The 114,533-nt window shown below is 72.2% G+C and carries 104 protein-coding genes, 1 tRNA gene and 1 pseudogene (1 of these 106 running past the window's edge); 31 read left to right on the plus strand and 75 right to left on the minus strand.

The window, feature by feature from the left end; all coding sequences use genetic code 11:
• Positions 1-436: 436 nt before the first annotated feature.
• The 3 genes from rlmN to IEY20_RS12320 all read right to left on the minus strand — a co-directional run bounded on the left by rlmN (position 437) and on the right by IEY20_RS12320 (position 3,608).
• Positions 437-1,669, minus strand: coding sequence for a dual-specificity RNA methyltransferase RlmN (rlmN, locus tag IEY20_RS12310; RefSeq protein WP_175328198.1), 1,233 nt, complete (start codon positions 1,667-1,669; stop codon positions 437-439).
• Positions 1,670-1,745: 76 nt separating this feature from the next.
• Positions 1,746-2,702 (minus strand): C40 family peptidase, encoded by a 957-nt coding sequence (locus IEY20_RS12315; RefSeq protein ID WP_175328199.1) that lies wholly within the window; start codon positions 2,700-2,702, stop codon positions 1,746-1,748.
• 189 nt (positions 2,703-2,891) lie between these two features.
• A complete protein-coding gene (locus tag IEY20_RS12320) occupies positions 2,892-3,608 on the minus strand; it encodes a pyridoxamine 5'-phosphate oxidase family protein (RefSeq protein WP_175328200.1) in 717 nt (238 codons plus the stop codon).
• Between the two features lie 21 nt (positions 3,609-3,629).
• Between IEY20_RS12320 and pdxR the strand changes: the two genes are divergently transcribed.
• A complete protein-coding gene (gene pdxR / locus IEY20_RS12325; protein WP_175328201.1) occupies positions 3,630-5,174 on the plus strand; it encodes a MocR-like pyridoxine biosynthesis transcription factor PdxR in 1,545 nt (514 codons plus the stop codon).
• A gap of 89 nt (positions 5,175-5,263) precedes the next feature.
• Here the strand turns inward: pdxR and IEY20_RS12330 are convergent, their stop codons facing one another.
• From IEY20_RS12330 to IEY20_RS12340, 3 genes are all read right to left on the minus strand, one after another.
• Positions 5,264-6,157, minus strand: coding sequence for an alpha/beta fold hydrolase (locus tag IEY20_RS12330; protein ID WP_204620497.1), 894 nt, complete (start codon positions 6,155-6,157; stop codon positions 5,264-5,266).
• 69 nt (positions 6,158-6,226) lie between these two features.
• Positions 6,227-7,234, minus strand: coding sequence for a helix-turn-helix transcriptional regulator (locus IEY20_RS12335; protein WP_175328202.1), 1,008 nt, complete (start codon positions 7,232-7,234; stop codon positions 6,227-6,229).
• The gene (locus tag IEY20_RS12340; protein WP_175328203.1) at positions 7,198-7,365 is read right to left on the minus strand and encodes a hypothetical protein; all 168 of its coding nucleotides are present in this window, start codon (positions 7,363-7,365) and stop codon (positions 7,198-7,200) included. The genes IEY20_RS12335 and IEY20_RS12340 overlap by 37 nt, the downstream gene beginning before the upstream one ends.
• A 256-nt stretch (positions 7,366-7,621) precedes the next feature.
• Between IEY20_RS12340 and IEY20_RS12345 the strand changes: the two genes are divergently transcribed.
• The 5 genes from IEY20_RS12345 to IEY20_RS12365 all read left to right on the plus strand — a co-directional run bounded on the left by IEY20_RS12345 (position 7,622) and on the right by IEY20_RS12365 (position 12,185).
• A complete protein-coding gene (locus IEY20_RS12345) occupies positions 7,622-7,972 on the plus strand; it encodes a GntR family transcriptional regulator (RefSeq protein WP_022904668.1) in 351 nt (116 codons plus the stop codon).
• The gene (locus IEY20_RS12350) at positions 7,969-8,922 is read left to right on the plus strand and encodes a DUF1648 domain-containing protein (protein WP_188889180.1); all 954 of its coding nucleotides are present in this window, start codon (positions 7,969-7,971) and stop codon (positions 8,920-8,922) included. The genes IEY20_RS12345 and IEY20_RS12350 overlap by 4 nt, the downstream gene beginning before the upstream one ends.
• 85 nt (positions 8,923-9,007) lie before the next feature.
• On the plus strand, positions 9,008-9,664 hold the full coding sequence (locus IEY20_RS12355) for a class I SAM-dependent methyltransferase (protein ID WP_229728041.1): 657 nt from the start codon (positions 9,008-9,010) through the stop codon (positions 9,662-9,664).
• A gap of 60 nt (positions 9,665-9,724) precedes the next feature.
• Positions 9,725-11,656 carry a DUF6807 family protein gene (locus IEY20_RS12360; protein ID WP_175328204.1) on the plus strand — a complete coding sequence of 644 codons (1,932 nt, stop codon included), beginning with the start codon at positions 9,725-9,727 and terminating at the stop codon, positions 11,654-11,656.
• A gap of 49 nt (positions 11,657-11,705) precedes the next feature.
• Entirely contained in the window at positions 11,706-12,185 is a 480-nt protein-coding gene (locus tag IEY20_RS12365) for a tetratricopeptide repeat protein (RefSeq protein WP_175328205.1), read from the plus strand.
• A gap of 10 nt (positions 12,186-12,195) precedes the next feature.
• Here the strand turns inward: IEY20_RS12365 and IEY20_RS17125 are convergent, their stop codons facing one another.
• Positions 12,196-13,737, minus strand: a complete 1,542-nt coding sequence (locus IEY20_RS17125; protein WP_204620495.1) for a protein kinase domain-containing protein — start codon at positions 13,735-13,737, stop codon at positions 12,196-12,198.
• A 252-nt stretch (positions 13,738-13,989) separates the two neighbouring features.
• On the opposite strand from IEY20_RS17125, the gene IEY20_RS12375 reads away from it, so the two are divergent.
• Entirely contained in the window at positions 13,990-14,595 is a 606-nt protein-coding gene (locus IEY20_RS12375) for a dihydrofolate reductase family protein (protein ID WP_175328206.1), read from the plus strand.
• 154 nt (positions 14,596-14,749) lie between these two features.
• Here IEY20_RS12375 and IEY20_RS12380 read toward each other — a convergent pair whose 3' ends face one another.
• From IEY20_RS12380 to IEY20_RS12400, 6 genes and pseudogenes are all read right to left on the minus strand, one after another.
• Positions 14,750-15,544, minus strand: a complete 795-nt coding sequence (locus IEY20_RS12380; RefSeq protein ID WP_175328207.1) for an alpha/beta hydrolase — start codon at positions 15,542-15,544, stop codon at positions 14,750-14,752.
• Between the two features lie 200 nt (positions 15,545-15,744).
• Entirely contained in the window at positions 15,745-16,317 is a 573-nt protein-coding gene (locus tag IEY20_RS17130) for an MFS transporter (protein WP_229728048.1), read from the minus strand.
• A gap of 230 nt (positions 16,318-16,547) precedes the next feature.
• Positions 16,548-17,084 (minus strand): annotated as a pseudogene (locus IEY20_RS17135) (MFS transporter); the annotation flags it as partial.
• Between the two features lie 337 nt (positions 17,085-17,421).
• On the minus strand, positions 17,422-19,080 hold the full coding sequence (locus IEY20_RS12390; RefSeq protein ID WP_188889182.1) for a long-chain-fatty-acid--CoA ligase: 1,659 nt from the start codon (positions 19,078-19,080) through the stop codon (positions 17,422-17,424).
• A gap of 64 nt (positions 19,081-19,144) precedes the next feature.
• Entirely contained in the window at positions 19,145-20,134 is a 990-nt protein-coding gene (locus tag IEY20_RS12395) for a helix-turn-helix transcriptional regulator (RefSeq protein ID WP_175328209.1), read from the minus strand.
• Between the two features lie 71 nt (positions 20,135-20,205).
• Entirely contained in the window at positions 20,206-21,258 is a 1,053-nt protein-coding gene (locus IEY20_RS12400; RefSeq protein WP_022904593.1) for a BLUF domain-containing protein, read from the minus strand.
• Between the two features lie 372 nt (positions 21,259-21,630).
• On the opposite strand from IEY20_RS12400, the gene IEY20_RS12405 reads away from it, so the two are divergent.
• Positions 21,631-23,151 (plus strand): SulP family inorganic anion transporter, encoded by a 1,521-nt coding sequence (locus IEY20_RS12405; RefSeq protein WP_229728042.1) that lies wholly within the window; start codon positions 21,631-21,633, stop codon positions 23,149-23,151.
• Between the two features lie 94 nt (positions 23,152-23,245).
• Here the strand turns inward: IEY20_RS12405 and IEY20_RS12410 are convergent.
• Positions 23,246-23,319, minus strand: a tRNA-Pro gene (locus IEY20_RS12410).
• Between the two features lie 113 nt (positions 23,320-23,432).
• Here IEY20_RS12410 and IEY20_RS12415 point away from each other — a divergent pair.
• Together IEY20_RS12415 and IEY20_RS12420 are read left to right on the plus strand one after the other, a co-directional pair.
• On the plus strand, positions 23,433-24,920 hold the full coding sequence (locus IEY20_RS12415; protein ID WP_188889184.1) for a hypothetical protein: 1,488 nt from the start codon (positions 23,433-23,435) through the stop codon (positions 24,918-24,920).
• 178 nt (positions 24,921-25,098) lie between these two features.
• Positions 25,099-27,270: a RecQ family ATP-dependent DNA helicase gene (locus IEY20_RS12420; RefSeq protein WP_217504256.1), complete on the plus strand. Its 2,172-nt coding sequence runs from the start codon at positions 25,099-25,101 to the stop codon at positions 27,268-27,270.
• 103 nt (positions 27,271-27,373) lie between these two features.
• Here IEY20_RS12420 and IEY20_RS12425 read toward each other — a convergent pair whose 3' ends face one another.
• From IEY20_RS12425 to IEY20_RS12475, 11 genes are all read right to left on the minus strand, one after another.
• Positions 27,374-28,264: an oxidoreductase gene (locus IEY20_RS12425; protein ID WP_175328213.1), complete on the minus strand. Its 891-nt coding sequence runs from the start codon at positions 28,262-28,264 to the stop codon at positions 27,374-27,376.
• 75 nt (positions 28,265-28,339) lie between these two features.
• Complete coding sequence (locus IEY20_RS12430; RefSeq protein ID WP_175328214.1) at positions 28,340-28,657, minus strand: hypothetical protein; 318 nt, start codon at positions 28,655-28,657, stop codon at positions 28,340-28,342.
• A gap of 35 nt (positions 28,658-28,692) precedes the next feature.
• The gene (locus tag IEY20_RS12435; protein WP_175328215.1) at positions 28,693-29,250 is read right to left on the minus strand and encodes a hypothetical protein; all 558 of its coding nucleotides are present in this window, start codon (positions 29,248-29,250) and stop codon (positions 28,693-28,695) included.
• A 273-nt stretch (positions 29,251-29,523) separates the two neighbouring features.
• Positions 29,524-29,895 carry a hypothetical protein gene (locus IEY20_RS12440; protein WP_175328216.1) on the minus strand — a complete coding sequence of 124 codons (372 nt, stop codon included), beginning with the start codon at positions 29,893-29,895 and terminating at the stop codon, positions 29,524-29,526.
• A 541-nt stretch (positions 29,896-30,436) separates the two neighbouring features.
• Positions 30,437-30,946, minus strand: a complete 510-nt coding sequence (locus IEY20_RS12445; RefSeq protein WP_188889185.1) for a hypothetical protein — start codon at positions 30,944-30,946, stop codon at positions 30,437-30,439.
• Positions 30,946-32,466: a hypothetical protein gene (locus tag IEY20_RS12450; RefSeq protein ID WP_175328218.1), complete on the minus strand. Its 1,521-nt coding sequence runs from the start codon at positions 32,464-32,466 to the stop codon at positions 30,946-30,948. The genes IEY20_RS12445 and IEY20_RS12450 overlap by 1 nt, the downstream gene beginning before the upstream one ends.
• On the minus strand, positions 32,459-33,313 hold the full coding sequence (locus IEY20_RS12455) for a hypothetical protein (RefSeq protein ID WP_175328219.1): 855 nt from the start codon (positions 33,311-33,313) through the stop codon (positions 32,459-32,461). Before IEY20_RS12455 ends, IEY20_RS12450 begins: the two co-directional genes overlap by 8 nt.
• Positions 33,310-33,786 carry a hypothetical protein gene (locus tag IEY20_RS12460; protein WP_175328220.1) on the minus strand — a complete coding sequence of 159 codons (477 nt, stop codon included), beginning with the start codon at positions 33,784-33,786 and terminating at the stop codon, positions 33,310-33,312. Before IEY20_RS12460 ends, IEY20_RS12455 begins: the two co-directional genes overlap by 4 nt.
• Before the next feature lie 153 nt (positions 33,787-33,939).
• Positions 33,940-34,236 carry a WXG100 family type VII secretion target gene (locus IEY20_RS12465; protein ID WP_031273999.1) on the minus strand — a complete coding sequence of 99 codons (297 nt, stop codon included), beginning with the start codon at positions 34,234-34,236 and terminating at the stop codon, positions 33,940-33,942.
• 103 nt (positions 34,237-34,339) lie between these two features.
• Positions 34,340-38,809, minus strand: coding sequence for a type VII secretion EssC family protein (locus tag IEY20_RS12470; protein WP_188889187.1), 4,470 nt, complete (start codon positions 38,807-38,809; stop codon positions 34,340-34,342).
• Positions 38,810-38,931: 122 nt separating this feature from the next.
• A complete protein-coding gene (locus IEY20_RS12475) occupies positions 38,932-39,603 on the minus strand; it encodes an oxidoreductase (protein WP_307839744.1) in 672 nt (223 codons plus the stop codon).
• Here IEY20_RS12475 and IEY20_RS12480 point away from each other — a divergent pair.
• Complete coding sequence (locus IEY20_RS12480) at positions 39,595-39,783, plus strand: hypothetical protein (RefSeq protein WP_188889200.1); 189 nt, start codon at positions 39,595-39,597, stop codon at positions 39,781-39,783. The genes IEY20_RS12475 and IEY20_RS12480 overlap by 9 nt on opposite strands.
• A 26-nt stretch (positions 39,784-39,809) precedes the next feature.
• Here IEY20_RS12480 and IEY20_RS12485 read toward each other — a convergent pair whose 3' ends face one another.
• The 17 genes from IEY20_RS12485 to IEY20_RS12565 all read right to left on the minus strand — a co-directional run bounded on the left by IEY20_RS12485 (position 39,810) and on the right by IEY20_RS12565 (position 56,934).
• Positions 39,810-40,316: a hypothetical protein gene (locus IEY20_RS12485; RefSeq protein WP_229728043.1), complete on the minus strand. Its 507-nt coding sequence runs from the start codon at positions 40,314-40,316 to the stop codon at positions 39,810-39,812.
• A 205-nt stretch (positions 40,317-40,521) separates the two neighbouring features.
• The gene (locus IEY20_RS12490; RefSeq protein WP_175328224.1) at positions 40,522-41,127 is read right to left on the minus strand and encodes a hypothetical protein; all 606 of its coding nucleotides are present in this window, start codon (positions 41,125-41,127) and stop codon (positions 40,522-40,524) included.
• A gap of 83 nt (positions 41,128-41,210) precedes the next feature.
• A complete protein-coding gene (locus IEY20_RS12495; protein ID WP_175328225.1) occupies positions 41,211-41,819 on the minus strand; it encodes a hypothetical protein in 609 nt (202 codons plus the stop codon).
• 15 nt (positions 41,820-41,834) lie between these two features.
• Positions 41,835-43,361: a ribosome biogenesis GTPase Der gene (der, locus tag IEY20_RS12500; RefSeq protein ID WP_022904847.1), complete on the minus strand. Its 1,527-nt coding sequence runs from the start codon at positions 43,359-43,361 to the stop codon at positions 41,835-41,837.
• A gap of 40 nt (positions 43,362-43,401) precedes the next feature.
• The gene (gene cmk / locus IEY20_RS12505) at positions 43,402-44,088 is read right to left on the minus strand and encodes a (d)CMP kinase (RefSeq protein ID WP_188889198.1); all 687 of its coding nucleotides are present in this window, start codon (positions 44,086-44,088) and stop codon (positions 43,402-43,404) included.
• 182 nt (positions 44,089-44,270) lie between these two features.
• On the minus strand, positions 44,271-45,395 hold the full coding sequence (locus IEY20_RS12510) for a prephenate dehydrogenase (RefSeq protein ID WP_175328227.1): 1,125 nt from the start codon (positions 45,393-45,395) through the stop codon (positions 44,271-44,273).
• Positions 45,396-45,478: 83 nt separating this feature from the next.
• On the minus strand, positions 45,479-47,818 hold the full coding sequence (locus IEY20_RS12515) for an Ig-like domain-containing protein (RefSeq protein ID WP_175328228.1): 2,340 nt from the start codon (positions 47,816-47,818) through the stop codon (positions 45,479-45,481).
• Positions 47,819-47,921: 103 nt separating this feature from the next.
• On the minus strand, positions 47,922-48,665 hold the full coding sequence (locus IEY20_RS17140) for a pseudouridine synthase (protein ID WP_229728046.1): 744 nt from the start codon (positions 48,663-48,665) through the stop codon (positions 47,922-47,924).
• Between the two features lie 1,180 nt (positions 48,666-49,845).
• Positions 49,846-50,466, minus strand: a complete 621-nt coding sequence (gene scpB / locus IEY20_RS12525; RefSeq protein ID WP_175328249.1) for an SMC-Scp complex subunit ScpB — start codon at positions 50,464-50,466, stop codon at positions 49,846-49,848.
• A gap of 79 nt (positions 50,467-50,545) precedes the next feature.
• Positions 50,546-51,400: a segregation and condensation protein A gene (locus tag IEY20_RS12530; protein WP_022905069.1), complete on the minus strand. Its 855-nt coding sequence runs from the start codon at positions 51,398-51,400 to the stop codon at positions 50,546-50,548.
• On the minus strand, positions 51,384-52,271 hold the full coding sequence (locus tag IEY20_RS12535) for a ParA family protein (RefSeq protein WP_022905070.1): 888 nt from the start codon (positions 52,269-52,271) through the stop codon (positions 51,384-51,386). Before IEY20_RS12535 ends, IEY20_RS12530 begins: the two co-directional genes overlap by 17 nt.
• Positions 52,272-52,417: 146 nt before the next feature.
• Positions 52,418-53,272, minus strand: coding sequence for an SseB family protein (locus tag IEY20_RS12540; protein WP_372378690.1), 855 nt, complete (start codon positions 53,270-53,272; stop codon positions 52,418-52,420).
• A 5-nt stretch (positions 53,273-53,277) separates the two neighbouring features.
• Entirely contained in the window at positions 53,278-54,024 is a 747-nt protein-coding gene (gene priA / locus IEY20_RS12545; RefSeq protein ID WP_175328230.1) for a bifunctional 1-(5-phosphoribosyl)-5-((5-phosphoribosylamino)methylideneamino)imidazole-4-carboxamide isomerase/phosphoribosylanthranilate isomerase PriA, read from the minus strand.
• 94 nt (positions 54,025-54,118) lie between these two features.
• Positions 54,119-54,754, minus strand: coding sequence for an imidazole glycerol phosphate synthase subunit HisH (hisH, locus tag IEY20_RS12550; protein ID WP_175328231.1), 636 nt, complete (start codon positions 54,752-54,754; stop codon positions 54,119-54,121).
• On the minus strand, positions 54,751-55,353 hold the full coding sequence (hisB, locus tag IEY20_RS12555; protein ID WP_175328232.1) for an imidazoleglycerol-phosphate dehydratase HisB: 603 nt from the start codon (positions 55,351-55,353) through the stop codon (positions 54,751-54,753). The genes hisH and hisB overlap by 4 nt, the downstream gene beginning before the upstream one ends.
• Positions 55,350-56,474: a histidinol-phosphate transaminase gene (locus IEY20_RS12560; RefSeq protein ID WP_175328233.1), complete on the minus strand. Its 1,125-nt coding sequence runs from the start codon at positions 56,472-56,474 to the stop codon at positions 55,350-55,352. Before IEY20_RS12560 ends, hisB begins: the two co-directional genes overlap by 4 nt.
• An 85-nt stretch (positions 56,475-56,559) precedes the next feature.
• Positions 56,560-56,934, minus strand: coding sequence for a LysM peptidoglycan-binding domain-containing protein (locus tag IEY20_RS12565; RefSeq protein ID WP_031273614.1), 375 nt, complete (start codon positions 56,932-56,934; stop codon positions 56,560-56,562).
• A 236-nt stretch (positions 56,935-57,170) separates the two neighbouring features.
• Here IEY20_RS12565 and lexA point away from each other — a divergent pair, with 236 nt between their 5' ends.
• Complete coding sequence (lexA, locus tag IEY20_RS12570; protein WP_175328234.1) at positions 57,171-57,815, plus strand: transcriptional repressor LexA; 645 nt, start codon at positions 57,171-57,173, stop codon at positions 57,813-57,815.
• Between the two features lie 210 nt (positions 57,816-58,025).
• On the opposite strand, the gene hflX is transcribed toward lexA, so the two are convergent.
• Complete coding sequence (hflX, locus tag IEY20_RS12575; protein ID WP_175328235.1) at positions 58,026-59,567, minus strand: GTPase HflX; 1,542 nt, start codon at positions 59,565-59,567, stop codon at positions 58,026-58,028.
• Between the two features lie 61 nt (positions 59,568-59,628).
• On the opposite strand from hflX, the gene IEY20_RS12580 reads away from it, so the two are divergent.
• Positions 59,629-60,240, plus strand: coding sequence for a class I SAM-dependent methyltransferase (locus IEY20_RS12580; protein ID WP_175328236.1), 612 nt, complete (start codon positions 59,629-59,631; stop codon positions 60,238-60,240).
• Positions 60,241-60,536: 296 nt separating this feature from the next.
• Here the strand turns inward: IEY20_RS12580 and dapF are convergent, their stop codons facing one another.
• The 14 genes from dapF to IEY20_RS12650 all read right to left on the minus strand — a co-directional run bounded on the left by dapF (position 60,537) and on the right by IEY20_RS12650 (position 75,693).
• Complete coding sequence (dapF, locus tag IEY20_RS12585; RefSeq protein ID WP_175328237.1) at positions 60,537-61,427, minus strand: diaminopimelate epimerase; 891 nt, start codon at positions 61,425-61,427, stop codon at positions 60,537-60,539.
• Positions 61,424-62,365 carry a tRNA (adenosine(37)-N6)-dimethylallyltransferase MiaA gene (gene miaA / locus IEY20_RS12590; protein ID WP_175328238.1) on the minus strand — a complete coding sequence of 314 codons (942 nt, stop codon included), beginning with the start codon at positions 62,363-62,365 and terminating at the stop codon, positions 61,424-61,426. The genes dapF and miaA overlap by 4 nt, the downstream gene beginning before the upstream one ends.
• Positions 62,366-62,534: 169 nt before the next feature.
• A complete protein-coding gene (gene miaB, locus IEY20_RS12595) occupies positions 62,535-64,031 on the minus strand; it encodes a tRNA (N6-isopentenyl adenosine(37)-C2)-methylthiotransferase MiaB (protein ID WP_175328239.1) in 1,497 nt (498 codons plus the stop codon).
• Positions 64,032-64,103: 72 nt separating this feature from the next.
• Entirely contained in the window at positions 64,104-64,973 is an 870-nt protein-coding gene (locus IEY20_RS12600; RefSeq protein WP_175328240.1) for a regulatory protein RecX, read from the minus strand.
• A 125-nt stretch (positions 64,974-65,098) separates the two neighbouring features.
• The gene (gene recA / locus IEY20_RS12605) at positions 65,099-66,166 is read right to left on the minus strand and encodes a recombinase RecA (protein ID WP_022904314.1); all 1,068 of its coding nucleotides are present in this window, start codon (positions 66,164-66,166) and stop codon (positions 65,099-65,101) included.
• A gap of 258 nt (positions 66,167-66,424) precedes the next feature.
• A complete protein-coding gene (locus IEY20_RS12610; RefSeq protein ID WP_175328241.1) occupies positions 66,425-66,649 on the minus strand; it encodes a DUF3046 domain-containing protein in 225 nt (74 codons plus the stop codon).
• Positions 66,650-66,713: 64 nt separating this feature from the next.
• Positions 66,714-67,022, minus strand: a complete 309-nt coding sequence (locus tag IEY20_RS12615; protein ID WP_058725115.1) for a helix-turn-helix domain-containing protein — start codon at positions 67,020-67,022, stop codon at positions 66,714-66,716.
• Positions 67,023-67,175: 153 nt separating this feature from the next.
• The gene (locus IEY20_RS12620) at positions 67,176-67,694 is read right to left on the minus strand and encodes a CinA family protein (protein ID WP_175328242.1); all 519 of its coding nucleotides are present in this window, start codon (positions 67,692-67,694) and stop codon (positions 67,176-67,178) included.
• On the minus strand, positions 67,691-68,329 hold the full coding sequence (gene pgsA, locus IEY20_RS12625; RefSeq protein WP_175328243.1) for a CDP-diacylglycerol--glycerol-3-phosphate 3-phosphatidyltransferase: 639 nt from the start codon (positions 68,327-68,329) through the stop codon (positions 67,691-67,693). The genes IEY20_RS12620 and pgsA overlap by 4 nt, the downstream gene beginning before the upstream one ends.
• A 5-nt stretch (positions 68,330-68,334) precedes the next feature.
• Complete coding sequence (locus tag IEY20_RS12630) at positions 68,335-71,259, minus strand: FtsK/SpoIIIE family DNA translocase (RefSeq protein ID WP_175328244.1); 2,925 nt, start codon at positions 71,257-71,259, stop codon at positions 68,335-68,337.
• A gap of 117 nt (positions 71,260-71,376) precedes the next feature.
• On the minus strand, positions 71,377-73,053 hold the full coding sequence (locus IEY20_RS12635; RefSeq protein ID WP_175328245.1) for a ribonuclease J: 1,677 nt from the start codon (positions 73,051-73,053) through the stop codon (positions 71,377-71,379).
• A 48-nt stretch (positions 73,054-73,101) separates the two neighbouring features.
• Positions 73,102-74,079 (minus strand): 4-hydroxy-tetrahydrodipicolinate synthase, encoded by a 978-nt coding sequence (dapA, locus tag IEY20_RS12640; RefSeq protein ID WP_022903605.1) that lies wholly within the window; start codon positions 74,077-74,079, stop codon positions 73,102-73,104.
• A 235-nt stretch (positions 74,080-74,314) separates the two neighbouring features.
• The gene (locus tag IEY20_RS12645; RefSeq protein WP_175328432.1) at positions 74,315-74,866 is read right to left on the minus strand and encodes a dihydrofolate reductase; all 552 of its coding nucleotides are present in this window, start codon (positions 74,864-74,866) and stop codon (positions 74,315-74,317) included.
• Entirely contained in the window at positions 74,866-75,693 is an 828-nt protein-coding gene (locus IEY20_RS12650) for a thymidylate synthase (RefSeq protein WP_022903607.1), read from the minus strand. The genes IEY20_RS12645 and IEY20_RS12650 overlap by 1 nt, the downstream gene beginning before the upstream one ends.
• An 88-nt stretch (positions 75,694-75,781) precedes the next feature.
• Between IEY20_RS12650 and IEY20_RS12655 the strand changes: the two genes are divergently transcribed.
• Positions 75,782-76,702 carry a TIGR01777 family oxidoreductase gene (locus IEY20_RS12655; RefSeq protein WP_175328433.1) on the plus strand — a complete coding sequence of 307 codons (921 nt, stop codon included), beginning with the start codon at positions 75,782-75,784 and terminating at the stop codon, positions 76,700-76,702.
• Between the two features lie 58 nt (positions 76,703-76,760).
• Here IEY20_RS12655 and IEY20_RS12660 read toward each other — a convergent pair whose 3' ends face one another.
• Together IEY20_RS12660 and IEY20_RS12665 are read right to left on the minus strand one after the other, a co-directional pair.
• A complete protein-coding gene (locus tag IEY20_RS12660; protein WP_042726604.1) occupies positions 76,761-77,171 on the minus strand; it encodes a tetratricopeptide repeat protein in 411 nt (136 codons plus the stop codon).
• Between the two features lie 51 nt (positions 77,172-77,222).
• Positions 77,223-77,969 carry a 4-hydroxy-tetrahydrodipicolinate reductase gene (locus IEY20_RS12665; protein ID WP_031273473.1) on the minus strand — a complete coding sequence of 249 codons (747 nt, stop codon included), beginning with the start codon at positions 77,967-77,969 and terminating at the stop codon, positions 77,223-77,225.
• A 23-nt stretch (positions 77,970-77,992) separates the two neighbouring features.
• Here IEY20_RS12665 and IEY20_RS12670 point away from each other — a divergent pair, with 23 nt between their 5' ends.
• Positions 77,993-78,484, plus strand: a complete 492-nt coding sequence (locus tag IEY20_RS12670; RefSeq protein ID WP_175328434.1) for a GNAT family N-acetyltransferase — start codon at positions 77,993-77,995, stop codon at positions 78,482-78,484.
• 63 nt (positions 78,485-78,547) lie between these two features.
• On the opposite strand, the gene IEY20_RS12675 is transcribed toward IEY20_RS12670, so the two are convergent.
• Positions 78,548-79,150: a histidine phosphatase family protein gene (locus IEY20_RS12675; RefSeq protein ID WP_031273474.1), complete on the minus strand. Its 603-nt coding sequence runs from the start codon at positions 79,148-79,150 to the stop codon at positions 78,548-78,550.
• A gap of 8 nt (positions 79,151-79,158) precedes the next feature.
• Positions 79,159-80,493 (minus strand): M16 family metallopeptidase, encoded by a 1,335-nt coding sequence (locus IEY20_RS12680; RefSeq protein ID WP_175328435.1) that lies wholly within the window; start codon positions 80,491-80,493, stop codon positions 79,159-79,161.
• 244 nt (positions 80,494-80,737) lie between these two features.
• Between IEY20_RS12680 and IEY20_RS12685 the strand changes: the two genes are divergently transcribed.
• Positions 80,738-81,385, plus strand: coding sequence for a TetR/AcrR family transcriptional regulator (locus IEY20_RS12685; RefSeq protein WP_022903615.1), 648 nt, complete (start codon positions 80,738-80,740; stop codon positions 81,383-81,385).
• Between the two features lie 178 nt (positions 81,386-81,563).
• A complete protein-coding gene (locus tag IEY20_RS12690) occupies positions 81,564-82,091 on the plus strand; it encodes a YbhB/YbcL family Raf kinase inhibitor-like protein (protein ID WP_022903616.1) in 528 nt (175 codons plus the stop codon).
• A 184-nt stretch (positions 82,092-82,275) separates the two neighbouring features.
• Here the strand turns inward: IEY20_RS12690 and IEY20_RS12695 are convergent, their stop codons facing one another.
• On the minus strand, positions 82,276-84,549 hold the full coding sequence (locus IEY20_RS12695) for a polyribonucleotide nucleotidyltransferase (protein WP_175328436.1): 2,274 nt from the start codon (positions 84,547-84,549) through the stop codon (positions 82,276-82,278).
• Between the two features lie 281 nt (positions 84,550-84,830).
• On the opposite strand from IEY20_RS12695, the gene IEY20_RS12700 reads away from it, so the two are divergent.
• Complete coding sequence (locus IEY20_RS12700; protein ID WP_175328437.1) at positions 84,831-86,063, plus strand: aggregation-promoting factor C-terminal-like domain-containing protein; 1,233 nt, start codon at positions 84,831-84,833, stop codon at positions 86,061-86,063.
• 464 nt (positions 86,064-86,527) lie between these two features.
• On the opposite strand, the gene IEY20_RS12705 is transcribed toward IEY20_RS12700, so the two are convergent.
• A complete protein-coding gene (locus tag IEY20_RS12705; RefSeq protein ID WP_175328438.1) occupies positions 86,528-87,481 on the minus strand; it encodes an FAD:protein FMN transferase in 954 nt (317 codons plus the stop codon).
• 14 nt (positions 87,482-87,495) lie between these two features.
• Between IEY20_RS12705 and IEY20_RS12710 the strand changes: the two genes are divergently transcribed.
• The gene (locus IEY20_RS12710) at positions 87,496-87,813 is read left to right on the plus strand and encodes a hypothetical protein (RefSeq protein ID WP_188889189.1); all 318 of its coding nucleotides are present in this window, start codon (positions 87,496-87,498) and stop codon (positions 87,811-87,813) included.
• A 99-nt stretch (positions 87,814-87,912) separates the two neighbouring features.
• Here the strand turns inward: IEY20_RS12710 and IEY20_RS12715 are convergent, their stop codons facing one another.
• The 3 genes from IEY20_RS12715 to IEY20_RS12725 form a co-directional block, all read right to left on the minus strand.
• A complete protein-coding gene (locus tag IEY20_RS12715; RefSeq protein ID WP_175328440.1) occupies positions 87,913-88,530 on the minus strand; it encodes a CE1759 family FMN reductase in 618 nt (205 codons plus the stop codon).
• Positions 88,531-88,693: 163 nt separating this feature from the next.
• Positions 88,694-88,963, minus strand: a complete 270-nt coding sequence (gene rpsO, locus IEY20_RS12720) for a 30S ribosomal protein S15 (protein WP_022902140.1) — start codon at positions 88,961-88,963, stop codon at positions 88,694-88,696.
• A gap of 101 nt (positions 88,964-89,064) precedes the next feature.
• On the minus strand, positions 89,065-89,511 hold the full coding sequence (locus IEY20_RS12725; protein ID WP_022902139.1) for a VanZ family protein: 447 nt from the start codon (positions 89,509-89,511) through the stop codon (positions 89,065-89,067).
• Positions 89,512-89,614: 103 nt separating this feature from the next.
• Between IEY20_RS12725 and IEY20_RS12730 the strand changes: the two genes are divergently transcribed.
• The 3 genes from IEY20_RS12730 to IEY20_RS12740 are packed head-to-tail and all read left to right on the plus strand — an operon-like array spanning position 89,615 to position 92,080.
• Positions 89,615-90,670: a glycoside hydrolase family 6 protein gene (locus tag IEY20_RS12730; RefSeq protein ID WP_175328441.1), complete on the plus strand. Its 1,056-nt coding sequence runs from the start codon at positions 89,615-89,617 to the stop codon at positions 90,668-90,670.
• Between the two features lie 50 nt (positions 90,671-90,720).
• The gene (locus IEY20_RS12735; RefSeq protein ID WP_175328442.1) at positions 90,721-91,770 is read left to right on the plus strand and encodes a M4 family metallopeptidase; all 1,050 of its coding nucleotides are present in this window, start codon (positions 90,721-90,723) and stop codon (positions 91,768-91,770) included.
• A gap of 40 nt (positions 91,771-91,810) precedes the next feature.
• On the plus strand, positions 91,811-92,080 hold the full coding sequence (locus IEY20_RS12740; protein WP_175328443.1) for a protealysin inhibitor emfourin: 270 nt from the start codon (positions 91,811-91,813) through the stop codon (positions 92,078-92,080).
• 318 nt (positions 92,081-92,398) lie between these two features.
• On the opposite strand, the gene IEY20_RS12745 is transcribed toward IEY20_RS12740, so the two are convergent.
• The 3 genes from IEY20_RS12745 to IEY20_RS12755 all read right to left on the minus strand — a co-directional run bounded on the left by IEY20_RS12745 (position 92,399) and on the right by IEY20_RS12755 (position 96,021).
• Positions 92,399-94,642, minus strand: coding sequence for a HelD family protein (locus IEY20_RS12745; RefSeq protein WP_175328444.1), 2,244 nt, complete (start codon positions 94,640-94,642; stop codon positions 92,399-92,401).
• Positions 94,643-94,813: 171 nt separating this feature from the next.
• A complete protein-coding gene (locus IEY20_RS12750; RefSeq protein ID WP_022902134.1) occupies positions 94,814-95,650 on the minus strand; it encodes an aldo/keto reductase in 837 nt (278 codons plus the stop codon).
• The gene (locus tag IEY20_RS12755; protein ID WP_175328445.1) at positions 95,650-96,021 is read right to left on the minus strand and encodes an FKBP-type peptidyl-prolyl cis-trans isomerase; all 372 of its coding nucleotides are present in this window, start codon (positions 96,019-96,021) and stop codon (positions 95,650-95,652) included. Before IEY20_RS12755 ends, IEY20_RS12750 begins: the two co-directional genes overlap by 1 nt.
• 113 nt (positions 96,022-96,134) lie before the next feature.
• Here IEY20_RS12755 and IEY20_RS12760 point away from each other — a divergent pair, with 113 nt between their 5' ends.
• Together IEY20_RS12760 and IEY20_RS12765 are read left to right on the plus strand one after the other, a co-directional pair.
• Positions 96,135-98,000, plus strand: coding sequence for an MFS transporter (locus IEY20_RS12760; RefSeq protein WP_307839738.1), 1,866 nt, complete (start codon positions 96,135-96,137; stop codon positions 97,998-98,000).
• A complete protein-coding gene (locus IEY20_RS12765; RefSeq protein WP_022902131.1) occupies positions 97,889-98,968 on the plus strand; it encodes a YihY/virulence factor BrkB family protein in 1,080 nt (359 codons plus the stop codon). The genes IEY20_RS12760 and IEY20_RS12765 overlap by 112 nt, the downstream gene beginning before the upstream one ends.
• Positions 98,969-99,276: 308 nt before the next feature.
• Here the strand turns inward: IEY20_RS12765 and IEY20_RS12770 are convergent, their stop codons facing one another.
• The 3 genes from IEY20_RS12770 to IEY20_RS12780 form a co-directional block, all read right to left on the minus strand.
• A complete protein-coding gene (locus IEY20_RS12770; protein WP_175328446.1) occupies positions 99,277-100,749 on the minus strand; it encodes an aspartate ammonia-lyase in 1,473 nt (490 codons plus the stop codon).
• Positions 100,750-100,960: 211 nt separating this feature from the next.
• Complete coding sequence (locus IEY20_RS12775) at positions 100,961-101,257, minus strand: hypothetical protein (RefSeq protein WP_022902129.1); 297 nt, start codon at positions 101,255-101,257, stop codon at positions 100,961-100,963.
• Positions 101,257-102,513: an inorganic phosphate transporter gene (locus IEY20_RS12780; protein WP_175328447.1), complete on the minus strand. Its 1,257-nt coding sequence runs from the start codon at positions 102,511-102,513 to the stop codon at positions 101,257-101,259. Before IEY20_RS12780 ends, IEY20_RS12775 begins: the two co-directional genes overlap by 1 nt.
• A 116-nt stretch (positions 102,514-102,629) precedes the next feature.
• Here IEY20_RS12780 and IEY20_RS12785 point away from each other — a divergent pair, with 116 nt between their 5' ends.
• The 3 genes from IEY20_RS12785 (at position 102,630) to IEY20_RS12795 (ending at position 106,271) form a co-directional block, all read left to right on the plus strand.
• Entirely contained in the window at positions 102,630-104,318 is a 1,689-nt protein-coding gene (locus IEY20_RS12785) for a cation:proton antiporter (RefSeq protein WP_175328448.1), read from the plus strand.
• Between the two features lie 72 nt (positions 104,319-104,390).
• Positions 104,391-105,929, plus strand: a complete 1,539-nt coding sequence (locus IEY20_RS12790; protein WP_175328449.1) for an ABC transporter permease — start codon at positions 104,391-104,393, stop codon at positions 105,927-105,929.
• Positions 105,930-105,983: 54 nt separating this feature from the next.
• Complete coding sequence (locus IEY20_RS12795) at positions 105,984-106,271, plus strand: hypothetical protein (RefSeq protein WP_022902125.1); 288 nt, start codon at positions 105,984-105,986, stop codon at positions 106,269-106,271.
• Between the two features lie 15 nt (positions 106,272-106,286).
• Here IEY20_RS12795 and IEY20_RS12800 read toward each other — a convergent pair whose 3' ends face one another.
• On the minus strand, positions 106,287-106,793 hold the full coding sequence (locus tag IEY20_RS12800; protein ID WP_175328450.1) for an 8-oxo-dGTP diphosphatase: 507 nt from the start codon (positions 106,791-106,793) through the stop codon (positions 106,287-106,289).
• A gap of 52 nt (positions 106,794-106,845) precedes the next feature.
• On the opposite strand from IEY20_RS12800, the gene IEY20_RS12805 reads away from it, so the two are divergent.
• The gene (locus tag IEY20_RS12805; RefSeq protein ID WP_022902123.1) at positions 106,846-107,196 is read left to right on the plus strand and encodes a hypothetical protein; all 351 of its coding nucleotides are present in this window, start codon (positions 106,846-106,848) and stop codon (positions 107,194-107,196) included.
• Positions 107,197-107,239: 43 nt separating this feature from the next.
• Complete coding sequence (locus IEY20_RS12810; RefSeq protein WP_175328451.1) at positions 107,240-108,130, plus strand: aminodeoxychorismate lyase; 891 nt, start codon at positions 107,240-107,242, stop codon at positions 108,128-108,130.
• A gap of 159 nt (positions 108,131-108,289) precedes the next feature.
• Here the strand turns inward: IEY20_RS12810 and IEY20_RS12815 are convergent, their stop codons facing one another.
• Positions 108,290-109,489 carry an amidohydrolase gene (locus tag IEY20_RS12815; RefSeq protein WP_175328452.1) on the minus strand — a complete coding sequence of 400 codons (1,200 nt, stop codon included), beginning with the start codon at positions 109,487-109,489 and terminating at the stop codon, positions 108,290-108,292.
• 148 nt (positions 109,490-109,637) lie between these two features.
• Here IEY20_RS12815 and IEY20_RS12820 point away from each other — a divergent pair, with 148 nt between their 5' ends.
• Both IEY20_RS12820 and IEY20_RS12825 read left to right on the plus strand, forming a co-directional pair.
• Positions 109,638-110,816 carry a Fic family protein gene (locus tag IEY20_RS12820; RefSeq protein ID WP_175328453.1) on the plus strand — a complete coding sequence of 393 codons (1,179 nt, stop codon included), beginning with the start codon at positions 109,638-109,640 and terminating at the stop codon, positions 110,814-110,816.
• 9 nt (positions 110,817-110,825) lie between these two features.
• A complete protein-coding gene (locus tag IEY20_RS12825; protein WP_175328454.1) occupies positions 110,826-113,006 on the plus strand; it encodes a S9 family peptidase in 2,181 nt (726 codons plus the stop codon).
• Between the two features lie 218 nt (positions 113,007-113,224).
• Here IEY20_RS12825 and IEY20_RS12830 read toward each other — a convergent pair whose 3' ends face one another.
• Positions 113,225-114,533, minus strand: the 3' portion of a protein-coding gene (locus tag IEY20_RS12830) for a CYTH domain-containing protein (RefSeq protein WP_175328455.1). Its footprint extends 233 nt past the window's final position; the window shows 1,309 of its 1,542 coding nt (coding positions 234-1,542); its start codon lies beyond the right edge, outside the window; the stop codon is at positions 113,225-113,227.

Genomic DNA, 114,533 nt, shown 5'->3' on the forward strand with positions numbered 1-114,533 from the left:
GAGCCACGGGGTCAATAAATTGGCATTGACAATGTGCACGCTGTTGAGTTCTCAAGGACCAGACGCACTCCCCACTCCGTCCGCAGTTCAGCGGGCATCGTCAGAGAGGCTGGTTGGTTGCCCGGGCGAGACTCGGAGGCGACCGTTCCGGCCGTTCCGTTCTCCGCCTCAGCGGCAACGAGTGATTACTTTACGCAGAGGTGAACAGGAGCGCCAACACGGGTCGCATCCCGGGCGTGTCGTACCCCGACTTCCCCGGAACCACGCGGAAGTCGGGGTACTCGAGCCGTGCCGGCGGCTGCCGGGGCGCCCCCGGGGACGACGGAAGGCTCCCCACCGGCACGGCCGAGCCGCCGCTGGCGCGTCGCCTCGGGACCGGCGGCATGGGCCCAGGTGCGAACCCGCACCGTGCCTCCAGGCAGACCTGCCCAGCCGTCTACTCAGCCGCAGCCAACTGGCCGCACGCCCCGTCGATCTCCTTGCCGCGGGTGTCGCGGAGGGTCGTCGGGATGCCGGCGGCGTTGAGCCGACGCACGAACTCGTCCTGCACGTGCGGCTCGGACGACGTCCACACGGAGCCGGGCGTCGGGTTGAGCGGGATCGGGTTCACGTGCACCCACCCCCGACCGCGAGCGTTGAGCTTCTCGGCGAGCAGGTCGGCACGCCAGGCGTGGTCGTTCATGTCCTTGATGAGCGCGTACTCGATCGAGACCCGCCGGCCGGTCTTCGCGTAGTACTCGTACGCGGCGTCGATGGCCTCGTCGGCCTTCCACCGCGAGTTCACCGGGATGAGCTCGTCACGGAGCTCGTCGTCGGGCGCGTGCAACGACAGCGCGAACGTGATCGGGATGTTCTCGTCCGCGAGCTTCTTGATCGCGGGCACGAGGCCGACCGTCGACACCGTGATGCCTCGGGCGCTCATGCCGAGGCCGTTCGGCTGCGGCGCGACCATGGTCCGGACGGCGTCCATCACCCGCTTGTAGTTCGCCAGCGGCTCCCCCATGCCCATGAACACGATGTTCGTCACACGTTCGGCGTCGACGCGGTCCTGCCCGCCCTTCCGCGGGTCACCTCCGAGCTCCCCTGCGGCGATCGCGGCGTTCGCCCGCACGATCTGCTCGATGATCTCGGCGGTCGACATGTTCCGGGTCAGCCCGGCCTGCCCCGTCGCGCAGAACGGGCAGTTCATGCCGCACCCGGCCTGGGACGAGACGCACAGGGTGATGCGGCCGGGGTACCGCATGAGCACCGACTCGACCAGGGCGCCGTCGTGCAGCTTCCAGAGGAACTTGATCGTGTCGCCGTTGTCCGTCGCCAGGCGCCGGGTCTCGGTGAGGAGCGGCGGGAGCATGCCCGCCACGAGCTCCTCCCGCTGAGCGGCCGGCAGGTCCGTCATCCGCGCCGGATCGGACGTGTGGTGCGTGAAGTAGTGCGTCGACAGCTGCTTGGCACGGAAGCCGGGCAGGCCGAGCTCCTTGACCTTCTCGACGCGCTCCTCGACCGTGAGGTCGGCCAGGTGCACGGGCGGCTTGCCCCGCTTCGGGGACGCGAACTGCAGGAGCGGTCGGCCCTCGGTGTCGGTCTGCTGCGGCCAGCCTTCCGTGCGCGGGCGCACCTGTGGACGAGCAGAACGCTGCTCTTCGAACGGGGTGCGGGTCTCGGCGGCCATCACGCCAGTTTACGGGAGCCCTCGGACACGCGCAGGACACCGGCGCCGCGCGGCCGGTGCGGGCGCTCGACGCGGATCAGCTCCCGGCGGGCAGCAGGCGCGCGAAGTGGTGCGCGTCCGGGTACATCGGGACGATGTCGACGACCTCGCCCGGGTGCGGCGCCTGGAGCACGAGCCCCTGGCCGAGGTAGATGCCCACGTGGTCCTCGTTGTCGTACACGACGAGGTCGCCCGGCTTCGCCTCGGACTCCGGGATCGTGGTCGCGGCGGCGTCCTGCGTCGGCACGTAGTGGACGAGCGGGATGCCCACGGCCGCGTAGGCGACCATCGTCAGCCCGGAACAGTCGATGCCCGCGTGGGAGGCGCCACCCTCGACGTACGGGTCACCCAGGTACTGCAGCGCGGTGGCGAGGACGGTCGCGCGGTCGCCGCCCTCGGAGAGTGCCGCCGAGATCGCGGACTCGGCCTGGGCCGTCGTGACGCCGAAGCGGGTGACCACGGTCGGGTACGACACGACCGTGGTGGTGGTCGAGACGCCGTCGATCGCCGTCACCGGGACCTCGACGTCGTGGGCGACGGTGTAGGTCTGCAGCTCCCCCGCCGGGACGCCCGCGAGGGCGGTCTGCGAGGTCGTCGTGCCCGAGTGGGCGTCGGTGGACGGGGTCGCCGCGTTCGCGGGCACCGCGAGCGTCAGGCTCGAGGTCACGGCGAGCGCCGGGGCCAGGAGGATCGCGGCGCGCTTGGCGTTCGCGGCGCGACGGACGTGGCGCGGGTCCAGTGCGCGCTCGGCCCGGAGCGCTGCGGTGCGGGAGAGTACGGCGGAACCGGCGGCGGCCACGGGGACCGGCCGCATCGCGACCACCCGGGCCTGCTTCGCGGGCTCGACGAAGGTCGAGCGGGCCGCTGCGGGGCCGAGGGCCGATCGGCGGCCACGGGGACGGCGGAGCGCGGCGTCCGGGGCGGGCGTCGCGGGTGCGGGCAGCGCCTCGGCGTGCTGGCTGTCGGCTGCTGCGGGCAGAGCGTGGCGTCCCATGGTTCCTTCCGTCGCGACCTCGGGAGAGGCGGCCCGGGCCACCCGTCGGAGGGGTGACCCGAGAAGGTAACGTATTGGTCACGACGGGGCTCCTTGCTGGGCGGTTCCGGCGTGTTCCTGCGGTTGGTCACAGGAACCATCCATCCGTAGAGGGTCCTCAGATGTGCGGGACCACGTCCGACCCGGCCGTCAGACCGACGCGATCCGCATGACGGCGGCGATCCGCGCCTCCCGGTCGGCCGCCAGGCGGTCGAGTCGCGACGCGACCTGTCGGACGGACGCGTCCACCGGGCTGTCCCCCGAGATGTCCCCCGGCAGGGGTGTGCCGGCCCGGAGCGCGAGCGGGAGGACCCCGGCCCAGACCGCGTGGTCCTCGCCGTCGTCCGGCGCCTCGCCCACGCCGGCCGCGCGGACCTTGACGCTGGCGCGGTCGAGCGGGAGCTGGAGGACCTGGGTGGCACGGACCTCCTTGGCGGTCATCTCGCGCACCTCCGCGCGACGACCGGGCATGAGGTGGTCGGAGACCTGCCACAGCGCCTCGGCCCGGCGGTCCGGCGGCACGACGGTCGCGCGGCCGACGATCATGGCGCTCCGGTAGTTCGCCGAGCTGTCGAACGTGCTGCGGGCGAAGACGAGCCCGTCGACGTGGGTGACGGTCGCGGCGACCGGGACGCCCTCGGCGCCGGCGTCGAGGAACAGGCCGCCGCCGGTCGAGCCGTGGAGGAGCAGCACGGGCCCGTCGCCGAGGTCGCCGACGCCGCAGAGGAACGGCAGCACGATCGGGTGGTCGTCCCGGACGATGCCGACGTGGGCGACGAGGGCCTCGGCGAGGAGGGCGTGGAGGGTCTCGGGGTCGGTGTGCTGCCGGTCACGGAGGCGGCGGACGGTGAGGGACGGGGTGCTCATGGCGCCACGCTAGGGTCGTGGGTGGACCAGGACGTGGTCCACTTCGCGGGAGGTCCGGTGGACCAGTCGGTGGGCAAGGTCGCGCATGTCGTCGCACGGGTGCGGGCCCTGGTGGACAGCGGCGTGCTCCGTGACGGGGACCGGGTGCCGTCGACGCGCGCGATGGCGGCGGAACTCGGGGTGGCGCGAGGGACGGTGGTCGCGGCGTACGACCAGTTGGACGGCGAGGGGTACATCCGGACGCGGCAGGGGGCGGCTGCGGTGGTCGTCGGCGGGGGCGGCGCTGGGACGGTTCCGTCGGCGGAGGGCAGCCGGGCCACGGGTGGCGGCGGCCGCGCCACGCCCGTGGGCGGCCCGGCCACGGGTCGCGGTGGCCGGGCCACGCTCGCGGGCGACCGCGCCTCGGGCGACGGCAGCACGACCGCGCCGCCTGCGATCCGCCGGGTCCCGCATCCCGGCACCGCGGTCCTCGACGCACGTCCCGGCATCCCCGCCGTGACGGCGATCTCGCAGCGCGACTGGCGTGCCGCCTGGCGGGCGGCAGCGGACGCCCCGCTGCGGAACGGCCTGTCCGACCCACTCGGGCTCCCGGAGCTCCGCACGCAGATCGCCGCCCAGCTCGGGCTCACGCGCGGCTTCTCGCCCGACCCCGAGCGCGTGGTGGTCACGGCGGGCACCTCGGACGCGATCTCCGTCGTCACCGAGGGCCTCCGCACGCTCCTCGGTCGCTCGCCCCGCGTCGCCGTCGAGGACCCCGGCTACCCCACCGGGCGTCGCGCGGTGACGTCGGCCGGCGGCACCGTGCTCGGCGTGCCGGTCGGGGCGGACGGCCTCGACCTCGACGCCCTCGCGGCGCTGCCGCCCGTGGACGCCGTGATGGTCACGCCGACGCACCAGTACCCGCTCGGCTCGGTGATGCCCGTGGCCCGACGCCGGTCGCTGCTCGACTGGGCGACTCGGACGGGGACGCTCGTCCTCGAGGACGACTACGACTCCGAGTTCCGGCACCGGGGCAGTCCGGTCCCCGCCCTCGCCGCGCTCGACCGGGCCGGCTCCGTGCTGCACCTCGGCGGCTTCTCGAAGACCTTCGACCCGCGGCTGCGGTGTTCCTGGATCGTCCTGCCCGCGGCCGAGGACGACCGCTCCGCGGCGGTGCTCGCGGCGCGCCGGGCCCGCGGTCCGGTGGTCGCCGAGCCCGTGCAGGTCGCGGTGGCGCACCTCCTGCGGTCCGGCGCGCTCCGACGTCACCTCGGTCGGGTCCGCCGCGACGCCGCACACCGGCGGGAGCAGGTCCTCGCCCGGGTGGGCGCCTCCGGGGACGCCGGACTGGAGGCCCGTGCCCTGGACGGCGGGCTGCACGCGGTGGTCACGTGGCCGGGTCCGGCGACGGGGCACGCGGTGGTCGACCGGATGGCGGCGCTCGGGGTCCTCGTGGCGGCGCTCGACGACTACGGCGTGCGGCCCGGCAGCCTGCCGACGGGGGTCGTGCTCGGGTACGGGGCGCTCACGTCGATCGAGCTCGACCGCGTGCTCGGCCTGCTCGTGTCGGCGATCGCGGCGGGCTGAGCGCGGCCAGGGTCGACCGGCCTGTGCGGCTGAGGCGGAGCGCGGCGGGGGTGCCGGCGGTCGGACCGCGGCTTCGAGAGGCGACGGCGTCAGCGCCGCAGGTGCGCCCGGACCCGCTCCTGGACGGCCGCGGCGTCGTGGTGGTCCCACACCGCGAAGTGGGTCCCGCCCGGCAGCCGCACGAGCTCGGCGCCGGGGATCTCACGCTCCGCTCGCTCGCTGTGCTCGGGGAGGACGTCGGTGTCCGCGTCACCGTGGACGAGGAGCGTCGGCGTCTGCACCGACCCGAGGTCGAGCATCGTGATGGCACCGAGGTTCTCGACGTCGTTCCGCCACCCGTCGCGGTGCGGACCCGAGCTGTTGCCCGTGGCGGCGAGGTCGAGGACGAACCGCCGACGGACGGGGTCCGCCATGACGTCGCGGACGTGCGCGTCGAGGGCGTCACCCCGCAGCGAGCTGACGCCCGCGACGGCCGAACGGACGACAGCGGCCGGGGCGACACGGGCGGCCAGCGCGGAGAGTGCGGCGCCGGGCCGGGTCTGCGTGACGAACCACTCGGCTGGGGTCGCCCGCGGCGGCGCCCACCGCGCGGAGAGACCCGCAGCGACGACGAGCGACGAGACCCGCTCGGGGTGCTGGACCGCGAGCCGGTAGGCGCTGGGCCCGCCGCCCGACCACGCGAGCACGCCGACGCGCTCGATGCCGAGCCGGTCGAGCAGCGCGACCGCCCGGTCGGCATCGTCGTCGAGGCTGCTGCGGCCGTGCCGGACCGGCGTGCCGAGGTACCCGGGACGGGAGACCGTCACGACCCGGAAGCCGTCGGACGGCAGGAAGCGGGCCATGACGTCCGCGGTGTCCACCCCACCGGGGGTGCCGTGCAGGACCAGCACCGGCTGCCCTTCGCCGCGGACGCGGACGACGTCCCGCCGCATGCCCCGCACGGAGCCGCTCGAGGTCGGTCCGGGGCGGGTGTCGGGCTGCATGCCTCGACGCTAGCCGCGCTCCCCCATCAGTGCGCTCGGGATCCGCGGAGAGGACGCACTGGAAGACGGTCAGCGGACGACGGTCCGACCTCGCAGCCGCAGGGTCTCGGCCGGGTACTCCCCGAACTCCTCGTGGTACGCCCCGGAGAACCGCCCCATGTGCTTGAACCCGCAGGACAGCGCCACCGCACCCACCGAGGAGACGTCGGGGTCCGCGAGCTGCAGGCCGAGCCGGGCCTTCTCGAGGCGGATCTCCCGGAGGAACGCCATCGGGGTGAGTCCCTCGTGCCGCTGGAACCCCTCCTGGAGGGTCCGGACGCTGACCCCTGCCGCCTCGGCGATCTCCGGCACGGTGAGCGCTCGGTCGAACCGCGCGTGCATGAAGGTCTTGGCGCGCTGCACGCCGTTGGCGTGCGGGCCCGCCACGTGGCCGTCCGGCATGGGCTCGAACGCGGCGAGCACCGCCTCCGCGAGCATCAGGTCGAGGGCATCCCGGGTCTCACCGACCGTGGACCGGTCGAACAACGCCGGCGCGACGGCCCGGACGACCTCCTGCAGCGGGCCGAGCCGCTCCGGTTCGACGACGATCGGCAGGTTGAGCGGGCGCGGCGCGGCGTCGGAGTCCTTCGTCGCGACCGCTTCGAGGAAGTCCGCGCTGAAGTGCACGAAGTGGTGCGTGCCGGGGACGGCGTCGATCGCGAACTCCCGTCCGGTGGGGAAAGCCACCGGGACGGCGGGCCGCATCGTGACGGAGTCGGGCCGATCGGCGTCGATCACCGTCCCACCGTCCACGGCCCACAGGAGGACGTACTGGCGTTCGGGCTGCAGGATGCCGGTCAACCGCGAGGTCGAGGACGCCGTCCGGAGGCTCACCCGCCCGTCGCTCATCGTCCGGTAGCGCAACCCGAACCCGCAGTGGTCGTCGAAGCGCAGGTCACGGCCGTTGTGGACCTCGCGCATGAGCACCACGGCCTCGTACGGGTCGGTGACCGTACGGACGACCTCTTCTGCCGAATGACGACGGGTCCGGGCCGCGCCGTTCACCGGGTCCTCGATCCGCTCGTCGCCTCGGGCCACCGCAGGTCGGCCAGCGACGGCGTGGGCAGGGTCTCCTCGACCGCCCGACCGCGACGAGCGGCCTTCCGGAGGCTCCGGTAGGTGGTGATGCGGGCCGGCTGGACCGCGTCGTCCGACTCGTACTTGGTCATGGTGTGCTCCCTGAATCCACATCATGGTGCCCGTGCACGTCGCACCACTTGGTCGATTCACGCACTTTCTGGACACAGAACGGACTAGTTGCTATCTCGCACGCTACGCGCGCGGCCGAGGTCGCACATGGACCGAGCACTCAGGCAGACGCGATCCGCGCCATCCGGATGGGGCCGGCCTGGAGGCACGCCGCCGGTCCGCCGCCCACGTCCTCCCCGGCGTGCGCTCGACGGATTGTTTGCATAGAATACAAACATGTTGATCACCGTCGATCCCGCGGCCCGGGTGTCCCTCGCGGAGCAGGTCGCGGCCCAGGTGCGTGTCGCGATCGCCCGTGGCGATCTCGCAGCCGGTGACCGGTTGCCGTCGGCTCGGGACCTCGCCGCGTCGATCGACGTCAACATGCACACGGTGCTCCGTGCCTACGCGCGACTGCAGGAGGACGGGCTCATCGAGCTGCGACGGGGGCGTGGCGCGACGGTGCTCCGCTCCGGGAACGCCTCGTTCGACCGACTCCGCAGCCTCGTCGGGGAGCTGCGTGACCAGGCGGACGCCCTCGGGGTGCCGCTCGACCAACTGATGACGATGCTCCAGGGGGCACGATGACGACCGCACGGACGACCACGGGCATGCGACTCGCGGCGATGGCACCGAGCACGGTGGCGCTCGGCGCCCTGGCAGTGGCCGGGGCGGTGACGGCGCCGCAGCTGCCGAGCCTGGTGGCGACGCACTTCGGCGCGGACGGACGGGCCGACGGGTTCGGCTCACCGTGGCCGTTCTTCTGGATCGCCCTGGCGGTGTGTGCGGCGTCGACGCTCACCACCGTCCTGGCGCTGCGGTCGCGGGATCGCCGGACCGGAGCGCTGCTGGTCTTGGTCGCTTCGTTGCTCGGGCCGGTCCTCGCGACGGCCTGGATCGTGACGGGCACGCTCGCACTGACCGGAGCGGACCGCTTCTCGCCGTGGTGGACGCTGCTGTTCCTCGCGGTCGGCGTCGCCGCGGCGGCGATCTCCGTCCCGCCGGTCTGGCGCTCGGCACCGCCCGTCCCCGTCCGGTCGGCTCCGTCGCTCGACGTCGCGTCGGGAGCCCGGGTCGCCTGGCGCTCGCACGTCGGCAGCACGTGGTTCATCGTGATGGGCATCGCGGTGATCGTGCTCGGCGTCGTCACTGCCGTGTGGACAACAGTGACGAGCAGCGGCTCCGCCGTGGTCTCCGGCGCGGTGCTCCTCGTGGCGGGCCTGGCCGTGCTGGTGCTCGCACGCGTCGAGGTCACGGTGGACCGCCGCGGACTCCGCGTCACCTCGACGGGGACCCGCATCCCGATCATGCGCGTGCCGCTCGAGCGCATCGAGTCGTGCGGGTGGGGGGAGGTCTCCCCGGGCGAGTGGGGCGGCTGGGGCTACCGCATCTCGGGTCGGGGCATCGCGTACGTCACCCGCTCCGGGCCCGGGATCGTGGTCCGGTTGCGGGGCGGCAGCGCCCGCGTGGTCACGGTCGCGGACGCCGAGCGCGGGGCGGCGGCACTCGGGGCGCTGCTCGCGGAAACGCCAGCCTGACGACAGTGCGCGTCCTCGGCCGGCCCGGTTGCCGTTCCGGCGACGGTCCTTACCCGGCACCGGTCCCACCGGGTGGAGTGGTGTCGTGCACGAACACGACCTGGCGAACACCCCCACCTCCGGTGCCGACGCCCGCTCCTGGTGGGAGGCGCGGTACGCCGAGCGCGACGGTGTCTGGTCGGGCCGGGTCAACGCGGTCCTGGCCACCGTGGCGGCGGGAGTCCCCGTCGGTCGGGCGCTCGACCTCGGCTGCGGCGAGGGCGGCGACGTCGTGTGGCTCGCCGAGCACGGGTGGACGACCCTCGGGATCGACCTGTCGGTGACGGCGCTCACCCGCGCGTCGGCGGCAGCGGTCGGCGCCGGGGTCGAGGAGCGCACGGCGTTCGTCGCGGCGGACCTCGCCTCGTGGGACACGAGCGCGCGGTTCGACCTCGTGACGGCGTCGTTCCTGCAGTCGTGGCCGGTCGAGATCCCGCGCGCCGACATCCTCCGCGCGGCGGCCGGCTTCGTGGCGCCCGGCGGCCACCTCCTCGTCACCGCGCACGCCGCTCCTCCACACGGCGGGGTGTCCGAGGAGATGCGCGCGTACCGGTTCCCGACGCCGGAGGACGACCTGGCGGCGCTGCGGCTCGACGCCGGCTGGGACGTGCTCGAGGCGGCCGGGCGCCCCCGCACCGCGACCGGACCGGACGGGCACGAGCACCACACCGTCGACAGCGTCGTGCTCGTCCGCCGCCACTGACGGGCTGCGCCGGAGTGGGGGCCCGCGGCGCGACCGCGTGCGCGGCGTACCGTGAGCGGCGTGAGCAGTGACGCACCGCGGCCGGCGGGGCGGACCGGCACCGGGCCTCCCGGCATCGTCCTGGTCGGCGCCCGCGGGCACGGACTGCACCACCGGGCCACCATCGCCCAGCTGGCGGCCGACGGCCGCTGCGTGCTCACCGCCGTCGTCGACCCCGCCCTGGTGACGGACGCGGACGGGGGCGTCCCCGTCGTCGCGGACGTGACGGCGGCGCGCGCACTCGGCCCGGTCGACGTCGTCGTGGTCTCCGCTCCGATCGGAACGCACCTCCCGCTCACGCTCGCGGCCCTCGAAGCCGGTGCCGACGTGCTGCTCGAGCAGCCTCCGGTGACGACGCGTGCGCACCTCCGCCTGCTCCTCGAGGCCGAGCGCCGGACCGGCCGCGTCGTGCAGGTCGGGTTCCAGAGCCTCGGGTCGGCGGCGCTGCCGGCGCTGCGGGACGGGTCGGTCGTCGGTTCGGTGCGGTCGGCGGCCGCGGTCGGGACCTGGACCCGCGACCAGGCCTCCTGGTCGCGCTCGGGGTGGGCGGGCCGACGGCGTGTCGCCGGTGTCGACGTCCTCGACGGTGCCGTGACGAACCCGTTCGCGCACGCCGTCGCGACCGCGCTCGCGCTGGTCGGCTGCCGTCAGGCTGCCGACGTCGCACGCGTCGAGGTCGAGCTGTACCGCGCGGCCCCCATCGACGGTGACGACACCTCGGCAGTCCGCGTCACGACGACCGCGGGCCGGGAGGCGACCGCGGCCCTCACGCTCCGCGCGTCGACCGAGGCGCTGCCGACCGTCCGCGTCACCGGGACGACCGGCCGAGCGGTCCTCGGGTACACGACCGACGAGGTCACGGTCGACGGCACGACCACCACGTTCGAGCGGACCGGGCTGCTGGAGAACCTGCTCGACCACCGCGCCTCCGGTGCCGCACTCCTCGTGCCGCTCGCGTCGACGGGGGCGTTCGTCGAGGTGCTCGAGGCCGTGCGGGCAACCGAGCCCGTGCAGGTCGACCACCCGTGGGTGCGGTGGGAGGGCGACGGACCGACCAGGCGTCCGGTCGTCGCGGACGTCGAGGGGGTCGTCGACCGGGCGGCCGACCGGCTCGCGCTGTTCTCCGAGGTGGGGGCTCCGTGGGCACACGCCGCGTGGGACGACGTGCTCGCGACGCTCCGCGTGGACGGCGGAGCGGTCGCGACGGTCCTCGACGGCTCGGGGACCATCCCGACGTCGTCACCACGGCCGTACCTCCACCCGGTGCGCACGCGTGCGGGCGTGACGGTGTCGGCGCACCACCCCGGCGACCACGACTGGCACTGCGGGCTCGGGTTCGCGATCCCGGACATCGACGGCGTGAACTGCTGGGGCGGCCCGACCTACGTGCACGGCGACGGGTACGTGTGGCGGGACGACCACGGCCGGGTCGATGTCGTGCAGGCAGTGCAGCGGACCAGCAGCCTCGGACAGGAGCTCGTGTGGCGCGGCCCGGACGGCGCGGTCGTCCTGCACGAGGACCGGACGATCGCCTGGGCCGGGGACGGCGACGGCGACGGGTGGACGCTCGACTGGTCGTCGTCGTTCCGGGCGCCGGGGTCCTCCCCCGTGCGGCTCGGCGGACCCGGGTCGAACGGGCGGTTCGGGGCCGGGTACGGCGGGCTGTCCTGGCGGTTCCCGCCCTGCGACGCGGTGTCGGTGCGGACCCCCGACGCCGTCGGCGATGAGGCCGTGCACGGGTCGGTGGCACCGTGGGTCGAGTGGGCGGCCGACTTCGACGGCGGGTCGGCGACGGTCCGCGTGACGGCGCTCGGCCACCGCGACCCGTGGTTCGTCCGGGTCGCGGAGTACCCCGCGATCGGGTCCGCCCTGGCGTGGCGCTCCCCCGTGGTCGTGCGGCCGGACGTCCCGTCGGTGCGGTCCTTCCGCATCTCGGTGCGGGACGGGCGGTGACGGGTCGGCCGTGATCGGGCGGCCGCCTCGGGTTCGCTACGGTCGTGGCATGGACACCGCGGTTTGGGAGCACGACGTCGCCGAGGCATGGGCGGCGGACCTCGACGACGATGCACTGGTGGAGCGGATGCGGTCCCTCGCTGCCCGTGCTCCACAGCCTGCGCTCGGGGCCTTCGAGCTCGGCGGCGCGTACGACTCCACCGGGGACGAGGCCGCGGCGGACGAGGAGTACGCCGCCGCCACCCGGGCGGGCCTCGCCGAGGTCGATCCCGACCGTGCTGCGCAGATGGTGGTGCAGCACGCCTCGACCCTGCGGAACCTCGACCGGGTCGACGAGGCGATCGCGATGCTGCGGGACGCCCCCGAGCACCCTGCCACCGGTGCGGTGCCGAGGGTCTTCCTCGCGCTCGCCCTGCACAGCGCCGGGCGCACCGACGAGGCCCTGCGGGTGGCGATCGAGGCCCTCGAACCGACGCTGCCTCGGTACCACCGGTCGGTCCGGGCGTACGCGGCGGCGCTGACCGGCTGACGCCCGGGGCTCAGCCGCGCTGGTCGAGCGGCAGCGCGTCGCTCGTCGTGCGCAGGGTCTCCTGCCGCAGTTCGAGCTGCGCCACGGCGAGCGCCGCGAGGTCCCGGAGGTTCGCCAGGTCGGCCTCGGTCGCGTCGCGCGGCCGGACGTCGAGCACGGCGAGGGTGCCGATCGTCGTGCCGTCGTGCCGGACGAGCGGCACGCTGACGAAGAAGCGGATGCCGAGCGGGCCGGTGACGAGGGGGCTGTCCCGCATCTCCGGGTGGACGATGCCGTCCGGGATGACGACGGGTTCCGGGACGGGGGCGAATCCGTTGCGGAAGCTGATCTTGCGCGCCGCGGCGTCGACGCCGTCGGCGATCCAGGACTGGGACCACTCCCGGTCCTCGTCGAGCACCTCGACCAGGGCGATCGGCGCGTCGAACAGTCGGGCCGCCATGGCGGTGGTGCGGTGCAGGGCCTCCTCGGGCAGCTCGTCGAGGGTCGCGGGTCGGTCGCCGGTGGCGTCCCGGCCGACGGGAGCCGCGTGTGCACCCGACACGGGAGCCGCGTGTGCCCCCGACACCGGAGCCGCGTGCGCACCGGTCCCGGGAGCGGGCGCGAGTGCGTCGGCGTCCGCCGCCGGGGCGTGTCCCGACCCCGTCGGGGCCGGGACGTGCGTGATGGGGGCGGTCGGTGCCTCCAGGCCTTCAGGGTCGACCACCCGGTCGGGTGCCGACGTGTCCGCCATGACGACGTCACGGAGCATCGCGACGAGCTCGGCTCCGACCGGCCGCTCGGCCGGGTCCTGCGCGGTCATCGCCCGGAGTGCTTCCTTCCAGTGCTCGGGCAGCGGCTCGGGCACGACGGGGTCGCGCGAGAGCCGGGCGAGCGCCGACTCGACGAGCGAGCCGGGGAACTCGCGACGGCGCGTGAAGCACTGCAGCAGGACGAGGCCGAGCGAGTAGACGTCGCTCGCCGGGCCGACCTCGCCGCCGCGGGCCTGCTCGGGACTGAGGTAGGCGGCCGTGCCGGTCGTCACGCCGTCGGCGGTGAGGCGCTCGGCGCCCTCGGCGATCGCGATCCCGAAGTCGGTCAGGCGTGCGCGAGCCCGGTCGGCGTCGTGGCCGTAGTCGACCAGCAGGATGTTCGACGGCTTGATGTCGCGGTGGACGACCCCGTGGGCGTGGATGTAGTGCAGCGCCTCGGCCATGTCGAAGCCGACCTCGGCGATGTGCCGCACCGCGAGGGGGCCGACGCCGAGCCGCGCTTCGAGGTCTTGGCCGACGACGAGGGACATCACGAGGAAGCGCTGCTGCGCGCCGTCGGCGTTGGTGAGGACACCGGCGTCGAGCAGGCTGACGAGGTTGTGGTGCTCGAGCGAGGCGAGCACGCCGAGTTCGGCGTCCTGTCGGGCGATGTCGACCGAGCCGGAGTGGAAGACCTTGACGGCGACCGGGCGACGGAGGACCTCGTCGGTCGCCTGGTACACGACGGACATGCCGCCCTGGCCGATGACCCGTTCGATCCGGTACCGGCCGTCGAGGATCGGCGCTGCGTCGTCGTGCGTCATGGGGTCCTCGTGGTCGGTGGGCGTGACGGGAGCATCCTCCCATCCGCGGCGGCTCCGCGACCGCCGTGCTTCGCGCAGCGGACCGCGAGCCGGAGGTGGTCTTCCCGCGCGAAGGGCCGGTCGGCGCGGGTGCGGCGCTGCGCGCAGGGGAGCGCGAGGCCGCGGGACCGCGGACCGGACGGCCCGCGCGCGTGCGGACCGACGCACGGTGCGCGTACCATCGCCGCCACCACCCCGGACGAAGGAGTCCCCGTGTCCGCACGGTTCGTGTACTGGATGAACGTGTCCGTCGACGGCTACATCGAGCGCGCCCCCGGAGAGCACTCCGGCCCCGACGGCCCCGACTGGGTCCGCATCGACGAGGAGCTCCACCGGGAGTTCAACCGCCGAGCCGCGGGGATGACCCTCTCGGTCGAGGGTCGGGTGGTCCGCGACATGATGGACCCCTACTGGCCGGACGCCCGGTCGGACGATTCGCTCTCCGCGGTCGAGCGCGAGTACGCGGAGATCTACGTCGCGCAGCCGAAGGTCCTCGTGTCGCGGACGCGGACGAGCGCCGGACACGACACGCGGGTCATCGGGTCGGACGGGGACGCGATCGAGCATCTCGCGCGCATCCGCGAGGAGACCGAGGGCGACGTCGGGGTGGGCGGGGCGGACCTCGCGTCGCAGCTCTTCGACGCCGGGCTGATCGACGAGTTGCTGCTGTTCACCCACCCGGCGGTGCTCGGTGCCGGTCGGCCGCTGTTCGATCCCCCGCGGTCCGGCGTTCGACGTCCGGCGTCGCTCGCGCTGCTGGAGGAGCAGCGGTTCCCGACCGGGGTGGTGCTCCGGCGCTGGGACGTGCTCCGCCCCTGACGACGGCGGTGCGCCGGCGCAGCGACCACGACGCCGCGATCACGACGCCGCGAGCACAGCGCCGCGACCACAGCGCCGCGACCACGACGCCCGACCCTGCAGCGGCGCACGCCGCCTCGCGGAGCCGTGCCGACTGCCCGGCGGAGCGACCGCCTCAGTCCGCCAGGAGGAACGCCGCGAACCGGTCGATCGTCGCCAGGGCCGCGGCGCTCCCCTCCTCGTTGAGGTGCCCGTGGAACGTCCCCGGCTCGACCGCGTACGACACGGTGACGTCGGCGGCACGCAGCTCCTCGGCGAACGCCGCGCCGCTCGCCCGCAGGTCGTCGCGTTCGGAGTCGACGATGCACGTCGGCGGGAACCCGGTGAGGTCCGCGCCACCGGCGAACACCCCGTCCGTGGCGCCGTCCGCGTGGTTCGCGTTCATCGAGCGGACCGTCTCCGGGGTGAACCGCCGCTGCGGGTCGACGCCGACCACGGCCGCGGCGAGCTCGTCGGACGGGGCGGGCAGCTCGGCGTGCACCGTCGGGTACGCGAGGAGCACCTGCCGCGGGGCGGCGCCGTCGGCGACGAGTCGGAGCGCGGCCGACGCGCTGATCGACGCACCCGCGCTCGCGCCGCCGATCGACCAGTCACGGCCGCCGGTGTCGAGCGACACGTCTGCGCGGACGGACGCGAGGACGTGCCGCACCTCGTCCTGCGGCACCGGGAAGTGCACGCCGTCCGGACGCTCGTCGCTCGGTGCGAGGCGGTACTCGACCTCGACGGTCGTCACGCCGCGCGAGGCGAGCTCGCGGGCGACCTGCACCGACTCCGGCATGTCGAGGTCACCGGACACGAACCCGCCGCCGTGCGACCAGACGAGTCCGGCACGCGCCGGCCCGTCCGCGGTGTGCACGCGGATCCGCAGGGGGCCGTGCGGGCCGTCGAGGGTGCGGTCGGTCGTCGTCATCGCGGGTCCTGGTGGGTCGGGCCGCGGGTCCGCGGCGGTGCGTGTCGTCACGGTACCGGAGGACGGGCGCGACGCGCCGGGGTGTGGAGAGCGGCCGCGACGTGGCGGGGGTCGGAGGACGGGCGCGACGCGCCGGGGGTCGGACTGGAGGCCCGGTGCCGGTGAGCGGGTCTGCTCACCCGCACCGGGCCTCCAGTCCGTCAGGCCGCGACGCGGCCCCGGTGGGCGCGCGCCAGCCCGCACCCGACGAGGACGGCGGCGACCGCCGTCAGGAGCAGGCCGGCGAGCGTGAGGCCGTCCTGGAGGGCCGCGAGCCGACCCGGGGTCCACGCGCCCGGGACGATGCTGCCGGGGACGACCGCGGCGAGGACCGTGCCGACGACCGCCGTCCCGACGCCGGTCGCGACCTCGCTCGCGGTGTCGACGAGCGCGGCGCCGACGGACGTCCGGTCCGACGGCAGGCCCTGCAGGACCTCGGTGCCCGCGACCGCGCCCACGACGCGCATGCCGGCACCGACGAGCACGAGGGCGGCGACCGTCCAGCCGTACCCGACGCGACCACCGAGCGCGCCGACGGCGAGTCCGAGCACGACCGCCCCGGCGCTCGTCCAGGCGGCCGTGCCGGTGCCGACGCGCTGGACGAACGGGCCGACGGAGCGCCCACCGACCAGCAGCACGGCGACCATCGGGAGCATCCCGATCGCGGCGGCGGCAGGCGTCCAGCCCCGTGCGGACTGCAGCTGCAGGGTCGTGAGGTACAGCAGGCCCGACACCGCGAGGCCAGCGGCGGCCTTGCAGGCGAGCCCGCTGGCGACGAGCGGTCTGTCAGGAGCGCGAGGTCGAGGAGCGGGCGCGCGGTCGTGCGTTCCCGCCGGACGAAGGCGGCGACGGCGACCGCGGTGCCGGCGAGCGCGACCAGACCGGGCGTGGTGCCGCCGTCGACGAAGGCGGTCGGGGTGAGGAGGGCACCGACGAGCGTGGCCGTGCCGAGGACCGCCACGGCGACGTCGATGCGGTGCGGAAGCAGATCGTCCGGCCGGTCAGCCGCGATGCCGACCCGGATGCCGACGAGGGCGAGGAGCGCGACCGGCACGTTGACGAGCAGCAGGGCCTGCCACGGGACGACGGCGAGCGCGAAGCCGCCGGCGGTCGGCCCGACGGCGAACCCGACGAGCCCGGCCGTCGAGATCACGGTGAGGGCGCGGATGCGGAGGTCCTCGCGTGCGAAGAGCCGGAACGCGAGCGCCATCGAGCCGGGTGTCGTCATCGCGGCCGCGAGCCCGGTGGCGGCACGGACGGCGATGAGTTCGGCCGGGGACTGCACGGCCGCGGTGGCGAGGCTCGCCGCGGCGAGGAGCGTCAGCCCCGCGAGCATGACCCGTCGGCGTCCGAAGCGGTCTGCGACGGCGCCGAACAGGAGCATGGTGGCGCCGAAGACGACCGAGTAGGCCCCGGTGACCCACTGCAGGCCGACGGTCGAGGTGTGGAGTTCGCGGCCGATGGTGGGCAGCGCGACGGTGAGCACGGCGTTGTCGAGCATCTCGAACAGGAACACCGCGGACAGGCCGGCCAGGCGTCGCGGAGCCGTGCTGGTGCTGCGCGGTCCGGGCGGCGGACGGGCATGGTCGACGTGGGTTCGGCGGACACCGGGGACTCCTTCGTGGTAGCGAAGTAGCGGCCCGTTCGGTGCCGTGTCCGTGCGCCCTGACGGGCGGTTTTCCCTCTGCGGCGAGTGTCACACGCCGCAGCGACCGGCGCAAGGTCGCCGGGCGTCCGGGCGTCCGGGCGTCCGGGCGTCCGGGCGCGCGGACGACCGCCGGTCAGGCGGTCGTCCGCCGGTCAGGCGGTCGTCCGCCGGTCAGGCGGTCGTCCGCCGGTCAGGCGGTCGTGACCGCGGGCTTCGCACTGAACTGCTGCACGAGCTCGCGCTTGAGGACCTTGCCGCTCGGCCCGAGCGGGAGTGCGTCGAGGACGTGCACCACGCGCGGGTACTTGTACGCGGCGATCTCCCCCGCGACGAGCTCGATCAACTCCTGCGGGGTCACGGTCGCCCCGGTTCGGAGGACGACCGCCGCCTCGACCTCCTGCCTGTGCTGCTCGTGCGGGGTGCCGAACACGGCGGCCATGGCGACGTCGGGGTGCCGCGCGAGGACCTCCTCGACCTGCCGCGGGTACACGTTGTAGCCGTTCCGGATGATCATGTCCTTCGTGCGGTCGACGATCGTCAGGTACCCGTCGTCGTCCTTCGTGCCGAGGTCGCCCGTGCGGAACCAGCCGTCGACGATCGCCGCCGCGGTGTCCTCAGGGCGGTCGAGGTAGCCGTTCATGAGGTTGTGCCCGCGGATGACGAGCTCCCCGATCTGCCCGTGCGGCAGCATCACGATGCGGTCCTGGGTCTCCGGGTCGGCGATCTCGACGTCCACGCCCCACACCGGGGTGCCGATCGTGCCCGGGCGAGGGGTCGTGCCGACGTGGTTGAACGTCGCGACCGGAGACGTCTCGGTGAGGCCGTAGCCCTCGTGCACCGGGGCGTCGAAGACCTGCTGGAAGCGTTCGAGCACGGCGAGCGGGAGGGACGCGCCGCCGGAGATCGCGTAGCGGAGCGGAGGCCTCGACCCGGTGCGGGTGGCTGCGTCGAGGAGCGCCATGTACATCGTCGGCACGCCCATGAACACCTGGGTGTCGTGCTCGACCATGGCGGCCAGGGCGCCGTCGCCGTCGAACTTCGGCAGGAGCACGATCGTCGCGCCGACCCGGAAGCCGGTGTTCATCGTGCAGGTCTGGCCGAAGGTGTGGAACAGCGGCAACGCGCCGAGCATGACGTCGCCCCGGTGCAGGTCGAACGTGCTGAGCAGGTTCGTGTTCGCCTGTTCGAGGAGGGCGAAGTGCGAGCCCTCGGCGCCCTTCGGGTGGCCGGTCGTGCCGCTCGTGTAGAGGATCGTGGCGGTGTCGAACGGATCGCGCGGGACGTAGGTGTCGAGCGGCTCCGACTCCTGCGCGAGGTCTTCGAACCGGTCGGGCGCGGCGCGCGTGCCCGGTGCCGCGCCCGCCGGCGCGTCCGCTCCGCCTGCTTCGCCTGCTCCACCCGGACCGCCCGCTCCGCCTGCCGGGGCGAGGACCGTGACGACGTCCACCCCGGCGAGTGCCGCGCCGGCGGCCCCCTCGGTGAGCAGCGGTGCCGCGCACACCAGGAGTGACGCCTGCGCGTCGCGGAGCACGTACTCGATCTCGCCCCGCTTCAGGAGCGCGTGCACGGGGACGACCACGGCGCCGAGCGCGAGCGTGGCGTAGTAGACGCGGGGGAAGTCCTCGACGTTCGGGACGAGCATCGCGACCCGCGAGCCCGCTTCGATGCCGCGGGCACGGAGCGCGCCCGCGTACGCGAGCGTCTGGGCCCACAGGTCGGCGTAGGTGGTGCGGCGGTCCCCCACGACGACCGCGACGTCGTCCGGGAACCGCTTCGCCGACTCGGCGAGGATCGCCGCCACCGAGGCGGTCGCCTGGGATCGGCGCTGGCTGTGCTGTGTGTCGGTCATCCCGGTCTCTCATCTCCGTGATCGCGACGCGCGCATCTCCGTCGATGCGACGCGTTGCCCGATCCTACGGCGACGTCCGGGGCGGCGTTCCGCGCTCGGCGGCTTCCCGGGTGCGGCGCAGTGTCTCGCTCGGCGACTCCCCGAAGCGTTCCGCGTAGTTCGCCGCGAAGCGCCCGAAGTGCCCGAACTGCCACCGCCGGGCGATGTCCCGCACGTGGGTGCCCGGCGCCGCGAAGCGCAGGTCGGTGCGGGCGCCGTCGAGCCGTTCGGCGCGCAGCCGCTCCATCGGCGTCTCGTCGAACCGGCGGCGGAACGCACTCTGCAGTCCACGTTCGCTCAGTCCGACCGCGGCGGCGACGTCCCGGAGCGCGATCCGCTCGGCCGCGTGCTCGTGCATCCACTGCGCGGCCAGGACGGCCGCCGACCTCCGCTCGTCCGCGTCCGGGACGACGAGCGGGAACGCCTCGACGACCGAGGCGGCGATCTCGGCGTTGAGCGCCGCGCGGCCGGCACCGTCGACCTGTTCGTCGGACAACGCTGCGGCACGGTTGCGGAGGATCGCTCGGAGGGGTCCGAGTGCGGAGGCGATGTCCGCCTGCTGCCCGAACACGAGCGCGCCGGGGACGGTGCGGCCTCGTCGGGCGAGGGCCTGTCGGAGGATGCGTTCCGACAGGTGCAGCATCGTGATCTTCCGGGTGTCCGCGGTGAACCGGTACGGCACGGACGCCGAGAGCAGGACGGGGTGGCCCGGGACCGCGGTCAGGACGGAGCCGTCCGTGGCGTCCTCGACCGTGGCGGTGCCGTCGGCGATCCAGAACACGATGTGGTCCGGGCGGGGGTCGAGCCGACCGGAACGGGTGCCCTCGACCTCCGCGCCGCGCATCGACACGTCCGCGTCGCCGGCCCCGACGTAGCGGTAGGCCTCGAGCGTCGCACCGACACCGTCCGCGATGCCGTACGTCCGGTCGATCTCGGGGCTGCGGTCCTCGCTGATCGACTCGACGTGGAAGCGACGGAACGACGACCTGTCGTCCTGCGGTGTCGTCGGTTCCATGACGGCATCATGGCAGGTCTGCGGCGGGATCCCGCCCGAGGGCACCGGTCAGCGTGTCCGTCCGAGTGCTCCTACCGGCCTCCGGCGACGGGGATGTCCCAGTAGGTGGGCTGTTCGTACTGCTCGGACCATCCGCGCCGCATCCGCGTCGCCGCCCGGTCGAAGGAGTCGACGAGGTCCGTGTCGCTCGTCAGCAACGCCTGCAGGCGGAGCCCGTCGTAGAGGGCGAGGAGCTGCTCGGCACCGCGGAGCGGGTCCATCGTGCCCGGCTCGCGGCCTTCCCGCACGTCTGCTGCGAGGCCGTCCCGGACCACCTGCCGGAACCGTCGGTACGTGGACCGGTAGTAGTCAGCACCGTCCACGGTCGGGTCCGCCGCGGACGCCAGACTCCACGCCAGCAGTTCCATGAGCGCCGGTTCCTCCGCGTGCGCGGCGAGGAGCGCGTGCAGGAACGCGACGGTGCCCTGCTCGCCGATCAGGGGCGCCAGCGGCCCGGAGATCGTGAGCGTCCACCGCTCCACGGTCGCCGCCAGCAGCACCCGCTCCGTCGGGAACGTCTCGCGCAGTTCAGCCACGCTCATCCCGGCCCTCGCTGCGGCGTCCTCGAGGGTGAACCGGGCGATGCCGCCGTCGTGGAGCGCCGTGATCGCGCCGTTGATCGCGCGCGTGCGCGGGGCTTCGTCCGCTTCGGCGGTCTGGCTCGTGAGCGGGGCGAGCGGGTGCTTGCGGAACCACTCCAGCAACCCGCGGGCCCGTGTCAGCCCCGCTGCGGGGTCGAGGGCCTGGCCGGACGCGAAGAGGTCGCGGAAGCCCGGGACCTGCTGCATCAGCGGATCGAGCGGCTGGAACGCCATCGACCAGTCCGGGAACGACCGCTGTGCGATCGGCTCGTCGGCGAGGACCCGGACGTTCGTGTGCCGCGGATCACGGCGCACCTGCTCGAACCGGGCAGCGACGGTCTCGTCGTCACCCTCGAGGATCCCGAGGCAGTTGTCGCCCTTGTGCGCGAGGATCCCGGTCACGCCGAGCGCGGTGTTCTTCTCCCGGCCGACGGCGAGGATCTGCGCGAGCTCGGTGTCCGTGATCGGACGGGTCTGGGTGCTGGTGTACACGATCGAACGCATCGGTGCTCGTCTCCCTGTCGGCCGGTCGAGGTACAGCACCTCGCCGGTGTGGTGACCACGACGGGGCCCGCCGGGAGCCCGGCTCGGTACACGACCGGACCACAGACCCTTCCGTGGTGTCAGGGTTCGACCATAGCAACCCGTGCAGACCCGGATGATCGGCACCTCGACGCCGCCGGCCCGTCACCCGCAAGCACACCAGATCCACGGCAACCCTTCCGTTGCGTTAGAGTCACACCCGAGCAACCCTTCCGCGGCGGAAGGGTTGGGATCGGCCGAGCGCTCCGTCGCCGCCGACCGTGCGCGATGACGCGCCCCACGAACAGCACTCGCGGGCGCAGCGCCCGCACCCCAGCACACCGAAGGAGAACCGTGACGACCGTCACTCGGCCCACACCTGTCCAGGCGCACCACAGTCCCACCGTCCTGTCCGCCCTCAGGAACCCGAAGATCCTGCTCCGCGAGGTCCTCGCCGGCCTCGTCGTCGCCCTCGCCCTGATCCCCGAGGCGATCTCGTTCTCGATCATCGCCGGCGTCGACCCCCGCGTCGGCCTGTTCTCGGCGTTCGTGATGGCCGTCGTCATCGCGTTCGTCGGCGGTCGCGCCGCGATGATCACCGGGGCCACCGGCGCGATCGCCCTCGTCGTCGCCCCTGTCGTCAAGGAGCACGGCCTGGACTACCTCATCGCCACCGTCCTCCTCGGCGGCGTCTTCCAGCTCATCCTCGGCGGACTCGGGGCGGCGAAGCTGATGCGGTTCGTGCCCCGGTCCGTCATGGTCGGGTTCGTCAACGCACTCGCGATCCTGATCTTCACCGCGCAGCTGCCGAACATCATCGGCGTGTCCTGGCTGGTCTGGCCGATCGCCGCCGCCGGCATCGCGATCATCGTCCTGCTGCCCCGCTTCACGAAGGCGATCCCCGCACCGCTCGTCGCGATCGTCGTCCTGACCTCGGTGACCGTGTTCGCGTCGATCGCGATCCCGACCGTCGGCGACGAGGGCACGCTCCCGGACAGCCTTCCGACCTTCTTCATCCCGAACGTGCCGCTGAACCTCGAGACGTTCACGACGATCGCCCCGTACGCGCTCGCGATGGCCCTCGTCGGGCTCCTCGAGTCGCTGATGACGGCGAAGCTCGTCGACGAGGTCACCGACACCGGCTCCAGGAAGACCCGTGAAGCCCTCGGCCAGGGTGTCGCGAACATCGCCTCCGGCCTGTTCGGCGGGATGGGTGGCTGCGCGATGATCGGCCAGACGATGATCAACGTCAAGGCCTCCGGGGCCCGCACCCGCATCTCGACGTTCCTGTCCGGCGTGTTCCTGCTGGTCCTCGTCGTCGGGCTCGGGGGCGTCGTCGCGATCATCCCGATGGCCGCCCTCGTGGCCGTCATGGTGATGGTCTCCGTCGGCACCTTCGACTGGCACAGCATCAAGCCCGCCACCCTCAAGCGGATGCCCGTCGGCGAGACCGTCGTCATGGTCCTCACCGTCGTGATCGTCGTCGCCACCGACAACCTCGCCGTCGGCGTCATCATCGGCGTCGTCGCCGCGATGATCGTCTTCGCCCGCCGCGTCTCCCACTTCACCACCGTCTCGCGCAGCATCGAGACGTTGCCGGACGGTGCGCAGCACGCGCTCTACACCGTCGAGGGCGAACTGTTCTTCGCCTCCTCGAACGACCTCACCACCCAGTTCGACTACTCCGGCGACCCGGACCTCGTGGTCATCGACATGACCGGGTCACATGTGTGGGACGCCTCCACCGTCGCCGCGCTCGACGGCATCGAGACGAAGTACCACCAGCACGGCAAGCGCGTCGAGATCCGGGGGATGAACGACGCCAGCCAGGCGATCCACGGGCGCCTCGCTGGCAACCTCGGCTCCGGTCACTGAGGCCCCTGAGCTGCGGCCGGGCGGCCCGGATCCCGGTTCGACGAGAGAAGCCCACCGACTCGTCGTCGGTGGGCTTCTCCGTCTGCGAATGCGGTCGGGCTGACAGGATTTGAACCTGCGACCCCTTGACCCCCAGTCAAGTGCGCTACCAAGCTGCGCCACAGCCCGCGAGGCCCGGCGAGCGGACCCCACTGCCCCGTCCGGAGCAGCCCGACCAGCATAGCGGACGCCGGACCCTGCCCGTGCACGCGCCGTCGAGACGGCACTCGTAGGGTGTCCGGATGCGTTCCCGCTCCGGCCGTCTCGCCATCGCCCTGACGACCGCCGGTCTGCTGTTCGGAGCCGCCGGCTGCACGGGAGGTGACGTGTCCGGACCACGGGCGACCCTCGCCGCCGCGTCCTCCGACACGGTGACCGTGGTCGACCAGCCGGACGCCGCAGAGCGGGCGGTCCGGGCGAGTCGCGCCCTGTTCGCCACCGCTCCCGGCGCGGTGGTCGCGCCGGGCGACGACACGGACGCCGTGAACACGGCGGCCGAGACCGCGGTGCGGGCACACGTCCCCCTCCTCGTCACGACGAGCTCGCGGGCGGGCAACGCGAGCGACGCGCGGGTCGCCCGCGAACTCGATCGCCTCGGCGCACGCTGGTACCAGGCCGAGGGCGACGTGTCGCTCGACACGGACGTGGAACAGCGGGAGGCGCCGGACCGGGCAGGCGCACCCGGGGCGAGCCGTGCCTCCAGGCCGGCCACCGTGGTGGTGGCGGACCGCCGCTCGGACCGCGCAGCCGTCGCGACCGCCCGCGCCGCCGGGGCTCGTGTCGTGTCGATGCCGTCGGGCGTCACCGACCCGGCCGCCGCGCCGGACGTCGTGACGGCCCTCCACGACCGTGCTGACCACCCGACCGTCCTCGTCGGACGCGCGTTCGACGCCCTCCCGGACCCGGGATGGACGGTCCGCGCAGCGGAAGGCGGCTGGCAGCTGCCGCACGGCGGCCAGCGTCCGTTCGACGGCCACCGCTACGTCGCGCTCTACGGAGCGCCCGGGACGCCGGCGCTCGGCGTACTCGGCGAGCAGGGCCCGGACGCGACCGTGCGCCGCGCGACGGCGATGGCGCACCGGTACGACGCGGTGTCGGACGAACCGGTGACGCCCGCGATGGAGGTCATCGCGACCGTCGCCGCCGGTGCACCGGGGTCGGACGGCGACTACTCGACCGAGCTGCCCGTCTCGGAGCTCGAGCCGTACGTCGACGCGGCACACGACGCGGGGATGCCGGTGATCCTCGACCTGCAGCCGGGCCGGTCGGACTTCCTCAGCCAGGCCCGTCGGTACGAGTCGCTGCTGTCGAAGCCCGGCGTGTGGCTCGCGCTCGACCCGGAGTGGCGACTCACGGAGGACCAGGTGCCGCTGCAGCAGATCGGGAGCGTGAGCGCGGCGGAGGTGAACCGGGTGTCGGACTGGCTCGCGGACCTCGTCCGGACCGAGGGGTTGCCGCCGAAGGCGCTCGTGCTCCACCAGTTCCGGTCCGCGATGGTGCAGGACCGGTCGTCGCTCGACGAGCACCCCGAGCTGGACCTGCTCGTCCACGTCGACGGCCAGGGGTCGCAGCCGGACAAGCAGTCGACGTGGAACGCGCTGCACGAGGACGCTCCGGCCGGCGTGCACTGGGGCTGGAAGAACTTCTTCGACGAGGACCAGCCGATGCTGACCCCGGAGCAGACCATGCGGGACGTGCAACCGAGTCCGGCGCTCATCACCTACCAGTGAGGGTGGGGACCGGGGCGGGCCCGGTTCCGGCTCGGCTCGGGTTTCGGCTTCGGGTCGGCTCCGGGCCGGGCCGGGCCGGGCCGGCGCGAGTCCTGCACAGGTGCGCGCAGTGCGCGCGTTCTGCACGGCCTGGAGGCACGGGGCACGTTCCGTCGGTCGCTCCTGACACGATGGGGGCATGGAATCCCCCGCAGCACCCCCGCCTGTCGGCTCGCGTCCTGCCGGCGTCGCTCCGCCGTCGGCGGACATCGCCGCCGAGGCGCAGCAGGCGCTGGCTGCGCTCACCGGTCGCACCGACGCGGTGTTCCACCCGGGCCAGCTCGAAGCGATCTCGGCACTGGTCGAGCACCGGCAGCGCGCGCTCGTGGTGCAGCGCACCGGCTGGGGCAAGTCCGCGGTGTACTTCCTCGCGACGCTGCTGCTCCGCCGTCGCGGTGGCGGACCGACGGTGCTCGTCTCACCACTCCTGGCCCTGATGCGCGACCAGGTGGCCGCCGCCGCGCGCGCGGGCGTGCGGGCCGTCTCGATCAACTCCGCGAACGCACATGAGTGGGGCGAGACCCAGGCTGCGCTCGCCCGCGACGACGTGGACGTCCTGCTCGTCTCCCCCGAGCGGCTGAACAACCCGCGGTTCCGCGACGAGCAGCTCCCGACGCTGATCGCGCGCATGGGCATGCTCGTCGTGGACGAGGCGCACTGCATCTCCGACTGGGGCCACGACTTCCGCCCCGACTACCGCCGGCTCGCCGAGCTCATCCGGTCACTGCCGCACGGGGTGCCCGTCCTCGCGACCACCGCCACGGCGAACGAGCGCGTGGTCGACGACGTCGCCGAACAGCTGACCGCCGGCCCGGACGACCCGGTGTTCACGATCCGCGGGTCGCTCGCGCGCGCGTCGCTGCGGCTCGGGGTGCTCACGCTGCCCGACGCCCGGCAGCGGCTGGGGTGGCTGCTGGCGCACCTCGGCGATCTCCCGGGCAGCGGCATCATCTACACGCTGACGGTCTCCGCCGCCGAGGACATCGCTCGTCTGCTGCGGGACAACGGCTACGCCGTGCGGGCATACACCGGCCGCACCGACACCGACGAGCGCGAACAGCTCGAGCAGCAGCTCAAGGGCAACGAGCTGAAGGCGCTCGTGGCGACGAGCGCGCTCGGCATGGGCTTCGACAAGCCGGACCTCGGGTTCGTCGTGCACGTGGGCGCGCCCTCCTCCCCCGTGGCCTACTACCAGCAGATCGGTCGTGCGGGTCGTGCGACCGACAACGCCGACGTCCTGCTGCTGCCCGGACGCGAGGACCAGGAGATCTGGCAGTACTTCGCCAGCGCCTCGATGCCGACCGAGTCGCGCGCCGCCGCCGTGCTCGACGCCCTGTCCACGGCCGGTTCCGCGCTCTCCACCGTCGCGCTCGAGGGGCTCGTCGACATCAAGCGGTCGACCCTCGAACTCCTGCTGAAGGTGCTCGACGTCGACGGCGCCGTGCAGCGGGTCACCGGCGGCTGGGTCGCCACCGGGCAGCGGTGGGAGTACGACGCGCCGCGGTACGAGCGGGTCGCCGCGGCCCGTGCTGCCGAGGCGGCGTCGATGCTCGCGTACGAGTCGACCTCGGCGTGCCGGATGCAGCTGCTCCAGCAGGACCTGGACGACCCCTCCGCCGAACCCTGCGGCCGCTGCGACAACTGCGCGGGCGTCTGGTACCCGACCGAGGTGTCGACCACCGACGCCTCCGGCGCCGCTGCCGCACTCGACAAGGTCGGCGTCGAGATCGCACCGCGGGCCCAGTGGCCGTCGGGCATGGGCGCGCTCGGGGTGCCCGTGCGCGGCAAGATCAGCGCGGACGAACTGGTCGAGCCAGGCCGGGCCGTGGCCCGGCTCACCGACCTCGGGTGGGGTGGGCCGCTCCGCGCGCTCTTCGCCGCCTCGACGCCGGACGGTCCCGTCTCGAAGGAGCTCGTCGACGGCTGCGTCCGAGCACTCAAGGACTGGCCGTGGGCCGAGCGACCGACGGGCGTCGTGGCGATGTCCTCGCGGTCTCGGCCGTCCCTCGTCGCCTCGGTCGCGGAGGCGATCGCCTCGATCGGACGGTTGCAGTTCCTCGGGACGGTCGGCCGGTCTGGCGGGACGCCCCGCGGCGACGGTGCGACGAACAGTGCGTACCGACTGTCCGGGGTGTGGGACACCTTCGTGGTCGATCCCGGGCTGGCCGCTGCGCTGCAGGCACACGAGGGGCCGGTGCTGCTGGTGGACGACCTCGTCGACAGCCGCTGGACCATGACGGTGGCGGGGCGGGAACTTCGGCGGGCCGGGGCGTCGGCGGTGCTGCCGTTCGCCTTGGCGACCGTGGGCTGAGGCTGGGGAGGGCTGAGGCCGCTGGGGCTGGGGGCGCCGTCTAGCCATCTCGGCTGTCCGGCCCCTTGCCGCTAGCGCTGCCGCTGCCGCTGCCGCTCCCGTGTCAGGCGGCGCCGAGCGCTTCCAGTTCCGCGACGGCGTCGGCAGGGAGATCGAACGCCGCCGAGGCGATGTTCTCGTGCAGGTGCTCGACCGACGACGTCCCCGCGATGAGCAGGATGTTCGGCGACCGCTTGAGCAGCCACGAGAGCGCCACCGTCAGCCGCGACACGTGCAACCGCTCCGCGACGGCGTCGAGCGTGGCGTACTCGATCGGCGAGAAGCCGCCCAGCGGGAAGTACGGCACGTAGGCGATGCCCTGCTCCGCCGTCGCCTCCACGAGTGCTTCGTCCTCGCGACGGGCCACGTTGAACATGTTCTGCACGCACACGACCGGTGCGATGCCCTGCGCCTCCGCGAGCTGTTCGGCCGTCACCGTCGAGAGGCCCAGGTGCCGGATGAGTCCCTGCTGTTGCAGCTCGGCGAGGGCCTCGAACTGCGGTGCGAGGCTGCCCGGCTCCGGAGCGTCGAACCCGCCGACCCGCAGGTTGACGACCTCCAAATGCTCCAGCCCGAGGGTCCGGAGGTTGTCGTGCACCTGCTCCACCAGTTGCTCGGGCTGGCGCGCCTGCGGCCACCGCCCCTTGCCATCGCGGCGCGTCCCGACCTTCGTCACGATGTGCAGGTCGTCCGGGTACGGGTGGAGTGCCTCGCGGATGAGCTCGTTCGTCACGTGCGGGCCGTAGAAGTCCGCGGTGTCGATGTGGGTGATGCCGGCGTCCGCCACCGCTCGGAGGACCCGGACGGCTTCGTCGTGGTCTTTCGGCGGGCCGAACACGTTCGGTCCGGCGAGCTGCATCGCGCCGTAGCCGAAGCGAGTCAGCTCGAGGTCGTCGGCGAGGCGGTAGGTGCCGCCCGGGAGGGTGGGGCTGTCGGCGTTGGTCCGGTCGGTCATGGTCCGAGGATGCGCTGCGATGCCCCGTGCCAGCCGAGGCCGGTGTCCCCCGAGACGACGGGGTGCCTGCGGTGGTCAGCGGACGGCGCCGAAGGCCCACAGGACGATGACGACCAGGAGGACCACCTGAGCGATGCACCAGATCTCCGCGATACACACGACGACCCACACCACGCGGTAGGCGGGCCAGGTCCTGACCAAGCAGACGATGGTGCAGATGTTCAGGCCGACGATCGCGGTGACGCAGAAGAAGAACACGGCGAAGCCACCGGACCAGCCGAAGGGCAGGGCGCCTCCATAACGAGTGAACAGGGTGACGGCCAGGTTCGCGGCGCCGAACGCGATGAGCGAGCGGCGGGAGGGCTTGGCTGTCGTTGCGGGCGTCCGATGCATTGCGTTGGCCTCGTTCGGTCGTTCCGGGCATCGGGTCAGTACTCGGCAGGTGGCCGGAAATCGTCCGGCACCCGGATGCAAGGGGACGCCGAATCGATGTCGATCACGGTGCCGCCGTCGAAGACGGTGACCAGGAGCTGCACACCAGCCGAATCGATGAGCTCGTAACGCGGGCGGCCGGTCAGAAGGCGATCCTGGCTGACGGTGAACCCGTGCGCTTCAGCGGAACGCGCCAGGTCTTGCTGCGCTGCACTGCCGAAGACCCCGCGCTTCAGCCGTGCCGTGACGGCACCCGACCACTGGTACCCGTTCGAACAGCTGAGCAGAGTGCCGCGCTCCAGCTGTTCAGTACGGGCGACGCCCTCGTCCGGCAGGAGCGCGATCGCCTTCGATTCGGCGATCTGCGTCATACGCTTCGCTGCCGCGAGTCGAGTGTCCGGATCGGTCGAGAGATCCTCGTTGGACGCGCATGCCCCGAGGAGGAGGACGGCGACGGTGAGTAGCGCTCCCGCGCAGAGGAACCTCATGACACTGCTTCTTTTCATCATGCGCGACAGTCGAGGCTCAATAGCGGCGCGGAAGATCGAAGTCATCCGGCAGCGTGAAGCACGGAGAGGCAGCGTCGATGAGGAGCGCAGGCAAAGATCTTCGCATGAGTCTCCCCATCGTGGACGTAAGTGTGACGTGTCGCAGTTTGTTCGGCATTGATCAACTGCACCGCTTTCGATCGGAGAGGACTCAGTAAGATCCAGCCGGAACGAAGTCATCGGAAAACGTCATGCACTTGGAGAAAGAGGTCACCGCAATCGACGCGCCGCCGTCTCGTGAACTCAAGACGACCGCGCCGTCTTGATCTCAAACGAAGGTCAGCCGCGGTTCTCCCCCACCGTTCGTGTCTGTTCCGAGTCTCCAATCGTGGAAGGCATCCGACGACTGTAGGGCGGAGCTTCAGCAGGCCAATCGCCGAACCGATCCTCGAGAAGTCGAGACGACACGTTCGCGAGATTTTTCTCTGGAAGCGGCTGCCCATCTTCCACCCACCCATCTTTCTCCAGCATTCGGCCAAGGTCGATGACCGAATTGCCCTCGATACCGACACTCACCCCGGCTGCAAGCTCCCTGCTCGCGCGAAGTGACCAGCCAGTCTGCAGGATGAAGGCGAGGTCAGCATCCGTGAGTCGTGCACTCGGTCTCATCTCGAGAATGATCAAAGCTCTATTGGAGTTGGTGATGGTCATGCCAGATGTGTTCTTCGTGATTGCCACTTTGGCGGATTCGACTCCGGAGAGTGAGCGGAGGTGGCGCTCGGCACTCTCGGTGTCTTGACCTTTCGCCGACGCACTGCAGCCGGCCATCAGCCCGCAGGCGAGTACAAGCACCCCGGCGCGTAGCAGTAGTTTCGCGTTACTTCTGCTCATCACGTACCACCTTGTAGTCCTGTATCGTCTGCTTACCGTCTAAAGAATCGGCCGCGCCGGACCGAATATTTGATTCGCTGTCCCGGGACGCCCGGATCGCACAACGAGAAGCGTCGTCAGCAGTTGCGAAGGCCTCCTGACCGCCGTGGCCATGACGTGCGGATGCAGCACCTGACACCGTCGTTTAGCCGGGCCTGTTCGACTTGCTCACTCCATCGAGCCGAGCCATTGAGCCTTCCCTCGATTCGTAGGACGCGGACTCTCAACTCGGAGGGTCATCGAAGCAGTCGACGTGATCAAAGCCGACGTCACGCGGATTGCGCCCGTCCCGGAGACCGATCGGCGCGCCGGCCGTCACAACCTAAGGCTTTGGCGCTGGTCCAGGCCAGTTACCGAAGCGCTGACTTACCGCCGCTTTCGGAAGCACGACGAGCTGCTTCAAGCCGTCCGTAGCGGACGAATAGGTTGCCGTGGTCCAACCATTCGTCTGTGCAACCTTCCCGATGATCGGCTGCGGCGTGAAGCGGATCCGCACGAATATGCCGGTATCTGGTTCAACTTCATTGATCGACCAACCGACCTGTGCCAAGTAGTCAATGACTTGTGGTATCTGCGCCTCGTCAGACACCGTAGCCTCAACGGTGATCAGGCTCCGCTTGCTCGCACCCGAATAACTCGTGTCTACCTCGATACCAGTGTCCCGTAACCCGGATTTGTGAGCGAGTTCTTCCTTTGCACTCGACAGGGACTGCCCGCCACTCGCGGTATGCTGCGGCTCATCTGAATGGTTCATCGCGCAGCCTCCTGCCAACATCACCAACACAATTGAAACGGCCAGCGCCGAAAAGATCGCGTTCCTGCGTCGCACCATCACTGCCTCTGCACCTGGTAGTCCGTGACCGTCGTCGTCTTCCCACGCCCACCGAGAAACTGCCCGATAGCCGCGTCATTATTTACCGCCGGATCTTGCGATGCCATCACAGCATACCGGTTGGCATCGTGAGCATTTGCGACGGTCGGTGGATCAGTCTCGCCGAGTTTGCTCGGTGCCATCCCCGAGACGGTCGTCCATTGATCTGGGTTCGCAGTGCCATCGAGCGGCGCAATCGGGTCTGACGTCGACTCGAACGCGGTGACCCGGGTGGAGGTCGGGATATCCATCGCACCAATGGGCGATCCCGCGGTCACGACCTGCTGAACATTGTACCCGTGAGGATCTGCCGCGATCGCTCCGGCCGTGATACCGCCGAGACTGAATCCGGTCATCATCACCGGCTCATCCGTGATTCCTGCTTTCTTCATCGCTTCGAAGACTGCAGTGGAGAGCGCAGTGTCGGTACCGTAGCGCATGGCATGCACGTCAGAGGTGAGATCGTTCGGGATAGCGCCTGCATCTGGGTCCCAACTCTGCGTACTCGGCACCTGGACCGTGTAGCGCACTACGCCATCCTCACCGACGACTCTTATGATCCGAATGTTACCGAAGTCCTGCTGGCCCATCAGATCGATCTGACTTGAACTAGCAAAGAGCGAAGCGACGTCGGTCGGAACAACATTGCCGTGAGCATCAGCGCGGAGCTCGAGTCCTGTCTGGGCCACGCTGTCACCAAACGCGGTCTCGCGCCGACGGTCGAGCTGGTGCTCACTGATGGCATCGTCAACGAATCGTGGGGTGCCATCTTCGAACAATCCGAAACGGTTCCCGTCGGCGATGAGCGTCGCGAGCAAGTTGTCATAGCTTCCGAAGCGACGAAGATCGCCCAGAGCCGACTGCTCGACACCGGCGATCTTCGGACTCAGACCGGGGAGCGCCGCCGCGAAGTTCTTATCGAAATTGGCTGCAGTTGCGGACGCGAAGACGGCGAGTTGCTCTGGCAAGGTTCCTTCGGACTGCACCGCAGTCAGCCACGCTTCGGCGATGGACTTGAGTGCGACGCGCGCGACGTCCGTCACCAAACCGCTGGCGATAGCTTCGTGCGCGAGTGCCACGATGGCGATCGATCCGTAGGTCGCAGTCTTCACGGCGAGGCCGACGACCGTCGTTGCCTCGCCGAGCGTCCATTCAGTTATGGTCGCTCCGAATTTGAGCGTAGCCGCAGAGGCAGCAAGCCCGGCCTCCGCCGCCAGATACACCTTCGACAGCGACGCCGTAATGAGCACCAATGCCTCGGTTGAGACCACGGTGAGTCCCAGCTGCGCTGACGCGTTCAGCACCGCTCCCTCGGCAGCCGCCGCGGTGCCCGGCGAGAGGATCGCCGACGCGAGGAGATCGCCGTCCACCGACAGCGCCCCGATCTTCGGGATGAGCGGCGCCGCAAACGAGTTGAGGTTCTTGATGGCCGTTGACATCCGGTCGATCTCAGCGAAGTCGACCTTGATCCCGTCAGACATCGCGTTCCTTGATTAGACCGGCTATGAGGCCGAGCAGTTCCGTCCCGATCTCGTCCTGGGTCTGCGCCGTGACGGTGACCGTCCCGGCGTCGGTGATGAGTTCCGGCGTCACTTCCTGCCCGCGCGCATCGCTACGGAGCCCGACGCTCATCCGGAGCCAGCCGTTCGCCGTCCCGAACCAGTCGGCGACGAAGACCGCGCCCAGTTCGGCGGTGAACGCCTTCACACGGAAACCGTGCTGGACCGGGTGGGCGAGACCGCGGAACAGTTCTACTGCGTCGGCTGGCACGTGCAGCTCGTTGACGACTGCAGCGAGCACCGCAGGATCGCGTCGGGCGGCAGCGTCGACCACTGCTTGTGAGGCAACGGTGCTGATCGTCGCTGAGCCCGTGATCTGCCACACGACCTCGAGGTGCGGGATGAGACCGGCAAGCGTCGACCATGCCTGGTCGATGACAGTTCCCTGCACGGTGGCCCGGCCGTCGTGCTCGCCGGTGCTCGTCCGCACGGTGAGGTGCGAGGCCGCAGACTTCTCGATGACCGTGGAGTGGGCAATCGCACCGCCCGGATGCCATGCACTGACCTGGACGACGATCGAGGCGGCGTTCTGCAACGCGAGCGTGAGCAGGAAGGACCGGTCGAGCGCGTCGGCCCACGAGGCGACCCCGGCCACCGGTTCACGGACGAGCATCCCACGTTCGAGGAGTGGGTCAACGGGAACCTCGGCGGGAGCGCCATCAGGCACGAAGGACGGCAGGACCAGGCCGGGCAGGTGCTCGCGCACTGCTCGGAGCTCGTCGATCGACAGCTCCCAGTCGACGACGTCGGTCGAGGGCGCGGCGCTCATCCGACGCCGTTCCGGACGGCGGCACCGCGGACGTCGATCCAGTCCTTCGACCCCGAGGCCGGCGGTGCGGGGACTTGCGCGATGAAAGCGCGGGCGCTCGCGACCTGCCCGTCCGACACGATCTGACCGCCGAGCTCGTGCACCGAGACACGGACCTCGTCGGGCTTGCCTGATACGGCAGCTCCGATGACGTTCATCAGTCCGTCCACCGCGTGGCTCGCCACGTCCTTGACAGTGTTGACGACGTTGGCGACCAGGTTCGATGCCTGGTTCCAGAGGTCGCGCGCCACGCGTTCGGCTTCGGCGATCTGTGCTTTGACGGCGTCGACGGCCTTGGCATGCGATTCGAGCGCGGCTGCGGCTTCGTCGAGCAACTGCGCCTTCTTGCCGAGGTCGGCGCCGGCGTCCTGCACCCGAGCGCGCACGGCGTCAGCCGCCTTGGACGACGACGCCAGGCCTCCGGCTTGCGTCACGAGCGCAGATGCGCGGGACCGGAGTCCGTCGGCGTCATCGCGCAAGGAACGGGCCTTCGCCCGCAACTGAGACATCTCCCCGTACATGTTCTCCCCCGTGGATGGGCCGGCCGGCACCGCTCGGAGCCGGCCGGCCCGTCATGGTCCGTCCGCTCAGCGCCCGAGCTTCGACGCCAGCTGCTGGTCGACGTCGCCCAGCGTCTGCGCGGTCGTCCGGAGGAACTGCGCGAGGTCGTTGAGCCCGCCGATCGTGTTCTGCGCCCCGTTCGTGAAGCGCTGGTACGCCTCGTTGTAGGCACCCGACGAACGGTCCGTCTGGAACCCCGCCTGTGTCAGCGCCGCGATCTGCGACTGCAGCTTCGAGAGCGTCGCGTTGATCTCGTCACGCCCGGCGACGAGTCGGTCGGCGTTGCTGTTGAGCTCCTGGTAGGAGACGTTGATGTTGGCCACGTTGCACCCCTTCACGGTGGTCGGTGTCGCCAGCCCCTCCGGCGACTCCGACCACCGTAACACCAACTGAAATTTCCTCGCGCACGCTATGTCTAGCCCCCCGTCAGCGGGGTACGGCGATGTCCTCGGTGTGGGCGACCTGCACCCGGGTGATGCGCCCGGAATCGACCATGATGCCGCGTCCGACCGGGAAGTCCGACCGGGTGACCCGGGGGAACGCGGTCCGGAACAGCGTGAGCCCGTCGGTCTCCTCCGGCTGCAGGGCGATGCCGGCGCGGGCGGTCTTCAGCTCGGCGAAGAGTTGCCACGCGCTGGGCGCCGTCACCGTGTCCGCCTCGGCGAGGACGAACACGCCCGCCCGTCGCGCGGCCTTGATGAGCCGTGCGACCTGGCCCTCGGCGGGCAGCCCCTCGAAGTCGCCGACGTTCTCGATCACGACGACCGGCTCGACCGCACCTGATGACACACCGCCCTCGAGCCCCGCCGCCAGTTCCGCTGCGAGAGTCTCGGCGGACTCGCCGTCGGTCGAGACGGAGGCCCAGTCGGTGGCGTCCCGGAGCGACGACCGACGACCGACGATGAGGTGCGCCGGCCGCTCGGGCCAGGTCGACCGGACCGAGCGGATGAGCGTGCGCATCGTGGTGCTGCGTCCGGAGCCGAACGGTCCCGTGACGACGAACAGGCCGTCGGTCGGGATGCCGATCGGAGCGAGGGTGTCGTCCGCGAGCCCGATGGTCGGCCGCCCGGCGACGGACACCGGCAGCGCTGCCGGGTCCACGACGGTCGGCAGCGTCCGGATCGGCTGCGCGTCGACGACACCGCGCGCGCGGAGTCCGTCAGCGAGCGCCACGATCGCCGCGTCCTGGCGTCCGAGGTCCGCGGTGCCCCCGGGCACCCCGATCTGCACCTCGTGGTCGTCGACGAGCGCGCGCCCGGGGACGGCGTCCTCGAGCACGTCGGCCGGCACGTCCGCCGCGTGGTACTCGAGCTCGCTCGCCAGTCGCAGCACGACGCGCTCCCCCACCGCCGCCTGCAGGTTGGTCGGGAACGCCCCGAGACGGTCGGCGGACATCACGAGGTGGACGCCGAGGGCCCGTCCGGTCGCGGCGATCCCGACGACCTGGTCGAAGACCTGGGTCGCTCCCGGGCGGAACTCGTACTCGGCGCGGAACGCACCCATCCCGTCGACGAGCACCAGGATGCGCGGCTCAGCCAGGCCCGTCGCGGCGCGGTACTCGGTGAGGTTCGCCGCTCGGGCGGCGGCGAAGCGGGTCGAGCGGTCCGCGATGGTCGCGCTGAGGTCGGCCAGGAGGCGCGTGATGCGTTCGTCGTCCGGCCCGCTGATGACGGTGCCGACGGTGGGCAGCCCCTCGAGCACGCTCAGCCCGCCACCGCCGAAGTCGAGTCCGGTGATGTCGACGGGGAACCGGTCCGCGACCGCGGAGGCCGCGACGGCGAGGGCGCGCAACGCCTGGGACTTGCCGGTGCCGCCGGCGCCGAGGACGGCGAGGTTCCCGACCACGTCGAGGTCGACGACGAAGGGGGTCTGCTGCTGCGCTTCCGGCACGTCGACGGTCCCGACCACGAGCCGTGCCCCGTCGGACGCCGGGAGTGCGGCGAGGTCGACCGTGTCGGGCAGCTGGTCGAGCCAGGGCTTGCGCGGCACCGCGAGCGCACGGGCGTCGGCGGCACGCGCGATGGTGGTGGCGAGGCGCTCGATGTCCTTCTTCCGGGTGGTGTCACTCGGTGCTCGGACGCCGCTCGGCCAGACGGAGCCGGGGCCGAACGGGAGGTCCTGCACCTCGACGTCGGACTCGTGGACGGCGTCGTCGGACCGTCCGCCGAGGTACGCGGTCTGGAAGTCGACCACGCGACCGGGCCCGGTCTTCGCCGCGGCACGACCGGGCGTCCCCGGGTCGAAGAAGGCGGCGTCGGACACCCCGAGCACGTCCTCGCTGTCGACGGGGTCGGCGACGCGGAGCGCGATGCGGAGGTTCGTGTTGGCACGGAGGGAGTCCTTGATGACCCCGCTCGGCCGCTGCGTGGCCATGACGAGGTGCAGGCCGAGCGACCGGCCCCGCTGCGCGACGTCGATCACGCCGTCGATGAACTCCGGGATCTCGGTGGCGAGGGCGGCGAACTCGTCGATGACGATCACGAGCGCGGGCGGTGCGGCCGGGTCGCCGCGCTGTTCAAGGGTGACGAGGTCCTTCGCGCCGCGCTCGTTGAGCAGGTGCTCGCGGTACCGGAGCTCGGCGCGCAGGGACGTCAGCGCCCGCCGGACGAGGTGCGGGGTGAGGTCCGTGACGAGCCCGACCGTGTGCGGGAGACCGACGCACTCCGCGAACGCGGCGCCGCCCTTGTAGTCGACGAGCAGGAATGTGACGCGGTCGGGCGCGTACTCCGCCGCCATGCCCATGATCCAGGTCTGGAGGAACTCGCTCTTGCCGGACCCGGTCGTGCCACCGACGAGCGCGTGCGGCCCCTGCACGCGGAGGTCGAGGGCCATCGGTTCGCTCGGCCCCTGGCCGACGACGGCGCGGATGCCCCCGGACTCGCGTCCGGCTCCGGGGACCCAGTCCGCGGTGAGGCTGTCGTTCTTCGACCACCGGCTCACGACGGCTGCCGGGTCGCCGGCGAGGTCGCCTTCGTACAGGTCGAGGAACGCGACGCTGTGCGGCAGGTCGGTCTCGTCCAGTACCCGGGCCCCGCTGTCCCGCAGGGGTGCGACGGCCCGCGCGACGGTCGCCGCCTCGATGCTGTCGACCCGGTCGAGGCGGTCGAGCGCGACGGAGAGACCCGACCGCACGAACCCGACCGTCACGGTGCCGGTGGCGCGGTCGAGCACGACGGCGGTGCGGCACGCTGCCGGCAGCGCCTGCAGGGTCGGGGCGAGCCACAGGACGTGCACGCCGTAGTCGGGCCCCTCCTCGGCGAGCGCGACGAGCCGCGCCCGGTCCGCGGGGGCCTCGGCGGTGACGAGCACCACGACGGCCGGCACCGCGGGCAGCCGCTCGACGGCTCCGCCGTGCTCTTCGTCGAGTGCCCGGTCCTCGTCGATGCGGGAGCGCACGCGCGCACCACGACCGATCCCGGCGGCGCGGCGGGTGACGACGAGGCCCTCGAGTTCGGCGAGCAGGGCCGACGCGCCCGCGAAGTCGCGGACCAACCCCGGCGACCGGATCGGGCTGTACGGCGAGTCGACGTGCGGCAGCCACTTGAGCCAGGACCACTGCTCCGTGGTGGCACCACCGGCGAAGGCGGTCAGGACGAGGTCGGCGGGGCTGTGCAGGCCGACGAGCTGCACCACGAGGGACCGTGCGACGTCGTCGGCGGCGAGCCCGGTGCCCGCGACCCCGATCGCGCCGGCGCGCTCGAACGTCTCGACGACGGGGACCGGCCCGACCGTCGCGTACTCGTCGGCCAGGGCCTCGGCGCGGTTCCAGTCGTCGACGCTGCCGGAGTTCTTCGACGGCAGGGTCACGGTGGACCGGGAGGGCTGCGTGCCGGCGCCGAAACGGACCTCGAGGAAGGTGGTGTGCTCGGGCTTCCGCGTCCAGAGGAGCGTGCTGCGCTCGCGCATCGCGGCGGTCACGGCGGTCGGGTCCGGCGATTCGGCGACGCGGGCCTCGAGCTCGTGCTCCCGCTCGGCGGCGAGTCTGCCGCGGGCGTCGCGCAGGGACTCCTCGAAGCGCTCCCGCTCGTCGCGCTTCCGCCGTCGCGTCTGGACCCGCTGGTCGATCCACGTGCCGATCATGATGATCGGCGACAGCGCGATGAAGACCAGCGTGTACGGCTGCTTGGTGACGAGGAAGAGCACCCCGCCGAGGATGATCGGCGCGAGGATCGCGATGACGGGCAACCGCGGCTTCTCCCCCGGGACGGGGATCTCCGGCAGGGTGACGTGCTTGCCGCGGTACGCGGGCTCGACCCGGGGCGAGCGCGAGAACTCGGTGTCGTCGGGGGTGGTCCCCGGTGCCGTCGGCGTGACCGTTCCGGTCGCCGACGTGCCCGGCAGCGGCGCGATGCGCAGGGTCGTCCCGCCGAGCTGGACCACGTTGGTGGGGTCGAGGAACGACCGCGCGACGAGACGGCCGTCGACGGCGACGCCGTTCGCGGAGTTGAGGTCGACGACCTCGACCGTGTCGCCGACGGTGATGGCGGCGTGCCGGCGGGACACCTGGCCGTCGTCGGCGAGGGAGACCTGCGCCATGGCGTCGCGGCCGACCAGGTTCACCCCGCGCGACAGCAGGTACTCGTGGCCGGCCTCGGGCCCGGTCAGCACCTGGAGGAGGGCCGCGGGCGCGTCCTCGACGTCGTCACCGCGGCGGCGGTCGGTCGCTGCGACGACCTCGACGCGGCAGCCGGAGCGGAGCGAGGACTCGTGCACGGTCGCGGACGGGTTGAGCAACCGTGCCTGCACCCGACCCGGCGCCCAGACGCGCAGGGTCAGCGGGACACCGTCGGCCGCGGAACGCCCGCCGGCGAGTCGCTCGGCGAGACTGCCGATCGTGGCGGTCACGTCCGCGGTCACGACGACGTCCCGCTCGGTCCCCGACCCTGAAATGGTCACCTTGAGTTTCACACTCCACCCCCACCGCCATCGTAGAGGGACGCACCGACGTCCGCACACGACGGCCGGGAGGCCCGTGGCGGCGCCGCCACGGGCCTCCCGGCCGGTCCGGGGTCACCCCGTCAGGCCGCGCCGATCGCGTCCAGCTCGGCCACCGCGTCCGCCGGCAGGGCGAAGCCCGCCGACGCGACGTTGTCGCGGAGGTGCGCGACCGAGGAGGTGCCCGGGATGAGCAGCAGGTTCGGCGAGCGCTGCAGCAGCCACGACAGGGCCACGGTGAGCCGGGTGACGCCGAGCCGTCCCGCGACCCGGTCGAGCGCACCGGACTGGATCGGCGAGAAGCCGCCGAGCGGGAAGTAGGGCACGTAGGCGATGCCCTGGGCGGCCGTGGCGTCCACGAGCGCGTCGTCCTCGCGACGGGCGATGTTGTACATGTTCTGGACGCACACCACCGGGGCGATCGTCTGCGCCTCCGCCAGCTGTTCGGCGCTGACGGTGGAGAGCCCGAGGTGCCGGATGAGTCCCTGCTGCTGGAGCTCGGCGAGCGCCTCGAACTGCCGTGCGATGCTGCCGGGCTCGGGCGCGTCGAAGCCGCCCATCCGGAGGTTCACGACGTCGAGTTGCTCGAGACCGAGGTTCCGGAGGTTGTCGTGCACCTGCTCGACGAGCTCGTGCGGCTCGCGGGCGTGCGGCCACCCGCCCTGCTCGTCACGGCGGGCGCCGACCTTCGTCACCAGGTGGAGGTCGTCCGGGTACGGGTGCAGTGCCTCGGTGCTGCCGTCCGGATGTGGCACCCGGAGGTCGGCGACCTCGAGCTCCGGCGTGAGAAGTACGGCATCGGGGGCACCGACGGGCAGCTCCTCGTGGTGCACCACGCGGAGTCGGGCTCGGCGTCGGCCGAGGGGCTCGCGGTCCTGGCGTCGATCGCTGCTTCACGGGTCGCGGGGCCGAGTGCGCCGTACCCCCTCGACTGACCGGGGGTCCGCACGGTCACACGTCCCTACGGTCGGACGGGCTTCGGGAACGCCGATCGCATGTGGTCCGAGGTGAGCACGTCACCGATGCCGATCATCAGCAACGAGAACACGATCTGCTCGATCACCATCCAGAACGGGTAGAGCCCCGGGATCGCCGCGACGACGAGCGTGACGATCGGGAAGATCCGGCTGAACAGCCGCAGCCGCTGGTACGCCCAGTAGTACCCGAGCTGCGCGCGCCACGCGAAGACGTAGAGCGTCAGCGTGATGAGCAGGACGACGGTCGCACGGAACCACACCGCCCACGGCACCGTCGCACCCGCCCGGGTGAGCAGCACGGCGACGACGATCGCGGTGAGGCCGACGACGGTCTCGGCGACGAGCAGCCACCGGATCCACCGGAAGGACCGGACGGTGTCGGGGTGCTCGAGCATGTCCTCGCGGATGACGTAGCCGCCCTGTCGGCCACCGGCGAGACGGTCGAGCCGGAGGCGGCACCACAGCCGGTCGGCGAGGTCTGGGACGGTCACCCCACCATGGTGCCGCATCCGACGGGGCGGGCGCGCACCGTGCCTCCCGTCCGGCGGTCGTGGCAGCGGCCTGGAGGCGCGGGGCGGGTCCGCCACGTGACCTGCGTTCGTCGGGCGGCGCGGGTCCGCCACCTGGCCAGCGTTCGTCGTGCGGCGCGGGTCCGCCGTGTGCCCGCGTGCCGCGGATCGCGACCGGTCCGCCGATTCAGACCGGCAGCAGGACGGCGGTGGCGACGGTGCGGCCGTCCCGGTCCCGCAGCTCCAGGGTCGTGACCGGGTCCGGCAGCCGGTCGGCATCGGCCGCGGTGAGGACGAACCCCACGCCGCGCACGCCCGACGTGACGGTGCCCAGCTCGACGACGGCACGGTCGTCGGCGGTGAGGACGGCGGTCGACGCCGTCCTCGGGAGTCGTGCGGTGCCGACGACGGTGATGGTCAGGGTGTCGCCGTCCGAGGCGAGGACCGCGACGTGTCCGATCCGCCGGCCGTCCGACGACCGCAGCGGCCCGGCGACGGGCGGGACGCGGCGCCACCAGGCGTCCGTCCCCGCGCGCGGGCCGGCCGAACGCTCCGCGGGCTCACCGTCCGGGGACCCGGCGTCCGCAGGCGCTCCCAGCCGGTTCGTCGGGCCGAGCCACCCGGGCGCAGGCGACGCGGTCGCCGCACTCGCTTTGCTCTCGGCGTCCGAGCCGGAGCCGCGCGTGGTCGCTCCACCGTCCGGAGCACCCCCGACGACGACGACGGCGGTGGTCGCGACGGCCGCGAGCAGCACGCCCGCTCCCCCGGCGAGGAACCACCGACCGCGGTTCATCGTTCGGCACGCTCGCGGTGCGCGGGGCAACGGGACGTGACGGTCACGGCCCCATGCTGCCGCATCCGACGGCGGGGCGGGGCTCAGTCGGCCGGGAGGAGTGCTGCGCCGCCGAGGACCTCGCCGTCGAGCGCCGGGTCGTCGGAGACGCGGAGCACCACCACCGAGCGCACATCCGCCGGGAGCCGGTCCGGGTCGTCCACGCGGAACTCGACCGTCGACGGGACCCGGTGGCGGGCGTCCGTGTCGACCTGCACCGTACCGACCGTCGCGGCGCCGCGCTGCTCGGACCAGTAGCCGCGCCGTTCGCCGATCACCGTGCCCGCGGACAGGACCACCCGCGCCTCGCCGGGACCGCCGGACCCCTCGGCCGTCGCCCATGCGAGGTTGAAGTGGTCGATCCGGACGGTCAGGGCATGGTCCCCCGCGCGCACGATCGTGACGTGGCCGGCGGCGTACCGGTTGATCGGCAGGAGGTCCCCCTCGACCGGCGGCACCCGCTCCCACCACGGCGCGGTCGGGTCGACCCCGGCGTCGACCGGCGTCGCCGCGGGCGTGCTCGTGCGGTGCGGATCGTCCGGCGGGCGCGAGGACACGACCGCCAGGGCCGCACCCGCCACCACGAACGCGACGACACCCGCCGCCAGGGCCACCCGTCGCGGGGTGACCCGTCGGCGGCGGGCGTCGGACATCGCGGTGCCGGTCGGCTAGCGCTTCCGCCGCTCGCGGACCCGCATGTTGACGTTGATCGGCGTACCCGCGAAGCCCCAGACCTCGCGGAGGCGTCGGGTGATGAACCGGCGGTACTGCGGGTCGAGGAAGCCGGTCGTGAACAGCACGAACGTCGGCGGCTGGCTCGACGCCTGCGTGCCGAAGAGGATGCGCGGCTGCTTGCCCCCGCGGACCGGGTGCGGGTGCTCCTGGACGAGCTCGGCGATGAAGGCGTTGACCTTGCCGGTCGGGATGCGGGTGTCCCACGAGTCGAGGGCGGTCTCGAGCGCCGGCACGAGCTTCTCGAGGTGCCGACCCGTGCGCGCCGAGATGTTGACGCGCGGCGCCCATGCGACGTGCGCGAGGTCCTGCTCGATCTCGCGCTCCAGGTAGCGACGGCGGTCGTCGTCGAGGAGGTCCCACTTGTTGTACGCGAGCACCAGCGCACGGCCCGACTCGAGCACGAGGTCGATGATGCGGAGGTCCTGCACGGAGATCGGCTCGGTGACGTCGAGGACGACCACGGCGACCTCGGCCTTCTCGAGCGCCGCGGTGGTGCGGAGCGACGCGTAGAAGTCGGCGCCCTGCTGCAGGTGGACGCGCTTCCGGATGCCGGCGGTGTCGACGAAGCGCCACACCCGCCCGCCGAGCTCGACCTGCTCGTCCACCGGGTCGCGGGTGGTGCCGGACAGTTCGTTCACGACGACCCGCTCCTCACCGGCGGCCTTGTTGAGCAGCGAGCTCTTGCCGACGTTCGGGCGGCCGAGGATCGCGACGCGACGGGGGCCGCCGACTTCCTGCTTGGCGACCGCGGACGTGTCCGGCAGGGTCTTCACGATGAGGTCGAGGAGGTCCGCGACGCCGCGGCCGTGCAGCGCCGAGACCGGGTGCGGCTCGCCGAGGCCGAGGTTCCAGAGCTCGTAGGCGTCGAGGTCGCGGCGGTCGTCGTCGGACTTGTTCGCCACGACGATGACCGGACGGTCGGTGCCGCGGAGCATCTTCACGACGTGCTCGTCGGTGGCGGTGATGCCGACCGTGACGTCCACGACGAAGAGCACCGCGTCGGCGAGGTCGATCGCGACCTCGGCCTGCGCGGCCACCGAGGCGTTGATGCCCTTGGCGTCGGGCTCCCACCCGCCGGTGTCGACGAGCGTGAAGCGCTTGTCGTTCCACTCGGCCTTGTAGCTCACCCGGTCGCGCGTGACGCCCGGGGTGTCCTGCACGACTGCCTCGCGGCGGCCGAGGATGCGGTTCACGAGCTGCGACTTGCCGACGTTCGGCCGACCGACGATCGCGAGGACCGGCAGTGCCGGCAGGAAGTAGGTGCCGTCCTCGCCGATCTGCCCCGCTTCGAGGAGCGCGAGGTCCTCGTCGTCGAGCTCGTAGTCCTCGAGGCCGGCGCGGAGCGCGGTCGTCCGCTGCTCCGCCTCGGTGTCGTCGAGTCCGGCGAGTCGCTCGCCGAGGGCGGCGTCGTACTCGGGGAATTCGTCGTTCGCCGGGTTGTCGTTGTCCAGCTGCGCCATGGTGTGGGTTCCTCGCGTGCGGCGCGGTGGCCGCGGGTGATCAGTTCGTGGCCGTGCTTCGGGCCAGCTCGACGACCGCCTGCACGGTCTGGTCGAAGTCGAGGTCGGTGGAGTCGAGCGTCGTGACGCCGTCCGCGGCGTTCATGAAGTCGACGACCTTCGCGTCCGCGGCGTCCCGACGGGCGAGTGCAGCGGAGGTCTCGGCGGCCGACTGGGTCGTGACCTCGGCCGAGCGCCTGGCCATCCTAACCGACTCGTCCGCGGTCAGCAGGATGCGGACCTCGGCGTCGGGTGCGACCACGGTGGTGATGTCGCGTCCTTCGGTGATGATGCCCCGGGCGTCCGCGCGGCGCATGACCTGGCGGAAGAGCTGGACGAGCCGCTGCCGGACCTCGGGCAGCTTGGCGATGTGGGCGACCGCGGCCGTGACCTCGGGCGTGCGGATGGCGTCCGTGACGTCGGTGCCGGCCACGCGGACGAAGTAGTCGTCCGGGTCGGTGCCGATCTCGTAGTCGAACGTGTCCCAGCTCGCGAGCACGGCCGCGGCGTCGTCGAGGTCGACCCGCTGCTGCAGGGCGTGCCAGGCGAGCGCACGGTAGGCCGCCCCGGTGTCCTGGTACCCGAAGCCGAGCGCGCGGGCCGCAGCCCGGGAGACGCTCGACTTGCCGCTGCCCGCGGGCCCGTCGACCGCGATGACGAACTTCGCGACGAAGGCGCCGTCGGGCAGGCCCGACGGCACCGGCGCGCTGGTCGAACCCGGCTCGCCGCCGCCCTGGCCGTCGAGACCGCCGGCGAGGTCGCCGCCGCCGAGGGGCCCTGGCTGGTCGCCCGGGGCCGGGAGCCCGGAGTCGGGACCGTCCGGGCCGCCCGTGACCCCGGAGTCCTGCACTGGTCGGTTCGTGTCGTCGTTCAGGCCCATGCTGCTGCGATCCTCCATCCGCGCTCCTCGAGTCGCTCGACGAGTCGCTGTTCTTGCTCGGGCACGACCGACACCTCGACGATGCCGATCTGCGCGCCCGGTGAGTGCTCGAGGCGCATGTCCTCGAGGTTGATGCCGATCTCCCCGATGAACGTGAGGAGCGCGGCGATCTGCCCGGGGGTGTCGTCGACGAGGACGACGACCTGGGCGAAGCGCTTCGAGGTGCCGTGCTTCCCCGGCAGCCGTTCGACCCCGCGGTTGCCCGCCGCGATCGCCTCGGCCAGGGTACGCGGGGAGCCCGAGGCGTGCGGGTCGTCGAGGGCCGCGAGCACCCGGTCGAGGTCGTCGCGGAGGTCGGCGAGCACCGGACGGATCCGTGTGGCGTTCGCGCCGATGATCTGCACCCAGAGCCCCGGGTCGCTCGCGGCGATCCGGGTCACGTCGCGGACGCCGCCACCCGCGAGCCCGAGCGACCCGTCGGGGGCGTCACGCAGGCGGGCAGCCATGAGGGTCGAGACGAGCTGGGGCGTGTGCGAGACGTACGCCACCGCGAGGTCGTGCGACTCGGGATCCATCGGCACCACCGTCGCACCGAGGTCGAGCGCCAGGTCCTCCACCACGGCGGCGCGCTGGTAGGTGATGTCGTCGTGCCCGGCGATCACCCACGGTTGCCCGACGAAGAGGTCGGCGCGCGCGGCGGTCGGCCCGCTGCGCTCCCGTCCGGCCATCGGGTGCGAGCCGATGTACCGCGAGACGTCGGCCCCGGCGGCCCGCAGTGCTGCGAGCGGCCCGGACTTCACGCTCGCGACGTCCGTCACCACGGCGTCCGGGTAGGCCGTGAGCTCCCGCTCGACGACGGTCGCGACGACGTCCGGCGGGACCGCCACGACGACGAGCTCGGGGGCGTCACCCGCCGCTGGGGGCCGACCAGCGCCGTAGTCGACGGCGAGCGCCAGGGCGGCGGGCGACACGTCGTCGAGGACCACGTCGACGCCCTGCTCGCGGAGCGCCAGACCGATCGAGGCGCCGAGGAGCCCGGCGCCGACGATGCGCACGGGTCCGCGGAGCCGCCGGTGGATGTCCGGTCCGGCGAGCGGGGCGAGGGCGTCGGTCACCCGCCAAGCCTACCGACCACGCCCAGCGGCACCCCGAACGTCGATCGTGCGGGGTGCCGCTGTCCTCGGGTACCGGGTCGGGTTCAGCGACCCGGCCAGCGCGTGGTGAAGCGCAGCTCGACGGGTGCGTTCACCGCGTCGGTGACCCGCACGTGGCTGGCGCCCTCGCGGAGCGGGAGGGTCTGCTGCCACGCCCCGTACGCATCCACCTGGAACCCGCGCACCGTGCCGTCGCGGAGGTCCACGATGCCGCCGTACGCGCCGGGCGCCGCCGTCCCGCTGAACCGCACGCCCGGGTTCGTGAAGTCGGGGTCGGCGTCGACGGTGCTGCCCTCGGTCGGCGTGGTGATGCGGAGCTGGGAGCCGGTGTCGGACGCCACGGTGAAGGACACGTCGACGTCCCCGTACAGTCCGACGATCCGCGCGGTGTGCTGCCCCTGCGGGAACAACACGTCCGGGATGGTCCACGTGCCGTCGGCCCGGACGACCGTGCTGGCGACGCGGTCGCCACCGGGGACGCGCACGGCGAGCTGGTCGCCGGGCGAGGCGGTCCCGCTGAACGTGACGTACCCGTGGTCGGGCGTGATCGTCGCCCCGGCTTCCGGCGAGGTCACGGTGATCGGGCGCAGGTCGCTCTCGAGCCGGACCCGTTCGGTGCGCGCGTCGGCGGAACCGGGCCGCTGCACGACCGCCGCGTCGTAGCGCTGCCCGACGGTCAGCCGCAGGTCGGCGCCCGCGATGCGCCAGGTGCCGTCCGGGCGGGCCGTGGTGTCCGTGTGCCCGGTGTCGTCGCCGGCGGTGGGCTGGAAGCGGACGACGGCGCCGGGGGTGCCGGTGCCGGTGATCGCCGGCTTGCTGCGTTCGGTGAAGCGCAGGGCGTCCGGGATCGTCAGCGCGAAGGGACGGTCACCGGCGTCGAGGAACCGTGCGCTCCACTCGCCGCCCGCGTCCACGATGGTGTGCACGGTCTTCCCGCCGAGCTCGAGCGCGACCTCGGCCCCGGGCTCCCCGGTGCCGACGACCTCGGACCCCGGCGTGAGGGTCCCGCCCGTCGACGGCGAGAGGATCCGCACGGGCGCGCCGTAGTCCGCCGTCACGTCGTCCTGCGCGACGACCTCGCCGTCCGAACGTTCGACGACCCGGAGGTCCTTCCGCCCGCTGGCGTCCGGTGCGCCGACCTCGACCTCGAAGTGACCGCGGGCGTCGGTCGTCGCCGTCCCGACGGCCGCACCGTCCGTCGCGCGGACCTCGATCGTCGATCCGGGCTCGGCGTCGCCCTCGACGTAGGCGGACTCGGCCGCATCGGCCGGGAACACGACGTCGGCGTCGAGCGAGGCGGCCCGGACGGCGACGGGCACGACGGTGCGCTGTCCGCCGACGCCGGCCATCTCGAGGACGACCGACGACGTCGCTGCCCGCTTCGCCCGGTCCACCGTGACGTCGATCGTCCAGGTCCCGTCGCGCCCGACCTCAACCGGGTCGGCCCGACCACCCGTGACGACCCGGACCGCGGCACCGGGGTCGCCCGTCCCGGAGATCGACGTGGTCCCGTCGACCCCGACCGGCGTCGTGTCCGACGCGGCGCTGATGCCGGCACCGTAGGACACGGTCCCCCAGCTCCGCTCGCGGACGGTCTGCCCGGTGGACACCGTGACGAGGACGTCGAGCTCGGTGACACCCCGGGGCGGGGAGTCGATGTGCGCTTCCCACGCACCCGTGGCGTCGGTGAACACGGTGCCCCGGACCAGGCTGGCGCCCCTGCGGTCGGTGACGAGGACGGTGCTCGACGGCGCGGTCCGGCCTCGGAGGACCGCGCGGTCGTTCGGGTCGTTCGTCGTCGGGGACGTCACGTCGAACGTCGTCGGCGGGACGGCGTCCGCGAAGCCGGTCTCGATGCCGAAGTCCGCGCCGGTGGCCGAGGCAGTGGCGGCGAGCCCGGCCGTGCCGTCGACACGGGCGGTCTCGTTGCCGAGCGCGTAGCCGTACGGCGAGGTGATCCGGCCGTCGGTGACGGTCCAGTTCGAGGCGGCGACACCGCAGCGGTCCTTGCTGATGCCGGCGCCGACCGTGCCGGCGGTGGTCTGGCCGAGGTACAGGCAGTACCCGAACGAGGCACCGCCCGCGACGATCTTGGCGAAGCCGTTGGCGTCCGGGATGAGGGAGAACGGGGTGAGCCCCGCATCGGCCGCGGCGGCGGGACTGGGGTACTCCCGCAGCTCGGAGCGGTCGGGCGCGCCGGTCCAGGCGAGGGTGGTGCCGTCGTCACTCGGGACGGCGAGCGTGAACTCGGTCGGCAGGGGCTGGCGGGGGACGTCCGTCTGCGCGGCAGCGGCCGGCGAGGACGTGAGGGCGATCCCCGTCGCAGCAGCGGCGAGCGCGAAGGCTCCCGTTGCCGCGACGGATCGTCGGGTGAGCGTGTTCATGATCACTTTCTGGGGTCGGACGAAGCGACATGACCCTAGATCGTGAATATGAAATACTTCCGATTGCGATGTGCTCGCGGTCGAGGGACTCCTCGGCGGCGACTCACTCGTCCGTCTGCGCGACTGCCTCCTGCCCGTGCCCCCGCGCGATGGCGAGCAGCTTCCCGAGCTCCACGGTCGACAACTCCCGCGTCCGCCCGATCGGCAGGGAGCCGAGCTGCAGCGGCCCGAACGACCTGCGCACGAGCTCGAGCACGGGGTGGCCGACCTCGTCGAGCATGCGCCGGACGATCCGGTTCCGGCCGGAGTGCAGCGTGATCTCGACGAGCGACTCACCGCGCGACGACTCGAGCAGCCGCACCTTGTCCGCGGCGATCGGCCCGTCCTCGAGCTCCACGCCGTCGAGCAGCCGCTGGACCGTCGCAGGGTTGACGTTCCCCTGCACCTTCGCGATGTAGGTCTTCGTCACGCCGAACGACGGGTGCGCGAGCACGTGCGCCAGGTCGCCGTCGTTCGTCAGCACGAGCAGGCCCGAGGTCTCCGCGTCGAGCCGGCCGACGTTGAACAGGCGCTCCTCGTACCGGTCGACGAACTCGGACAGGTCACGACGCCCACGCTCGTCCTGCAGGCTCGACACGATGCCGACCGGCTTGTTGAGCAGGACGTACCGCTTGGAGGTGTCGACCTGCACGGGCACGCCGTCCACCGCGATGGCGTCGGTCTCCGGGTCGACCCGACGCCCGAGGGCCTCGACGACCTCGCCGTTGACGGTCACCCGTCCCTCGACGATCAGGTTCTCCGCGACGCGGCGGGACGCCACGCCCGCAGCGGCGATCACCTTCTGCAGGCGCTCACCGTCGGCCTGGAGGCCCGGCTCGGCTCCGGCGGTCGCGGTCCCGTCGGCCGCGTCCCACTCGGGGATGATCGGACGCTCGGGCGTGCCCTCGAGCGGCTGCCCGTGTTCGTCACGGGTCCCCTCGGGCTGCGGGGTGGTCGCGCGGTCGGTGCTCCTCGGCGCGCTGGAGCGCGGGCCGCCCGAGCGCTGGCCGCCGGGACGCTGGCCGGACGCGTTCGGGCGGTCGCCGTTCCTCGCGGTCGTGGTGCCGCCGACGTACCGCCGGCCGTTGTGCCAGACGGTGCTCGGACGTCCGTCGGGTGCGCGGCGGTCCTCGCGGGCCGGGTCGCGGCGACGGTCGTCGTCGCGGCGGGGCGCACCCTGGCGGTCGTCGCGGCCGCGGTACCCACCGCGCTCGTCACGACGGTCGTCCCGGCCGCGGTACCCACCGCCCGACGTACCACGGTCGTCGCGGCCGCGGCACCCGCCGCGGTCGTCACGACGGTCGTCGCGCCCGCGGTACCCACCACGGTCGTCGTCGCGGCGCACGAAGCCCCCGCGGTCACCCTGGCGGCGATCGTCGTCGCGGCGCACGAAGCGGCCGCGGTCGCCGCCGGAGTGGTCGTCGCGGCCGCGGTACCCACCGCGGTCGTCCTCGCGGCGAGGCCCACCAGGTCGGTCGTCCCGGCCGCGGTAGCCACCGTCAGACGCGCCGCGGTCGTCCCGGCCCCGGTATCCACCGCCCGACGCACCACGGTCGTCACGACCGCGGTACCCGCCCGACGCACCACGGTCATCGCGTCCCCGGTACCCGCCCGACGCAGCACAGTCATCGCGTCCCCGGTACCCGCCCGACGCAGCACGGTCATCGCGGCCGCGGTAGCCGCTGTCAGACGCGCCACGGTCGTCCCGACCCCGGTACCCGCCCGACGCACCACGGTCATCGCGGCCCCGGTACCCACCGCCCGACGCACCACGGTCGTCCCGCCGCTCGTGGCCGCCGCGGTCCCCACGGTCGTCCCGCCCGCGGTACCCCCCGCGCTCCCCGCCGGACCGCTCGTCGCGGCCCCCGCCGCCGAACCGGCCACCGGCACGACCGGAGCCGGCGTCGCGGTCGCGTGACGCGCCTCCCGGCCGACCCGATCCGTCCCCGCGACCGGAGCCGCCCCGCGGGCCGCCTCGTCGTTCTTCCTCATACGCGGCCATCGGGGATCCCTTCGTTCTGCCCGAAGCCGTCGGCACCGTCGTCCAGGAGGGGCGAGATGAGCGGCAGCTCGTCGAGCGAGTTGATGCCGAGCTGCTGGAGCAGCAGGTCGGACGTGACGTAGTTGATGGCGCCGGTCTCGGCGTCCGTGAACGACTCCTCGATGAGGCCGCGGGCGACGAGCGTCCGCACGACGCCGTCGACGTTCACCGCCCGGATCGAGGCGATCTGGGAGCGGGTGATCGGCTGCTTGTACGCGACCACGGCGAGGGTCTCGAGCGCCGCCTGGGACAGCCGCGCGGGCCGTTCCGCCTCGACGAACTGCTCGACGACCTCGTCGAGCTCCTGCCGGACGTAGAAGCGCCAGCCGCCGCCGACCTCGCGGAGTTCGAAGCCGCGACGGATCGTGCCGTCGACACCGTCGAAGTCGGCGACGAGTCGCTCGATCGCCTGGCGGACCGCGGGCACGGGAGCACCGATCGCGGCGCCGAGCGCGACGAGCGACTGCGGTTCGTCGGCGATCATGAGGATCGCCTCGAGCTGCCGGTCGATGGGCAGCGCGGGCGCAGCGTGGTGCATCGCCTGCTCGATCGCCCGGGCGTCAGCCATCTCGTCCGCGCCGCCGGGTTCGGCGCTCGACGAGTCGTGCGCGTGTCCGTGCGACCGGCCGTGCGCGTGACCGTGCGCGTCATCCGTCATAGTCGGCTCCCAGGTTGGCGAGGCTCTCGTCGGACCAGTCCTCGGCGGTCCACCGCAGCAGCAGTTCCCCGAGCGGTTCCACCTGCTCGAACGTGATCGACGCGGTGCGGTACAGCTCGAGGATCGCGAGGAAACGAGCCACCACGATACCCGTCTCGTCGACGCCGGCGACCAGCTCGCGGAACGCGACGTCCTCGTCGGCGCGGGTCCGGAGGATCGAGACCACGATGGCCGCCTGCTCGCGGATGCTCACCAGCGGCGCGTGCAGGTGGTCGAGCCCCACGGTGGGGATCTCCCGCGGCGCGAACGCCAGGGTCGCCAGCGCGGCGAAGTCCTGCAGCGACAGGGTCCAGACGAGCTCGGGTGTCCGTGCCCGGAACCGTTCCTCGAGGCGGACGCTCCGCACGTGCCGGCGGGACTCGGTGCCCCAGCGTTCGCCGAACCAGTCCGCCGCCTGTTTGAACGCGCGGTACTGCAGGAGGCGCGCGAAGAGCAGGTCGCGGGCCTCGAGCAGGGCCACGTCCTCGGCGTCGACGAGCTCCCCCTGGGGCAGCAGCCCGGCGATCTTGAGGTCGAGCAGGGTGGCGGCGACGACGAGGAACTCGCTCGCCTCGTCGAGCTCGTCGGCGGATTCGGCCTGCCGGACGTACTGGATGAACTCCCCGGTCACCGCGCCGAGCGACACCTCGGTGATGTCGAGCTCGTGCTTCGTGATGAGCGAGAGCAGCAGGTCGAACGGCCCGTCGAAGTTCGACAGCCGGACCCGGAAGCCCGGCGCGGTCTGCGTCCCCGCCGGAGCGGGAGCGCCAGCAGCGGTGTCCTGCGGCTCAGGCGACGGCGCCACGCTCGACGAGCTCCCGTGCGAGCTGCCGGTACGCGTGCGCGGCGGCGTGGTCGGGCGCGGTCTGCGTGATCGGGCGAGCGGACACGGTCGCGTCCGGGAACTTCACCGTCCGGCCGATGACCGTGTCGAGCACCCGGTCGTCGAAGGTGTCCACGACGCGCTCCATGACCTCACGCGAGTGCAGCGTCCGCGAGTCGTACATCGTCGCGAGGATGCCGTCGAGGGTCAGCGCCGGGTTCAGGCGGTCCCGCACCTTGTCGATCGTCTCGATGAGCAGCGCCACACCGCGCAGCGCGAAGAACTCGCACTCGAGCGGGATGAGGACGCCGTGCGCTGCCGTGAGGGCGTTCACCGTGAGGAGGCCGAGCGACGGCTGGCAGTCGACGAGGATGACGTCGTAGTCGTGCTGCACCTTCCGCAGCACGCTCGCGAGGATCTGCTCGCGGGCCACCTCGTTGACCAGGTGGACCTCCGCTGCGGACAGGTCGATGTTCGCCGGGATGACGTCGAGGTACGGCGTGTTCGTCGGCTGGATGACCTCGTTCGGGTCCTTGATCGCCCCCATCAGCAGGTCGTAGACCGTGGGGATGTCGTGGGTGCGGACGCCGAGGCCCGCCGACAGCGCGCCCTGCGGATCGAAGTCGACCGCGAGGACCTTGCGCCCGTACTCGGCGAGCGCCGCGCCGAGGTTGATCGACGTCGTCGTCTTGCCGACGCCGCCCTTCTGGTTGCACAGCGCGATGATGCGCGCCGGCCCGTGTCCGTCGAGCTCCTCCGGGATCGCGAACTGCCGGACGGGACGCCCCGTCGGACCGATGGTGGTCGCGCCGGTTCCGGGGTTCGTCGTCGGGTTCGTGCTCACGTGCCCCATGCTACCGGCGACCGGCCGACGGCCCGGGTGCACCGCCGTGGCTGCGTCGCATCCGACGCGGCCCGCCCTGCGGGCGTGCACCGTGCCTCCCGACTGGTCCGTGCCCGGCACGGTGTGGGGGTGGCGACCGGGCCTGGAGGCGCGGATCACGCCGGGCGGAGAGCCACCCGCATGCTGTCCACGCGTTCGGCGATGAGCGGGTCCGCGGACCAGCGCGCCTGCAGGCGACCGACGAGCTCCTGCACCGCTGTCTGGTCGAGGCCGGGGACGAGCGCGAGCCCGGCCGTGAGCTCCGCGCCCTGGAAGCGTCCGAGCGGGTCGCCCGGGGCGAGCTCGACGCGGGCGACGGCGTGCTCCCCGGCGACGGAGCCCGCGAAGGCCTGCGCGACCTCGGGGTCCTCGAAGCAGGGCGTCCACGGCAGGTCCTGCCCGAGCGCCCACACCGCGGGGCGGCGGAGCACGAACTCGGTCGGCGCGGTCGGGTCGAGCACGACGAGCTGGGTCTCCTCGCTGGCTGCCGCCATCGCCACCCGGCGCGACTCGACCGGGACCGGACGGGCGGTCGGGTCCCAGGAGCGCATCGCCTCGACGGAGGTGAAGGCCGGCATCACGGCGCGACCGTCGGGGCCGGCGACGGTGACGATCGAGAGCTCCTGCGTCTTGTCGACGAGCTTGCCGGTGTCGGTGTGTCCGACGTCCCCGGCCTCGGCGACGAGCGGGATGAGGAGCCGCGCGGTCCGGAGCGCCGACACGACCGCGGCCTGCGTGGTCCCGTCCGCGACGGCCCGGATCGCGGCGACGAGTGCCGGGTCGGCGAGGCCGTCGTCCTCGGCGAACGCGGTGTCGTGGTGGTCGAACGTGCGACCCGCCCACGGCAGACCCGCGGAGTCGGCGGCACCGCCGGGCGTGTGGGCGTCGTCGTGCTCGTGCGCGTCGGGTCCGGTGCCGCGGCCGTTCTCGGGGTCCGGGCCGGTACCGCGGCCGTTCGAGATGCCCGACACGGTTGCTAGGCCGAGGCGATCTCGAGCGCGGCCGGGAGCGTGAACGCCCCGGAGTAGAGCGCCTTGCCGATGATCGCGCCCTCCAGGCCGAGGGGCACGAGCTCCCGGAGCGCCACCAGGTCGTCGAGGGTCGAGATCCCGCCGGAGGCCACGACGGGCTTGTCGGTGCGCTCGCACACCTGTCGGAGGAGGTCGACGTTGGGACCCTGCAGCGTGCCGTCCTTCGTCACGTCGGTCACGACGTAGCGCGCACAGCCCGCGGCCTCCAGGCGGTCGAGGACCTCCCACAGGTCGCCCGCGTCCTCCGTCCAGCCACGGCTGGCGAGGGTCGTCCCGCGGACGTCGAGGCCGACCGCGATCTGGTCGCCGTACTCGCCGATGACCCGGGCCGCCCACGCCGGGTCTTCGAGCGCGGCCGTCCCGAGGTTCACGCGGGCCGCGCCGGTGGCGAGGGCCGCCTCGAGCGAGGCGTCGTCGCGGATGCCGCCGGACAACTCCACCGCGACGCCCTCGACCTCGTCGATCGCGCGGGCGATGACCGCACGGTTGTCGCCTCGGCCGAACGCGGCGTCGAGGTCCACGAGGTGGATCCACTCCGCGCCCTGCTCACGCCACGTGCGGGCGGCCGAGACGGGGTCGCCGTAGGAGGTCTCACTGCCGGCCTCGCCCTGGGTGAGCCGGACGGCCTGGCCGTCGACGACGTCCACGGCGGGCAGGAGGACGAGGGGCTGGGATGCGGTGCGGTCGGTCATGGTCCTGTCGGGGTCGCGGTGTGCGTCGTGCTCGGGGCCGTGCGGTCATCGGGATCGGCGGTGCGGGCCGCCGCGCGTCGTGCCGACGGCTGGGTCAGAGGGTGTCCACCCAGTTGCGGAGGAGCTGGATGCCGGCCTCGCCGGACTTCTCCGGGTGGAACTGGGTGGCGGTGAGCGGGCCGTTCTCGACGGCGGCGACGAACCGCTGGCCGTGGTCCGCCCAGGTCAGGCGCGGTGCACGGAACGGGCCGTACGCCTCGAGCGGGAAGTCGGTCACGCCGTAGGAGTGCACGAAGTAGAACCGCTCGTCACGCAGCCCGTCGAACAGCACGGAGTCCTCCGGCGCCTCGACGGTGTTCCAGCCCATGTGCGGCAGGACCTCGGCCTGGATCTCCTGGACGGTCCCCGGCCACTGCCCGAGCCCCTCGACGTCGACACCGCGCTCGACCCCGCGGGAGAACAACACCTGCATGCCGACGCAGATGCCGAGCACCGGACGGCCCCCGGCGAGCCGGTGGTCGACGATCTCGCCGCCCTGGACGCTCTCGAGCTGGTCGATCACGGCGCCGAACGCGCCGACGCCCGGGACGAGCAGCCCGTCGGCGTCGAGTGCCGTGCGCTTGTCGGCGCTGAGGGTGACCGCGGCTCCGGCGCGCTCGAGGGCCTTGGCTGCCGAGTGGACGTTCCCCGAGCCGTAGTCGAGGACGACGACGTTCGGCTTCGCGGTCACAGTGTGCCCTTCGTGCTCGGGATGCCGTCGACGCGCGGGTCGAGCTCGACGGCCTTCCGCATCGCGCGGGCGAACGCCTTGAACTCGGCCTCGGCGATGTGGTGCGGGTCGCGACCGCCGAGCACACGGACGTGCACCGTGATGCCGGCGTTCACCGTGATGGCCTCGAACACGTGGCGGACGAGCGACCCGGTGAAGTGGCCGCCGATCCGGTGGAAGGCGAAGCCGTCGGGCTCCCCCGTGTGCACGAGGAACGGTCGGCCGGAGACGTCGACGACGGCCTGCGCGAGTGCCTCGTCGAGCGGGACGAGCGCGTCGCCGTACCGACCGATGCCGGAACGGTCGCCCAGGGCCTGGCGGAGCGCCTGCCCGAGCACGATGCCGGTGTCCTCGACGGTGTGGTGGGCGTCGATGTCGGTGTCGCCCGTCGACCGCACACGGAGGTCGATGAGCGAGTGCTTGCTGAACGCCGTCAGCATGTGGTCGAAGAACGGCACGCTCGTCGAGATGTCGGAGGAGCCGGTGCCGTCGAGGTCGAGCTCGAGCTCGATGCTCGACTCGCTCGTGCTCCGGCTGATCGAGGCGGTGCGGGCGGTCATGCCTCAACCCTAACCGGGGGCTGCACGGCGGCCACACGGCGCATCGCGTCGAGGAAGGCCGTCGTCTCCTCGGCCGTCCCCGCGCTCACCCGGAGGTGGTTCGGGATGCCGAGGTCGCGCACGATGACGTCCTGCTCGAGGAGCGCCTCGAACGCGGCGTGCGGGTCGGCCACGCCGCCGAACAGGACGAAGTTCGACCAGGACTCGTACGTCCGGTAGCCCATCGCCTGGAGCTCGGTCACCATCCGGTCGCGCTGCTGCTTGATGTCGTCGACCATCGCGAGCATCGCCGGGGCGTGTCGGAGCGCGGCGACCGCGGCCGCCTGCGTGAGGGCAGAGAGGTGGTACGGCAGCCGCACGAGCCGGATCGCGTCGATCACGGCGGGGTGCGCGGCGAGGTACCCGACGCGCGCGCCGGCGAACGCGAACGCCTTGCTCATCGTGCGGGAGACGACGAGTCGCTCACGACCCGGCAGGAGCGTCAGGGCGCTGGGCGCATCGTCCGGCATGAACTCCGCGTAGGCCTCGTCGACCATCACGATGCCGTCGGTCGCGTCGTAGGCCGCGGCGATGGTCTCGATGGGCAGGGGCGTGCCCGTGGGGTTGTTCGGCCCGCAGAGGAACACGATGTCCGGCTGGTGCTCGGCGATCGCCGCGGTGACCGTCTCGGGCGAGATCCCGAACTCGGCGTCGCGCTCCGCCGGGACCCAACGGGTTCCGGTCCCCGAGGCGAGGATCGAGTGCATCGAGTAGGTGGGCGGGAAGCCGAGGACGCTCCGCCCCGGGCCGCCGAACGCCTGGAGGAGCTGCTGCAGCACCTCGTTCGAGCCGTTCGCAGCCCAGAGGTGGTCCGGGGTCAGCAGCTGCTCGCCCTCGAGGCCCGCGTTGAGGTAGTCGGTGAGTGAACGGCGCAGCTCGGTGAACTCACGGTCGGGGTACCGGTTGACCGTGGCGAGGGCGTGCCGGATCGATTCGACGATGTCCTCAGCGACCTCGGCCGGCACCGGATGCGTGTTCTCGTTGACGTTCAACTGGACGCGCACATGCTTCTGCGGAGCACCGTAGGGGCTCTGCCCGCGCAGGTCGTCTCGGATCGGGAGGTCTTCGAGCGTGAATGCCACCGATCCATCGTAGGCCGCGACGGCACCACGGAGACCGGCCGTCCGGACGGTCACGCCGCTGCGGTCAGCGCGCGTCGGCGTCAGGTCAGCGCGCGTCGGCGTACTTCGCCGGGATCGAGATCGTCTGCCCGGCCTGCAGCCCGGCACCGTCGAGCGCGTTGAGGGAGACGACGTCCTGCACGAAGTCGCGCGGGTCGGCGTTCGGCGCGGTCTGCTCGGCCAGCTCCCAGAGCGTCTCGCCGGGCTGGATCGTGACCGTCTCGAAGTGGGCGGACCCGCTGCCGGCGGCATCGCCGGCCGACGCCCGACCGCCGTTGAGCACCGCGAGCGCGACGATGAGGAGGATCGGGAGCGCGGCGAGCGTCGTCAGGACGAACCGTCCACGGCGCGTCAGGCGCAGGCGCGTACGCACGGCGGGAGCCGCGTGACGCTGGGGTTCAGCGATGGCGATGGTGCTCATGTCGTTCTTGCCTTCCCGTTCGGTGATCCGAAGTCGTGTACCGAACATAGTTTCGAATCCAGCGGCGCACAAGCCCCCGGAGGGGATTTCTGCGTGGATTCGTCGCGACACGCTCGAACAGGTGTTTGTCCGGGCTGCGGCGGTCGGATACTGTTTCGACCGACTGGGACAAGTCAACCGGGGACCACCGACATTCCCGCCGGACGGCATCCCGCACCGACGAAGGGTGAGACGACGTGGCGGACGAACTGCGTGGCCAGAAGCCGCTGACGGCGAAGCAGCAGGCGATCCTCGACGCCATCCGCGCGTCGATCGCCAGCCGGGGCTACCCGCCGAGCATGCGGGAGATCGGCGACGCCGCCGGGCTCTCATCGCTGTCGAGCGTCTCCCACCAGCTCGGCCAGCTCGAGCTCGGCGGCTGGATCCGCCGCGACCCGAACCGTCCCCGTGCGCTCGAGGTCCTGGTCGACGAGCCGACGACCGACGCCGACGGCCCCGACGTCGACGCGACGACGCTCGTACCGCTCGTCGGGCGGATCGCCGCGGGTGTGCCCATCACGGCCGAGCAGCACGTCGACGAGATCATCCCGCTCCCCCGGCAGCTCGTCGGCACCGGTGACCTCTTCATGCTCAAGGTCGTCGGCGAGTCGATGATCGACGCGGCGATCTGCGACGGCGACTGGGTGGTCGTCCGGTCGCAGCAGACCGCGGAGAACGGTGACGTCGTCGCCGCGATGCTCGACGAGGAGGCCACGGTGAAGGTCTTCCGGCAGCGTGACGGGCACACGTGGCTGCTCCCGCGCAACTCGGCGTTCGAGCCGATCCTCGGCGACGCGGCGACGGTGCTCGGCAAGGTCGTCGCGGTCCTCCGCTCGATCTGACCCGTCGCGCGGCTCGAGGGCAGGTCCGGGCTCCGGCGCGGGCCGACCGGGCTGGCTCCAGGAACAACCCAAGCCGGTCCGAACCACGTGATGACGTGGCTCGGACCGGCTTCCGTTGTGCGGCGCCCAACGGAACCGCTCGGTCACCGTGGGTCGCGAGACGGACGCGACCCGAGCCTCCAGGCCGGAGCGCGCAGGCGCGTCAGCACGTCAGGACGCGACCGGCGTGACCACGAACGGGTCGAGCTCCGCGACCTGCCGCTGGAACACCCGCACGTGCAGGCGGGTGCCGTCCTCGACGTAGTCGACCGACTCCACCGCACCGGCGTCGTGCAGCGAGGACACGAGGTCCCCGCGGTCGTACGGGATCACCACGGTGAGGTCGACGTCGGGCTCGGGCAGCCGGTCCTCGATGGCGGCGAGCAGCTCGGCGATCCCCTCGCCCGTCCGTGCCGACACGAAGACGGCGTCCGGGACGAGTCCGACGAGCACGAGCCGCTGCGACTCGTCGATGAGGTCCGACTTGTTGAACGCGACGACCTCCGGGATCTCGCGGGCACCGACGTCGCCGATGACCTCGCGGACGGTCGCGAGCTGCGCGGCAGGGTCCGGGTGGGAGCCGTCGACGACGTGCACGATGACGTCGGCCTCGCCCACTTCCTCGAGCGTCGACCGGAACGCCTCGACCAGCTGGTGCGGCAGGTTCCGGACGAAGCCGACGGTGTCCACGAACGTGAACTCGCGGCCCTTCGCGCTCTCGGTCCGGCGGACCGTGGCGTCCAGCGTGGCGAACAGCTGGTTCTGCACCAGCACGCCCGCGCTCGTCAGGCGGTTGAGCAGCGAGGACTTGCCGGCGTTCGTGTAGCCGGCGATCGCGACGCTCGGCACGTCGTTGCGGTGCCGGTCGGCGCGCTTGGCCTCACGTGCCGGGCGGAAGCCGGCGATCTGCCGCCGGAGCTTCGACATCCGCGTGTGGATGCGCCGACGATCGAGCTCGATCTTCGTCTCACCCGGACCGCGGGAACCCATGCCCGCACCGCCGGAGACCTGACCACCGGCCTGTCGGGACATCGACTCACCCCACCCGCGCAGACGCGGGAGCAGGTACTGCAGCTGCGCGAGCTCGACCTGCGCCTTGCCCTCGCGGGTCTTGGCGTGCTGGCTGAAGATGTCGAGGATCACGGCCGTGCGGTCGATGACCTTGACCTTGACGACGTCCTCGAGCGCACGGCGTTGGGACGGCGCGAGCTCGGTGTCCGCGATCACGGTGTCCGCGCCGGTGGCCTTCACGATCATCGCGAGTTCCTCGGCCTTGCCCTTGCCGAGGTAGGTCGCGGGGTCGGGGTTCGGCCGGCGCTGGAGGAGCCCGTCGAGCACCACGGCACCGGCGGTCTCGGCGAGGGCGGCGAGCTCACGCAGCGAGTTCTCGGCGTCCTGCGCGTCGCCCTGGGGGTACACGCCGATGAGGACGACCTGCTCGAGCCGGAGCTGCCGGTACTCGACCTCGGTGACGTCCTGGAGTTCGGTGGACAGGCCCGTGACGCGGCGGAGGGCCGCCCGGTCCTCGCGGTCGTACTGGTCGCCGTCGCCCGTCCAGCCGTGGTCGTCCACGGAGCGGGTCTGGATCGCCTGGGCCGGGGCGAAGATCGAAGAAGAAGCGCGCTGGTCGGCGTTGCGCAGCACGCGTTCGACGACACCGTCGGCGCTGTCGTCGTGGGACTGGTGGTCGGTCTGCTGAGGGGTATCCGTCATCCTGTCCACAGGGTACCTCCGCCACGCCCGGGACACACGGGTGAGCCGCTACGGTTCATCCATGGCGAACGACCACTACTTCTCCGCCAACCCCTCGTCGGAGCTCCGCGAGCGCCAGGTGCACGTCACGCTCGCCGGTCGCGACCTCACCCTGGCGACCGCGGCCGGGGTCTTCAGCCCCGACGGTGTCGACCGGGGCACCCGGGTCCTCCTCGGCTCGGTGCCGCCGCCGGCGGACTCCGGGGCGCTCCTGGACGTCGGCTGCGGCTGGGGTCCGATCGCGATCACGATGGCGCTCGAGTCGCCCGAGGCCGAGGTGTGGGGCGTCGACGTCAACGAGCGCGTGCTCGGCCTGGCCCGCTCCAACGCCGCCACCGCGGGGGCGACGAACGTCACGGTCGCCCTGCCCGACGAGGTCCCCGCCGACCTGCGCTTCCGCACGATCTGGTCGAACCCGCCCATCCGGGTCGGCAAGGACGAGCTGCACGACATCCTGCTGACCTGGCTGCCCCGGCTCGAGGTCGGCGGCGACGCCTGGCTGGTCGTGTCCAAGGACCTCGGCGGCGACTCGCTGCAACGCTGGCTGCGCGACACGCTCGACGACGCCTTCACGGTGACGCGAGCGTCGACCGACAAGGGCTTCCGCGTCATCCGGGTGCAGCGCGGCGCGTAGAGACGGGGCCGCGCGCTCCGCGCGTCCCGGACTGGAGGCCCGTGGAGCGTCACCGACGTCGGTGCCGCACCACGGGCCTCCTGGCTGTGGCGAGGCCGCCCGTCGATCACGCTCCCGCACACGTCGCGATCGTCGCTCGCACGTCACGATCGTCGCGTGGCCGACTCGCGTCGCGTCGCGTCGCGAGTCGGGCACGCGACGATACCCGGAACCGACACCGAACCGCGGGCTCCGCCTGGTTCGACGTCGGGATCCCAGTCCGTGAGCGCACTGAGGTCCGCGTCCGGACCCGCCCGTCAGACTGTGAGGTCGCCCGAGAACACGAGCTCGGCCGGCCCGGACAGTGCGACGTGCTCGCCGTCCTCCGCCGCGAACATCCGCACCGTGACGGCCCCGCCCGGGACCCGCACCCGCCAGGTGTCGGGCGCACCGGATCCGACCCAGTAGCGCGTCGCGAGGGCCGCCGCGACCGCGCCCGTCCCGCACGACAGCGTCTCGCCGCTGCCGCGCTCGTGGACCCGCATGGTGATCTCGCCGACGCCGTCGTTGATGAGCGGCTCGCCCGGCAGGACGAACTCGACGTTCGCGCCGGACTCGGGGGCCGGGTCGAGCACCGGCACGTAGGTGAGGTCGAGGTCGGCGAGCTCGTCCTCCGTCGCGACGGCGACCACGACGTGCGGGTTGCCGACGTCGATCCCGACACCGGGCCGGGCGCCGTCGAGGTTCTTCGCCCGGACGAGCACGTCGTCAGCCCCGCTGCCCTCGATCCCGAGGCGCCACCGCCCCAGGTCGGCCTGGAAGCCGTTCGTCGTCCGCTGGATGTCCACGAGGCCCTTGCGACTGCCGACCGTCAGCGTCTCCCCCGGTGCGAGGTCGACCAGGCCGGACTCCGTGAGGTAGCGCGCGAACACCCGGATGCCGTTGCCGCACATCTCGGCGACCGAGCCGTCGGCGTTGTGGTAGTCCATGAACCACACCGCTGCGGGGTCCTCCGCGACGAGCGCACGACCCTCTGCCAGGGACTCGGAGCGCACCGCGCGGATGACGCCGTCCCCGCCCACACCGAACCGGCGGTCCGCGATGGCGCGGATGCGCTCGGGGGTGAGGTCGACGGTGGCGTCGGGGTCGGCGAACAGGACGAAGTCGTTGCCGGTCCCCTGGCCCTTCGTGAAGTGCAGCTCGGTCACGCGACGATCCTACGGGCCAGCGCCGACAGGGCTGTGTGGTCGGCCCCGGTGACGTCGAGGTCCTCCGCGGTCGCGTACCGCTTGAACCACGCGACCTGGCGCCGTGCGTACTTCCGGGTCGCGAGGCTCGTCGCGTCGACCGCCTCCGCGACGGTCGCGGCTCCCCGCAGCACCTCGAGCGCCTGCGAGTAGCCGATCGCCCGCGACGCGGTCTTGCCCTGTTCGAGCCCGAGGGCTCGGAGGTGCTCCACCTCGTCGACCAGCCCGCCGTCGAACATGCGCTGCGCTCGCGCCTGCAGCGCGTCGACCAGGTGCGACCGGTCGCGACGCAGGTGCAGGATGCGCGCGGGCCGCCAGGCGCGGGGCGCGGACGGGAGGCTCGGGGTCACCACCTCGGACCGGCTCGCGATCTCGAGTGCCCGGATCAGGCGGCGCGGGTTCCGGGCGTCGATGGTCGCCGCCGCGTGCGGGTCCAGCCCCCGGAGCCGCTCGAGGAGGGTCCCCGGACCGAGCTCGTCGTGCTCGCGCTCCAGCCGGGCACGCAGCTCGGGATCAGTCCCGGGGAACTCGAGGTCGAAGAGGACGGCCGACACGTACAGACCGCTCCCGCCGGCCAGGACCGCGACGCCGCCCTCGGCGTGGATGCGCTCGATCGCGCGCCGGGCATCACGCTGGTACGCGGCGACGCTGGCCTCGTCCGTCACGTCGAGCACGTCCAGCAGCCGGTGCGGCACGCCGTGGCGCTCGGCCAGCGACAGTTTGGCGGTTCCGATGTCCATGCCTCGGTAGAGCTGCATGGCGTCGGCGTTGACGACCTCCGCCGGCCGGCCGGCGGCGCGGACGCGGTCGGCGATCGCGACGGCGAGGTCGGACTTGCCCGTGCCGGTGGCGCCGACCACGGCGACCAGGTCGGCGGGTCCGGTCGGCCCGGTGCCCACGGTGGGGGCAGAGACCGCGTCAAGGTCAGCGGCCGCCGTCGGGGCAGCGCCCGCCGACGGGGCTGCACCCGCCGTCGGGTCAGCGGCCGCCGTCGGGGCAGCACCCGCCGTCGGGTCAGCGGCCGCCGTCGGGGCTGCACCCGCCGTCGGGGCAGCGGGCGCGTCGCGGTCAGCGGTCGACACGGAGGGTCGGGAGACCGAGCGACACCGGTCGCGGCCCGTCCGTGCCCGCGGCCGTCGGCGCCGGGACGCCGCAGCTCTCCGCCTGCGCCCGGTCCCACGCGTCGCCCGCGCGGGTCCGGCGGATGCGGAGCGGGCCGTCGTTGTCCGCGATGAGGAAGTGCGGCGCCGCGCGGGTGACCTCGACCGTGACGACGTCACCGGGCCGTGGCACGTCGGAGCCCGCGGGGACGGAGAAGTGCACGAGCCGGGAGTCCTCGGCGCGGCCGGACAGGCGGTGCGTCTCGTCGTCCTTCTTGCCCTCACCGGTCGCGACGAGGACCTCGACGCTCCGACCGACCTGCGCGGCGTTCTCCTCAGCCGTGATGCGCTCCTGGAGGGCGGTGAGCCGCTCGTACCGCTCCTGCACGACCGCCTTGGGGAGCTGGTCCGGCATGGTTGCCGCCGGCGTACCCGGACGGATCGAGTACTGGAACGTGAACGCCGAGGCGAACCGCGAGGCCTCGACGACGCGCAGCGTGTCCTCGAAGTCGACGTCGGTCTCCCCCGGGAACCCGACGATGATGTCGGTGGAGATCGCCGCGTGCGGGATCTTCGCGCGCACGCGGTCGAGGATGCCGAGGAACCGCTCGCTCCGGTAGCTCCGGCGCATGGCCTTGAGGATGCGGTCCGAACCGGACTGCAGCGGCATGTGGAGCTGCGGCATGACGTTCGGCGTCTCCGCCATCGCGTCGATCACGTCGTCGGTGAACGCCGCCGGGTGCGGGCTGGTGAAGCGGATGCGCTCCAGGCCCTCGATCGCCCCGGCCGCTCGCAGGAGCTTGCCGAACGCCTGCCGGTCGCCGAACTCCACGCCGTAGGAGTTGACGTTCTGCCCGAGGAGCGTGACCTCGATCGCTCCGTCGTCGACGAGTGCCTGGATCTCCGCCAGGACGTCGCCGGGGCGACGGTCCTTCTCCTTGCCGCGGAGGGACGGCACGATGCAGAAGGTGCAGGTGTTGTTGCAGCCGACGGAGATCGAGACCCATCCGCTGTAGGTGGAGTCGCGTTTGGTCGGCAGCGTCGACGGGAAGACGTCGAGTGACTCGAGGATCTCGATCTGTGCCTCGTCGTTGTGGCGCGCACGCTCGAGCAGGGTCGGGAGGGAACCCATGTTGTGCGTGCCGAAGACGACGTCGACCCACGGCGCCTTCTCAAGGATGACGTTCTTGTCCTTCTGCGCCAGGCAGCCGCCGACCGCGATCTGCATCCCCGGGTGCTCACGCTTGATGCCTGCGAGGTGTCCGAGGTTGCCGTACAGCCGGTTGTCCGCGTTCTCGCGCACGGCGCAGGTGTTGATGACGACCACGTCCGCCTGCTCGCCGTCGGCCGCGACGTACCCGGCGGCGCGCAACGACCCGCTGAGCCGCTCCGAATCGTGCACGTTCATCTGGCACCCGTAGGTGCGGACTTCGTAGGTGCGGGGGCGCGCTTCGACGGTGGCCATGATCCCTCCAGTGTAGGTCGCCGCACGGCGTCCACGAGGTCGCCCCGACGCTCGCCGTGCCGACCCTCGGCGCTACTCGAACCGGACGCTGCCGCCGCCCGGACCAGGCCGGCGTGCCGTGCCGTCGAGCGCGCGCTCGACCGCGATGCGCACCACGCCTGAACCGTAGCCCTTGCGCATCAGGAACCCGGAGAGCCGGCGCTCCGCAGTCGCCCGATCGAGGCCACGCAGCTGTCCCGCACGCTTGGCCGCGAGCTCGAGGGCCCGCACGAACTCGTCGTCGGAGTCGTCCGCCGCTGCCTCGAGTGCCGCGTCGATCGCGACCTGGTCGATGCCCCGGCGACGGAGTTCCGCGACGACACCCTGCCGGCCGAGACCCTTGCGTTCGTGGAGGCGGTCGACGAGGTCCGTCGCGAGTGCCACGTCGTCGAGGAGCCCCACCCGGGTCAGTCGTTCGATCTCCCCCTCGACCACGTCCGCGTCGAGGTCGTGCTTCGCGAGTGTCTGCCGCATCTCGGATGTGCTGACCCCACGTCGGCCGAGCGCCCGCATGCTGAATCGCTCGGCGTCCGCGCGTTGCTCGTCCAGGGGTCGAGGTGCGTCCTCGGGGTCGAGCTCCTCGCCGCCGAGGATCGAGAACACCGACGCGCTCGGGGCGTCGGCCTCGGCGCCGTGGTCGTAACCGGCCCGTTCCGCACGGACGCTCCGACCGGAGGCGTCACCGACCACCGGCGACAGCCACTCAGCCTGGGCGCGCGCACCCCGGAGGGGTACCGGCGCGTCGGCGTCCAGACCGTTCGACGTCTCGGTCGTGGGCGCGAACCGGGCTTCGGCAGCAGCAGCCTCGGCTGCGACAGCCTCGGCGGTCGCAGCCTCGGCGGTCACAGCGTCGGCGGTCACAGCGTCCGTGTCGGGCTCGGGCGTGCCATCGGAGTTCGTCACGGGCGGGACCGAGCGACCGGCCGAACGACCGGGCCCGCTCGATCCGCGACGCGACCTCGCACCGAACAGGTCGGTGACCGGTGCGAGGTCGTCGTCACCGCGGGACGTGCCCCTGTCGGAGGAGGTCACGCGCCCTTGCGCTCGGCGAGCTTCGGCGCGATCGAGTCGACCGGGGCCTCGGCCGCGGCGTCCTTCGCGGCGCCGACGCCCAGCTTCGTCAGGATCTTGCCTTCGATCTCGGCTGCGATCTCCGGGTTCTGGATGAGGAACGACCGCGAGTTCTCCTTGCCCTGCCCCAGCTGGTCGCCGTCGTACGTGTACCAGGCGCCGGACTTCTTGACGATGCCGTGATCGACACCGAAGTCGAGCAGCGAGCCCTCGCGCGAGATGCCCACGCCGTACAGGATGTCGAACTCGGCCTGCTTGAAGGGCGGGGCCATCTTGTTCTTGACGACCTTCACACGAGTGCGGTTGCCCACCGCGTCCGTACCGCTCTTGAGCGTCTCGATGCGGCGGATGTCGAGGCGGACCGACGCGTAGAACTTGAGCGCCTTGCCGCCCGCGGTGGTCTCCGGGCTGCCGAAGAACACACCGATCTTCTCGCGCAGCTGGTTGATGAAGATCATCGTCGTCTGCGTCTGGTTGAGCCCACCGGCGAGCTTGCGGAGCGCCTGCGACATGAGGCGCGCCTGCAGACCGACGTGGGAGTCGCCCATCTCGCCCTCGATCTCGGCACGGGGCACGAGCGCGGCGACCGAGTCGACGACGATGAGGTCGATGGACCCGGAGCGGACGAGCATGTCGGCGATCTCGAGCGCCTGCTCACCGGTGTCGGGCTGCGAGACGAGGAGGGCGTCGATGTCCACGCCGAGCTTCTTCGCGTACTCGGGGTCGAGGGCGTGCTCGGCATCGATGAACGCGGCGATGCCGCCGTTGCGCTGGGCGTTGGCGATCGCGTGGAGCGTCAGGGTCGTCTTACCGGAGGACTCCGGCCCGTAGATCTCGATGATGCGACCGCGCGGGAGCCCGCCGATGCCGAGCGCGACGTCGAGCGCGACCGAGCCGGTGGGGATGATGGAGACGGGTGCACGCTCGTCCGAGCCGAGGCGCATGACCGTGCCCTTGCCGAACTGACGATCGATCTGGGCGAGAGCGGTCTCGAGGGCCTTCTCGCGGTCCTGGGGTGAGGGCATGGTGCGCTTCCTTCGTGCTGGATGTCGGCTGCCTGTAGGCTGTCGCGCCACCCCGGCCGGTGCTGCAAGGCCGGTGCTTCTGCGACAAGGCGTCGGGCCTGTCCCGATGTCGTTCAACCTACGGCTGGCCACCGACATCACTGCCGACGTCCACACCGCCTGTGGAAGGAACACCCGGACGAGTCCGTTGTGCAGGAAGCTACCACCGGTAGAACACGTGTTCGAGCGACACGCCGAACAGAGTTTCGGACGCGCGGATCAGTCCTTCGGTTCGGCGAGGCCCTTGCCGTGGCGGCGCTCCAGCGGGACGTCCTGCGAGTCGCACAGGGCCTCCCAGACCGTCCGCGCGTCGACGCCGGCGCGGAGTGCGTCGGCAGCGGAGCGGCCACCGATCGCCTCGAGGACGACGTCCTGGGTGACGACCGCGCCGTAGGCCTCGCCGAACACCTGGTCGACCGCTCGCCAGAACTCACTCACACGCACCCGACCACCCTAACGAGAACACCCCCACCGGCGGACCGGCGGGGGTGTTCGTGAGCAGTGCGGGTCAGCGCACCGCGAGGTCGTTGTCGAACTCGGCGACGAGCTCGTCGGGCAGCGTGTCGGGGACGGGCGTGAGCCCCTCGACGACCGCGAGACGGTCGCCCACCTCACGCATGATCGTGGAGATGGGGGTGTCCAGTGCGTCGGCGACCGAAGCGAGGATCTCGGAGCTGGCTTCCTTCTGTCCGCGCTCCACCTCGCTGAGGTAGCCGAGTGCGACGCTGGCCTTGGACGCGACCTGACGGAGGGTCCGGCCCTTCTGCAAGCGGAAGTCCCGAAGGACGTCGCCGATCTCCTGACGAACGAGAACCATGAGAACTCCTCCTTCCTGTCGTCTCCGCGCCCGCCCGACCGGGTCGATCGGGAGAGGTCCGGCAACATTAGCGTTGCCGGTTGCAGCATGCTAGCCACTCGGGCTGCGGTCCTGCTGGAGATTGCGTCAGATGTAACCCAGTGGAAACGGTGCCTATTCCCCCGCGGTGGGGAGAGCGCCGTTCGCCGTGGACGACATCCGTGCCAGGAGTTCGGAGACCGTGCCCTCCCGGATTGCCGTGCGGTCACCCGAGAGGTGCAGCTCCCAGGCGACGGCGCGTTCCGCCGACGCGATGCCGACGAACACCGTGCCCACCGGCTTGCCGTCCTGCGGGTCCGGGCCCGCGACACCCGTCGTGCTGATCCCCCAGGTCGCGGGCTCCCCGTCCACGGACAGTGCGGAGCGGACACCCGCGGCCATCTGCCGGGCGACCTCGGGGTCGACGGCGCCGCGCTCGGCGAGCAGGTCCGCCTCGACGCCGAGCACCGTGTGCTTCACCGGCGTCGCGTACGCCACGACACCACCACGGACGACGGCACTCGCACCGGGGACACCGACGAGCGTCGCGACGACGAGCCCACCGGTCAGCGACTCCGCCACGGCGACGGTCTCGCCCCGGGCGGTGAGCGCAGCGACGACCTCGCGCGCGGAGCCGTCGACGTCCGTCGTCACGCCGTGGCCCGGTTGTGCTTCCACGCCTGCCAGAGGTAGTCGAGTCCGCTGAGCACGGTCGCGAGCAGTGCGGCGGTCATCAGGACGGTGTTGACCACGTGCGCCCAGTCGCCGACCAGCTGCCACCAGGGGAACAGCGCGAGCGTGATCGCGACGGCCTGCAGGACGGTCTTGATCTTCCCGCCACGGCTCGCGGGGATCACCCGGTCCGAGAGCACGGCGAACCGGAACACGGTGATGCCGATCTCCCGCACCATGATCAGGACGGTGACGAACCAGGGCAGTTCGCCGAGGATCGAGAGCGCCACGAGCGCGCCGCCGATGAGGACCTTGTCCGCGATCGGGTCGACGAGCTTGCCGAAGTCCGTGACGAGGTTCTGGCGCCGAGCGATGATGCCGTCGGCACTGTCGGTGATGATCGCGACGACGAAGAGCACCGCGGCCCAGATGCGCAGCGAGCCGTCCTGACCGCCGTCCGCGAGCAGCAGGACGAAGAACAGCGGCGCCATGAGGATGCGCACGACCGTGATGATGTTCGCCACGTTCGCGGTCGATGCGGGCCCGTCGCCCTTGCGGATCAGTCGCCCTCGCCAGGGGAACTGCGCCGCACTGTGCGCGCCTTCGGTGCTGGTCATCGCACTCACTCCCTGCCGGTCAGTCCCCACGCGTCCTCGTCCGGTCCGTCGTCCTCCTCAGGGTACCCGCGCGTCATGTCCGCCACCGGGTCGTCCCCGTACCGGTCGCCGTCGTCCGGCGCGGACGCAACCGGCGCAGCAGCAGCGGGAGCGACGGGAGCGGCGGCCGGGGGTTCCTCGCCCCGGAGCTTCGCGAGCACCCCCGGGAGCTGGTCCGGCGTGACGAGGACGTCGCGGGCCTTCGACCCCTCGGACGGTCCGACGATGTCGCGGGACTCCATGAGGTCCATGAGGCGTCCGGCCTTGGCGAACCCGACGCGGAGCTTGCGCTGCAGCATCGACGTCGAGCCGAACTGCGTCGACACGACCTGCTCGACCGCGGCCAGGAGCAGCTCGAGGTCGTCGCCGATGTCCGCGTCGATCTCCTTGCGCTCGACCACGGCCTGGACGTCCTGGCGGTACTCGGGTCGGGCTTGCCGGGTGACGTGCTGCACGACCTCGGCGACCTCGCTCTCCTGCACCCAGGCGCCCTGCACGCGCAGGGCCTTCGACGAGCCCATCGGCAGGAAGAGCGCGTCGCCCTGGCCGATGAGCTTGTCGGCACCCGGCTGGTCGAGGATGACCCGCGAGTCGGTGACGCTCGTCACCGCGAAGGCCACGCGCGACGGCACGTTCGCCTTGATGAGGCCGGTGATGACGTCGACCGACGGGCGCTGGGTCGCGAGCACGAGGTGGATCCCCGCGGCACGGGCGAGCTGGGTGATGCGGACGATCGACTCCTCGACGTCGCGCGGGGCGACGAGCATGAGGTCGGCGAGCTCGTCCACGACCACGAGCAGGTACGGGTACTTCTTGAGCTTCCGCTCACTCCCCGCCGGCAGGATGATCTCGTTGTTCTCGATCGCCTTGTTGAAGTCGTCGACGTGGCGGAACCCGAACGACGCGAGGTCGTCGTACCGCATGTCCATCTCCTTCACGACCCACTGCAGCGCTTCCGCCGCCTTCTTCGGGTTCGTGATGATGGGCGTGATGAGGTGCGGGACCCCGGCGTAGATCGAGAGCTCGACGCGCTTCGGGTCCACGAGGACCATGCGTACCTCGGACGGCTTCGCGCGCATCAGGAGCGAGGTGATCATCGAGTTGATGAACACCGACTTGCCGGAGCCGGTGGAGCCGGCCACGAGCAGGTGCGGCATCTTCGCGAGGTTCGCGACGACGAAGCCGCCCTCGACGTCCTTGCCGACACCGATCGTCATCGGGTGCTTCGACTTGCGGGCCGCGTTCGACCGGAGGACGTCGCCGAGCGACACCGTCTCGCGGTCGGTGTTCGGGATCTCGACGCCGATCGCGCTCTTGCCCGGGATCGGCGAGAGGATGCGCACCTCGTTCGAGGCGACGGCGTACGACAGGTTCTTCGACAGCGCGGTGACCCGCTCGACCTTCACGCCGGGACCGAGCTCGATCTCGTAGCGCGTCACCGTCGGTCCACGGGAGAACCCGGTGACCTTCGCGTCGACCTTGAACTCGGTGAGCACGCCGGTGATCGCCGCGACGATGTCGTCGTTCGCCTGGCTGCGGGCCACCGACGGGGTCCCCGCGCTCAGCGTGGTCGCCGCCGGCAGACGGTACGGCTTGTCCGGGTCCTCGTCGTCGGCTGCGGCGGACAGGCCGTCGGCCGCGTCGGCCGGGTCGTCGACGGGGTCCTCGGCCGGGAGGCTCGGGGAGACCACCGGGGACACGCCGGCATCCGGGCGGGTCGCCTCGCCCACCGTCGGCTCGGCCACGCGCGCGGGTGCGGCGGGCACCTCGGCGCCGAAGTCGCGCAGGGCCTGCTCGGCGTGCTCGAGCTCCTGCTCGATCGAGTCGTTGAGGTTCACCGATCCGGGCTCGGCCGGCGTGTGGTCGACGAGTCCGGCGGCGGCTCCGGCGTTCGGGGAGGCCGACGGCGGCACGGGCGGGGCGGCCTGCGTCGCTGCGGCGGGCAGCACGGGGCTGTCGAAGGCCGGTTCTTCCTCGCGGCCGGACTTGTTGCGGCGCCACCACGGCACGGTCTCGACCGACTCGTCGCCGGGTGCTCCGTCCTCGCCGAAGCCGAGGTCGTCGAAGAGCTGGAACTCCTGCGAGTCCTTCTTGCCCTTGCCGCGGGGCTTCCGCGACGTCGACTCCGGCGCGGTATCGACCGCGTCGTCCGCAGGGGCGGGCGCGGGGGCGCCGAAGAGGTAGGCGTAGAGCTCGTGCAGGCGGCGGCCGGTCTTGTTCGGCGGCGTCTTCGTGATGATGAAGAGCGAGAGCACCAGCAGCACGACTGCGACCGGGACGGCGACCCACGCGGTCGCGATCGTGACGAGCCACCCGATGACGACCCAGCCGAGCACACCTCCGGCGGCGGCGAGGGCCGGCATGCCGTCGGACGCGCTCGGGGTGCCGCCGAAGACGTGGCACAGCGACGAGATCGAGACGAGCAGGATCCCGAGGCCGATCCCGATGCGGGTGTTGTCGTGCACCGACGCCGGGTGCCGGAACAGCCATCCGGCGAACACGACCATGATCACCGGCAGCGCGAAGGCGAGACGGCCGAAGAGTCCACCGAACGTGTACGCGTCGAGGTTCACCGACACCGCGCTCGTCGGGTTGAGCCACTCGACCACGGCACCGGCGATGGCGAGCAGGACGAGCAGGAACGGGAAGCCGTCGCGCCGCTGGTCCTTCTCGAGGGACTCCTTGCCGAGCACGCGGAAGAGGGCGCCGACGCCGTGGGCCATCGCGAGCCACGCCGTCACGAGCGGGTTCTGCTCACGGAAGACCGGGGGCTGGCTGGCCGGTGGCAGCTTCTTCGTCGTGGCCTGGGTGCGCGACGTCCCGCGCGTCGTGCTCGTGCGCGACGACGAGGACGCGCGTGAGCGCGTGGTCGACTTGGTGCCTCCGGCCATGGGCAGAACCCTAATCCCCGCCCAGGACAAAGCGAGGGAGGCCCGCCGCAGCGTCCGTGACGGACGTGTGACGGGCCTCCAGGCCGGACCGCGCGCGAGCGCGACCGGCGGACGCGACTACGCCTCGATGACCACCGGGACGATCATCGGGCGACGACGGTGCTTCGAGTTCACCCAGCGCCCGACCGTGCGCCGGACCACCTGGGTGAAGGCGTGCTGGTCACGCGTGCCGTTCGCGGCGGCCTCGGCCAGCGCCTTGGCGATCTGCGGACGGACGTCGTCGAACACCGACTCGTCCTCCGCGAACCCGCGCGACTGGATCTCCGGGCCGACGACGCACTGGCCCGTGGTGAAGTCCACGGCGCAGAAGATGGAGATGAAGCCCTCCTCCGCGAGGACACGGCGGTCCTTCAGGTCGGCGTCGGTGATCTCGCCGACGGTCGACCCGTCGACGTAGACGTACCCGATGTCGAGCTGGCCCGCGACGCGCACCTCGCCGTCCTTGAGGTCGACGACGATGCCGTCCTGCCCGAGGATGACGTTCCGCGGCGGGACACCGGTCTGGATCGCGAGGTCGGCGCTCGCGTAGAGGTGGCGGTGCTCGCCGTGCACGGGCAGGACGTTCTTCGGCCGGAGGATGTTGTAGCAGTACAGCAGCTCGCCGGCGCTCGCGTGCCCGGAGACGTGCACCTTCGCGTTGCCCTTGTGCACGACCTTCGCGCCGAGCTTGGTCAGCCCGTCGATCACGCGGTAGACGGCGTTCTCGTTGCCCGGGATGAGCGAGGACGCGAGGATGACGGTGTCGCCCTCGCCGATCTCGATCTGGTGCTCGAGGTTCGCCATGCGTGCCAGGACGGCCATCGGCTCGCCCTGCGAGCCGGTCGACATGTAGACGATCTGGTCGTCCGGGACGTTCTTCGCCTTCTTCGTGTCGATGAGCACGTCGTCCGGCACGCGGAGGTAGCCGAGCTCGGCGGCGATCGTCATGTTGCGGATCATCGACCGGCCCATGAACGCGACCTTGCGGTTCGCGGCGGCCGCGGCGTCGAGGACCTGCTGCACACGGTGGACGTGCGACGAGAAGCTCGCCACGACGACCTTCTTGCGGGCGCGCGCGATGATGTTCTCGAGGACCGGCCCGATGTCGCGCTCCGGGGCGGTGAAGCCCGGCACGTCGGCGTTGGTGGAGTCCGGCAGGAACAGGTCGACGCCCTGCTCGCCGAGCCGCGCGAAGGCGCGGAGGTCGGTGATGCGGTCGTCGAGCGGGAGCTGGTCCATCTTGAAGTCACCCGTGTGCAGGACCCGACCGGCGGGGGTCGTGATCGCGACGGCGAGGGCGTCCGGGATGGAGTGGTTCACGGCGACGAACTCGAGGTGGAACGGGCCGAGCTGCTCGGTCTGGTCCTCCTGGACGACGAGCGTGTACGGCTTGATCCGGTGTTCCTTGAGCTTCGCCTCGACGAGCGCGAGGGTCAGCGTGGAGCCGATCAGCGGGATGTCGCCCTTGAGCTTGAGCAGGTACGGGACGGCGCCGATGTGGTCCTCGTGGCCGTGCGTGAGCACGACGCCGAGGACGTCGTCGAGGCGGTCCCGGATGGGCGCGAAGTCCGGCAGGATCAGGTCGACGCCGGGCTGGTGCTCCTCGGGGAACAGCACGCCGGCGTCCACGACGAGGAGCTTGCCCTCGTACTCGTAGACGGTCATGTTGCGACCGATCTCGCCGAGCCCACCGATGGGGACGACGCGGAGGGTGCCGGCTTCGAGCGGCTGTGGTGTGGAGATCTGGGTGGGCATTCGGTCCTGACTGTCGTGCGACGCGCTACCGCTGCGCCGCGGTCTTTCCTAACGTGTGGTGCCTGGCACCTTCGGCAGTGCGCCGCCGGCCGCTGCGTTGCGGTCGGGGCGGAAGTTCGAGAAGTCGGCGCCCGGGATGTCCCGGACCGCCTCGAGGGAGGTCTCGATGGCGTACGCCTCGGTGTCCTCGGGGCCGACGAGCGGCAGCCGGACGCGCGGGCTGCCGATGCGGCCGAGTCCGTGCAGCACGTACTTCGCCGCGACGGTCCCGGGGACGTGGGTCATGATCGCACGGACCAGCGGCTCGACGCGCTTGTGCTCGGCGGTCGCGGTCGCGAGGTCGCCGCGGTTCACGGCGTCGACGATCGTGCGGTACGGCGTCGACGTGATGTTCGCCGTCACGCCGATGAGCCCCGTGGCCCCGATCGACAGGTGCGGGAGCACGTTCGTGTCGTCGCCCGAGAAGTACATGAGGTCGGTGTTGTTGAGCACCCGGGAGACCTCGGCGAAGTCGCCCTTGGCGTCCTTCACGGCGAGGATGTTCGGGTGGTGCGAGGCCCGCACGATGGTCTCGTACGTGATCGGGATCCCGGTGCGGCCAGGGATGTCGTAGAGGATGACCGGCAGGTCGGTGGCGTCCGCGATCATCCGGAAGTGGGTGAGCACGCCCGCCTGCGTCGGCTTGTTGTAGTACGGCGTGACGATCATGACGCCGTCGGCGCCGGCCTTCTCGCTCTGCTTGTAGAGGTGGATCGCGTGCGCGGTCTCGTTCGAGCCGCCGCCCGTGATGATCTTCGCGCGACCGGCGGCGACGGACTTGCCGACCTCGACCAGGCGGAGCTTCTCCGGGTCGGTGAGCGTGGACGTCTCACCCGTGGTGCCCGTGACGACGATGCCGTCTGCGCCGGCGGTGATGCAGTCGTCGATGTGCTGCTCGACGCCCGGCCAGTCGACCTCGCCGTCGGCGGTGAACGGGGTCACGAGGGCGACGAGGACCTGACCGAAGGGATTCTCACGCGTGGACACGGAGACCAGCGTACCGGGGTCGGGCGACGGGGCCGCAGTCCGCCCGGACGGTGGGCCGCTCGCGCGCACACGGCGTTGTTCGCGTTCGCACAACCAAGGTCAGTGCGCACCACGCGTTTCCGCGGTGTGCGCGGACTTTGGTTGTGCGGAAACGGAACGCACCGGCACCCGTGGGCGGCGGCGGCGGCGGCGGGCGCGCGGCGCGCGGCGCGCGGCGCGCGGCGCGCGGCGCGCGCTACGAGCGCGCGCGCTCGGCGCGGCGCCACTCCAGGAAGCGGAAGCGCGTGCCGTCGACGCGGGACTCCTGCCACGGACCCTCGTCGACGAGGGTCCACCCCGCACCGAGCTCCGGCGCGACCGTGTCCCCCGGGACCTCGACGTCGACGATCGTCTCGGAGACCCGGTCGGCGAAGGGCAGCGCGTCGGCGTACACCGCTCCCCCACCCATCACCCAGACCGGCCCGTCCGTGTCGAGCGCCGTCGCGAGGTCGTGCACCACCTCGGCGCCGACTGCGGCCTCCGAGGAGCTCCATGCCGCGTCGCGGGTGAGCACGACGTTCCGCCGCCCGGGCAGCGGCCGGAAGCGCGGCGGGAGGGACTCCCACGTGCGACGACCCATCACGACGGTGGCGTCGCCGGTGACGGTCCGGAAGTGGGCGAGGTCCTCCGGGACGTGCCACGGGATGCCGCCGTCGGCCCCGATCACGCCGGAGACCGACCGCGCCCAGACCATGCCGACCCCGCGGACGGGTTCCGTCCAGCCGTCGGGCAGCACACCCTCGACCATCAGACGGCGACCGGGGCCGCGATGGACGGGTGGTGGTGGTACCCGACGACCTCGATGTCCTCGTACACGTAGTCGTCGATGGAGTCGCGCGGCGCGAGCGTCAGCGTCGGCATCGGGTACGGCGTGCGGGTCAGTTGCTCGCGGACCTGCTCGACGTGGTTGTCGTACACGTGGCAGTCGCCGCCGGTCCACACGAAGTCGCCGACCTCGAGCCCGGTCTGCGCCGCGATCATGTGGGTGAGGAGCGCGTACGAGGCGATGTTGAACGGCACGCCGAGGAACATGTCCGCGCTCCGCTGGTAGAGCTGGCACGAGAGCTTGCCGTCGTTGACCCAGAACTGGAAGAACGCGTGGCACGGGGCGAGCGCCATGTCGGGCACGTCCGCGACGTTCCACGCGGAGACGATGAGGCGACGGGAGTCCGGATCGTTGCGGATCTGCTCGATGACCTGGGCGATCTGGTCGACGTGCTCGCCGGAGGGCGTCGGCCACGAGCGCCACTGCACGCCGTACACCGGTCCGAGGTCGCCGTCCTCGCCCGCCCACTCGTTCCAGATCCGGACACCGTGCTCCTGCAGCCAACGGGCGTTGCCGTCGCCGCGCAGGAACCACAGCAGCTCGTACGCCACCGACTTGAAGTGCACGCGCTTCGTCGAGACGAGCGGGAAGCCCTCCGACAGGTCGTACCGCAGCTGGGCGCCGAAGATGCTCCGCGTGCCGGTGCCGGTGCGGTCGCCCTTCGGCGCGCCTTCCTCGACCACACGACGCAGCAGGTCTTCGTACGGAGTCGGGACGGTGGGATCGGGCTGCACGGTCTCGTCGGTCACGCCACGAGCCTAAACGGGACCACCCACAACGGCGACCTCACAGCCGGGCGCGGCCCCGACCTCCAGGCTCCTGAGTACCGTTGTCCCCATGGCCGACACGACCCCCCAACCGCTCTCGATCGTCGTCGCCGGCGCGTCCGGCTTCATCGGCACCCCGCTCGTCCGGGCGCTCCGCGAGGCCGGGCACCACGTCTCCACGCTCGTGCGGCGCGACCCCCGCTCCCCCACCGAGTTCCGCTGGGCACCGGGTTCGCGACCCCTCGACCCCGCGGTCATCGACGGCGCGGACGTCGTGGTGAACCTCGCCGGCGCGAGCATCGGCAAGCTGCCCTGGACCGCCGCGTACAAGCAGGAGATCCTGCGGTCGCGCGTGTCCGCCACCGAGACGCTCGTCGAGGCGATGCGGCACACGACGAACCCGCCGGCGCTCTTCCTGTCCGGCTCGGCGTCCGGCGTCTACGGCGACCGCCCCTCCGACGTCCTGCAGGACGATGCCGCTCCCGGCACGGGCTTCCTCGCCGAGGTGTGCGTCGCGTGGGAGGCGGCCGCGAACGCCGCCCCGGACGGCGTCCGCGTCGTCACGCTGCGCACCGGCATCGTCGTCGGGCAGGGCGGTGGCGCGCTCGCACCACTCGCCCCGCTCACGAAGGCGGGTCTCGGCGGTCGGCTCGGCACCGGCGGCCAGTTCTGGCCGTGGATCGCCCTGGACGACGAGGTCGGCGCGATCGTGCACCTCGCCACCAGCCCCGAGGCCGCCGGGGTGTCGGGTCCGGTGAACCTGGCGGGACCGGAGCCGGCCGTGTCCGACCGCATCACCCACCGCGTCGCCGAGGACCTGCACCGCCCCTACCTGTTCCGGATGCCCGAGTTCGCACTACGCCTCGTCCTCCGGGATGCCGCCGACGAGATGCTGCTGTCGAGCCAGCAGATGGTGCCGACCAAGCTCCTGGAGTCGGGCTACACGTTCCGGTACGCGCGTGCCGAGGACGCCGTCGACGCCGCGTTCTGAACGCGACCAGCAGACGGCCTGGAGGCCCGGGGCGGCCCCGCCACGTCCCTCCAGGCCGTCAGCCGCGCGCCCTGGTGAGCGCTTCGCGCATCGCGGCCCGCGCCCGCTTGCGGTCACCGGCGGCGTCGTAGACGACGCCGAGTCGGTACCAGCCGCGCCAGTCGGCGGGGTCCTGCTCCACCGCCTCCTTGTACCGGGGGAAGAGGTCGTCGGCAGCGTCACGCGCCGGACGTCCCGACGGTCGCACGTCGACCACGTCGTCGGGTGCGCCGCCCTCCCGTTCGAGCCGTGCGCCGAGCCGGGTGATCCGGAAGCCGAAGCGGAGTTCGAGGACGAGCAGGACCGCGCCGATCGCCGCGACCACGAAGAGCGCCACGCCGATGCCGATGCCGATCGGGATGCCCGTGGCGATGAACGCGACCGCCCGCTGCCCGACGAGCACGATGTAGAGCACCAGCAGCACCGCCATGAGCGCGGCGACCCAGAACGGTGACCGGGCGGACTTCAGCACGGTCGTCCCTCAGCCGATTCCGAGGACACTGCCGAGCCCGACGGTCAGCCCGCGCATCGAGCCGACCGCGGTCAGGGCCGCTCGGATCCCCGCCACGTAGGCGACGTCGTCGTTCGTGTCGTGCCGGATCGTCAGGGTCTCGCCGGGACCGCTGAGCAGGACGTCCTGCACGGCCTTCACGCCGGGCAGCCGCAGCGAGTGGATCGGGATGCTCGCGACCTGCTGCCCGCGGGCGCGCTGGTCGACGTGCGGAGCGTCGACCGGACCGACCTCGCGGCGGGCGTCGGCGATGAGCTCCGCGGTGCGGACGGCGGTGCCCGAGGGCGAGTCGACCTTGCCCGCGTGGTGCGTCTCAACGATCTCCACCGAGGGGAACCACGGCGCGGCGATCGTCGCGAGGTGGGTGCCGAGCACGGACCCGATCGAGAAGTTCGGGACGACGAGCACGCCCTGGTCGGGTCGGGCCTCGAGGCCGGCGCGGAGCTTCGCGAGCCGGTCCTGCGACCAGCCGGAGGTCCCCACGAGGACGTTCGCCCCTGCGACGAGCGCGTTCTCGACGATCGCCGGGCTCAGCGCCGGGACCGTGACGTCCACGACGAGCGCCGCGTCGCCGAACACCGACGGCGGGGCCTCGTGCGCGCCGTCCTTCGACGAGAGCCGTGCGACGAGCTCGAAGTCCGGGAGTTCCTCGACCACCGAGGCCACGAGGGCCCCGAGCCGACCGGTGGCGCCGACGACGGCGACGGGAGTGACCATGCCCACCATCCTAGGATCGGGGCATGCCGCTCGACGTCAGGACCGTGCCCGCCGACGCACCGGAGGTCGACGCCCTGCTCGACGCGTACCTCGACGAGCGCGAGCGCACCTTCCCGCGCGCCCAGGGCACCTACGCGCGGAAGCGCACGCCGGCCGCCGAGTTCACGGTGCCGGACGGGGTGTTCGTCGTGGCGTACGACGACGCCGTCCCGGTGGGGTGCGGCGGGCTGCGCCGCATCGCGGACGGCCGGACCGAGGACGGCGGGGTCGACGTCCGCTTCGAGGTGAAGCACGTGTACGTCACCCCCGAGGGCCGGGGCCGCGGGGTCGCGACGGCGGTCATGGACGAGCTCGAGGCGGCTGCCGGAGCGCTCGGCGCGACCGCGGTCGTGCTCGACACGAACGACTCGCTCGTGGCGGCGGGCTCGATGTACCGCAGCCGGGGCTACGCGCGCGTCGCACCGTTCAACGAGAACCCCAACGCGACCGCCTGGTACCGCAAGCCGGTCCGCTGAGGCGATCCGGGCCTCCAGGCCGGGCCACGTCCGACGGACGCGACCTGCGGGACCGCGCCGGGCTCAGACGGGCTGGTCGACCGGGAGGCCGGTGCGCAGCTCGACCGGGAGGTGCGCGAGGTCGTTCAGGGTGACGACCTCGGCCGGCTTCGCCGAGCGGATGCGGATGATCGTGAGGGCCGTGTGGGCGACGTTCGTGCCCATCCAGCGCCACTCGGGTGCTTGGAAGGCCTCGCGGACGAACCAGCCGATGACGGCGTTGTGCGTGATGAGGAGGTCGTGCCGGTCCTCGCGCGCGGGCGTGAACCACTCGGCGACCGCGTCGCCCATCTGGGCCTGCCCGGCGATGATCTCCTCTTCCGTGATGCCGCCGTACCAGCCCTGGTACGCGTGCGGCATGTCGGGCGTGGGCCCGGACGGGATGCAGTCGAAGAGCAGCGTCGACGGCTCCGGCTGGATCGAGGGCAGCCGCTGGGCGATGAACGCCGCGGTCTCGCTCGGCGCCTCGAGCGGCGAGTGGTGCACGGCGTCGAACGGCACGCCACCGAGACGGTCCGCGATCAGCGTTGCCTGGCGCTTGCCGCGCTCCGACAGCTTGCCGTCGCGGAGACCGTGCTCCGCGTCCTGGTGCTCGCCGTGCCGGACGAGGTAGAGGTAGTGCGACATGTCGATGCTCAGCCCCCCGTGCCGATCGCGGTCTCGAGTTCGTTCTGCTGCACGGCGCCGACGACCGACGTGATCATCGGGCGGGTCAGGAGGTCCCCCGCGAGCTCCTGCACGTCGGCCCGCGTGACCCGGTCGACGCGTTCGAGTGCGGTGGCGAGGTCGGTGTACTCCCCGGTGCCGAGCTCGGAGCGGCCCAGGCGGGTCATCCGGGCATCGGAGTCCTCGAGCGAGAGCGTCAGCGCCCCCTCGATCTGTCCCTTGGCGCGGCGCAGTTCGTCGTCGGTGATGCCGTCCGCGACCATGCGGCGGAACTCCTGGTCGACGATCTCGACGACACCGGGGACGTTGTCCGGCGCGCACCCCGCGTAGACCCCGAAGGCGCCGTTGTCGAGGTACGCCGGGGCGAACGAGGAGACCGCGTAGGCCAGGCCGCGCCGCTCCCGGACCTCCTGGAAGAGGCGGGAGCTCATGCCGCCGCCGAGCACCGCGTTGAGCACGCTCAGCGTCGGGCGGCGCTCGTCGCGAAGGTCGAGCCCCTGCGAACCGCGGAGCATGCTGACCTGCTCGGTCGGGCGGTGCACGACGGAGAGCTTCGGCTGCGCGGGGTCGGCCACGGGCTGCGGGGACCGGCGGGCCAGCGGTGCGGCCTTCTCGGCGTGCTGGAACACACGCTCCACCAGCGCACGGAAGCGGTCGTGGTCGACGGCACCGGCGGCGGTCACGACGATGCCGTTGGGGGCGTAGTGCTCGCGGTAGTGGGCCAGCACTTCATCACGCTGCACGGCGCGGATGCTGTCCGGGGTGCCGCCGATCGGGCGGCCGAGCGGGTGCCCGTCGAACGCGGCGGCGAAGAAGGCCTCGCCCGCGACGTCGGCCGGGTCGTCGGCGGCCATCGCGAGTTCCTCGAGGATGACGCCGCGCTCGACGTCGAACGCCTCGGGCTCGAGGACCGAGCCGGTCACCATGTCGCCGATGACCTGCACGGCCATGGGCACGTCGGCGTCCCGCACCCGGGCGTAGTAGCAGGTGTACTCCTTGGCGGTCGCGGCGTTGTGCTCGCCGCCCACCGAGTCGAACGCGATGGCGATGTCGAGGGCGCTGCGCTCCGCCGTGCCCTTGAAGAGGAGGTGCTCGAGGAAGTGCGTCGACCCGTACTGCCCCTCCCGCTCGTCACGCGAACCGACACCGACCCAGAACCCGATGCTCGTCGACGCGGCTCCCGGCACCGCCTCGGTGAGGACACGGACACCCGAGGGCAGCACGGATCGGCGGACGAAGGCGCCGCCGGACGTCAGGAACGACGTGTCCGGGGCCTCCAGTGGCAACGGCACAGGGTGACTCATCGGAGACGAGCCTACTGACCGTCACCGGGGTGCAGCCCAGTTTCACCGCGGTTCACGACGTGCCTCGAATTGGGGTACAGATTTTGAGGACAGACCGACTCGTCTGTCTGTCCTCCTTGTGGTACTGTCATGACACCGGATCGAAAGCCCCCCTAGATTCCGATCCGGTGGCTCGGGACATCAGTCCTGCGTGACCGTCTCCCCCCGATCGGTCACGGAGCCGATGAGCCCAAGGAGCAGCGCTGTGACGGTCGATTCCCCCCAACCGGCCGTCCAGCGTCTCCTGGGTCCGAGTGACGACCTCGCGTCGCCGGGCGGGTCGAGCGTCCCCCCGGCTCCCCGTCCCGGCGGCGCGAAGGTCCGCATCCTCGAGACCGCAACGCGGCTCTTCTACGAGGAGGGCATCCGCGGCGTCGGCGTCGACCGACTCATCTCCGAGGCCAGCGTCACCAAGGCGACGTTCTACAAGCACTACGGGTCGAAGGACAACCTGATCCTCGCCTACATCCGCTCCCAGCACGAGGCGACGCAGCAGCGCTTCGAGGAGCTCGTGGCCGCGGCGGGCTCCCCCACCGAAGCCATCCGTGCCTGGGTCGCCGCCGTCTCCGACCAGGTCGACCGGCCGGGCTTCCGCGGGTGCGCGTTCCTCAACGCCGCGGCGGAGTACCACGATCCCCGCGACCCCGTGCGCGAAGTCGTCGCGACCCACCGCGACTGGTACACGGACCGGCTCGCCACGCTCCTGCAGGAGGCCGGTCACCCCCTGGCTGGCGACGGTGCGGATGAGCTCATGCTCGCGCGCGACGGCGCGATGACGGGTGCGTACGCCGGCGATGCGATCGCGGCGACCGCCGCGCTCGGTCGCGTGGTCGAGCGGGTGCTCGCGGCCTGACGCTCCCGGCGCGGCGGTGTCGCTTCCACGGCTCACCCCGGTGCGCGAACGGCTCGTCCGTCGCCGTCGCGCGATCGCTGTCGCTGCCGCACACCCGGCCTGGAGGCTCGATCCGGCTCCGTCACGCCGCCAGACCCCGCATCGGCGCACGCTGAGCGCGTGGGTGTTGGCTGGTTGCATGACGAACGACCCGAACTGGAACCTTCCCGACGTCCCCTCCTTCGAGCTCACGAGCCCGGACTTCACCGACGGCGGAGCGCTGCCCGACTGGGCCCGCGGCACGGACGCCGGCGGCGAGGACCGCTCCCCCGCGCTCGAGTGGTCCGGCGCGCCAGACGGCACCCAGAGCTACGTCCTCACCGTGTACGACCCCGACGCCCCCACGGGCTCGGGCTTCTGGCACTGGTCGCTGACGGACATCCCGGCGAGCACGACCTCGCTCGCGCAGGGCGCCGGCACGGATGACGCGCTCCTCCCCGCCGAGGCGCTGCGCCGCCGCAACGAGTTCGGCACCGACACGTTCCTCGGTGCCGCCCCGCCCGCCGGACACGGCCCGCACCGGTACTTCTTCACGCTGAGCGCGCTCGACGTCCCCGTGCTCGAGGCGCCCGCGGACGCGACCCCGGCGATCGTCGGGTTCCTCCTGCGGGAGCACCTGCTCGGCCGCGCCCAGCTCGTCGGCACGCAGGAGACGCCCGCGTCCTGACGCGCTCGAGCGCCCCGAGTCTCGGGCACAGCGACACCGCTCGGGCCGACCGCGCGAGAACGGTCGCTCAGCCCGAGCCTCGGTAGGACGCCGCCGGGCGAGACCCGCACCACCGCCACCGACGGCGAACGGCCGCCGCTCCCTGGGGAGCGGCGGCCGTCCGTGCGTCAGGACGCGGTGAGGATCAGCCCTCGGCCGGGTCCTCGGTGTGCTTCTCGTGCCCCTCGCGGCCCTCGGTGTCCACCTCGTCGGCGATCACCGGAGCGAGCGACAGCTTGCCGCGGTCGTCCACCTTCGTGACCTCGACCAGGATCTTCTGGCCGACGCCCAGGACGTCCTCGACGTTCTCCACACGCTTGCCACCGGCGAGCTTGCGGACCTCGGAGACGTGGAGCAGACCGTCGCGGCCCGGGAGCAGCGACACGAAGGCACCGAACGTCGCGATCTTGACGACCGTGCCGAGGAACTGGTCCCCGATCTCCGGGTTCGTCGGGTTCGCGATCGCGTTGACCTGGGCACGGGCGGCCTCGGCCGACGGGCCGTCCACGGCGCCGATGTACACGGTGCCGTCGTCCTCGATGCTGATGTCGGCACCGGTCTCGTCCTGGATGCCGTTGATCGTCTTGCCCTTCGGGCCGATCAGCTCGCCGATCTTGTCGACGGGGATCTGCACGGAGATGACGCGGGGCGCGGTGTCGGCCATCTCGTCGGGGGCGTCGATCGCCTCGTTGAGCACGCCGAGGATCGCGGAGCGCGCTTCCTTGGCCTGCTTGAGGGCGGCGTCGAGGACCGACGAGGGGATGCCGTCGAGCTTCGTGTCGAGCTGGATGGCCGTGACGAAGTCGGACGTACCGGCGACCTTGAAGTCCATGTCGCCGAGGGCGTCCTCGACACCGAGGATGTCGGTCAGCGCCGCGTAGCGGGTCTGGCCGTCGACGGTGTCGGAGACGAGGCCCATCGCGATGCCCGCGACCGGAGCCTTGAGCGGCACGCCGGCGTTGAGGAGCGACAGGGTCGAGGCGCAGACGGAGCCCATCGACGTCGAACCGTTGGAGCCGAGGGCCTCGGACACCTGACGGATCGCGTAGGGGAACTCCTCGCGCGACGGCAGCACCGGCACGAGGGCGCGCTCGGCGAGGAAGCCGTGCCCGATCTCGCGACGCTTCGGCGAACCCACGCGGCCGGTCTCACCGGTCGAGTAGGGCGGGAAGTTGTAGTGGTGCAGGTAGCGCTTCTTCGTGACGGGCGACAGCGAGTCGATCTGCTGCTCCATCTTGAGCATGTTCAGCGTGGTGACGCCGAGGATCTGCGTCTCGCCGCGCTGGAAGATCGCCGAGCCGTGGACGCGCGGGATGACGGCGACCTCGGCGTCGAGCGGACGGATGTCGGCGAGGCCGCGACCGTCCATGCGGACCTGCTCGGTCAGGATGCGGCCGCGGACGACCTTCTTCGTGACCGACTTGTACGCGGCGCTGACCTGGCCGTTGGCGCTCTCCGGGAGCTCGCCGGACTCGACCTTGGCCGCGACGGCCTCCTTGACGCGGGCCTTGAGGGCGTCGTCCTTGTCCTGACGCTCGAGCTTGCCGGCGATCTGGTAGACGTCCTTGAGCTCGTCGAGGGCGATGGCCTCGACGGCGTCGTAGACCTCGGGAGCGTAGGGCGGGAAGACCGGGTAGTCCTGGATCTCCTTGGCCGACTGCGCGGCCATCTTCGCCTGTGCCTCGACGAGGACCTTGAGGAACGGCTTCGCCGCCTCGAGGCCCTGCGCGACGACGGCCTCGTCGGGCTTGGTGGCGCCGCCCTGGATGAGGTCCCAGCTGTGCTCGGTGGCCTCGGCCTCGACCATCATGATCGCGACGTCCTCGTTGCCGGCCTCGTCCGTGACGACACGGCCCGCGACGGTGAGGTCGAAGACGGCCTCGGCGAGCTGCGACGCCTTCGGGAACGCGACCCACTGGTCGCCGATGAGCGCGAGGCGCACACCGGCGATCGGGCCGGAGAACGGCAGACCGGAGATCTGCGTCGACGCGGACGCCGCGTTGATCGCGAGCGCGTCGTAGAACTCGTCCGGGGCGATGCTCAGGACGGTGATGACGATCTGGACCTCGTTGCGGAGGCCGTCGACGAACGACGGGCGCAGCGGCCGGTCGATGAGGCGGCAGACGAGGATCGCCTCGGTGCTGGGACGGCCCTCACGACGGAAGAACGAACCGGGGATCTTGCCGGCGGCGTACGAGCGCTCCTCGACGTCGACGGTCAGCGGGAAGAAGTCGAAGCCCTCCCGCGGGTGCTTGCCGGCGCTGGTGGCCGAGAGGAGCATGGTCTCCTCGTCGAGGTACGCGGCGACCGCGCCCTGCGCCTGCTGTGCGAGTCGGCCGGTCTCGAACCGGACGACGCGCTTGCCGAACTTGCCGTTGTCGATGACGGCTTCGGCGAACTTGATCTCGGGACCCTCCAAAAGGGTGCCTCCTTGACGTGTTCTCGGCAGACCCGGCGACGGCACACGGCGGTGCGTGCGCGCCGAAGGAGTCGGGACGCATGTCTGGCCAGCAGTAGAAGCACTCGGGACACCTTCTCGGCCCGCGAGCCACCACCGATGACCAGCTCCGTGCCCGGTCTGCGCAGTGTTTGTGTGACGCCCGGGGAACGGTCCCCGGACGGACAGGACTTTACCAGTCCTCAGGCACTCGGCGGGCGAGGCGCACAGCGAACACGCGTGTCCCCGGTACCGTACGCAGCATGCGCCTCCCTCTCTCCGGGCGAGGGCTCGTCGTGGCCGCCGTGGTCGCCGGCGTGCTCGTCGTCCCCCTCGTGACCGCGGCCCCGGCCAGCGCGACGACCTACCCGACGTGGCAGGACGTCCAACGCGCGAAGGGCAACGAGCAGGCCAAGGCCGCCGAGGTCAACCGTGTCCAGACGGCGCTCCAGCAGGTGCAGGCCGTCGCCGCGGCGAAGTCCGCGGCCGCGATCTCCGCGTCCGAGGCGGCGGACCAGGCGGACGCGGACCTGGCCGCGGCCACCCAGACCGCCACGAGCCTCCAGGCCCAGGCCGACAGCGCGTCCGCGACCGCGGACCGGGCGCAGCAGCGTGCCGGGCAGCTCGCCGCGAACCTGTACCGCGACGGCGCGACCGACCAGATGTCCACGCGCATCGCGACCACCAAGGACCCGGGCGAGCTGCTGTACCAGCTGGGTGCGCTCGACCAGCTCTCCAGCACGTGGGCCGGCGTGATGGACGACGCCTCGGTGGCCGCGAAGACGGCGTCGTCCCTCCACGAGCAGGCGACGCGAGCCGAGGACGAGCGTGCCGACCTCGCGAGCGCGGCCGAGACGAAGGCGGCCGCGGCGAAGTCGGCCGAGGACGCCGCGGACGCGGCGGTCGAGGACACGCAGCAGCACAGCGACGAGCTCTACGCACAGCTCGCGTCGCTCCGGGACACCACGGCGTCCGAGCAGCGCGGCTACGAGCTCGGCGTGCAGGTCGCGGCGCAGAAGGCCGAGCAGCAGCGTCGGCGCGAGGAGGCGGCGGCTCGGCAGCGCGCGCAGCAGGCCGCAGCGGCCGCAGCCGCGAACCCCGTCCCGGGCACGAGCGGCAGCAGCAGCGGGAGCACGAGCGGCGGCAGCGGCACGAACTACCCCAGCACGGGCGGGGTCGTCGTCGACCCGGCGGGCGCGCAGGCCTACGCACGGAGCGCGATCGGCGCGTACGGGTGGGGGTCGGACCAGATGGGCTGCCTCGTCTCGCTGTGGACGCAGGAGTCCGGGTGGCGGGCCAACGCGCTGAACGTCTCGAGCGGTGCGTACGGCATCCCCCAGGCCCTCCCCGCGGACAAGATGGCCGTCGCCGGGGCGGACTGGCGGACGAACGCCGCGACGCAGATCAACTGGGGACTGGCGTACATCCACGACGCGTACGGCTCGCCGTGCGCGGCCTGGAACCACGAGATGAGCGTCAACCCGCACTGGTACTGACCGGGCCGCGTTCCGGCCTGGAGGCGCGGGGCGGGCCCGCCACGGGCCTCCCGTCCGGTGGGTGGGTGCGTTGCGGGCGGGGCCCGCGCGGCATCGTGCGAGGATTCGCACTCGGTGCGAGGCATCGCGCGTGGTGGGAGGGATCGCGCATGGTGCGAGGAACCGCGCGTGGTGCGAGGCATTTCGCCTCGCACCACGCGCATGACCTCGCACCGAGTCCGCGCCCCGCTCGCACCGTGCGAGGGTCAGCCACCGAGGCGCACCGCCTCGCCGGAGGCGGACCCCGTTCCGGCCTGGAGGCGCGGGGCGGGCCCGCCACGGGCCTCCCGTCCGGTGGGTGGGTGCTCGGCGGGCGGGGCCGGCGCAGCATGGTGCGAGGAATCGCGCATGGTGCGAGGCATTTCGCCTCGCACCATGCGCGTGACCTCGCACCGAGTCCGCGCCCCGCTCGCACCGTGCGAGGGTCAGGCCGCGCGCCCCGCTGCGTCCGACGCGTCGTCGGCGGGCCAGCCGCCGAGGCGCACGACCTCACCGGAGGCGCTGACGAGGCGTGCCGCACGACCGCTCGCCCGGAGCATCGCGGGCGCAGCGCGACCCCGCACGATCGCGGCGGTCGACATCGTGTTCGCGGTGACACACGACGGCGCGACGACCGTGACCGAGCGCCAGACCGGCTCCGCGGGGAGGCCCCACCGCGGGTCGAGGATGTGGTGCCGTGCCCGGCCGTCCTGCTCCCAGCGACGCTTCTGCGTGCTCGAGGTCGCGACCGACCACCCGGAGGCGATCCGGACGTGGTCCGCGGGGTCCGTGTCGAGGTCCTGCACGCGCACCTGCCAGCCGCCGGAGGGATCCGGGCCGGCCGTCGCGACGTCGCCGCCGAGCGACACGAGTGCGCCGACGCCGAGGCGTGCGGTGATGCTGGCCGCAGCCATGTCGGCGGCGGCGGCCTTTGCGGTCGCGCCGAGGTCGAGGCGGACGCCGGCGGGGATGCGCAGGAACGTGCCGCTGAGGAGGATCCGCTGCCATGCCGGCCGGGGGTCGAGGGCGTCCGCGGTCCGGCTCGTCGGCGCGAGGGGTGCCCCGGTGCCGCCGGCCGTGCTCGCGAACGCCGCGTCGTAGCCGAGGGACACCATGCGGTGGCCCAGGGTCGGGTCGACGTCGCCGTCGCTCAGGCGGGCGGCGTCCAGGGCCTGGTGCACGAGGGTCGCGAGGAGCGGCGAGACCTCGGTGCCCCGCTCGAGGTCGGCCGTACGGGCGACGAGCTCGGAGTCCTCGCGGAAGCGGCTGCACGCCAGGTCGACGGCGTCGGTGACCGCACGGACGCAGGCCTCGGCGGCGGCGAGGTGGCGTCGATCCCGGTGGTCGAGGACGACGCGTGCGGTGGTGGTCCAGAGCTCCCACTCGGTGGCGGCGCGCATGTCAGGATCCCGTGGTGGTCGCGTCCGAGGACGAGTTCTGGCTGCCCTGCGTGACCCCGGTGGACGAGTTGCTGCTGTCGCTGCTCGTGCCGGAGTCGGTCGAGCTGCCCGTGCCGCTGCTGCTCGTCCCGGTGTCGGTCGAGCTGCTCGTGCCGCCGCTGCTCGTCCCGGTGTCGGTGCTCGTCGCGCTCTGCTCGTGCCCGACCCACAGCCCGGCCCCGGTGACCATCGCGACCACGAGTCCGCCCAGGCTCACGAGCGAACTCGTGGTCCACGTCCTGCCGTTCCTGCCCATCGTTCCTCCTCGTCTCTTGACGAGGTTCGCGTGCTGAGCGGTGGACGGCCCGGGAACCGGCTGCACCGGGACCGGACGAACACCAAGCGCTCCCTAAGAGCGACGACGGCATCGCCCGCGTCCGTCAGCGCGTCGCTCAGTGTCCGAGGCCGCCGAGCATCGACGCGAAGTCCGGCGTCGCGGGGAGTGCGTCCGCCTGCTGCGGCACCCGCCGGGAGGCCCGGACCGCCCAGGCGAGATCGGCACCGGCACGACGGATGCGCCCCTCGAGCGCTGCGGCGTCGCCCTCGGTCCCCCAGTCGTCGGTGGCCGCGAACACCCCCGTGGGCACGACGGCCGCACGGAGGTAGGCGAACACCGGCCGCAGGGCGTGGTCGATCGCGAGCGAGTGCCGCGCCGTCCCGCCCGTGGCGCCGAGCAGCACGGGCATGTCGGCGAGGGCGTCCTTGTCGACCACGTCGAGGAACGACTTCGCGAGGCCGCTCACGCCGGCGGTGAAGACCGGGGTGACGAAGACCACGGCGTCAGCCTCGACCACGGTGGCGACCGCCGTCGCCAGGGCAGGCGCGGCGAAGCCCGTGAGCATCGCGTCGATGATCTCGTGTGCGACGGGTCGGAGCTCGACGTGTGCGACCTCGGCCGGGGTGCCGTCCGCGAGGAGCGCCTCGGCGGCGGCCCGGCCGAGCCGGTCGGCGAGCAGGCGGGTGGAGCTGGGGTCGGACAGTCCGGCGGAGACGACGGCGATGGTGGTCATGATGGTTCCCGACTTTCGATGCGTTTGCATGAACATCGTACCGAACCGATCGCTCGGCGCAACCATTCCCACCCGGTCCCCACGGGCCTCCAGGCCGGGTACGGAGAACGCCCGGCCTTCCGAGGAAGACCGGGCGTTCAGTCGAGCAGTGTCTGCGACGGACTCAGCGACGCAGGCCGAGGCGCTCGATGAGCGCACGGTAGCGGTTGATGTCCACGTCGGAGAGGTAACCGAGGAGACGGCGACGCTGACCGACCATGAGCAGCAGACCACGACGCGAGTGGTGGTCGTGCTTGTGCTCCTTGAGGTGCTCGTTCAGGTCGTTGATGCGACGCGTCAGAACGGCGACCTGGACCTCGGGGGATCCGGTGTCGCCCGGGTGGGTCGCGTACTCTTCGATGATCTCCTGCTTGACCTTCGCGTCAAGTGCCATGGATGATCCCCTTCCTGTCCGTTGCGCGGTGCCCGTGCCTGATGCACGAGCGCTCTTTGTCCGCGGCCGTTCGACGGCAACCGGAGAAGCCTACCAGGTCATCAGGCCGTCCGGGGCCGCAGACGACCGCGACGGGGCGCCGGCAGGAGGCTCCGCACCAGGCCGACGAGCGTCGCGCCGAGCAGCCCGCCGAGACCGTTCGACAGGACGTCCCGCGGGTCGGACACCCGATCGGGCAGGAACGCGCCCTGGTACGACTCGATGCCGCACGACAGCCCGACAGCGACGATCGCACCGAGCAGCCACCAGCGCCGCGGGAGCCAGAGCGCGGCGAGCATCCCGACGGGGACGAACATGGCGATGTTCGCCAGGAACTCGGTCCGGTCGTAGGTGAGCCAGCCGCTGCCGGTGAGCCGCTGCGCCCACACGATCGCGTGCTCGACGAGCGACCCCTGCGCCGCCGTGAAGACCTGCGGCGTCAGCGTCATCCGCCAGATCACCCAGGCGTAGGCCGCGGTCAGGGCGAGGAGGAGGAGTTTCCGGAGCATCCGGAGAGTGTTGCGCACCCCGTTCGGGAAACCGCTGGCCTGCCGCTGGCAGAACGCCCGGAGCCGGTCCCCGCAGGAGGCGTATGCCTGCGAGCATGGGGTCATGACGGACCAGGGGAACCGCCCGCAGCCGAGCCGACGGTCGTCGGCACGCCGCCAGTGGACGTGGATCGGCGCCGCGGTCGTCGCGGTCGTCGCGGTCGTGGTCGCCCTCGTGGTCGTCCTCCCCCGCGGCGGGCAGACCCCGGACGGGCGGCAGGTGGTGCAGCGCCGGACGGCCGCCCAGGCGTTCCCGGGCGGCCTCGCCGTGCAACCGGCCGCGGAGAACCAACCCGGACGCCGCGAGGCCGAGGCCCGCGCCGCCGGCGACGACCGGACCGCCAGCGAGATCGCCGTCATCGCCGACCAGCCGATCGCCACCTGGCTGACGGACGACTCGGTGGCGGCGACCCGGGCGACCATCCGCGACGTGGTCCGGAGCGCCCGCGAGCAGGGCCGGACCCCCGTCTTCGTGCTGTACAACGTGCCGGACCGCGACTGCGGGCACTACTCGAAGGGCGGCAGCACCACGAGCGGCTACGTGCCCTGGGTGCGTGCCGCCGCTCGTGCCATGGCCGGCTCGCACGCGGTCGTCCTCGTCGAACCCGACTCGATCGCGCAGATCGCCGTGTGCAAGCGACTGCAGGACAGCCGGCTGCCCCTGCTCCGGAAGGCCGTCGGAGCGCTGAGCGGGCACGGCCTCACCGTGTACCTCGACGGCGGCAACGAGAAGCGTGTCCCCGTCGCCCAGCAGGCGTCGTGGCTGCGCCAGGCGGGGGTCGACCGGACGCAGGGCTTCTTCACCAACGTCTCGAACTTCTACCGCGTCGACACCGAGCGGGCCTACGCCGACGAGCTCGCCGACCGGATCGGCGACGACCCGCACTTCGTCATCGACGTCTCGCGGAACGGCCAGGGGTGGCGCGGAACCTGGTGCAACCCCTCCGGCGCGGGGCTCGGTCAGGAACCGCACGTGACCCTGGGCAGCAGCCGACTCGACGCCCTGCTCTGGGTGAAGACGCCCGGCCTGAGCGACGGCACGTGCAACGGCGGACCGGCGGCGGGCCAGTGGTGGCAGTCGTACGCCCTCGGCCTCGTGGCGAACCGCAAACAGGACTGACCGGCGCTCGTCCCCGGCGCGGTGTCGGTGCCGGGTGCCAGCATCGGGACATGACCCCGACCGTGTGCCTCCGCTCCGTCGTCCCGCCGTACCTCCTCCGCGCCGTCGCCGACGCGGCAGGGTTCCCCCGCGCGTCCTCCGCCGCGCGGACCGCACTGGCCTCGCTCGACGTCGTCCAGCAGCCGAAGCACGAGCACGCGGTGCGTCCGCAGACCGTCAGCGGCACGGTCGACCGGTCGCCGCAGCGCACGATCTCCGACGCGCACGGCACCACCACGCTGCCCGGTGACCCGGTCCGGCACGAGGGCGACCCCGACAGCGGTGACCCCGCCGTGGACGAGGCCTACACAGGGCTCGGCGACACGCACGCGTTCTGGCTCGAGGTCTTCGACCGGGTCTCGATCGACGGCGCCGGGCTCCCCCTCGACGCGACGGTGCACTACGGGCAGGACTACGACAACGCCTACTGGGACGGCAGCCGGATGGTCTTCGGTGACGGCGACGGCGAGGTCTTCGAGCGCTTCACGATCGCGGTCGACGTCATCGGCCACGAGCTCGCGCACGGGGTCACCCAGTACACCGCCGACCTGACCTACCAGGGGCAGTCCGGGGCGCTCAACGAGTCGATCAGCGACGTCTTCGGGTCGCTCGTGCTGCAGTACGCGCGCCGGCAGAGCGCCGAGCAGGCCTCGTGGCTCATCGGCGAAGGGCTCTTCACACCGCGCGTGCAGGGCGTCGCGCTCCGCTCGATGCGTGCGCCGGGCACCGCCTACGACGACCCGGTGCTCGGTAAGGACCCGCAGCCGTCGACCATGGCCGGCTACGTCGAGACGACCGACGACAACGGCGGGGTGCACACGAACTCCGGCATCCCGAACCACGCGTTCTACCTCGCGGCGACCGCGATCGGTGGCAATGCCTGGGACGGCGCCGGAGCCGTGTGGTGGAACGCCCTCACGTCGGAGTCCGTCACCGCGTCCATCGACTTCGCGGGCTTCGCCGGGGTCACGGTCGATGCGGCGGCCACCCGGTTCGGCACCGACTCGCGGGAGCACACCGCCGTGCAGCAGGCCTGGCGGACGGTGGGCGTCCTCGGCTGACGCTCCCCCGCGCCCACGCCGCTCGGCGTACGGTCGGGTCATGCACATCGAGGTCCGCCGGTCCGGAGGCTTCGCCGGCACCACCCGGGGCTGGCAGGTCGACACCGACACCTGCGACGACCCCGCCGCCTGGACCGACCTGGTCGGGACGCTCCCCGGCGACGTCCCGGCGCCGTCGCCCGTCGTCCGCGACGACTTCACGTGGACGATCACGCTCGAGCAGCGCACCGTGTCGATCCCGGGCAGCCGGCTCGACGGTCCGTGGGCGGCCCTCGTGACACGCGTCCGCGACGAGGGCCACACCGTCTGAGGCGCCGCCGCGTCGGCCGGACCGGAGGCGCGACGAGGGCCCGCCACGCGCCTCCCGTCGGGCGCCGGTCGCGTCAGGCGCGCGCCGGACTGGAGGCGCGGCGCGGGCCCGCCACGCGCCTCCCGTCGAGCGCTCGCCGCGTCGGCCGCGCGCGGCGCGGGTCCGCCACGCGCCTCCCGTCGGGCACCCGTCACGTCGACCGCGCGCGGCACGAGTCCGACGAAGCGCGCGTCGATCGACACGTGCGGTGTCGAACAGGGCGCGCAGCCCGACGTGCGGCCGGACGTGCCTCGCAGCCGGACGTGACCGCGCTGCGCTTCAGTCCACGTCGACGACGGTCAGGCGCCGCGTCGGCCGCGTCATCGCGACGTACACCGCCGCCGCAGCCCGCGCCGCGTCCGAACCCACCCGCTCGGGGTCCACGAGGAGCACCCCGTCGAACTCGAGGCCCTTCGCGTCCGCTCCGGTCAGCACCGTGACCGACCCGGGCCGCGGCGAGCCGAGCGTCCGGACGTCCGCCTCGGTCCGGGCCAGCCGGTGCCGCACCGCGTCGAGGTCCGCCTCCGGCACGATGACGCCGATGGTCCCGCTGCCGATGCCCGCACGCTCGGTGTCCACGAGTCCCGCCACGGTGTCGAGCAGCGCGCTCCGGGGCACGTGCACGCGCTGCACGGGGTCGCCGTCGCGCACCGCTTCGTTCCGCGTGACCACGAGCCCCGCGGACTCCGCGTACTCCCCGGCAGCGCGCACGATCGACCGCGGCGTGCGGTAGTTCACCGTGAGCTCCTCGATCCGGTGCTCGATCGGCACCTGGGGAGCCCGACCACGGCGGCGACGGGCGAGCGCACCCACCACGTCGTCCCACGTGCGAGCGGCCCCGGGCGAGGACCCCTGGGCCATGTCACCCACGATCGTGAACGACCGCAGCGGGTTCCGTCGGGCGAGCACCCGCCACTGCATCGGCGAGAGCTCCTGCGCCTCGTCGACGACGATGTGCCCGTAGGTCCACTCGCGGTCCTCGGCGGCGCGCTCGGCCGTGGTGCGCGGGTCGCCGCCCTCGGCGAAGGCCCCGGCGACCTGCTCGGCGGTCACGATGCCCTCGACGCCCATGTTCTCGATGGCCTGACGCGCGTTCTCGATGTCTCGGTTCCGGCTGGCCTTCGCGGCACGCTTGGCCGCACCGCCGGTGGGGTCGAACGGGCCGAGGAGCTCCGCGGCCTCGTCGAGGAGCGGGACGTCCTCGACGGTCATCTCGCTCCCGCGCGCCCGGGAGAGCAGCGCCCGGCGCTCCGGTGTCCAGTTCGGGGTCAGCGAGGCGAGCCAGTTCGGACGCGCGTAGAGGTCCTCGACGAACTTCTCCGCGGGCAGCGGCAGCCATGCGGTGTTCAGCAGGACGCGGGCGTCGTACGAGGAACGGATGTCCTCGCGCAGGACCTTCTCGTCGGCTTCGTCCACCGTCGTGCCCCGCTCGCGCAGCTGGTCGGCGAGCAGCCGCGTCATCGCGTCGAGGGCGATCTTGTTGAACGTGACCCGTGCGACGTTGTGCGGCTTGCCGCGGTCCTGCGCGCGCTTCATCGCGTCGGCGACGAGCTGCGGCGGGACCACCAGCCGCTCCCCCTCGACGTCGAGCGTCACCGGCTCGGTCGGCACGACCTGGCGGGAGCGCACGGCCCGGCGCAGGAGCGAGGCCATCTCGGCCGACCCCTTCACGGCGGCGACGTCGCGGCGGTCGTGCGTCGAGGCGTGCACGCCCGGGTACAGCGAGCCGAGCGACGCCATCACGACGCCGGTCTCGCCGAGCGACGGCAGCACCTGTTCGATGTACGTCAGGAACGCCGACGACGGTCCGACCATGAGCACGCCCGACCCGCGGAGGCGCTCGCGGTACGAGTACAGCAGGTACGCCGCGCGGTGCAGCGCCACGGCGGTCTTGCCCGTGCCGGGGCCGCCCTGCACGATGAGCACGCCCTCGAGCGGGGACCGGATGATGCGGTCCTGCTCGGCCTGGATCGTGGCGACGATGTCCGTCATCCGACCGGTGCGCTCGGCCGTGACGGCCGCCAACAGTGCCCCCTCGCCCTGGAGGTGCGTGCGCTCGTCGTCGTAGAGGGCGGCGTCGAAGACCTCGTCCTCGACCCCGACGACGGTGCGACCGTCGAGCGTGAGGTGTCGCCGGGAGCGCATGCCCATCGGATGGGCTGCGGTCGCCTGGTAGAACGCGCTCGCTCCGGGGACGCGCCAGTCGAGCAGCAGCGGCCGGTGGTCGTCGTCCCGCAGCCCGACCCGGCCGATGTACCGGAACGCGTCCTCGTCGCTGTCCGGCTCCGAGACCTCGAGGCGGCCGAAGACGAGCCGGTCGCCGACGCGTTCGAGCGTCGCGATCGTGTCCTCGTAGAGCCGGGCGTACGCGTCGCGCTCGCTGCGGCTCTGGTGGTTCCCGCCGACCGCCTGACGGCGAGTCTCGGCGAGACGCTGCTCGGCCTCGGCGGTCAGTTCGTCGAGGCGGGCGAAGAGCCCGTCGACGTAGTCACGCTCGCGGTCGATCTCGGTCGGTTCGGACACACGCCACCCTTCGGGAAACAGGGGTGTCCAGTGTAGTCCCGCGGGACCGACACCGGAGACCTCGCGACGCGACCAGCGACGGACGGGAGGCACGGTGCCAGCTGGCACCGTGCCTCCCGTCCGCCAGACGCGCAGCGTCCACAACGCCTCGTGCAGTCAGACGCGCAGCGTCTACATCTCCTCGTGCGTGTCCGGGTCGCCGTCCCAGAGGCGGCCGCGCTCGAGCGCGGAGATCGCCCGCACCTCGTCGTCGGTCAGCTCGAAGCCGAACACGTCGAGGTTCTGCCGCTGGCGCTCCGGGTCGCCCGACTTCGGCACCGGCACGGCGCCGAGCTGGACGTGCCAGCGCAGCACGACCTGGCCGGGCGTGACACCGTGGGCCTCGGCCGCGGCGACGACCGCCGGCTCGCTCATGAGCTCCGACTGCTTCGCGAGGGGGCTCCAGCTCTCGGTCACGATGCCGAGCTCCTGGTGCACCTTCCGCAGCTGGGCCTGGGGGAAGTACGGGTGCAGCTCGACCTGGTTCACGGCCGGAGCGACACCGGTGGCGTCGACGATGCGCTTCAGGTGGTCCGGCGTGAAGTTCGAGACGCCGATCGAGCGGACCTTGCCCGCGTCGCGGAGGTCCACGAAGGCCTTCCACGTGTCGACGAACTTGTCGACGGACGGGTTCGGCCAGTGGATGAGGTACATGTCCACGTGGTCGAGGCCGAGGTTCGCGAGCGACTCGTCGATCGATCGGTGCGCCTCGTCGTACCCGTGGTGGCGCCCCGGCAGCTTCGTGGTGACGACGAGGTCCTCGCGGTCGACCCCGGACTCCCGGACCGCACGGCCGACGGCGTCCTCGTTGCCGTAGTTGAGGGCGGTGTCGAGCAGCCGGTAGCCGCTCGCGATCGCCGCCTGCACCTGCGCGGTGCCCTCGTCGCCGTTCAGGCCGTAGGTGCCGAGCCCGAGCTCGGGGAACCGGTGGCCGTCGTTCAGCTCGATCGTCGGGGCGCCGACCTGCATCAGCGGACCCCGAGGAGGTCGATCACGAAGATGAGGGTCTTGCCGGAGAGGAAGTGTCCGCCGCCGGCCGGGCCGTAGGCGAGCTCCGGCGGGACGACGAGCTTGCGGCGACCGCCGACCTTCATGCCGGGGATGCCCTCCTGCCAGCCGCGCACGAGCGCCGCGAGCGGGAAGTCGATCGGCTCGCCACGGTTCCACGAGCTGTCGAACTCCTCGCCGGACTCGTACTCGACGCCGGCGTAGTGGACCTTGACGGTCGAGCCGGCGGCCGCCTCGTCGCCGGAGCCCTCGACGATGTCGGTGATCACGAGCTCGGTGGGGGCCGGGCCCTCGGGGGCGTCGAACTCGGGCTTGCTGTTGAGGTCAGTCATGCCCGCAAGTCAACCAGGTCGCATCCCCGGTCATCCGCTGGACGTCGGTCGTCACGCTGCCCGCGAACGCCGACCACCCCGTCGTCGCCGACAGGCACCAGAATGGTTCCACCGTGACACGATCCGACACCGCACCGCGCCGCCGCCTGCTCGCCGACCTCACCCCGCTCCGCCGCTCCCCCGCGTTCGCGCGGCTGTGGGCGGGCACGGCGATCGCCGGCATCGGCACGCAGATGACCACCGTGGCCGTCGGCCTCGAAGTCTACGAGATCACGCACTCGACCTTCGCGGTGGCCCTGGTCGGCGTCATCGCCCTCGTCCCGATGATCGCCGCCGGGCTGTACGGGGGCATGCTCGCGGACGCGTTCGACCGCCGGCTCGTCGCGCTCGTGTCCTCGATCGTCGCGTGGGGCTCGGTCGCCCTGATCGCCACCCATGCCTGGCTCGGACTGCACAGCGTCGTCCTGCTCTACGTCCTCGCGACCGTGAACGCCGTCGCGGCCACGGTCAGCAACGCCTCCCGCTCGGCGATCGTGCCGCGGCTGGTCGGCACGGACCTGCTCCCCGCGGCGAGCGCCCTCGGCGGGATCGCGTCCGGGTTCCAGGTCACCGTCGGTCCGGCGATCGCGGGTGTGCTCATCGCGACCGTCGGCTTCGCCCCGACGTACACGATCGACGTGGTGCTCTTCACGTTCGCGTTCCTCGGGGTGTTCACGCTGCCGCGGATGGCGGCGGACGACGACGCGCTCCGGCCGGGGCTCGGTTCGCTCGTCGAGGGCGCCCGGTTCCTGAAGCGCTCGCGCAACATCACGATGACGTTCGTGCTCGACATCGTGGCGATGACCTTCGGGCAGCCGCGGGTGCTCTTCCCCGCGATCGGCGCGCTCGTGATCGGCGGCGGGTCCATCACGGTCGGCACGCTCACCGCGGCGTACGCGATCGGCGCGCTGCTCTCGAGCGTGTTCTCCGGTCCCCTCGGGCACGTCCGCCGCCAGGGCGAGGCCGTGGGCTGGGCGATCACGGCGTACGGCGCGGCGATCGCCGGGTTCGGCGTCGTCATCGCGGTCGCGCACGCACTCGGTGGCCGCGCCGGTGAGCGCTTCGACGTCGGGATCCTGCCGGCGCTCGCGCTCGCGGCGCTGTTCCTCGCGATCTCGGGCGGGGCGGACAACGTGAGCTCGGTGTTCCGGAACACGATCCTCCAGGCGGCGGCGCCGGACGGGATGCGCGGACGGTTGCAGGGCATCTTCATCGTCGTCGTGACGGGCGGCCCGCGGGTCGGCGACCTGTACGCGGGGCTCGTCGTGGCGGCGGGCATCGCGTACCCGCCCATCATCGGTGGCGTGCTCATCATCGGGCTGGTCGCGCTGCTGCTCCGTCTCGTGCCGTCGTTCCGGCGGTACGACGCGCTGCACCCGCACGCGAACTATGCGCACCCCGAGGCTCGGCCGGCGCGCCCCGAGTCTCGGCCGCCGCACCCCGAGTTCCGGCCGGCGCGCCCCGAGTCTTGCGCTACGCGACACTGCTCGCGGCCGAGGGCACGAGAACTGTCGCCCACCCCGAGGCTCGGCCGGCGCACCCGAGTCTCGGCCGGCGCGCCCCGAGGCTCGGCCGGCGCACCCCGAGGCTCGGCCGCCGCCCGCCGAGTCTCGCGCTACGCGACACTGCTCGCGGCCGAGGGCACGAGAACTGTCGCCCACCCCGAGACTCGGCCGGCGCGCGCTGAGTCTCGGCCGGCGCACACCGAGTCTCCGCCGGCGCGCGCCGAGTCTCGGCAGCGGGTCGCCAGCGCGACCAGACGCCGGCCTGGAGGCGCGTGGCGGGCCCGCACCGCGCCTCCCGTCCGGATGCAGGTAGTTTCGTACGCATGCAGGACCGCGACGCGCGCGCCATCCAGCGGACCGGGGTCCGCGCCGTCGTCCGGCGTACCTACCACTCGGTCATCCGGCACCGGGTCATCGACGCCGCGGCCTCGCTGACTTTCTTCGCGACCCTCACGGTGTTCCCGACAGCGCTCGCGGTGGTGTCCGCACTCGCGATCGTGGACCGATCGGGCGACGGGCTCGAGGACATAATCCAGGTGCTCGGGTTCATCGTGCGGCCCGAGACGGCCACGCACCTCGAGGAACCCCTGCGGCAGCTGCTCTCGCTCGACAACCCCTGGCTCGGCTTCGCGACCGGAGTGGTGCTGACGCTGTGGTCGTTGTCCGGGTACGCGACGGCGTTCGGCCGCGCGATGAACACCGCCTACGAGGTCGAGGAGGGCCGCCGGATCTGGAAGTTCCGCAGCATGATGCTCCTCGTCACGCTGCTCGTCATGGTCGGCGGTGCCGTCGCGATCCTCATCCTGCTCGGCACGCCGACCATCGCCGCGGCTATCGTCGACCAGATGGGCTGGCCGATCTGGGTCGACGACCTGTGGAACGTGCTGAAGTGGCCCGTCCTCGCGGCGGACCTCGTGGTGATGGTGGCCGTGCTCTACCACGCGACGCCGAACGTGAGGACGCCGCAACTCCGGTGGGTGTCCGCCGGTGCCGCGTTCGCGATCGTGACCTGGGCGATCGCGACCCTCGGGTTCGCGGTCTACGTCGAGACGATCGGCGCGGGGAACCGGGCGTACGGCTGGCTCGGTGGGGCGATCCTGCTGCTCGTGTACCTGTACATCTCGAACTTCGTGCTCGTCGTCGGCGGTGAACTCGACTCCGAGGTCATCCGGATGCGCCAGCTCTTCGCCGGGATCGAGGCCGACGAGGCCATCCGGCTCCCGCTCCGGGACGTCACGCGCAACTTCACCCTGGCCCGGTGGCGGGACGCCGACATCGCCGCCGCGCACCACGTCCGGGTCGAGGCCGCGAAGCTCCCCCGCGACGACGAGGAGTCCGCTCAGGAGGCGCACCTCCGTGACCTCGCCGGGAAGGTGCAGGTCAGCGAACCCCCGATGCCGTAGGCGGGGCCGATGCCTCGCACGGTGCGAGGCAGCGGATGCACGGTGCGAGGCGCCGGACGCACGGTGCGAGGTTCCACACATGGTGCGGGCTCCTGGCGCTCGCACGGTGCGTGGAACCTCGCACCGTGCGGCGACCTCGCACCGTGCGAGGCGGCACCGCACCGTGCGAGGAAGTACGCACCGTGCGACGCCTCAGCCCTCGCACGGTGCGTGGAACCTCGCACCGTGCGGCGACCACGCACCGTGCGACGCGGCTCCGCACCGTGCGACGCGACCTCGCACCGTGCGACACGCACCATCCGACGCGCTCAGCGCTCGCGCGCGGCCTGGTCCAGCATCTCCTCGGTGATGACCGGGATCGCCCCCGTCGCGAGCTCGATGCCGGACAGTCGTGCCGGCGAGAGGACGCGCTGCACCTGGTCCTCCTCCATGAGTCCGGCAGCCGTGACGAGCGTCGCGATCGGTGTCGAGGTGGTCAGCGCCGTGTGCGCGATCGACGCCGCCGCCGCGTACCCGATGTACGGCGTCAGCGCGGTCACGACGCCGACGTTCGTGTCGACCTGGGCAGCGAGCTTCGCCTCGTTCGCCTCGATCCCGGTCACGCAGTGCACGCGGAGCGTCTCGCAGCCGTTCGCCATCCACTGCAACGACTGCATGATCGAGTGCGCGATGATCGGCTCGAACGCGTTGAGCTGCAGCTGACCGCCCTCGGCCGCCATGGTCACGGTGGTGTCCGCACCGACGACCGCGAACGCGATCTGGTTCACGACCTCCGGGATCACCGGGTTCACCTTGCCGGGCATGATCGAGGAACCCGCCTGCCGCGCCGGGAGCGTGATCTCGCCGAGTCCCGCCTGCGGCCCCGAGGCGAGGAGGCGGAGGTCGTTGCAGATCTTCGAGAGCTTCGCCGCGCTGCGCTTCACCGTGCCGGACAGCGTCATGAACGCACCGGCGTCGCTCGTCGCCTCGATGAGGTCCGGGGCGGTCACCACGTCGAGCCCGGTCGCGATCTCCAACTGCCGGCGGACCTCGTCGCGGTACAGCGGATCGGCGGTGATGCCGGTGCCGATCGCCGTCGCGCCGAGGTTCGTCTCCGCGAGCAGCGGCATCACCTTCGAGAGCAGGAGGACGTCCTCCTGGATGGTGTGCGAGAACCCGGTGAACTCCTGCCCGAGCGTCATCGGCACGGCGTCCTGCAGCTGGGTCCGCCCGATCTTCAGGACGTCCGCGAAGGCCCGACCGCGCTCGGCGAAGGCGTCGGAGAGGGCCTCGAGCTGCGTGTTGAGCCGCCGCACCCCGAGGATCATCGCGAGCTTGATGCTCGTCGGGTACGTGTCGTTCGTCGACTGGCTGCGGTTCACGTGGTCGATCGGGTGCAGGTACGCGTAGTCGCCCTTCTCCCGGCCGAGCAGTTCGAGGGCACGGTTCGCGAGCACCTCGTTCGTGTTCATGTTCGTGCTCGTGCCGGCACCGCCCTGCACGACGTCGACCACGAACTGGTCGCGGAGCCGGCCGTCCCGGACCTCCTGCGCGGCGGCGTCGATGGCGTCGGCGCGCTCGCCATCGAGCACCCCGATCGCCTTGTTCGCGCGGGCCGCGGCCTGCTTGACGGTCGCGAGGGCCTCGATCAGGTCCGGGTACACCGCGATCGGGACGGACGTGATGGGGAAGTTCTCGAGCGCCCGGAGGGTGTTGATGCCCCAGTAGGCGTCGGCCGGGACCTCCCGGCTGCCCAGGGAGTCGGTCTCGGTGCGGGTGGGTCGTGGTGCGTCGTTGCTCACCCGGCCCAGGCTAGTCCGAACCGTCCGGCCGGTCCTGGTGCGGTGGCGGGCGCGTGTCGGCGTGCGTCCGCCGCGACCGGGCAGACGGCCGGGAGGCTCGTGGCGGCGCCGCCACGAGCCTCCCGGCCGCCCTCCGGTCGCGTCAGCCCTCTGGTCGCGTCCGCCCTCTGGTCGCGTCAGCGACCAGTCGTGCGCCAGGGCGCAGCACCCGTCAGTGGAACTGCGGGACGATGAGGTAGATGCCGTAGAGGACGGCCGCGGCGCAGACGGCGAAGCAGACGACCGCGAGCGAGCGGTACAGCCGCACCCCCGGCGGGGTCTGCCCGGGGAGCGGGAACCCGGCGGTCGCCGGCCCGACGGTCCCGTCGTCCTTGATCGTGTACTTCCCGGCGCGGGTGTCGGCGGCGCTCCAGAACCGGAGGCCGACCGAGTACACCGTCACGACGAAGCACGCCGCGACGACCGAGACCACCGCGACACTGACGAACGCCAGCCAGTCGATGCCCATCAGCGTCGTCCTCCCTTGCGTGCGGCCATGCGGCGCAGCGTGCGCTCGCGGCTCAGCTCGGCACGGCGGGCCGCGACGACCTCGGCGCGCTTCTTGCGCTGCATGTCGCGGCGCTCCTTGCGGGTCAGCACGGCGTTCGCGGCCACGTCGACCTCGATCGCGGCGGCCTGGTCGTGCGGCTTCCGCAGCGACCACAGGTACAGCCCGAGGATCACCGCGGCTCCGACCACCGCGTCGATGACGAGCCCGCCGACGCCGATGCGCGCGATGCCCGACGCCACGGCGCCGACCAGAGCCGCCGCCGGGAGCGTGATGAACCAGGCGATGACGATCTTGCCCGCGGTGGACCACTGGATCTTCGACCCGCGACGACCGAGGCCGGCGCCGATGATCGAACCCGACGACACCTGCGTGGTCGACAGCGCGAAGCCGAGGTGGCTCGACGCGAGGATCGTCGCGGCGGTCGAGGCCTCGGCTGCGAAGCCCTGGGTCGCCCGGATCTCGGTGATGCCCGACCCGAGCGTGCGGATGATGCGCCAGCCGCCGGTGTACGTGCCGAGGGCGATCGCGAGGGCACAGGCCACGACGACCCAGAACTGCACGCCCTGGTCCGCCGACTGGGCACCCGAGGCGATCAGCGTCAGCGTGATGACGCCCATCGTCTTCTGCGCGTCGTTCGTGCCGTGCGCGAGCGACACCATCGAACTGGTGAAGACCTGGCCGAAGCGGAACCCACCGCGCTCGTTCGGGAACACCGGGCGCCGGGTGATGCGGTACGCGATGCGCGTCGAGAGGAACGAGACGAGCGCCGCGATCACGGGCGAGAGGAACGCCGGGATGATGACGACGGTGAGGAGCGCCGCGTAGTTGACCGACTGGAAGCCGGCGCCGACGATCGCGGCGCCGATGAGGCCACCGAACAGCGCGTGCGACGAGGACGACGGCAGGCCGCGGAGCCACGTGATCATGTTCCACACGACCGCGCCGATGAGGCCCGCGAAGATCATCTCCGGGGTGATCGCCACGCCACCAGGGCCCTCGTTGATGAGCCCGTGCGAGATCGAGGTCGCCACCGCCGTGCTGAGGAACGCACCGACGAGGTTGAGCACCGCTGCGACGGTGACCGCGACCTTGGGCTTCATGGCGCCGGTCGCGATCGGGGTCGCCATCGCGTTGGCGGTGTCGTGAAAACCGTTTGTGAAGTCGAAGAAGAGGGCCAACGCGATGACCAGGACGACTATGAGTGTGATGTCCACCGCGGGAAAGTGTCCCAGGCGACCGGCCCGAGCACAAACCCTGGTGTTCACCGGACGTTCACCATGCCTGTCGATCTGTTCAGGAACGGAACCATTCCGATGAGAGAATGTTCCTCATGGACACCGTCGAGCTCCTCGCCATGCTGATCGGATCGCTCGCGGTGACCGGGTTCGCACGGGCGAAGGGACTGCCGGCACCCCTGCTCGTCACCGCGGTCGCCCTCGCGGCGTCGTTCCTCCCCGGGCTGCCCCACATCGAGATCGACTCCGAAGTGATCCTCACGGTGGTCCTGCCGCCACTGCTCTACTCCGCGGCGCTCGACGTGTCGTGGCAGAGCTTCCGGACCTCCATCAAGCAGATCCGCCGACTCGGCATCTTCCTCGTCATCGTCACCGCGCTCGTGGTCGGCGCGGTCGCATACCTCCTCATCCCGGACATGACACTGCCGGCCGCGATCCTGCTCGGTGCGATCGTCGCCCCACCGGACGCCGTGTCCGCCGCGGCGATCGGCCGGAAGCTCGGACTCCCCCGACGCGTGATGACGGTCCTGTCCGGTGAGAGCCTCATCAACGACGCGGCCTCGCTGACCCTGGTGCGGGTGTTCACGCTGATCATCGCCGGGACGTCCCTGACCGTCTGGCAGGACCTCGGCATCTTCGGCCTCGCGATCGGTGTCGGTCTGGTGGTCGGCGGCGTGCTCGGCGTGCTCGTGCACTGGATCCGGATGCGCATCAACGACCCCGTGGTCGAGACGATCATGAGCATCCTGCTGCCGTTCGTCGCGTACATCGGCGCCGAACACCTCTCCGGCTCCGGCGTCATCGCGGTCGTCACGGCCGGCCTCTACATCGGGTACAACTCGCCGAAGGAGGGCTACGCGACCCGCCTGCAGGAGCGCCCGCTGTGGACGAGCATCGACGTCATCCTCGAGGGCTTCGTCTTCGCGCTCATCGGGCTGCAGCTGAACGACGTCGTGCAGAAGCTCGTCGAGAGCGAGCGGAGCCTCGGCCAGACGCTGACCGCCGCCCTGGTGGTGCTGGCCGTCGTGATCCTCGTCCGGCCGCTGTTCGTGTTCGAGTCGTACGTCCGCAACCGGATCAACGGACGGTGGCTCCGCCCGCTGCGCATCCGGCTGTCCCGGGGCCACCCGTCGTTGCGGTGGATGCGCGGTACGGCCGAACCGAAGCTCAACTGGCGCGAGCTCACCGTGATCTCCTGGACCGGCATGCGCGGGGTGGTCACCCTCGCGGCGGCGGTCTCGGTCGTGGCGAGCCCGACGGAGATCCCGGCGCAGGACACCATCTTCGTGATCGCGTTCATCGTGACCGTCGGCACCCTGCTGCTCCAGGGCCTGACGCTGCCGTTCGTCATCCGGGCGCTCGACGTGCAGGACCCCGAGGAGGGCATCGAGGACGTCCGGAGCGAGATGCGGCTCAACGAGCGCACCACCCGCGCGGCGATCGACCTCATCGAGCAGCGGCGGCCCGAGTGGGGCGAGCGGTTCGGCGCCGAGGCCACCGACGTCTTCGTGGCGCGGCTCAAGGCACGGCTCGAGCGTGCGGCGGAGACCTTCCGACAGGACGCGCTCGAGGAGGAGACCGAGGACCAGCACCTGCCGAGCCGGCTCCGGGGGGCGCAGATGCAGGACATCCGGCGCGACCTGCTCGACCGGCGCCGCGAGATCGTCCTCGACGAGCGGGAGAAGGGGAACCTCGACGAGGAGGTCAAGCGCCGCGTGCTCGTCACGCTCGACGCCGAAGAGCTCGCGATGGACTCGGCACAGGCGTCCCGCAGCCGCAGCTGACCCGTCCCGGTCGCTCCGAGCACCCCGGGCGTATCCTGACGCTCCGGATCGAGAACAGGAGCACCTGGCCGAGTGAGCACCCCGCGGAACGACCTCCCCCCGAAGCGGACCACCCGCCCCTCGACCCGCGGCACGCACCCGCGGCGGGGGTCGTCCGTCGCCGGCCACCGTCGGGTCCGCCAGGCCCCGGTGCCCGAGCCGCAGCGGATCAGTGCGTACCGTCGCTGGTACGGCACGCTGCACCCGTCGCTCCAGCTCATCGGCCTCCAGCTCTGGATGCCGCTGTTCTTCATCGTGGGCTTCTGCCTCTGCTACGTCTTCGCGTTCCACGCGCCGCACCCGCACGACGTCCCGGTGGCCCTGGTCGGCAGCGACCCGACACTCGTCGCCGCAGTGGGCAAGGCCCTGCCCGGCGAGTACGTGTTCCACGTGTACGACTCCCTCGCGAGCGCGAAGCGGGACGTGCTCGCGGGCAGCATGGCCGTCGCCTACGACCCGTCCGCCAACGAGTTCTTCAAGGCCAGCGCGCACCAGTTCCAGGTCGCCTCGCTCGTCCCCGCGACGCTGTCCGCCGTGCTCGAGGCCGGCGGAACGGCGGCGCCGAGGATCACCGAGCTCGCCCCGCTCCCCACGTACGACGAGTACGGCACCGTGTCGATGTACGTCATGCTCGCCTGGTGCATCGGCGGCTACATGGTCGCGATGTTCATCGGCATCATGGGCGGCCCGCTGCGGCACCGCACCCGGATGGCGGTGATCGTGATCGGCGGCCTCGTCATCTCGCTCATCACGAACACGCTCGCCGGCCCGGTCGTCGGCGCGATCCACGGGCACTTCGTCCCGCTCGTCCTCATCGCCTGGGGATGGATCGTCGCGATCGGCCTGGCGGTGAACGGCCTGAGCTACTTCGCCGGCCGGTTCATCGCCGCCCCGGCCATGATCTGCTTCGTCTTCCTGTCGATGCCGTCCTCCGGCGGCGCCTACCCGAAGTGGTTCATGCCCGAGCCGTTCGCCTGGCTGAACAACGTGGTCGTCGGCTCGAGCATGGTCGACATGATCAAGCACCAGATCTACGGCGTCGGGGCGGGCCTCACCCGCGGGCTCGTCACGATGGCCTGCTACGCGGGGGCCGGGCTGGTGCTCATGTACGTCGGCAAGATGTGGTGGGAGCACCGCCGCATCCGCGCGATCGTGACCGGTCGGACGACGATGTTCCAGGACGCCCAGAACGCGAACCGCGAGTTCCTCGGCAAGCAGCGCGACCAGGAGCTCGAGCGCCACGGCCTCACCTCGACCGAGACCGGCACGCTGACGGTCCTGCGCGACGACGAGTGGGAGGACGACCGCGCGAACGGCGACGTCTTCATGGGAGGTCGGGACGGCCTCGAGACCGACAGCACGCCGACGGGCCGCATCCCGGTGGTCCGCTCCGGCGAGCGCGGAGGCCCTGCGGGCCGGCCGGGAGGCACGACCGCCGGACCGCGCACACGTCCGGTCCCGCGGGTGGACGCGTCGCGCGCGCCGGTCCGGTCCGACGCGCCGGCGCGCTCGGGCGCACGGCCCGGCGGCACGGTCGAGGACCGTCCGCACGGTCGGCACGCGGACCGCTGACGCCGGTCGGAGCGGGGGGCGGTCGTCCGTGACGCCGGGCGTATCCTTGGGGCCATGACCCCGCGCATCGCCTGGCACCGCGTCCTCGTCACCGTCGTCGTCGTGTTCCTGGCGCTGGCGGTCGTGTTCTACGCGCTGAGCGTGTTCCTCGCCCCCGCCGACGGACGGAACACCGCCGGGCTCTTCGTCGGTTGGGCGATGTTCGCGATGATCGGCGCGATCGGGGTCGGCATCGTGGACTTCTTCGTCCGCCCGCTCGGCGGCCGGAGCGGTGACGCGGACGTCATGGCCGCCGCCGAGGAGGCGCGGACGGGCAGCACCCGGACGCAGCAGGCCCGCTGACCCCGCGCGGAGCGCTCAGCCGTCGGACCCGGTGAACCCGGCGACCGTGGCGTTGTCCTCCGCGAACGTGAACCGTGCGCGGACCCGGCCGCCGTCGAGCACGCCGGGCAGCCAGTACTTGGCGTCGTCCCACATCGCGCCGTAGGGCACGGCGTCGACCGGGATCCAGCGGGGTTCGAGCTCGTCGCTGCCCGTCGGGCTCCCCTGCCAGCGGCGGCAGACGAACACGTCCGAGACCTGTGACCAGGACGGCCGGAACGGGAACCGGTAGTCGAGCGTGCCACGTGCCTCCAGGTCGGCCGGGTCGAGCCGCAGGCCGACCTCCTCGGCCACCTCGCGGACCGCGGTGTCGACCGCGGCCTCGCCGGGTTCGCGCTTGCCGCCGGGTCCCACCAGCCGGCCGGTCCCGAGGCCCCGCCGCTTCTCGCCGAGGAGCACCTCGGGTCCGTCGGCACCGTCCCGCAGGAGGTAGACGACGACCACCGCCGGGTGCTGGATCGTGCGGTCCGCGCGTTCGGTCACCCCTCCAGTGTGGCGTACGCTCGTTCCATGGCAGGCGTGCTGCGGGGGCATCATGGCTGAGTCCCGCAGGACGGGGCGCAGCCTCGAAGTGCTGCGTGCCGAGGCCGCCGAGGAGATCTCGATGCTCGTCGAGCACCGGAGCCGCCAGGGTGAGGACCCGTGGGACTTCATGCCGACGCTGCCGACCGTCGACGAGCAGGTCGTGCTCATCCTCCGCGCCGACTCCCTCGAGCTCGACGCCGCGATCGGTGCACGGAGCGCGCAGTGGTCGATGCACCCGGCGTCCGGCCAGGGCACCTCGATGGGTGAGGAGTACCACCGGCTCCGGCGCATCGCCATGCAGCACCCGGAGCTCACCGCCGCCGTCTGGAAGCTCATCGGGGCGCTCCCCGACGCCGGCTGACGGCCCGGTGGAGGCGCCAGCCGCGCTGCGGTTGGATGGGGACATGACCGAAACCGTCCTCGCGATCCTCAACCAGCCCTCCCGCGACGCTGCGCCGCACGACCCGGACGCCGACGCGTTCTGGTTCGCCGCACCGCTCGAGGAGCACGTGCAGGTCCAGGACCTCGGGGTCATCCGTGGCGACGGCGTGTTCGAGACCATCACCGTGGTGCACGGTCGGCCGCAGGCGCTCGAGCCGCACCTCGCGCGGTTCGAGCGGTCCGCCCGCATGCTCGACCTGCCCGTGCCGGACGCCGGGGCCTGGCGGCGGACGATCGAGGCGGTGTGCGCCGAGCTCGACCCGGTCCGCGAGGGCTTCGTGAAGACCGTCTACACGCGCGGGGTCGAGGGGTCGGACCGGCCGACGGGCTGGGCGTACGCGGCACCCTCCGGGGACCAGACCCCCGCACGGACCGAGGGCATCTCCGTCGTCACGCTCGACCGCGGGTACCGGCACGACGTCGAGCGGACGTCGCCGTGGCTGCTGCAGGGCGCGAAGACCCTGTCGTACGCGGTGAACATGGCGGCGCTGCGCGAGGCCGGCCGTCGCGGGGCCGACGACGCGCTGTTCGTGTCGACGGACGGCTACGTGCTCGAGGGCACCCGGGCGAACCTGGTCATGTCCGTCGGTGGCCGGCTCGTGACGCCCCGGACCGACATCGGCATCCTCGCCGGCACCACGCAGGCCGACGTCTTCCGCTTCGCCGAGGACGCCGGGATGGACACCTCCTACGAGCTCGTGACGCTGGCGGACCTCGACGCTGCCGACGCCCTCTGGCTCGTGTCGAGCGTCCGGCAGGCGGCTCCCCTCCGGTCCGTCAACGGGGTCACGCGGGCGATGGACCTGCCCCTGACCGAGCGCATCAACGAGTTCCTGCTGTCGCGCGAGGCGTGACCGTTCCGCTGGGTCCGCGCGGGGACCGCGCGACCCGACCGGACGACGGACGGGAGGCCCGTGGCGGCGTCGCCACGTCCTCCCTCGCAGGCTCGGTCGGCGCGCCCGGCGCATCGCTCCGCGATGCCGCCGAGCCGGACGCGCCCGTCCGTCAGGCGGTCACCAGCGGTCGCTGGTGACGCCCTGACCGTCGACCCACTCGAAGACCTGGGCGCCCTCGATCCAGACGCGCGTCGCGCGGCTGGTCGCCGCGAGCGGGTCGCCGTCCCAGAGGACGAGGTCGGCGTCGTACCCGGGTTCGAGACGACCGACGCGGTCGCCGAAGCCGAGGATGTCGGCCGGGTTGGTCGTGAGCGCCTCGAGCGCGGTCTGCCACGGCAGCCCCTCCTTGACGGCGGCCGTGGCCTGGTCGACGAGCATGTTGATCGGCACCACCGGCGCGTCCGTCGTGATGGCGACCCGGACGCCCGCCGCGGCGATCGTGGCGAGGTTCGGGATGCCGCGGTCGCGGAGCTCCACCTTCGAGCGGCTCGTGAAGAGCGGGCCGTAGATCACCGGGATCGCCTTCTCGGCGAGCACGTCGGCGATCTTGTGCGCCTCGGTGCCGTGGTTCACGACGAGGCGGTAGCCGAACTCCTCGGCGAGCCGGATCGCGGTCGCGATGTCGTCGTGGCGGTGGGTGTGCTGGTCCCAGGCGAGCTCGCCGTCGAGGACACGCACGAGCGTCTCCTTCGTGAGGTCGCGAGCGAACGGGTCGCCCTTCGCCTCGGCCGCGTCACGGGCTGCACGGTAGTTCTGGGCCTCGACGAACGCGTCGCGGATGATCTTGGCGACGCCGAGCCGCGTCGAGGGCGTCTGGCCCTTGCCGCCGTACACGCGCTTGGGGTTCTCGCCGAGGGCGCTCTTGACGCTCACCGAGTCGGAGATGAGCTGCTCGTCGATCGTCCGGCCGCCCCAGGTCTTGATCGCGACCGTCTGGCCGCCGATCGGGTTGCCGGACCCGGGCTTGACGACGATGCTCGTGACGCCGCCGGCGAGCGCGTCGCGGAAGCCCTCGTCCTGGATGTCGACGGCGTCGATCGCGCGCACGCCGGCCATGTTCGGGCCGGTCATCTCGTTCGTGTCGTTGCCGGCCTCGCCGTTGGCCTCCTCGTGGATGCCGACGTGCCCGTGCGCCTCGACGAACCCGGGGACGAGCCACGCTCCGGCCGCGTCCACGACCGGGAGCCCCGGCGGCGGTGTCACCTCCGGTCCGATCGCGGTGATCCTGCCGTCCTCGACGACGACCGTCCCGCCGTCGAACTCCGGGGAGGTGACGGGGACGACGTGGGCACCGGTGATGGCGAAGGAGTTGGTCATGGCTCCACGCTAGCGAGCCGGCGCTCCACGCATACGACATCTGGATTCCTGGCGACGAGTGACGCGGGCGCCGTACCGTCCTCGTGCGCCGACCCCTGGAGGAACCGTGGACCACGCCGAGTCACCCGCCCACCGTCCACCGTGGCCCGTGCACACGACGGTCCTCCGGCCCTGGCGCAGCGGCCAGCGCGGGCCGAGGGCCGACCGCCTCGTCACCGCCGTCACCGCCTCGGTCCCACCGCGGATCGCCGCTGCCGGGTGGACCCCGGACGTCGGCACCGAGCAGCTGCTCGCGCACGCCGCACACGCGCTCCGGGTCCTCGACGCCGAGCACGGACACGCACTCGCGGGGCTGTCCTCCCTGCTCGTCCGGACCGAGGCCGTGACCTCCTCGCGGATCGAGCTCGAGCAGGCGACCATCGACGACGTCGCCCGGGCGTCCGTCGGCGGCCGGGCGAACCCGAGTGCCACGCTGGTCGTCCGGGCCGGCGCCGCGCTCGGACGACTCGCGGCGATCGCGCCCGGCGGGACGATCACCGAGTCCGCGGTGCTCGACGCCCACCGGGTCCTCATGGCCGACGACCCGGTGGACGGCCGGTACGCGGGCCGCTGGCGGGACGTCCAGAACTGGATCGGCGGCGGGGCCAGCCCGCGGCTGGCGTCGTACGTCCCGCCGCCCGCCGACGAGGTCCCGGCGCTCATGGCGGACCTCCTCGCCTTCGCCCACCGCGACGACCTCCACCCGATCGCGCAGGCCGCACTCGTCCACGCGCAGTTCGCGTCGGTGCACCCGTTCACCGACGGCAACGGTCGGATCGGTCGGGCGCTCGTCGCGGCCGTGCTCCGGTGCCGCGGGCTCGGGCTGCGCGTCACGGCACCGGTCGCGGTCGTGCTCGCGGCGGAGCGGGACCGCTACTTCGGCCTGCTCGAGGCGTACCGGACCGGACCGGTCGACGACCTCGTCCGTGACCTCGCCATCGCGATCGGCACCGTGTGTGACGAAGCGACGACGACCGCGCTCCTGCTCGCCGAGCACCGCGCGTGGCTCGCCACCCTCGGACTCCCGGCCGCCCTCGCGCACGTCCTCGGCCATGAGCCGTTCGTCTCCGAGGACACGCTCGAGCGCCTGCTCCCCGCGGGGATCGAGCCCACGGTCACGCGACTGTGCGGCGTCGGGGTGCTCCTGCCCCTCACCGCCCGACGGCGCGACCGTGTCTGGCGGGTCGTCGGCGTCGCGGCGGAGCTCGAGGCCTTCGTCGAGCGGGTCACCGACGCCGTGCGTGCCCGGCAGGTGCCGCTGCCCGCGCCCGTCGGGGCCTGCGCATAGGGTGGGGGCGTGAGCAGCGAGCACGAACAGGCCACCCCGCCCACCGCCGCGAAGCGCCCGGTCACCCGGTCGCACCACGGCATCGACTTCGTCGACGACTACGAGTGGCTGCGTGACAAGGAGTCGCCGGAGACGCTCGCGTACCTCGAAGCCGAGAACGCCTGGACCGAGGCGCAGACCGAGCACCTCGCGCCCCTGCGCGACCGGATCTTCGGCGAGGTCAAGGCCCGCGTGCAGGAGACCGACCTCTCCGTTCCCGTCCGGATGGGTGACTGGTGGTACTTCACGCGGACGGCCGAGGGGTCGCAGTACGGCGTGCACTGCCGCGCACCGATCAGCGGTCCGGACGACTGGACGCCCCCGGCGATCGAGGCGTCGGCCGACGGCGGGACGACCCTCCCCGGCGAGGAGACCGTGCTCGACAGCAACGCCCTCGCGGACGGCCACGACTTCTTCTCGCTCGGCTCCTACGACATCACCGACGACGGCACGCGGCTCGTCTACGGCACTGACACCGCCGGCGACGAGCGCTACACGCTGCACGTCCGCGACCTGACGACAGGGCAGGACCTCGCCGACGAGATCCCCAACACCGGCGCCGGTGCCACGTTCGACCCCTCCGGACGCTTCGTCTTCTACCCGACCGTCGACGACTCCTGGCGGCCCGACCGCATCTGGCGTCACGCGGTCGGGACGCCGGCGTCCGAGGACGTCCTCGTGTTCGAGGAGCCGGACGACCGCTACTGGGTCGGCGTCGGCATCACCCGGTCGTCGCAGTACATCGTCATCGAGCTCGGGTCGAAGATCACGTCCGAGGCCCTCGTGCTCGACGCGGCCGACCCGACCGGCGAGTTCCAGGTCGTCTGGCCGCGGCGCGAGGGTGTCGAGTACGAGATCGAGCACGCCATCGTCGGCGGCAGCGACCGCTTCCTGGTGCTGCACAACGACGGTGCGGAGAACTTCGAGCTCGTCGACGTGCCCGCGGACGACCCGACGTCCGAGCGTGACCGCCGTGTCGTCGTCGCCCACCACCCGGAGCGCCGCATCGAGTCCGTCGACGCGTTCGCCGGTCACCTCGCGCTCGAGTACCGGTCCGAGGCGCTCCCCCAGGTGGCGATCATCCCGATCGAGGACGACGGCTACGGGGATGCCCACGAGGTCCCGTTCGACGAGACGCTCTTCTCGGCCGGTCTCGGCGGCAACCCCGAGTGGGAGCAGCCGACGCTCCGGATCGGCTTCACGTCGTTCGTGACGCCGTCCGAGGTCAGCGACCTCGACCTGGCGACGGGCGAGGTGACGGTCCTCAAACGGCAGCCCGTGCTCGGTGGGTACGACCCGGCCGACTACGTCCAGGAGCGCGACTGGGCCACCGCGGCGGACGGCACGCGCGTCCCGATCTCGCTGGTCTGGCGACGGGACGCGGTCGACCCCGACCAGCCGGCACCGCTGCACCTGTACGGCTACGGATCGTACGAGCACTCGATCGACCCGGGCTTCAGCGTCATGCGGCTCAGCATGCTCGACCGTGGCGTCGTGTTCGCCGTCGCGCACGTCCGCGGGGGCGGCGAGATGGGTCGGCACTGGTACGAGGACGGCAAGACCCTCACGAAGAAGAACACGTTCACCGACTTCGTCGCGGTCGCCGCCCACCTCATCGACTCCGGTCGCACCACCGCGGACCGGTTGGTCGCCGAGGGCGGCAGCGCGGGTGGACTCCTCATGGGTGCCGTCGCGAACCTGGCGCCGGAACGGTTCGCCGGCATCCTCGCGGCCGTGCCGTTCGTGGACGCGCTGACGAGCATCCTCGACCCGGACCTCCCCCTGACGGTGATCGAGTGGGACGAGTGGGGCGACCCGCTCCACGACCCCGAGGTCTACCGGTACATGAGCGAGTACTCGCCGTACGAGAACGTCCGCGACGACGTGCAGTACCCGAAGATCCTGGCGGTGACATCCATCAACGACACCCGGGTGCTCTACGTCGAACCCGCGAAGTGGACCGCGCGACGGCGGGAGGTCGGCGCGCCGGTGCTGCTGAAGACCGAGATGGCGGCCGGACACGGCGGCGTGAGCGGTCGGTACGCGTCGTGGAAGGAGCGTGCGTTCGAGCTGGCGTGGCTCCTCGACGTCCTGGGGCTGGCCGAGGTGTCCCCTGCCGCTGCGGACGCCGAGCCCGTCGCCGCCGGATGACCGACGCCCTCGTCGTCATCGCCATGCAGGTCGGCGTCGTGCAGCCGCGGAGGGCTTCGACGTCACGCTCGTCGGTGACGCGCACACCACCCGGGGCGTCGTCCGCGACGAGTTGGTCGTGACGGCGGAGCAGATCATCGTCCACACGAACCACTCCCGGGCCGGACTCCGGGACCCGGGACAGCGGTTCGACGTCGCCGATGCCGACGCGGTGGTGCTCACACGCGATTGAGCGTGTGCACCGCCTCGTCGTAGGACTGCTCCGCGAGTCGTACCCGGTCGCCCGCGAGGACGCCGTACCCGAAGGTCCCCTCGCCGCCGCGCTCGGCGATCCCGGCGTTCACGCGGAGCTGCTCGAGTGCGTGCAAGGAGCGGACCCGCTCGGTGAGGACCTCGGCCGCGTTGCCGATGCGCTTCCACAGCGCGTGCGGGAACGCGTCGTCGCCGAGCACGTCCATCGCCATCCGGGCGCGGAGCGTCGCGGTCCACGCGAGTTCCGTCGCTGCCAGTGCCGCGGCTTCCCGCTCGACGACGGCGACCTCGGCGTCCTCGTCGGCGACGGCGTCGCGCACGAGGTCGCGGACCCGAGGCTTCTCGACCGCAGAGACGTCCTGCGCGACGTGCTTCGGGGACCGGAGCGCCCACGCGGTCGGCTGCGGCCGTTCCACGGCGTCGTCGAGGGCGTCGAGCAGCTCGAGGAACGGCTCGGAGTGCAGGAACGCCACCACGTCACGGACCGCGTCGGCCCGGCGTTCGCGGGTGGACGCGAGGATGCGCTCACGGGTCATGGCGTCGACGAGGGCGTCCTGCGCCGGGGTGGACGCCCGCGGCAGCCGCTCGACGAGGTACTCCGCCAGTGCTGCCCGTGCGGTGACGACCGCGAACGCGTCGGCGGCCGCTGCCGCCCGGTCGATCTCGTCCGTGGGCGCGAACGCCGGACGGTACGACCCGAGGACGGCGGCGATGCCGAGCGCCGTCGACGCGGTCTCGCGCAGGTCGGCGGCGGCGGCGGTCGCCGGGTCGCGGAGCGCGGCCTGCTGGTCGAGCAGCGCGGTGCGCAGCTTGCGGAGCCGCTTGGTGAGCGCGCGTGCGGCCGTGCCCTTGTCCGGCTTCTCTGCGGTGTGGAGGCGCGGTGCCGGTGCACCCGCCAGCCCTCGAGCCAGCTTCGACGAGACGGCAGCGGGGCCGGCGCCGACCGCGGCGAAACGGCCGTCCAGCGCGGCGAACAGCTCGTGGGCGATCTGCTCGTCGACGCCGCCGACGGTCTCGACCTCGACCTCGCGCCAGGTGCGAGGCGTCTCGGGAGCGTCGTCGTCGAGCCGCTGGGCGCGGACGGTGTCGTCGGCGAGCTCGGCGATCTGGTCGCCGTCCTCGTCGAGGAGGCGCGTGACGGTGCGGGTGGTGGTGATCCGGACGACCGGTCGGAGGCGCCGTCCCCGACGCTCGGTGAAGAGCGCCGCGAGGACCTCGTCCGGGACGCTGTCGGCGTCGTCGGTCAACGGGAAGTGCTGCTCGTGCCGGACCGTG

Source organism: Curtobacterium luteum (assembly GCF_014646995.1).
Lineage (GTDB): Bacteria > Actinomycetota > Actinomycetes > Actinomycetales > Microbacteriaceae > Curtobacterium > Curtobacterium luteum.

Excerpts from the sequence above, each read along its gene's own strand:
- rlmN (WP_175328198.1), bottom strand. The coding sequence starts at position 1,669 with ATGGCCGCCGAGACCCGCACCCCGTTCGAAGAGCAGCGTTCTGCTCGT.
- IEY20_RS12315 (WP_175328199.1), bottom strand. The coding sequence starts at position 2,702 with ATGGGACGCCACGCTCTGCCCGCAGCAGCCGACAGCCAGCACGCCGAG.
- IEY20_RS12320 (WP_175328200.1), bottom strand. The coding sequence starts at position 3,608 with ATGAGCACCCCGTCCCTCACCGTCCGCCGCCTCCGTGACCGGCAGCAC.
- IEY20_RS12330 (WP_204620497.1), bottom strand. The coding sequence starts at position 6,157 with ATGCAGCCCGACACCCGCCCCGGACCGACCTCGAGCGGCTCCGTGCGG.
- IEY20_RS12340 (WP_175328203.1), bottom strand. The coding sequence starts at position 7,365 with ATGACCAAGTACGAGTCGGACGACGCGGTCCAGCCGGCCCGCATCACC.
- IEY20_RS12345 (WP_022904668.1), top strand. The coding sequence starts at position 7,622 with ATGTTGATCACCGTCGATCCCGCGGCCCGGGTGTCCCTCGCGGAGCAG.
- IEY20_RS12350 (WP_188889180.1), top strand. The coding sequence starts at position 7,969 with ATGACGACCGCACGGACGACCACGGGCATGCGACTCGCGGCGATGGCA.
- IEY20_RS12365 (WP_175328205.1), top strand. The coding sequence starts at position 11,706 with ATGGACACCGCGGTTTGGGAGCACGACGTCGCCGAGGCATGGGCGGCG.
- IEY20_RS17125 (WP_204620495.1), bottom strand. The coding sequence starts at position 13,737 with ATGACGCACGACGACGCAGCGCCGATCCTCGACGGCCGGTACCGGATC.
- IEY20_RS12380 (WP_175328207.1), bottom strand. The coding sequence starts at position 15,544 with ATGACGACGACCGACCGCACCCTCGACGGCCCGCACGGCCCCCTGCGG.
- IEY20_RS12390 (WP_188889182.1), bottom strand. The coding sequence starts at position 19,080 with ATGACCGACACACAGCACAGCCAGCGCCGATCCCAGGCGACCGCCTCG.
- IEY20_RS12395 (WP_175328209.1), bottom strand. The coding sequence starts at position 20,134 with ATGGAACCGACGACACCGCAGGACGACAGGTCGTCGTTCCGTCGCTTC.
- IEY20_RS12400 (WP_022904593.1), bottom strand. The coding sequence starts at position 21,258 with ATGCGTTCGATCGTGTACACCAGCACCCAGACCCGTCCGATCACGGAC.
- IEY20_RS12415 (WP_188889184.1), top strand. The coding sequence starts at position 23,433 with ATGCGTTCCCGCTCCGGCCGTCTCGCCATCGCCCTGACGACCGCCGGT.
- IEY20_RS12420 (WP_217504256.1), top strand. The coding sequence starts at position 25,099 with ATGGAATCCCCCGCAGCACCCCCGCCTGTCGGCTCGCGTCCTGCCGGC.
- IEY20_RS12425 (WP_175328213.1), bottom strand. The coding sequence starts at position 28,264 with ATGACCGACCGGACCAACGCCGACAGCCCCACCCTCCCGGGCGGCACC.
- IEY20_RS12430 (WP_175328214.1), bottom strand. The coding sequence starts at position 28,657 with ATGCATCGGACGCCCGCAACGACAGCCAAGCCCTCCCGCCGCTCGCTC.
- IEY20_RS12435 (WP_175328215.1), bottom strand. The coding sequence starts at position 29,250 with ATGACTTCGATCTTCCGCGCCGCTATTGAGCCTCGACTGTCGCGCATG.
- IEY20_RS12440 (WP_175328216.1), bottom strand. The coding sequence starts at position 29,895 with ATGACCATCACCAACTCCAATAGAGCTTTGATCATTCTCGAGATGAGA.
- IEY20_RS12445 (WP_188889185.1), bottom strand. The coding sequence starts at position 30,946 with ATGGTGCGACGCAGGAACGCGATCTTTTCGGCGCTGGCCGTTTCAATT.
- IEY20_RS12450 (WP_175328218.1), bottom strand. The coding sequence starts at position 32,466 with ATGTCTGACGGGATCAAGGTCGACTTCGCTGAGATCGACCGGATGTCA.
- IEY20_RS12455 (WP_175328219.1), bottom strand. The coding sequence starts at position 33,313 with ATGAGCGCCGCGCCCTCGACCGACGTCGTCGACTGGGAGCTGTCGATC.
- IEY20_RS12480 (WP_188889200.1), top strand. The coding sequence starts at position 39,595 with ATGTGGCACCCGGAGGTCGGCGACCTCGAGCTCCGGCGTGAGAAGTAC.
- IEY20_RS12490 (WP_175328224.1), bottom strand. The coding sequence starts at position 41,127 with ATGAACCGCGGTCGGTGGTTCCTCGCCGGGGGAGCGGGCGTGCTGCTC.
- IEY20_RS12495 (WP_175328225.1), bottom strand. The coding sequence starts at position 41,819 with ATGTCCGACGCCCGCCGCCGACGGGTCACCCCGCGACGGGTGGCCCTG.
- der (WP_022904847.1), bottom strand. The coding sequence starts at position 43,361 with ATGGCGCAGCTGGACAACGACAACCCGGCGAACGACGAATTCCCCGAG.
- IEY20_RS12515 (WP_175328228.1), bottom strand. The coding sequence starts at position 47,818 with ATGAACACGCTCACCCGACGATCCGTCGCGGCAACGGGAGCCTTCGCG.
- scpB (WP_175328249.1), bottom strand. The coding sequence starts at position 50,466 with ATGGCTGACGCCCGGGCGATCGAGCAGGCGATGCACCACGCTGCGCCC.
- IEY20_RS12535 (WP_022905070.1), bottom strand. The coding sequence starts at position 52,271 with ATGGGGCACGTGAGCACGAACCCGACGACGAACCCCGGAACCGGCGCG.
- priA (WP_175328230.1), bottom strand. The coding sequence starts at position 54,024 with ATGACCGACCGCACCGCATCCCAGCCCCTCGTCCTCCTGCCCGCCGTG.
- hisB (WP_175328232.1), bottom strand. The coding sequence starts at position 55,353 with ATGACCGCCCGCACCGCCTCGATCAGCCGGAGCACGAGCGAGTCGAGC.
- IEY20_RS12565 (WP_031273614.1), bottom strand. The coding sequence starts at position 56,934 with ATGAGCACCATCGCCATCGCTGAACCCCAGCGTCACGCGGCTCCCGCC.
- hflX (WP_175328235.1), bottom strand. The coding sequence starts at position 59,567 with ATGACGGATACCCCTCAGCAGACCGACCACCAGTCCCACGACGACAGC.
- IEY20_RS12580 (WP_175328236.1), top strand. The coding sequence starts at position 59,629 with ATGGCGAACGACCACTACTTCTCCGCCAACCCCTCGTCGGAGCTCCGC.
- miaB (WP_175328239.1), bottom strand. The coding sequence starts at position 64,031 with ATGGCCACCGTCGAAGCGCGCCCCCGCACCTACGAAGTCCGCACCTAC.
- recA (WP_022904314.1), bottom strand. The coding sequence starts at position 66,166 with ATGCCCTCACCCCAGGACCGCGAGAAGGCCCTCGAGACCGCTCTCGCC.
- IEY20_RS12615 (WP_058725115.1), bottom strand. The coding sequence starts at position 67,022 with ATGGTTCTCGTTCGTCAGGAGATCGGCGACGTCCTTCGGGACTTCCGC.
- pgsA (WP_175328243.1), bottom strand. The coding sequence starts at position 68,329 with ATGACCAGCACCGAAGGCGCGCACAGTGCGGCGCAGTTCCCCTGGCGA.
- IEY20_RS12630 (WP_175328244.1), bottom strand. The coding sequence starts at position 71,259 with ATGGCCGGAGGCACCAAGTCGACCACGCGCTCACGCGCGTCCTCGTCG.
- IEY20_RS12635 (WP_175328245.1), bottom strand. The coding sequence starts at position 73,053 with ATGCCCACCCAGATCTCCACACCACAGCCGCTCGAAGCCGGCACCCTC.
- IEY20_RS12645 (WP_175328432.1), bottom strand. The coding sequence starts at position 74,866 with ATGGTCGAGGGTGTGCTGCCCGACGGCTGGACGGAACCCGTCCGCGGG.
- IEY20_RS12655 (WP_175328433.1), top strand. The coding sequence starts at position 75,782 with ATGGCCGACACGACCCCCCAACCGCTCTCGATCGTCGTCGCCGGCGCG.
- IEY20_RS12660 (WP_042726604.1), bottom strand. The coding sequence starts at position 77,171 with ATGGCGGTGCTGCTGGTGCTCTACATCGTGCTCGTCGGGCAGCGGGCG.
- IEY20_RS12665 (WP_031273473.1), bottom strand. The coding sequence starts at position 77,969 with ATGGTCACTCCCGTCGCCGTCGTCGGCGCCACCGGTCGGCTCGGGGCC.
- IEY20_RS12670 (WP_175328434.1), top strand. The coding sequence starts at position 77,993 with ATGCCGCTCGACGTCAGGACCGTGCCCGCCGACGCACCGGAGGTCGAC.
- IEY20_RS12675 (WP_031273474.1), bottom strand. The coding sequence starts at position 79,150 with ATGTCGCACTACCTCTACCTCGTCCGGCACGGCGAGCACCAGGACGCG.
- IEY20_RS12680 (WP_175328435.1), bottom strand. The coding sequence starts at position 80,493 with ATGAGTCACCCTGTGCCGTTGCCACTGGAGGCCCCGGACACGTCGTTC.
- IEY20_RS12690 (WP_022903616.1), top strand. The coding sequence starts at position 81,564 with ATGACGAACGACCCGAACTGGAACCTTCCCGACGTCCCCTCCTTCGAG.
- IEY20_RS12700 (WP_175328437.1), top strand. The coding sequence starts at position 84,831 with ATGCGCCTCCCTCTCTCCGGGCGAGGGCTCGTCGTGGCCGCCGTGGTC.
- IEY20_RS12705 (WP_175328438.1), bottom strand. The coding sequence starts at position 87,481 with ATGCGCGCCGCCACCGAGTGGGAGCTCTGGACCACCACCGCACGCGTC.
- IEY20_RS12715 (WP_175328440.1), bottom strand. The coding sequence starts at position 88,530 with ATGACCACCATCGCCGTCGTCTCCGCCGGACTGTCCGACCCCAGCTCC.
- rpsO (WP_022902140.1), bottom strand. The coding sequence starts at position 88,963 with ATGGCACTTGACGCGAAGGTCAAGCAGGAGATCATCGAAGAGTACGCG.
- IEY20_RS12725 (WP_022902139.1), bottom strand. The coding sequence starts at position 89,511 with ATGCTCCGGAAACTCCTCCTCCTCGCCCTGACCGCGGCCTACGCCTGG.
- IEY20_RS12730 (WP_175328441.1), top strand. The coding sequence starts at position 89,615 with ATGACGGACCAGGGGAACCGCCCGCAGCCGAGCCGACGGTCGTCGGCA.
- IEY20_RS12735 (WP_175328442.1), top strand. The coding sequence starts at position 90,721 with ATGACCCCGACCGTGTGCCTCCGCTCCGTCGTCCCGCCGTACCTCCTC.
- IEY20_RS12740 (WP_175328443.1), top strand. The coding sequence starts at position 91,811 with ATGCACATCGAGGTCCGCCGGTCCGGAGGCTTCGCCGGCACCACCCGG.
- IEY20_RS12750 (WP_022902134.1), bottom strand. The coding sequence starts at position 95,650 with ATGCAGGTCGGCGCCCCGACGATCGAGCTGAACGACGGCCACCGGTTC.
- IEY20_RS12755 (WP_175328445.1), bottom strand. The coding sequence starts at position 96,021 with ATGACTGACCTCAACAGCAAGCCCGAGTTCGACGCCCCCGAGGGCCCG.
- IEY20_RS12765 (WP_022902131.1), top strand. The coding sequence starts at position 97,889 with ATGCAGGACCGCGACGCGCGCGCCATCCAGCGGACCGGGGTCCGCGCC.
- IEY20_RS12775 (WP_022902129.1), bottom strand. The coding sequence starts at position 101,257 with ATGGGCATCGACTGGCTGGCGTTCGTCAGTGTCGCGGTGGTCTCGGTC.
- IEY20_RS12785 (WP_175328448.1), top strand. The coding sequence starts at position 102,630 with ATGGACACCGTCGAGCTCCTCGCCATGCTGATCGGATCGCTCGCGGTG.
- IEY20_RS12795 (WP_022902125.1), top strand. The coding sequence starts at position 105,984 with ATGACCCCGCGCATCGCCTGGCACCGCGTCCTCGTCACCGTCGTCGTC.
- IEY20_RS12805 (WP_022902123.1), top strand. The coding sequence starts at position 106,846 with ATGGCTGAGTCCCGCAGGACGGGGCGCAGCCTCGAAGTGCTGCGTGCC.
- IEY20_RS12810 (WP_175328451.1), top strand. The coding sequence starts at position 107,240 with ATGACCGAAACCGTCCTCGCGATCCTCAACCAGCCCTCCCGCGACGCT.
- IEY20_RS12815 (WP_175328452.1), bottom strand. The coding sequence starts at position 109,489 with ATGACCAACTCCTTCGCCATCACCGGTGCCCACGTCGTCCCCGTCACC.